Raw genomic sequence first — 115,343 nt, 5'->3', positions numbered from 1 at the left:
AAGTACCGGCTGGACTTCACCGCCTATTTCTTCTCGTTCCCGGGAGCTTTTTGGGGAATCGGGTACCGGGACGCCACCTATAATCAGGCCGAGTCGTACAAGCGGCTTCAGAACCAGATAAAGGTCGATTTCATGTTCCGCGTGTCGAAGAATTTCTATCTCGGGGTCAGTCCGAGCTTCAACTACATCGAGGGAAGAGATTTTTCCAACATAGACTATCTGCGGGGACAAAAGACGCGCTATATCAATACCGGGCTGGCTGCTTTTTTGCTGTACGACTCGCGCGATTTCATTCCTAACGCGTGGCGCGGCATATACGTCAAGCTCGAGCAGCGGATATTCCCGGGTTTCTTCGGCAACGACGGAGCTTTCTCGCGGACCGAGTTTCAGGGCAACGCATACCACCGGGTATGGAAGGGCGGCGTGCTGGCATACGATCTGCACGCGATGTTCAATTACGGTAACACGCCCTGGACCATGCTCTCGCTGCTCGGAGGCTCGTACCGGATGCGGGGATATTACGAGGGACGCTACCGCGACAAGAAGATGATCGAGGCGCAGGTGGAACTGCGGCAAAAGGTGTACGGACGCAGCGGTATCGCCGTCTGGATCGGAGCGGGCAATGTCTTCCCATCCATTCAGCGGTTCAACTGGAAGCATACGCTGCCGAACTACGGTATCGGCTACCGCTGGGAGTTCAAGAAGCGGATGAACGTCCGATTGGACTACGGGTTCGGCAAGAAGGACCAGAACGGATTTTTGTTCAGTATCAACGAGGCGTTCTGAGGCGGTCTGCTGCCTTCGGGCAGCAGGTTGCCGGATGCCTCGACTCAAAACGGAATTGAACCATGTCATTCGATAAATTGCACAAATGGTGGAACAGGCAGAGCGCGATCGTCGTCGTGTATGTCGTCGTGATGCTGCTGCCCAACGTGCTGCTCGCTATTACGGAGCCTTATTCGTTCACGACCGTGACCGCCTCGCTACTGATGCCGGGAGCTGTCTATCTGCTGCTCGCCGTGGCGCTGAAGCGGCCCGGGCTGCTGATGCTCTGTTCGTTTCCGCTGATGGTTCTCGGCGCGTTCCAGATCGTGCTGCTGTATCTGTTCGGCGGGTCGATCATCGCGGTGGACATGTTCACGAATCTCTTTACGACGAACGCCTCCGAGGCCGGCGAGCTGCTGGGCAACATCTGGCCCTCGATCGTATTCGTCATCGTTCTCTACGTCCCGCTGATCGTGCTGGCTGTCCGCTCGCTGCTGCTTAGAGACCGGCTTTCGGTCCCGTTCCGCCGTCGGGCGGCGCTCGGAGCTCTTGCCGCATTGATTCTCGGCGGGGGAATGGCCGGCGTCTCGTATGCCCGCCATCCGGGGTTCGGCATCCGCTATCATATTTTTCCCGTCAACGTGATCTATAATATCCGTCTTTCGCTCGACCGTTGGGCGCAAAGCAACGCATATCCCGAGACTTCCCGCGATTTTCGTTTCGGCGTGACGCGCGACAGCGTGCCGGACGGCCGCGAAATCTACGTGATGGTGGTCGGCGAGGCTTCTCGGGCTCCGTCGTGGAGCCTGCTCGGCTACCCGAGACAGACTACGCCCATGCTCGAGCGCCGCGACGGGGTCGTCCCGTTCGGCGATATGCTGACCCAGTGCAACGCGACGCATAAGAGCGTGCCCGTGATTCTTTCGTCCGTTTCGGCTGAAAATTACAACGACATATTCGAACAAAAGAGCATCATCACCGCGTTCAAGGAGGCGGGATTCGCTACGCTGTATATTTCGAATCAGGTTCCGAACCGCTCGCTGATCGACTATTTCTCCGCCGAGGCCGACCGGCGGGTGGACATATCTCCGCGCGAAGGACAGCTCTATACCGACAACCGGCCCGATGGCGACATGCTGCCGATTCTGCGGCAGGCCGTCGCTTCGACCGACAGCAGTCTGTTCGTCGTGCTGCACATGTACGGCTCGCATATGGATTACACCAAGCGCTATCCGAAGGATTTCGCCTTCTTCACGCCCGACGATGCGTCGGCCGTCAACCGCGAGACCAAGGACAAGGTGCGCAACGCTTATGACAACAGCATCCGCTATACCGACTATGTGCTCGATCAGGTCATTTCCGTACTCGACAGCACGGATGCCGTTACGGCCCTTTTCTTCTGCTCCGATCATGGCGAGGACCTGATGGACGACGACCGGAACCGCTTTTTGCACGCCTCTCCCACACCGACTTACTATCAGCTTCATGTGGCCAGCTTCGCATGGTTTTCCGACCGTTACCGCGAGCTGTTCCCCGAAAAGTACCGGGCTGCGCGGGAGAACTGCGGCAAGCCTGCCACGTCGGCCTCCGTGTTCCATAATCTGGCCGACATCGCTTCCTTGCGGAGCCCCTATGTCGATTCGACGCAGGCGTTTACGAGCGCGGGCTTCGTCCCCGTGCTGCGACGGATGTATTTGAACGATTACAACGAGGCGGTCGAGTTTTACAACTCGGGGCTCGAGCCGGAAGATTTCGAAATGCTCGACAAACATCGTATCGAGTATGACCGGAATCATGTCCGGACTATTCGGTACTGATAGGAAACTATTTTCCGGCGGAGATGCGGAGTCCGTTTGCACGTCGCGCAGGAGCTCTTGCCGGGAAGCCCGTTAGGAGTTGAACAATAGCGGAGAGGATGTCCGGCCGGACATCCTCTCCGCTATTGTTTTTTCGGAAACGTTTCCCGCGGTCTGGTTCTCGGATTGCGGTCAGAAAGACCCGACGGACGGGTTTTCGGACGTGGCTTTGCGAGGCGAGGGGCGGAAATCCTCGTTCCGTTTTGTCCGCGAATCGTCGTTTATCTTTTTTCGCGTACACCTTTCCGTTGGTCATGCCGTCTATTTTTCGTATCTTGTAACGGATTTCGCACTTCCTTTTTCGGCTTTGGGTCGGGATGGTCGTGTCGGGGCGCGGTCGTATCCGATATTCGGGGGGCGATTGTTGTCTGCCGGCGAGTATGTCTGCCGCGGAAATGCGTTTGTACAAGGATACGGGAATGGTTGCAGCTATATGGCTGGTAGCCGGTCTTTTGGCCGGTTCGGGACTTATCGTCGGGAGAAACCCGCGCATGTCTTCGTGCTGCGTTTCGTCGTCGGATGCCGGGCGTGCGGGGCGGAAAGCGCGACGGGTCGTGTTGCGGACTTTTCTGGGCGCCGCCTTCGTGACGGCTGCCGGGGGAACGTTGACGCTTGCGCAGGGATGGCGCGAGGCATCGTGGCTGTTTCTGATCGCTCCCGCCCTGGTCGCTCTGATCGCGGCGGTAAGAATTTCGGCCGGCGAATCGCAGCGGAGTTCCGCCACGGCGGTCGTGCCGGTTCTTTGGGCTTTGCTGTTCGGCCTGCCGGTTCTCGTGGCAGGGTATGCCGTTTTTTCCCTGCGGGACCCTTCGCTGAGTCTGTCGTCGGACCGGTTGCGGATCGGCGGGGCCTATGGGGAACGGATTCCGTGGAACGAACTTTTTTCCGTCCGTCTGGCCGACACGCTGCCTTTCGTCGAGGAACGGACGGACGGGCTCGGTACGGGAACGATCCGCAAGGGCTATTTCCGGCTGAGAGGTATCGGTACGGCGAAGCTGATGCTGACCTCGGGCAAGGGCCCGTACGTTTATATGCGAAAACGATCGGGACAGTATGTCGTTTTGAATTTCGGCGAGGCGGAACGAACGGTCCGCTCGTACGAACGGATAAGCGAGATGCTCGATAAGACAACTTCAAACGATTCGGTCTGCTTATGCGAATGATGAAACCATGGTGGCTGGCGTCCGCGCTTCTGCTCGCGAACGTCTCGGCCGCGCAGGGCCCGAAAGCCTTGCGCGAGGAGTTCCGGAACCCTTCCTTGCGTTACCGGATGAATGTGAACCGGCACAGCATGCCGCGCGAGGAGCGCGCGCAGGATTCGATGATCCGATGGATTCTGGATAACGGCTATCGGGGCATGGCCACGAATGTCAATCCGGACGATTATCTGCGCAGCGACGACGAACTGGCCGTTTTCAACCGCTTCGTGCATGCCGCCAAGAAGCAAGGGCTCGATCTGTGGCTCTACGACGAGCGTTCCTATCCGTCGGGTATGGCCCATACCTATGTGCTCGAAGGACATCCCGAGTGGGAAGCCGAGGGCCTGCTGTTCCGCGATACGACCGTTCGGGGCGGAACGACGCTCGACCTCGCGGCCTTGCCGGGCGAGAGAGTGCTCGTACGGGCGTTGCCTGTGACCGAGTGCGGTCTCGACTACGACCGCTCGCTCGATCTGTCTGCTTTTGTCCGCGACGGCCGCCTGCGCTGGCTTGCGCCCGAGGGCCGCTGGACGGTGGCCGAGATCAACCGCTCGGCGCTGTACGAGGGCTATCAGGCCGGGACCGACCGGGGCGGAGGATACGCCCCGCGCTATCCGAGTCTGCTGCTCGAGGACGTGACGCGGCGTTTTATCGAGACGACGCACCGCCGCTATGCCTCCGCGTTCGACGAGCCTTTGGGCGAACTGTTCACCTCGACCTTCACCGACGAGCCGTCGCTGATGGCTCAGCCGTATCAGAATCCCGGCTATGGCGTCTATCCTTGGAAGGAGAATGTCTCGGCGGAGTTCCACAGCCGGTACGGCCTCTCGCTGGAGGACGGACTGCTGAGGCTGATGCTGGACGAGGGACCGGAAGGGCAGAAGCTCCGCTATCGCTATTTCCGGGTCGTTACCGATCTGCTGACCCGCAACTATTTCGGACAGATACGCGACTATTGCCATACGCAGAAGCTTCTCTCGGGCGGACATCTGCTGCTCGAGGAGTGTATGATGGCCCACGTGCCGCTTTACGGCGACATCATGGCGTGCTACCGGGCTATGGATATTCCGGGAATCGACAACCTGACCGGAATTCCCGCCTTTACGCGCCGTTACCTGTACTCGTCGCGGCTGGCTTCGTCGGCTGCCGAGCTGGAGGGCCGCTCGCGCATGATGGTCGAGTCGTGTCCGATCTCCGACTATCCTTTCCACGGCGGCAAGGAGGCTCCCACGCAGCAGGTCAAGGGTACGCTGAATCGGATGATTCTCGGCGGCGCGACCGATTTCAACAACTATCTGCAGCTTCAGCACGAGGATGCCGCCGGGCGCACGGCTGTCAACGAGTATGTGGCCCGGGTCGTCGGGATGCTGTCGGGCGGCGTTCGCGCATCGCGCATCGCGGTGTATTATCCGATCGAGACGCTGTGGACGAAATTCCGCCCGCTCCCGTCCGGATTGCTGAGCTGGGACGATATTGCCGGAGGCGCGCCCGAGGCGCAGCAGCTGTCGCGGCTGTTCGACCGCGTGAGCGACTGTCTGATGGACAACGGCTGGGAATTTTCCTATCTCGATTCCCGGGGAGTCGAGGAGTCCGAGGTCGAAGGCGGCTGGCTCGTACACGGCGATCTGCGCTGGGACGTGCTGATTCTGCCCGGGGTCGAAACGCTGTCGCAGCAGGCTATGGACCGGATCGCCGAATTCGTCCTCGACGGCGGACGCCTCGTCGTACTGAACGCCCTGCCCAAGAATTCGCCGGACGAATTTCCGTCCGCAGGGATCGTTCGTCGCTTCAACGAGCTCGCCGGCGGCGCGGGACCTGTTCGCCCGGCCGTCTATTACGAACCGCAGTTCGAGCCCGGACGGCTGAATACGCTGCTCGAAGGCATTCTTACGCGCGACATCGTCTTTGCGCCTCACAGGGATATTCTTTATGCTCATAAGCGGATCGGGGGCCGCGATGTCTATTTCGTCACGAACGACACGGACCGGGCCCAAAGCGTGAAGCTGAGTTTTCCCGGGGCGCGGAAACTCGAGTTGTGGAACCCTCAGAACGGTGAGGTCGGGCCTCTCGCGGCTTCCTCGGAGCTCACGCTGGGGCCCTACGAAGGTATGATCGTCCGCCGGATAAAATAAGTGCAATTCTAACCTAAACCGATAAATGCTATGAAAATCAACCGTATTGCGAGCGGCCTGCTGCTTACGGTCGCTCTTGCCGCCGCTTCTTGCGGCACGGAGCGGTCCGACGGCGGTAAGCTCGCGAAAGAGACCGAGGCGGTCGGCTTGCGTTGCCGCAACCTGATCGATCCCGAGGGAGTGGATAAGGCGTCGCTCAGCTGGCGTATCGCCTCCGATGCGCGGAATGTCGTGCAGACGGCTTGGCAAGTCGAGATCGCGTCGAGCAAAAAGTCGCTCGAAAAAGGCCGAGCCGACGTATGGAATTCCGAGAAACAGTTGTCCGATCGTCAGCTGAACATCGTGCCCGAAGGGGTCGTTTTCGAGCCGGGCAAGCTCTACTGGTGGCGCGTCCGTGTTTGGAACGCGGCCGACGAGGTGACTCCGTGGAGCGAGCCGGCCCGTTTTTCGGTCGGTCCCGATACGGCCTACCGCTGGCAGGCCGAGTGGATCACCTCCGAGTGGGGCGAAAATTCCCCCATGCCGTATCTGCGCAAGGAGTTCGATGCGTCGAATTCCGGGACCAAGCCCGAGCGGGCCGTTGTCTATATGTCGGGACTCGGGTGCGGCGATCTCTATCTGAACGGTCGGCTCGTCGACGAGACCCGCGTGTTGGACCCTGCTCAGACCAATTACGAGCAGTACGCGTTTTACAGCACGTTCGATGTGACGGATCTGCTCGAAAAAGGGGATAACTGCATCGGCGTGATGCTCGGCGACGGCTGGTACAATCAGGACAAAGTGTGGAGCGCAGGCATGAGTTACGGCAAGCCGATGCTGCTGTTGCAGATGGAGATTACCTACAAGGACGGCTCGAAGCGGATCGTGGCGACCGACAGTACGTGGACGTGGGCTCCGGGACCGGTGCTGAGCGCGAACCTCTACGCCGGCGAGTCTTACGATGCGAACCGCGAGATCGCCGGCTGGGCTTCGCCGGGAACGCCTTCCGGAGATTGGAAGAGCGTTCGTCCGGCCGAGGGCGTGATTCCCGCGCGCTTGGTTCCGCAGGTCATGGAGCCGATCCGGCTCAAGCAGGAAATCGCTCCGGTAGCCATGTGGCAGGATTCCGCCGGCAACTGGATTTTCGATTTCGGCGTCAACGTGGCCGCCGTACCCCGGCTGACCGTCGAGCAGCCGCAGGGCACCCGCCTTCGGATGCGCATGGGCGAGCGGCTCGACGACAACCGCCGCGCGATCGACTATCGGACGACCGGCGTCGGTGCTACCGGTGTGGTACAGACCGACGAATACGTTTGCAAGGGGACCGGGCGCGAGACATGGACTCCGCGTTTCACGTATCACGGCTTCCGCTACTTGGAGCTTTCCGGCGCGGCGACGCAGCCGGATACCTCGTGGCTCAGGGCGGTCGTCGTGCATACCGACGTGTCCCGGCGCGGCAGCTTCGAGTGTTCCGATCAGCAGATCAACCGTCTGCACGAGATGGCCGTGCGCACGATGCTGAGCAATACGCACGGTTTGCCGACCGACTGTCCCCACCGCGAGCGTTGCGGCTGGCTCGGCGACGCGCATGCCGTGTTCCCGTTCGAGAGCTTCAATTACGACATGGGTAATTTCTGGGCCAAGTACATGGCCGACATCAGCTCGACGTCCTCCGTCTTTTTGGAGAATACGCTGCATCAGAAACTCTACAACACGCAGTTCTATTTTGCCGATAAGCAGCCCGGCATTCCGTTCATGATCTCGCCGGGCCGCCGCCTGTGCGGCGTTGCGTCGCCCGACTGGGGCACGGCCGTCGTGCAGCTTCCGTGGTATATGTACCTCTATTACGATGACGAGGATGCGCTTCGGAAATATTACGGCGAGATGAAGCAATGGGTCGATCATGTCGAGGCTCTGACCGAGAACCATATCGTGCCTTACGGCCTGGGCGACTGGTGTCCGCCGGGTAAGATCGATTGTCCGATCCCGCTCAGCTCGACGGCTTTCCACTACCTCGACGCCTCGATCGTGGCCAAGGCTGCCGCGGTGCTCGGAAACACCGAGGATTCGGCCCGTTACGCCGATTTGCGGGATCGGATCGGCCGCGCTTTCGTTGCGGAATTCTATGACGGGAAGAACAAGACATTCGGCAGCCAGACGGCCGATGCGATGGCGCTCGATCTGGGACTTGTGCCTGCCGGCGACGAGCATGCCGTGTCCGATGCGATCGTGCGCAATATCGACGAAAAGTACGACGGATTCATCCATACGGGTATTTTCGGTCTCGGGCGGATCGGACAGGCTCTGTCGCGATACGGCAATCCGGAGGCGGCCTGGCGCGTATTCACGAAAAAGGGCGAGAACAGCTTCGAGTGGATGTGGATCGCTGGCGACGCTACGACGCTGTGGGAAGTTCTTCCCATTGACAGCGCACATTCCGACATGGTTTACGGTTCGTTGAGTCATCCGATGCAGGGCGGATACGACGCTTGGTTCTACGAGGACATCGCCGGCATCCGTCCCGACGCTTCGGGACCCGGATTCAAGGTGATTCGCTTCGAGCCGACGATGACCGGCCAGCTTCGCTGGGCCGAGGCTACGCTCGATACGCCCTACGGCCTCGTCGAAAGCGGCTGGCGCAACGAAGACGGCTTGCTGCGGTGGAAAATCGTTATTCCTGCCAATGCTTCCGGCCTCGTGGCGCTTCCCGAGGGCAAGAACATCACGGTCGACGGCCGCGCTTTCGATCCGACGGACTATCCGGTTGCCAGACAAGGACTCGGTTCGCCGCTGTACCGCTTCCCGTCCGGCAGCTATACGTTCGAGATCCGGTAGTCGTTCGGGCATGAACGGCGAGGAAGACTCGCGGAACCGGGAAGGTTCCGCGAGCTTCTTTTTCATGGATTGCGGTCTGTCCTGCCGGGGCCCGGTGCGGGTTTCGGACGGTACGGGCTTCGGGCCGACCGCTTTGTCGTCCGATGCCGTCCGCGCGTGTCCGGGCTACAGGAAGGCCGGACATGTTCCGGATAGTGAGTACCGTGTTTGCGTCTTGTCCGTTTCCGGTTTCGCTTCCCGGACCGGGAGGGGAGAAACGGGACCGATTCGCTCTCGGGCTTGTTTCGCCGACGGTTTTGCTCCGTTCGGCCGGGGCAGGGAGCGGCGGGGCTCCGACGGAAGTTCCCGGAGCGTTCGCGGGATGGATCGGGTCACGGTATCCAGCCTTTTCGGATCGGACAGGGCTCCGGCAGGTCCGGTTGCGGCCTTGCGGTCGCTCCGGCAGCACCGAAATTCGCTTTCGGGTCGAAAGACTTGAAAAAAATCTTCCGATTGGCGAATATATGTGTTATTTTTGTGCGCGGAAAAATATCTAAAACATCAACTAAACATAATCGTTATGGCTTACAGAATGATTCTCAACGAGACCTCCTATTTCGGAGCCGGCTCGAGAAAGGTAATCGCGGAAGAGGTTGCCAAGCGCGGTTACAAGAAGGCGCTGATCGTGACCGACAAGGATCTGATCAAGTTCGGCGTAGCCGATCAGGTGATTGCCGTGCTGAAGGATGCGAACATTCCTTACGAGATTTTCGACGAAGTGAAGCCGAACCCTACCGTGAAGAACGTGAAGGCCGGCATCGCCGCGTTCCAGGCGGCCGGAGCCGATTTCATGATCGCGATCGGCGGCGGCTCGTCGATGGATACCTCGAAGGCGATCGGGATCATCATCAACAACCCCGAGTTCTCCGACGTGGTGTCGCTCGAGGGCGTAGCCAATACGAAGAAAAAGTCGGTTCCCGTCATCGCGCTGCCGACGACGGCCGGCACGGCTGCCGAGGTGACGATCAACTACGTGATTACGGACGAGGAGAACGTCAAAAAAATGGTATGCGTCGATCCGAACGACATCCCGACGCTCGCGATCATCGACCCCGAGCTGATGCTTTCGATGCCGCGCGGTCTGACCGCATCGACCGGCATGGATGCGCTGACGCACGCGATCGAGGGCCTGATTACGCTGGGCGCATGGGAAATGAGCGATATGTTCGAGACCAAAGCCATCGAGATGATTGCCAAGTGGCTGCCCAAGGCCGTCGAGAATCCCTCCGATATCGAGGCCCGCGACGGCATGGCGACGGCTCAGTACATCGCCGGCATGGCATTCTCGAACGTCGGGCTGGGACTGGTGCACGGCATGGCTCACCCGCTGGGCGCCTACTACGACATTCCGCACGGCGTGGCCAACGCGCTGCTGTTGCCGTTCGTGATGGAGTATAACAAGGAGGCCGCCAAGGCCAAGTACCGCACGATCGCCGAAGCGATGGGCGTCGATACGTCGTCCATGAGTGACGACGAGGCTGCCGATGCCGCAGTCAAGGCCGTGAAGGATTTGGCTATCCGTGTTCGCATTCCGCAGCACCTGAGCGAGATCGGCGTTCCCGAAAGCGGTCTGCCGACGCTGGCGCAGGCGGCTTTCAACGATGTCTGCACGCCGGGCAATCCCCGTCAGACGAACGTAGAGGAGATTCTCGCCATTTATAAGAAAGCGTTCTAAGGACGAGGCGGAAGTCTTCAGTCAGATGATAGCGGCCGGCCGGTTCTTTGAACCGGCCGGCTTCGTTTTCCTGCATGGACGCTTGTTCCGGCAGAAGGGGAATGGCCTCGTGCGGGTCCGGTGTGGCGGACGGGAGGTTCGTCGTTTCGTGTCGGGGACGGGGAAGCCGGCGGATGAAGTTACGATAAGTTTACTTCGGGAAGCGTGGCGATTATTCCGAAATTCTTACCTTTGTGTAAGGTTATCGGAGAATTTTTCCCGATCGCTACGCTCCTTTCGCGTAACGCTTCGCGACGATGCCGTGCCCGGCGGATTGCCGGTCCGGATCGTTTTTGTCGAGGGAATACCGCTTGTCTGACGCGAGGAGGAAGAAATATGTCCCGAAATTTAACGCATTGTTGATTATGAAAAATCTATGGTTGATTCTGGCGGTCGGATTCGCGGCCTTTTCTTGTTCCGGCGCTCCTCAGGCGCAGGAGCCGACACGGGTCGACAGCATTCTGCGGAAACTGTACGATCCGAATACCTCCTCGGTCGTGGTGGTCGCTCATAGGGGAGACTGGAAGCATAGCGTCGAGAACTCACTGCCCGCCATGCGGCATGCGATCGAGATGGGGGTCGATGTCGTCGAGATCGACATTCGTCGGACCGCCGACGGACGTCTGGTGCTGATGCACGACGCGACGATCGACCGGACGACGAACGGTCGGGGCGAGGTGGCCTCGCTGACGTTCGACTCGATCCGCCGATGCCGGCTGAAAGCTCCCGACGGTACGCTGACCGACTTGCTCGTGCCGACGCTGGACGAAGTGTTCGAGCTCGGACGCGACCGGATCCTGTTCAATATCGACAAGGGCTTCGATATTTTCGACGATGTGTTTTTTCTGGCCGATTCGCTGGGAGTCGCCCGCCAGGTGCTGATGAAGGGAACGCAGCCGGCCGACCGCGTGCAGGAAGCGCTCGGGAAGTACCTCGACCGGATCGTCTACATGCCGATCGTCCATCTCGACAAGGAGGGGGCGTTGGAGGCGATTGCCGATTTTCAGGAAAAGATACGTCCGGCGGCTTACGAGCTGCTTTATGGAAACGATACGACGCGTGTGCCGCTCGAAGCCGAGAAGATGCTCGCCGGTCGGGCGCTGATCTGGTACAACACGATGTGGAAGGGCATGGCCGGCAGCCGCTACGACGACCGGGCCGAGACGGAACCCGACAGCGTATACGGGGTGCTGATCGACTCGCTGGGCGCACGGATTATCCAGACCGACCGGCCCGGGCCTCTGATTCGCTACCTCGAAGCGCGCGGACAACATTGACGGGTAGCCGATTCGGACGAGCGTTCCGCGGAGAGATGCCGGGCAGGCTTTGCGTCGGCCGGCGGCTTTGTGAATCGGAGCGGTAGTTGCTTTGGTTTTCGGCTTGTGCCGTGGTATTTCTTCGTAGGAATATAAGCCGTTTCCATGAATCCGTTGCCGGCTTCCGCTCGGAGCCGGTTCCGGAACGGAAAGACTGTACGGTGCCGAAAGACGCGCGGAGTTCGGCCGGGCGTGAACGGGCTTTCCGTGCGGGTATCTTCCGCGATAGGGAGATGCGACAGGCGCGCGAAAATTGCTATATTTGCGTGAGAAATATTTCCGTACAGGCTTATGACACGACGACCGTCCGATCCTTCCGTCCGATCCGTGCAGGAAGACGATATGCCCGTGCGTCCGCCGAGACGGGTCGGCCGCCGGGTCGCTAAGATTTCATTGGTCGCTTTGGCTTCGCTGATCCTTTTGACCGGGCTGGTTCTGGGCGGCGTGGCTCTGGTGCTTACCCCCGCCCGTCTGACACCGCTCGTCAACGAGTATGCCAGCCGGGTGCTGAATGCTCGGATCGGGTTCGATACCGTATCGCTTTCGCTGGTACGGCATTTCCCTAACGTGGGCGTTCGTCTCAAAGGAGGCCAGATCGTTTCCCGGGCCTTCGAGGGCCTGCCCGATTCGTTGCGCGCGGAAATACCCGCCGCAGCCGATACGCTGTTGCGTTTCGACGAGTTTACGCTGGCGCTCGATCTGCCCCAGCTGCTCGCTTCGCGCTTGGTCGTCCGCCGGATCGATCTGCGCCGTCCCCGCGTTTATGCCTATGTGGCCCCATCGGGGCGGGCGAACTGGGAAATCTATGCGGCCGATACGGTTTCCTCCGAAAACGATACGGTTTCCGCTTCCGACTTTTATCTGCACGTCGCCCGCCTGACGGTGCGCGACACGGCTCATATCGTCTACGACAGCCGTCCCGACCGCACGAAAGCCGAGCTCGATCTGAACATGCTGAGCTTGAAAGGGACTTCCGGCCAGACCTACCGGATCGACTGGGAGAGCCGGAGCAGCGTCCGGGTCGATACGCTCGACTTTTGTCGAGATTTGCCCGTCTCGTTGCACGGGGGATTCGCGTTCGATACCCGCCGGCGCGGAGGAATCCTGTTCGATGGGCTGACGCTCGAAGCGGGCGGCATTCCGGTGCGTCTCGACGGACGGGTCGACCTGTCTGCCGACAGTATCGATTCGCGTCTGAACTGTCGTATCCGGCCGCTTTCTGTCGCCCGGCTGATCGGTTTGGTACCCGAAGGTCTTTCCCCTTCTCTGAAAGGAATCGAAACGGATATCGCCCTCGATATGAATGTGAATGTCAGGGGCAGCTACCGTATGTCCGACGGCCGTTTGCCCGATTTCTCGGTCGAGTTGAAGACCGACGGGGGCTATCTCGGGTATAGGAATGCCAAGACCCGTCTCGACCGTCTGGCTCTCGACGCCTCGCTGTTCTACCGTTCGGCCCGGCCCGATTCGATAGGGTTCGTACTGAGACGTCTGTTCATGCAGGGAGCCGGCATGACGCTGGATGCCGATGCGACGGTCTGGAATGCGTTGGGCGATCCGTCCGTAGCGGCGAGGGTGGCCGGGGCGGTCGATCTCGACACGTTGTCCGTCTTGTTCCCGTCGCAGCGAGGAATCGGGGTTCGGGGCCGTCTGGGTATCGATGCCGGCGCCCGTTTCCGGCTCAGTCAGCTGAATATGACTCATATCGGTCAGGTCCGTTTGGGCGGTCGGGTGACCCTGGACGACATCGGGATCGATATGCCGGAGGATACCGTTTCTCTGATGGTCCGCGGAGGCGTGCTGACTTTCGGTTCGGAAGAAGGAAGGAACGATTCTACGAGCTTCGACGGCTTGCAGACGCTCCGCATGGTCGTAACGGCCGATACGATGCATGTCGATTGGAAGAACCAGCTGCGGCTGATCGCTTCGAAAGTCGGCGCCGGGGTCCGAAGCGACGCGGCATCGCTCGGAGGAGACACGACGGTCGTCCACCCGCTGGCCGGAGGGGTAGGGGCGCGTTATTTCGAAGTTTCCTTGTCCGACTCTTCCTCGCTGAGGCTGCATTCGGTCCAAAGCACTTTCCGCATCGAACCTTCTGCCGGGAATGCCGCCGTACCTTTGCTCGGTCTTTCTTACGATGCCCGGATGATGAATGTACGAAACGGAGTGGAGCGTTACGATCTGTTCGGCAGCCATGTCGATATGAGCGCTACGCTGGCGGCCCGTCGGTTCGATTCGGCGCGCCGTCGTCTGCTGCTCGATTCGTTGCAGGGGGTCTATCCCGCCGTTGCGCGGGATTCCTTGTTCGCTCACTGGAGAGCGCAGAGACGTCGCGGTACGATGGCCCGTCAGGACGATTTCGCCGGGTCGGATATCGATATGCGGATCGACCGGTCGCTCGGCGAGATGTTGCGCCGTTGGGATGCGAACGGTTCGGTGAAGGCTGCGGGCGGGCGCGTCGTTACGCCCTATTTCCCGCTTCCGAACCGGTTGCGTCGGGTGGATATGCGCTTTACGACGAATGAGATCGAACTGAAAAATACCCAGATACGTTCCGGAGTCTCGTCGCTTGAGCTGACCGGGCGCATCGGGAATCTCAGGCGGGCGCTCTCCGGGCGCGGCGTGCTCGAGGTGGATATGGAAATCGAATCCGATACGCTGAACTTCAACGAGCTGGCTCGTGCGGCAATGGCCGGTGCGGCTTACGGCGAAAAGTCCGAACAATACTGGCAATCGCTGGCCGAGGCCGAGAGCAGCGAGCGCTTGCAGCAGCTCATCGAGGAAGGCAGCGGGATGGCTGATGCCGATTCGGCCGGTAGTCCGCTGATCGTCATCCCGTCCAATATCGATCTGCATGTCGGTCTCTGCGTTCGCTACGGCCTTTACTCTACGCTGGTGCTGCATTCGCTTTCGGGCGATCTGATCGCCCGCGACCGTTGCGTCCAGCTAAAGGATTTGCAGGCGAAAACCAATGCGGGCGATATGAGCCTGACGGCTCTTTATGCCACCCGCAGCCGCGACGACATTGTCACGGGTTTCGATCTGGAGCTCCGCCGCGTGCAGGTCGAACGGCTGATCTCCCTGATGCCTTCGGTCGATTCGCTGCTGCCGATGCTGCGTTCGTTCGAAGGTATGGTCGATTGTACGATCGCCGCGACGGCTGCGGTCGATACGATGATGAACATCGAACTGCCGACGCTCAATGCCGCCTGCAGCATCCGGGGCGAGAACCTCGTGCTGCTCGACGGCGAGACGTTTACCGAAATATCCAAGATGCTCCGGTTCAAGAACCGCAAGCGGAATCTCATTGACCGCATATCGGTCGATCTGCTCGTGCACGACAACCGGATCGAGCTATTCCCGTTCATCGTCGAGATGGATCGTTACAAGGCGGCTGTCAGCGGAGTCCAACGGCTCGACATGAGTTTCGACTATCATATTTCCGTTCTGAAGTCTCCTATTCCGTTCCGTCTGGGCGTCAATATTTTCGGTACGCTCGACAAGTTCAAGTTCCGGATAGGGCGCGCGCGCTACAAGAGCGAGAATCTCCCGTCGTTCGTCGGTCTGATCGATACTACCCGCGTGAACTTGCGTCGTACGATTACCGATATTTTCCGCCGGGGCGTCGATGCCGCTTCGCTCGGAGAGATGCGGATCGCTCCGACCGTCGATTCTTCGGCCTATCTGTCTCCCGACGAGCGACTCTCCCGTGCCGACAGCCTGATGTTGCAGCAGGAAGGAATTTTGCCCGATTCGGTCGTGATCGACTCTTCGGCGAGAGTGCCTGCCTCGGAGCCCGATTCGCTTGCCGGACGGTCCCGGGAGCCCGCCGACGAGACGATGTCGCGGGCGGAGCGCCGCAGGGAGCGCAAGGCGTTGAAACGGGAACGGAGAACCGGACAGAAGACGCTTCCTTCGATAACCGGATAGATTCGCCATGCGTTTACCGATGAAAAGAGTGCTTGCCGTTTTATTGCTTCTCGGCCTGACCGCTTGCCGCGAGACGTCCCGCAAGGCCGAAACCGTCGCAAGGCCTGGCTCCGAACCCAAGATGTTCCGAACGGTCGACGTGCCTATGCTGCTCGATACGCCCGAGCAGCGTGCCGAGTACGTGGCGAAGAATTACTGGAATCATTTCGACTTCTCCGACACCTCCTACGTCGATTTGCCCGAGGTGACCGAGCAGGCGTTCGCCGACTACGTCAATCTGCTCGGGCAGATGCACGGCGAACTCGCTTCGCAGTCCGTCCGGATCACTTTGTCGAAAGCCGAGGCCGATTCGGCGATGTACGGCTATTTTGTCGGGCTGTTCGAGAAATACCTGTACGATCCCAATTCGCCGATGCGTAACGAGGAGCTCTATATTCCCGCGCTCGAGGCGATGATCGCTTCCGAGAGGCTCGGCGAGGCGGACAAGGTCCGGGCCCGTTACCGACTGGAGCTGGCCCGGCGCAATCGTCCCGGGACGCCGGCAACCGATTTCCGCTACCGGCTCGCCTCGGGAGCGTGGGGTACGCTGTACGGCGTGAAAGCCGACTATACGATTCTTTTCCTGAACAATCCGGGCTGTACCGCTTGTAAGGAGACGATCGGGCAGATCGTTGCGTCCGAGCCCGTCGGCAGGATGATTGCCCGAGGAAAGGTCAAGGTGCTGGCCGTTTATCCCGACGAGGATATGAAGGCGTGGCGCGACTATTTGCCGCATTTTCCCTCGGCGTGGATCAATGCCTACGATGCCGACCTGAAAATAAAGAGCGCCGAGCTGTACGATCTGAAAGCCATTCCGACGCTCTATCTGCTGGACGGGCGCAAGACGGTTCTGCTTCGGGACGCCCCGTTTCCTCGTATCGAACGCTATCTGATCGATGCCGAGGCCGGCGGATCGTGAGGGATCCGGCGGGCTCCGTTCTCACGATCTGTTGGCCGCGTCGTCCGTAGCGGCAGTCCGGCTTTCCCCTGCGGGACAATACATGAAAGAGCGGGGCAGCCCGCCGGCTGTCCCGCTCTTCATCGCGAAGCGCTTCTCTGCGCTTTCTTGCTTATTTGATAGCGATCTCCTTCATCTTCTTTTCCTCGGGCTCGACGACCTTCTTGGGAATGTCGATCGTCAGCACGCCGTTCTCGACTTTCGCGTCGATCTTGTCTTTTTCGACGTTTTCCGGCAGCACCATGATCTGCTGGAAGCGGCTGTACGAGAACTCGCGGCGCAGATATTTGCCTTTCTTGTCTTTCTCGTCGTTCTCCGTTTTCTTTTCCATCGACACGATCAACTGGTTCTCCGGATCGATCTTGATCGAAAAGTCGTCCTTGGTCATTCCCGGGGCGGCCACTTCGACTTTGTAGTCGTTGTCCGACTCGATGATATTGATCGCCGGCGAGGCGGTGTTGGTTTTCTCTACCCATTCGTTGCCGAAGAAATCGTTGAAGATTCCCGGCAGCCAGTTCTGTGATCTTCTTGCAGGCATCATAGTTTTGTCCTCCTTATTTGTTTTAGTTCGATTTGCTTTTTCGTCCCGGGCCCCTTTCGGTTTTCCGGGTTCGATATGAGGAAGATCAAAATGTATGCCAGCGGGATCGGGAGGACGGATTTCCGGCTTTGCGGTCCCGTTCCGGGGCGAAATATCGCCGTGATGGCCGCCTTGGCGATCCGGTCGCGCCATTCTGTCCTGACAAACCGGCGGATCGATGACAAAATATCACTGACAACCGTCTGGTTGTCAGTGATATGTATCTTCGAAGCGAATGAATCAGATACCGGCTATTTTCTTGATTTCGCTCAGCTTGTTCAGTGCTTCGAGCGGCGTAAGCGAGTTGATGTCGAGTCCCTTGATCTCGTCGCGGATCTGCTTGAGGACCGGGTCGTCGAGCTGGAACATGCTGAGCTGGATGCCGCTGCCGCCGTATTGGGCGACCGTCGGGGCCTTCTTGCGGCTGTCCTTCAGCTTTCCCCGGTGTGCCGATTCCATATCCCGGAGAATCTGTCCGGCCCGGTCGGTGATTGCGGCCGGCATGCCGGCCATTTTAGCCACATGGATACCGAACGAGTGTTCCGTTCCTCCGCGCACGAGCTTGCGCAGGAAGATCACCTGCCGGTCGACCTCCTTGACCGCCACGTTGTAGTTCTTGACCCGCTCGTAGAGCTCCTCCATTTCGTTCAGTTCGTGATAGTGCGTGGCGAACAGCGTCTTGGCCTTGGCCGTCGGATGCTGGTGGATGTACTCGACCATCGCCCATGCGATCGATATGCCGTCGTAGGTGCTCGTGCCGCGTCCGATCTCGTCCAAGAGCACCAGGCTCCGCTGCGAGATATTATTCAGAATGCTGGCCGATTCGAGCATTTCGACCATGAAGGTCGACTCGCCTTGCGAAATGTTGTCCGAGGCCCCGACGCGCGTGAATATCTTGTCGACGATGCCGATGTGCGCCTCGGTCGCAGGAACGTAGCTGCCGATCTGGGCCATCAGCACGATCAGCGCCGTCTGTCGCAGCAGGGCCGATTTACCCGACATGTTCGGTCCGGTGATGACGATCACTTGCTGCGACGAGTCGTCGAGGCGGATGTCGTTGGGCACGTACTGCTCGCCGACTTTCATCAGCGTCTCGATCACCGGATGCCTTCCCTCGCGGATGTCGATCGTCTGCGAGTCGTTCACATCGGGCCGGCAGTAGTTCCTTTCGACGGCCTGCGTGGCGAACGAGAGCAGGCAGTCGAGCCGGGCGACGACCGAAGCGTCGGCTTGTATCGGTGCGGCGTAGCGGGCCAGCTCGGCGAGCAGCGCCGCGAAGAGTTCCTGTTCCAGCACGAGCATCCGGCTCTCGGCGCCGAGTATCTTTTCCTCGTATTCCTTCAACTCGGCGGTGATATACCGCTCGGCTCCGGTCAGCGTCTGCTTGCGGATCCAGTCGGAGGGGACCTTGTCCTTGTGCGTGTTGCGTACCTCGATATAGTAACCGAACACGTTGTTGAAGCTGATCTTGAGCGACGGGATGCCTGTGGCCTCGCTTTCGCGTTGCTGGATGCTCGCGAGGATTTCCTTGCCGTGCGAGGCGATGTTCCGCAGGTCGTCCAGTTCGATGCTCACTCCCTGCGCGATCACTCCGCCTTTCTGAATCTGGTTCGACGGGTCGGGATAGATTTCCTTGTCTATGCGGTCCCTTACTTTCAGGCAGAGGTCGAGCTTCGCGGCCATTTCCCTCAGGGGCTCCTGCCCGGACTGCTCCATGGCGGTCTTGATCTTTTCGACGGCGTACAGCGCGTTTTTCAGTTGTACGACTTCCCTCGGGGTTACCCGTCCGACCGCAACGCGCGAGATGATCCGTTCTAGATCGCCCGTCGAGGCGACCGCCTCGGCGAGCATCTCGCGCAACGAGGCGTCGTCGCGGAGCAGCGATACGACGTCGAGCCGGCGATTGATCTGTCCGGGGTCTTTCAGCGGGAGCGAGATCCAGCGCCGGAGCATCCGCGCGCCCATCGGCGATCCGGTCCGGTCCAGCACGTCGAACAGCGAGCAGCCTTCCTGCCCGCCGTTGGCCGTGAAAAGCTCCAGGTTGCGGATCGAGAACTTGTCGATCCACACGTACCGGTCTTCGTCGATGCGCGAGATGGACGAGATATGGCCCGTCTGACGATGCTCGGTGAACTCGAGGTAATAGAGGATCGCTCCGGCCGCCGTGATCGCCGCCGGCATCTGCTCGATGCCGAATCCTTTGAGCGACGTAGTGCCGAACTGGGCGAGCAGCTTGTCGCGGGCCGAATTCTCGGCGAACATCCACGGGTCGAGCCGATAGGTATAGTGCTTCGTTCCGAAAGCCTCGGAAAACTCGCTCTCGTATCCTTTCTGATAGATCACTTCCTTAGGGGACAGGTTGGCCAGCAGCTTGTCGACGTAGGGGCTGTCGCCCTCGGCCGCGAAAAACTCGCCGGTCGACAGGTCGAGGAATGCGACGCCGGTGCGCTTGCCCGCGAAGTGCACGGCGGCGAGGAAAGTGTTTTCCTTGCACGACAGGATGTTGTCGCTCAGCGAAATGCCCGGCGTGACGAGTTCGATGACGCCCCGCTTGACGATTTTCTTCGTCGTTTTGGGGTCCTCGAGCTGTTCGCAGATTGCCACGCGCTCCCCGGCGCGGACCAGTTTCGGAAGATAGGTGTCGACGGCATGGTACGGGAAGCCGGCCAGTTCGACGTACGAGGCCGCGCCGTTGGCCCGGCGCGTCAGCGTGATGCCGAGTATCTTGCTGGCCTTGATCGCGTCCTCGCCGAACGTCTCGTAGAAGTCGCCCACGCGGAACAGCAGGATCGCGTCGCCGTGCACCGCCTTGATGCCGTAGTATTGCTTCATCAGCGGCGTCTCGACGTATTTGGTTTCTTTTGCCAAGTTTTTAAAATAATCGGTTCAGAGCGTAAAAATAGTCATTTATCTTCGAAAAAGCGTTCGTCGAAGTTGATAAAATACAACTTTTCGGTCGCCCGGGTGAGAGCCGTATAGAGCCATCGCAGCAGGTCGCGGCTGATCGTCTCCTCGCCGAAAAGCATCCGGTCGACGAACACGCAGCGCCATTGTCCGCCTTGCGCCTTGTGGCAGGTGACGGCATAGGCGAACTTGACCTGCATCGCGTTGAAGTAGGGATTTTCGCGCACCTCTTTATAGCGTTTCGCCTTGGAGGGAATGTCGGCGTAGTCCTCCGCGACGGCGAAGAACAGCCGGCTGCTCTGCTCGCGTGTCAGTGCGGGCGACTCGCTCGAGAGCGTGTCGAGGAGCACTTGGCATTCGAGCTCCATGTCGTCGTAGTCGGGAAATACGAGGCTCGCCTGCGCGAAGCGGAATCCGTAGAAATCCTCGAACCGGCGTATGCGGCGCAGGCGGGCCGTGTCGCCGTTGGCGATGAAGTCCGTGCCGCCGGGCTGCTGCTCCGGATTTTCCTGTCGGTCTTGCTGTTGCTGCTTGCCCGTGTAATGGTAGTTGTTCTTGACGATCATCAGCAGGTCGCCCGAGCCGATCTCCTCCTCGGCGAACAGCACGTGGCGCCGTACGGCCTCGTTGAAGCGGTTGGCCCGCTTGTTCGAGCGCGTGATGATGATCGTCTCGTCCATGCCGTACCGGTCGTAGGCGCTTTGGATCGCTTCGAGTATCTCGCCTCCTTCGAGCGCTTCCACGTCGTCGAACGAGGTGTCGAACATCGGAATGTCGATGATGTCGGCCTCCAGCATGCAGCGCACGAGCGTCGCGTTGAACAGTATGCCCGACTGGCTGTCCTGCCGTACCACGTCGTCGAGCAGCACGGCCTCGGCTTCGCCGTACCCCTGCATATGCTGCACGTCGAGCGCCGGGCTGTGCTCCAGCCCCACGGGCGGAAGTTGGGCCGTATCGCCGACCAGAATCAGTCGGCAGCCCGCGCCCCGGCGGACATAGGTGACCAGATCGTCGAGCAGCTGTCCCGACCCGAACAGCGATCCGTCGGGGGAGTAGTTCGACAGCATCGATGCCTCGTCCACGATGAACACGGCGTTTTTCTGCTTGTTATAGTCGAGCGAAAAGTGCGACTCGGCCGAGGCCAGCGTCTTCTGCCGGTAGATCTTTTTATGGATAGTATAGGCTTTGCGGCCGGCGTAGCGGCTCATTACTTTGGCGGCCCGTCCGGTCGGTGCCAGCAGCACGGCCGGCACGCCCATCTCTTCGAGCGTCCGTACCAGAGCGGCGACAAGCGTCGTTTTGCCCGTTCCGGCATAGCCGTTCAGGATGAAAGTGCGGTCCGTCGGCGCTTCGGCGATGAACCGCGACAGCCGCTCGACGACCGTTTTTTGTCCCGGAGTTGGGTCGAATCCGAAATTCTTGTAAATTTGGGAGGCGATATGCGACGATAGCATGGTCGGAAAATGTTCGGTGTTGTCGGTGAGGGACGGATGTCCGCCCGAGGCAAAATTAGTTCAAAAACGGGGGATCGGAAAGGCCGTGGCCGGAAAAGACGCTCGTTTTTCACCGAGCGCGCGCATCGCCCGAAACGAGAAACGATGACTGATAGCAAACCGAAATATCGAGCGGGCCGGCTGCTCGCGCTGCAACTCTCCCGCCGGGGAATGACCGGTTGCCTGCTATGCGACGGAGCGGTCGAGCGATTGCTTTCCGTCCGGTTCGCTGCCGGAAAGGGTCTTGCGGAGGCCCTGAGGGAAGTCTCCGACATGGGCCGGCTACCCGAGCCCGTGGGCGACCGGACGGAAATATCGCTCGATACCGACCGGGTCTGTCTGGTTCCCGCCGAGCTTTTCGATCCGAGCGATGCCGGAAGCTATCTGGACGTTCACGGCGTGTCGCTCGACGATGCGGATGAGGTCCTGGTTTCGTCGGAAGTCGCCGGCGCGATCGCTCTGATGGCCTGCGAGGGCGAAGTATGCGCCTTTTTGCGCCGGCGCTACGGCGAGGTGGGGTTCACGCATCCGCTGCTCGACGTGCTTCGCGTCGGGCCCGGCGACGAGGTGATCGAGGCCGTCCTTTCGCGCGATACGGTTCATTTGGCGGCCTATGCGTCGGGATTGCTCTATGCCGCGACGCTGCCGTGCCGGACCGAAGCCGATCTGCTTTATCTGCTGGAGAGCGTCCGACGCATGTTTCCCGACCGGATGTTCCGCGTCGCGCTGTCGGGCGAGCTGCCCGACGGGCTGGTCCGCTCCCTCGGGCGGCGTTTCCGCCGCGTCGGGGCCGTCAGGCCCGCGCTTCCCGGCTCGGTCGGACATAAGGAAGATTCGTACCGGTATGCGTCCGTAATCCGAATGTGTTATGAGAATCGTTAGCGGCATCCTTCGCGGCCGGATCATACAGCCGCCGAAAAATTTGCGGGCCCGTCCTACGACCGACTTCGCCAAGGAAAATCTGTTCAATGTGATCGAGAGCCATCGCGACGTCGAGGGTGCCGACGTGCTCGACCTGTTTGCCGGGACCGGCTCGATCAGCTACGAGTTTGCCTCGCGGGGGGCCGCTTCGGTCGTTTCGGTCGAAATCAACGCGGTGCATTACGACTTCATCCGGCGAACTGCCCGGAATTTCGGTCTCGACCGGATTCATCCCGTCAAGGCCAATGCCTTTCTCTATCTGAAAAGCTGTCCCAAGCAGTTCGACCTGATATTTGCCGACCCGCCCTACGACATCGTCGGTAGCGACACGATTCCCGAGACCGTTTTCGGCCGCCGGCTTCTGAAGCCCGGTGGATGGCTGATTCTGGAGCATCCGAAGAGCCTCGACGTGAGTGGGTTCGAGCATTTCGTCGAGCGGCGGAGCTACGGCAGCGTCCAGTTCTCGATATTCGTACAACCGTAGAAAGCGGGAAATTTTTTCAACGAAACGCTCCGAAATTTTGGAGATTCGAAAAATAGCCTTATCTTTGCACTGCAATTGAGAAAACGCAGTTGCGGTGTACTTTAAACGGTGTGGTAGTTCAGCTGGTTAGAATGCCTGCCTGTCACGCAGGAGGTCGCGAGTTCGAGTCTCGTCCATACCGCCAAAGTCATCCGGAGGAAGCCTTTCAGGCTTCCTCTTTTTTTATTTCCGATACGTGTTTCGCTTGTCCGTGCAGGTTTTCTGTTCGTGCGGGAACTGTCCGTTTTCGCCGCAGTTGCCTGTGTCCGGCTTCATTTGCTGCCGCATGAGACTTTACTCTGATGCTACATATGTCGATCCTACGATGCAGGACGGCATTCCGCTTCCCCGGCGGTACGGGGCCATTGCTGCCATTGCGCTGGGCGTATCGTTGTCGGTGCTGGACGGAACGATCGCCAATGTCGCGTTGCCTACGATCGCGGGCGACTTGCGGATTTCACCGGCTTCTTCGATTTGGGTCGTCAATGCCTACCAGCTGGCGATCGTCGTCTCTTTGCTGGCGCTTTCGTCTTTGGGCGATTTGATCGGTTATCGGAAGATTTATCTCGGCGGCCTGATCGTTTTCACGCTTGCCTCGCTGGGATGCGTGCTGTCGCGGTCGCTCGCGGAGCTTACGGTGGCGCGCACGGTGCAGGGATTCGGCGCTGCGGCCGTGTCGAGCGTCAATACGGCGCTGATCCGGGTCATTTATCCCCGTCGTTACCTCGGCCGGGGCATGGGTATCAACGCGCTGGTCGTCGCCGTTTCGGCGGCTGCCGGGCCCACCGTGGCCGCCGGCGTGCTGTCGGTCGCTCCGTGGCCATGGCTTTTCGCCGTCAATCTGCCGCTCGGCCTGCTGGCCATCTTGCTGGGCCGGCGCTTTCTTCCGCGCAATCCGGTAGAGGCGCGCGGACGTAAGTTCGACTGGACGAGCGCCGTGATGAACGCATGGACGTTCGGATTGCTGATCGCCTCGATCGAAGGATATGCGCACGGGCTGGATGCGAGGCATATCGTGCCCGGAGCCGTTGCGGCGCTCGTTCTCGGATACTTTTTCGTTCGTCGCCAACTGCATCGGCCCTATCCGCTTCTTCCGGTCGATTTGTTTCGGATTCCCATATTCTCCATGTCGATCGCCACGTCGGTCTGCTCGTTCACCGCACAGATGCTGGCTATGGTGTCTTTGCCTTTTTTCCTGCAGTCGGTTTGCGGGCGCAGCGAGGTCGATACCGGTTTGCTGCTCACGGCATGGCCGGTGGCGATCATCTTCGTCGCTCCGCTGGCCGGTCTGCTGGTTGAGCGCGTGCATGCCGGCGTGCTGGGCGGCATCGGCCTGTTCGTCTTTTCGGTCGGGTTGTTTTCGCTCGCTTTTTTGCCGGAAGAGATTTCCGACGGAGGCATCTTGTGGAGAATGGCCCTGTGCGGCGCCGGATTCGGCCTGTTTCAGTCGCCCAATAACAGCCTGATCATTTCGTCGGCCCCGCCGGGCCGGAGCGGCGGGGCGAGCGGAATGCTGGCTACGGCCAGACTGGTCGGCCAGACGACCGGGGCGGCACTCGTCGCGCTGTTGTTTCATCTGTTCGCCGATAACGGGGCTACCGTCTGCCTGACGATCGCCGGATCGGTAGCCGCTGCGGGAGCCGTCGTCAGCAGCATCCGCATTTCTCAGCCGCTGCCCGAGGCGCTCTCGCGCAAAGGAAGCGGCGCATAGACCTCGTGTATGCCGGTCCGCATGCTGATCCTTGTTTCCGAACGCCCGCTCTCGGGCGTGTGTGGAGCAAAACTCTCTTTCCGTTTCACATTTCCGATCCGGTTGTTGCGGGGCGGGCAAGGTTCGCTGCGCCGGCACGGCGGGATATGCCGTGCGGACGGTCGAGGCGAATCGACTGTCTTGAGGATAAAAAATATCCCGGTCTTCGCAGGCCGGGATATTTTATTGAAAAGGTTCTTGCGCCTATTCCGAGATAACCTCTACGTCGTCTATCGTCAGCACGCTGCCGGGGGCGCCTTGATACAGGGCGCCGTACTTGCTCGATGAGAAAATCACGGCGAACTTGTACATGGCCTCCGGATTATAGGTTTTTACATATTTGAGCTTCAGCTCGAACGGCGTGAATTCGGCCACGTCCTCCCCGCTCGACAGCATGGCGCTGGCAACGACCTTATCCGACGTGTAGATATTGTCTCCGTAAAGCGTTTCGGTCTCGCTCTCCACTTCGTAGAGAACGGCCGAAATCGCCATCGAATCCTTGCCGTCGGGCATCGGTTCCTTGTTGTCATAATATTCCGGCCCGGCCTTGTACTTGTAGTATCCGGTCACGCTCAGCGGTTTCTGATCGTACAGTATTCCGAATTCAGTCGTCTCCATCGGCGCGCTCATTCCCTTGCCGGCATTGAATTTGCCGAGAAATACGGTGCCCGAGGTCACTTTCGGGATCATGCTGCCTTGACCTTTCGTGTCGAGCGTCGTGATTTGAGCGGCGTATTCGCCCGAATGGCCGGCAACCGGCACGACGGGGAAGTCGCCCGAGTAGAGAGTCGGGAATAGCTGTCGGATCAGTGCGACGGCCGCGTTGCACGAAGCCCATCCATCCGGGTCCAGACGCTGGGCATTGCCCGCTCCGGTTTCAGTCCACTGCTCGAAATCGTACTTGCCCTTGCGCTGCCAGCCGACCGTATAAATGGTATAATGGATGCCGTCTTCGGCCGTTACCGTGAACCGCACCGAGCCGTTGGAGAAGTCCACTTCCGTGCCCGACGCGGGCGAAACGGTCGCACCCGCGGAGATGCCGATCGTCGGGACCAGCGCGGCCAGATGCTCGGCTTTCGCCGTGTCGGCCACATGGAACAGAACGTTCGTACCGTCGATTACCGGCTGGCCGACTACGATCTCGTCATCGAAGGTCATGGTCGTCATCAGGGCCTCGGTGCTCTCGTTGTCCGAGGCCATCTTGTCGCCGCTGAAAGTGACGTTCACCCGGTCTACGGCCAGCGCCTCGGATACGTTGATCGTCAGCGACAGCTTCCCTGCGACGACCGTTCCGTTGATAGCCACCTGGGCGCTCCCGATTTCGGGACTCAGCGTGACGGTTACGGTTTTGGGCTCGAGCGTGATCGTCGCGTTCTCGGCGTCGCCCGTCGTTTTCAGGTCGATATCCTCGACCACGATATCGCCGACCGGAATCTCCTCGCCCGGCAGTCCGAACGAAAAATCGCGGAGTTCCAGCTTGGCCAGATTCTCACCGGAGCTGGTCAGGTAGATTTTCTGAAGCGAAGTCCGGTCGTAGCTCAGCAACGGAACTTCGACGCGCATGTCGCCTTTGTACACCCCGACGATCTGCTGGCTCAGGTCGGTCGGGCCGCCGCCGTTCCCGCCTTCGTCCTTGCAGGACGAGAACATGCCCAGCGAGGCGACGCTTAACAGTAAACAAAGAATCTTTCTGCTCATACAATACGTTTTAATAAATAATTTCGATGATTTCGGGTCGTTTCCCTCGATCGCTTAAAGGAAGACTGCCCAGGATGCCAAGATAAAGAAAAAAGTTAGGATACGAAAATTTCGGGCATTCGAAGCGCGTAACTCGTCCGTTTTCAACCAAATATTCGGATATGATGACGACTCGACTCCGGAACCGACCGTGCTTTTCAGGCGGGAATTCTTGTCTTCAGCGGTTGTCCGGACTCGGTTCCGAATATCCTTGCATCAATGGTGCGGAGAATGGGCGCAAAAAATATTCCGTCGTTCGTCGACTGACTGTCAGCAGACAACGGAGAGCTTAGTCCCGGTAAGGCTTACGGACTATTGCGCGGGCCGTCGGAATGCGCTACTTTTACGCCGAATTACTAATACCGAACTATCGAATGAAGGCATTTTTATCGTATGTCCTGCTCGCGGCGGCCGTTTTGTCCGTAGGCAGCTGCGGGCGCGATTCGTCGAAGCGGAGCGCCGGGGCAGGGGAACCGGATACCGTGGCCTCCTACTGGACCGACTCGACGGCGCGCAAGGGACTCTACGTGTCGTCCGACAGCACGCAGACCGCGTCGATCTATCTGAACGGAGCGAAATATTATGCGACCGGTACGAACTGTTATGAACTGTTGCTTGTCTCGCTGCATAAAAAGAGGGATGCTCAGGGCCGGATCGATTTGAGCGATTCGTTCGCCGCGCTGGACGTCCTTCGCCGGAACGGGGTGGGTATCGTGCGTTTCAATTGCGGCGTATATTTCGCATCCGAGCTGACGGCGTATACGCAGAACCGGGAGGAGTATCTCTTGGCTCTCGCCCGGTTGGCGGCCTATGCCGAGAAGTTGGAGATCGGCTTGATTCCGAGCTTTTTCTGGATTTATACGACCGTTCCGGATTACGTGAGGGAACCTTATCGCAGCTGGGGAATCGAGGGAAGCCGGACGACCGAGTTCCTGAAGGCGTACACGACCGATGTCGTCGAGGCCCTCAAGCCATACAAGAGCATTTTCGCATGGGAGTTCGGCAACGAGTTCAATTTGCAGGCCGACCTGCCCAACTGGCAGAAGGAGTTCGGGAAAACCGACGCCCGTTATTGGATTCAGGGCCGCGACGTGCGCTACGCCATCCGTTTGTTCGCCGAGACGGTCCGGTCGCTCGATCCCGACGGGCGGATGATCGTGTCGGGCCATTCGGCCATGCGACCCTCGCAGTATCATCTGAATACCGAGTACACGTTCTCCGTGGACGATACGCAGCAGTATCGCGCCGCTACGGAACTGTTCACTCCCGATCCTGCGGAGGGTATGAGCGAGCATGTCTACGAGGCCGGGCGCGAGTTCGCCGACCGGGGCAAGGTGACGTTGTCCGAGCAGATTGCCGTGGCTATGGGCACGGCCCGCTCGCTGAACAAAGTGTACATCGTCGGCGAATTCGGCGGGCTTCTTCCGCTCAAGCAGGCCTATCGGACCTATTACGACGCTTTTCTCGACGGCGGCGTCCAGTTGTCGCTGATATGGAACTTCTCGCCCGGCCGCAGGACCGAGTACAGTTTCTCGGCCGATGACGAGACGGGCGAGTACGTTTTCTATCTGATCCGGGAATACAACGCCATGCTGAAGGAAAGGTACGGCAGCCGGTAGCGTTTCCTGCCGGTATGAGGGTCCGATGCAACGAGGCTGTTGCCCTGGTAGCGGGAAATTCGTGCGCCGTTACGACGCCCGCACGGAACGCGTTTTTCGTTGCGTCGGGCTGCCGGTCCTTTTCGGCCGGTAGCATGCCGTCCGCCGGAGGTCTCCAGTCGCTCATCCATCCGCGAAAACGCTCGAACGACTCGTGCTGCGATTCGTCGGGAATCAATTGGCCTCTATGACTGATGACGGAAGATGACCTACGGTTCCGTTTGCAGATCGGCCTGTTCGTATACGCTAATACATGCTTCTTCTTTCTGTTTTTCCGCTTGGCCGAGCAGTTTGTCCACGTCCGTTTTCATATAGCGTAAGAAGGTATTGTAATTAATTCCGAATCTCGGAAAGACGTATTTCTTCCATACTTGTTTGAAGCATTTGTCGTGTCTTCCCTTTTCGTAATAGCGCAAGGCGAATTGCTGTACTTCGCGGATTCTGATTAGATAGCTTCTTCTGATAGCCATGATGCCCTTTATTCTTGTTGCATTGATTTGGTGGGTGAACGAATGGATTCTAAAGTTCACGATGAATCCGCTTTTTAGAAAACGAAATCTTGATAAACGTGAATATTTTTGCACATTTCGTTCATATTCGTATATTAAACGGTCCGTTTCGGCGTCGGAAAAGTTGCACGGGCGGCCTGTGGCACATAAAGGAGGAGCTGCGGCGGAGAGGCCCGGTCCGCTTGTTTCGTTCGCTGGAAAGCCGTACTTTTACTCACCTTTATAATTCGTTTCTATGGATTCCGTTTTCAGGGATATTCGTCGTAAGGACCGTGTGCTGTCCTGCGATGCGGCGTGGAAATTGCTGGAGAGGGGCGAGTACGGCTTTCTGGCGATGCAGGGCATGAACGGTTACGGCTACGGCATCCCGCTCAGCTACGCGATGCGCGACCGTAGCCTCTATTTCCATTGCGCTCCGTCGGGTTTCAAACTCGACAGCCTCGATGTCTGCGACCGGGTCTCTTTCTGCGTCGTTGGCCGGACCGAAGTGATGCCGGCTCGGTTCACCACCGCTTATGAGAGCGCGTTGGCTTTCGGAAGAATTCGTCGCTCGCTGCCCGAGGCCGAGCGGCTTGAGGCGCTCCGGCTGCTGGCGGCCAAGTACAGTCCCGACTACCGGGAGACGGCCGAGAAGTACATAGCGGGCTCGTTCGGCAGGACCGAGGTCTTGCGGCTGGACATAGAGCATGTGACGGGCAAGGGCAAGCGAATTGAAACCAAATAAGCTGAAGCATATGGAAAGGATCGATCCGGCCCGTCTGGCCGAGAATTTCATCGAGCTGATCGGAAGGGAGTGGATGCTCGTGACGGCGGGCAGCCCGGAAAAGTTCAATACGATGACCGCGTCGTGGGGCGGAGCCGGCTTTTTGTGGAACAGGCCCGTCGCGTTCGTTTTCGTGCGCCCCGAGCGTTATACCTACGAGTTTATGGAGCGGGAAACGTGCTTTACGCTCTCCTTTTTGGGACATGGCGACAGGGAGGCCTATCGTATCTGCGGCTCGAAATCGGGTCGTCGGATCGATAAGGCAGCCGAGGCGGGGCTGACTCCCCGCCCGACGGAACTGGGCAACGTGGCTTTCGAGCAGTCGCGGCTGACGCTGGAGTGCCGCAAGCTGTACGCCTCCATGATCAACGAGGGCCTGTTCGTCGATGAAAGCATATATCCGCAATGGTACGGGGAAACGCACGGCGGCGACCATAAAATGTATATCGCCGAGATACTGAATTGCTGGGTGCGCTGACCGTCCCGAGAAACACGCGGAAAGCCGTTTCCTTTTCATGAACGAGTGTATGGCAATTCACGAAGTGGGAACCGCGTCTTGGGTTATCCGAATCGTTTCCGGTATTTGGACGGCGACATGCCCAAGGCGTTCGTGAACACCCGTATGAAATGGGGCAGGTCGTTGAACCCGACCATATAGCATATTTCCGATACCTGTTTCTGCGAGTGTTTCAGCAGTTCGCAAGCGGTGTTCAAGCGGTATTGCGTGACGAACTGCGAGAAGGTCATCCCCTTGCATCGCTTGAAATAAGTGCAGAACGCCGAGCGGCTCATGCCCGCTTCCGCAGCGATGTCGTTCAGCGAGATAGTATGGACGTAGTGCGCCATGACGTATGCCGAGATTTGCTGTATCCGCCTCACATCCCGCTCGATGCGCATCGGGTGGCCGGCGAGCGTATGATCCGACGACGTAAAAACGATAGGCAACAGGCGGAGCATTTCGCATAGGCGGCCCAATTCGTCCATGCCGTTCATTCCGGCTAATATCTTGCGAAGGACGCGGGAGCTTTCCGGCCCGAACTTCAGCGCGTCGGTCGGGAAGACGATGTTTGTCAGCCGATTCCGCAATTCGGGAAACGCTTCCATGCATCGCTCCACCAACAAGTGGCTGAAAGCCACCATCAGATAGCGGACGCACCCGTCGCTGTCCGCCGAGTCCGGTGCGTACTCCCAGCGGTGAAGCATGGACGGTGGGATCAGCGCTACGTCACCTGCCGCAAAGGGCTGAAGCGTGTCGCCCGCCGTTCGGTTTCCTTGTCCGTGAACCACGTAATACAGTTCCCACGCGTCGTGCCGGTGCAGCTTCGCCTCGATTCCTGTTTCGATCCGTTGGTCTATGAAGAAGAACGAGTGATTTTCCGCTTCGGGCAATTCGTAAGGGACGGCGGTGTCTTCCATACATATAGAGATTTGGATTCGCTCGAATGCGAATATACGACAAATCTATGAAACGATATCGCAAATATGTGACAATAAGCGGGGCTAATTTTGCGATCGGGAACAAAAAGCATAACTTAAAAACATAACGTTATGGATTTCTACGAAGTATTGGAGAAACGCCGTACATGCCGCGATTTCTCCGATCGCGAAGTAAGCGACGAAATTCTTAAAAAAGTGATCGATGCGGCGTTCAAGGCCCCGACCAACGACCATCTGCGCCAGTTGGAGTTCATCGTGGTGCGTGGCCGTGAAAGCATTACGAAAGTGATCGCTCCGCTCGCCAAGAACATGGCGGCATTCAGAAAGCTTGTATTCGAGGTGGACGAATCCGACGACAAGGACAAGATGGCGATGTTTGCCGATGCGCTGCCCAAACAGCAAAAAATGCTGATGGAGAGCGGACTGCTGATTATTCCGTTTTTCCGTCAGAAAACACACCCCTTGCTCAGGCCGGCAGAGCAAAGCTCGCTCAACTACTTCGCTTCGGCTTGGTGTGCGCTGGAGAACATGCTGCTCGCCGCCGCCAACGAAGGTCTGGGAGCGGCGTTTCATATCCCCGTAAGCGACGAGGCGGGCAAGATAAAGGAAATCGTGAATGCTCCCGAGGGGTATGAATTCATTTGCCTGCTCACGATAGGCTATCCTGCTGAGAACGCCCATATCTGCAAGCAGAAAGAAATTCGGACAGAGGATCGAATTCATAAGAATGTTTGGTAGCGGCTGCTGCGTATTCTCGGCAGGATGCGCAGAGGAGCCGGTCCGCACATGTCGTGCCGTTTGACGAAGGCATAGCAGGTTCCGGCTTGGCGGTCCGGTCGCCGAGTCCTTTCCTGCGCGCCCTTTCTGTCGGCGCTGTCGTTCGGACAAGTGCGGAAAAGTATCTTATCCTATTCAAAGATTCTCCGTAATTTTTTTGTTTTCGGGAAAATCGCTATCTTTGCAAGCCCGTTGAAGCGGGCATGGATCACATAAACAAACAAGTATTAATATCTTAAACCTTAAAAAAGTGGAGTCACTGAGCTACAAGACGATCTCCGCCAACGCCGCCAACGTCGACAAGCAATGGGTGCTGATCGACGCGACGGACGCGGTACTGGGCCGTCTCGCATCGCAGGTCGCGAAGATTCTGCGCGGCAAGAACAAGCCGAGTTTCACTCCTCACGTCGATTGTGGCGACAACGTCGTCATTATCAACGCCGAGAAGGTGAAGCTGACCGGCAACAAGCTTTCGGACAAGCAGTATGTCCGCCATTCGGGCTATCCCGGGGGCGTGCGGGTAACCACTCCTGCGGAGTACCTCAAGAAAAAGCCCGAATTCATCATCGAAAAAGCTGTCAAGGGCATGCTTCCCCGCACGCGTCTGGGCGCCGCTCAGCTGCGTAACCTGAAGGTGTATGCCGGGGCGGAGCATCCCCATGCCGCACAGGCCCCTAAGACCGTCAAATTAAACGAGATCAAGTAATGAGTATGGAAGTTGTAAATACCGTAGGACGCAGGAAAGCCGCCGTGGCTCGCGTTTACGTGAAACCCGGCAAGGGGAACATTACGATCAACCGGAGGCCTTTGGCCGCTTATTTTCCGTTGGAGATTTTCCAGTACGTCGTAAAGCAGCCGCTGCTGGTTACGAACACCGCTGAGAATTTCGACATCACCATCAATCTCGATGGCGGCGGAATCAAAGGTCAGGCCGAGGCTGCCCGTCTCGGGATCGCGCGCGCGCTGTGCGAAATCGACGCCGAAATGCGTCCGGTTCTGAAGAAGAGCGGCTTCATGACGCGCGACCCGCGCGAGGTGGAGCGTAAGAAACCCGGTCAGCCCGGCGCACGTCGCAAGTTCCAGTTCAGCAAGCGTTAGTTTCCCGTCTTGCGTTCGCGGAAAGCACAGCAAGGGATCAAATGGCGGAGACTGCGCCCGAGGCGTGCTACTCCGGTGTTGCCCTGCTGCGGAAAATCGCGGGGATTGTCCCGTACACTACCGCCGCGATTGATGTAAAGAGAATTTTAATCAGAAGATTTAACGATCAGAAAAAATGTCAAGAACTGATTTTAATCAATTACTGGAGGCCGGCGCCCATTTCGGTCACCTGAAAAGAAAGTGGAATCCCAAGATGGCTCCCTATATCTTCATGGAGAAGAACGGGATCCACATCATCGATCTGCACAAGACCGTCGCCAAAATCGACGAGGCTGCCGCAGCCCTCAAGCAGATCGCCAAGAGCGGCCGTCGCGTACTCTTCGTAGCGACGAAGAAGCAGGCCAAGGACGTCGTGGCGGAGACGGTTGCCGCCGTGAATATGCCTTATGTGACCGAACGCTGGCCGGGCGGTATGCTTACGAACTTCCCTACCATACGCAAAGCCGTCAAGAAAATGGCTACCATCGACAAATATACGGCCGACGGTACCTACGATAACTTTTCCAAGAGAGAAAAACTCCAGATCGCCCGTCAGCGCGCCAAGCTGGAGAAGAACCTCGGATCGATCGCCGATCTGACCCGTCTTCCCGCCGCCTTGTTCGTCGTCGACGTGCAGAAGGAAGCCAATGCGGTGAAAGAGGCCAAGCGCCTGAACATCCCTGTGTTTGCCATGGTTGATACTTGTTGTGATCCGACGGATATCGATTATGTGATTCCGGCAAACGACGATGCCGCCAAGTCCATCGCAGTGGTTCTCGAAGCCGTAACGGCCGCTATCGGCGAAGGTCTGGCCGAGCGCAAGCTGGAGAAAGAGAAAGAGGCTGCCGAGGCTCCCAAGAAGGAGGAGAAGGAGGCCAAGCCCCGCATCCGCAAGGCCGTCAAGGCCGAGTCCGCCAAGGCGGAGGCCCCTGCCGGGGAAGCCAAGGCGGAAGCTCCCGCCTCGGAGGCCAAGGCCGAGCCCGAAACCGCTGAAGCGCCTGCAGTCGAAGCCGCTGCCGAGTAATTGTTGATTGTCGATTAAAAATTCGAAGACCTATGGAAATAAAAGCTGCTGATGTGGCCAAGCTCCGCAAGATGACCGGAGCGGGCATGATGGACTGCAAGAAAGCGCTGATCGAGGCCGAGGGCGACTATGCCAAGGCTCAGGATATCATCCGCGAGAAGGGCAAGCTGGTCGCTGCCAAGCGCGCCGACCGTTCGGCTACCGAAGGGGTCGTCGTGTCGAAGATCGTCGGCGGGAAGGGTTATATGCTTTGCCTCGCCTGCGAGACCGACTTCGTCGCGAAGAACTCGGAGTTCTCGGTTACGGCTGACGAGATTCTCGAAATCGCCGTCAAGGCCGATGCCGCCGATCTCGAAGCGCTGAAAGCCGTGAGTGTGGAGGCGGGCCGGACCGTGGCCGACAAGGTGACCGAGAAGTCGGGACAGACCGGCGAGAAGGTCGAACTGGTATACTATGCCAAGATCGAGGCGCCGATGTGCGTGACCTACATTCATACGAACCATAAGCTGGGCGTGCTAGTCGGCTTCAACAAGGAGATCGCCATGGAAACGGCCAAGGATGTGGCCATGCAGGCTGCCGCTATGGCTCCCATTGCGATCGACCGGGGCGACTGCGATCCGGCTGTCGTCGAAAAGGAGCGCGAAATCGGCCGCGAGCAAGCCCGTTTGGACGGTAAGCCCGAGGCCATGCTCGATAAGATTGCCGAGGGCAAGGTGAACAAGTTCCTGACCGAGAATACGCTGCTCAACCAGCCTCTCGTGAAGAACAACAAGATTTCGGTCGGCGCCTACATCAAGCAGGCCGACGCCGAAGCCACCGTGGTCGCCTACAAGCGTTTCTCGCTGAACGATTAAGGCTTGTAGCGGAAGACCGCTTCGGAACGTAAAGGAGGACGGGACATACGCATGTCCCGTCCTCCTTCGCTTTTCGCCTGTTTTCGTCGGAAACGCACCGTCGAATCGCCATGTCGTTGGGAGCGCGCGGGACTTCGATGGCGTACGTTCGCGGCGGATATCCTTGGGTTGAAACCGTGCAGAAATAAAAAACGCGGCTGACACATGGCTCAATCGCCGCAAAAGCGATTAGCTACATCCCGGTCCGAGCGCGGAGCCTCGGTATTCTCGTTTTTTTTTCGCCGGCCCGAGGTGGAACCGTCTGCCGGAATTCCAGTCGGCGGGAAAACCGGTCGAGTTTCCGGAGAAGACTAAGAAACGGGCTTCTTATTTGATTCCGCAGAGTCCGATATGTCCGGAAAAAATTTTAATTTTGAACCGAGTTCCGTGCGTCCGGTGGTTTCCGGCAAGGAACGTTGAACGAGATGAAAATGACGCTGAAACGCGCGAATTGGGCATGTTTGCTGGCATTCGTCCTGATATTCGCCGCCTGTAAGAAGGAAAAGGAGGAGGAGGTCGTACCCGAGCCGATCGTCGGCGTGACGGTCGAAAACGGCGATGCGGACGTGACGATCGACCAGCAGGAGAAAAGGATCGATGTGACGTTCTATGCCTACTGCGATCTGAGCGAGGTGCTGGTGTCTTTCGACCTGATCGAGGGAGCGCAGATGTTCATCCCTTATCTGAAAGATACCGTCTACATGGACCTGTCGAAGGAGAAGGGGGCTACCGTAGCGGCCCGTGTTGACGGGCAAACGGTCGTGTATACGATGTTCGCGACGATAGAATACGCTCTCGCGGGAGTTCAGGTCAAGGCGGAGGATGTCGACGGAGAGGTCACGCTCTATCGGGAGGATCGGGTGGTCCGCGTCGTTTTTGACCGGCCCGTCGATCTGAGCCGTGTCGACGTGACTTTCCTGCTCGGTGCATCCGGCACGTTGGTCGATCCGCAGTCCAATCCGGTCACGATGGACCTGACTGAGCCGGCGCGGTTCACGGTCGCTTCCGAGCGTGCCGGGGAGACCGTCTATACGATCGAGGCCGAAATCGATATGGGGTTCGTCGTTCCCGACGGGTGGACGGAGGTCAAGGATTACGAATTGCCGTATTACATGCGTCTTTATCGTGCCGACGATCTGTCGGGGGCCGAGGTTTATGCTCTGGTGGCCGATACGAATGCCGTGTTTACGGTGACCGGAGGAGGCGTCATGCAGCAGGCTACGATGCCCGAGTATTACGAGCGGAACTCTTCCTCCGTCGCTTTGATCAACGGCGGTACGGGGGACGACCTGCTGGTTGTCGACGGAATGCTCGTTCAGGGAAAAACCGACACGACGTATGCCGCGGCGGGAGCGGCGGCCGGAGATACCTGTCTGATCGGCGATGCGGAGGTTCGGGACGGGAAAGCATATATCGGCGGAAGCGAGGCTCGCTACGCCATGGCGGCCCGAGGCGTTCTGATCCGTGACGGCATAAAGGTTTCTGCCGAGACGGAGGAGGAACTGGCGGCCCGTTCGGCGATGGGTGTGACGTCCCGGGGCGATATCGTGCTGATGATATGTTCCGCATCCGCTCTTCAGGGCGGAGTGGGAGTGGAGACCGTTCGCGACGCGATGGCCGGTTTCGGCTGTGCCGAGGCCGTCGAGCTGGAGGGCGGAGCCGCTGCCTGCCTTTTCTTAGACGGAGAGCGGTTGCTTCCCTCGGTCGGAGAGTATGTGCCGCTCAGTTGCGTCGGCCTGATGAGATAGCTTGCCGTCGGGGACGGGGCGGGCCCGAGTCCTTGGCATACATGCTCGGAAACCGGGCGTAGACATCGATAAGTTGCTTATTTCGCAGCCCGATAACGGGCGAGCAGGCGCTCGAGATCGCCGACCAGCTGATCCCATCGGGCGCGATCGATATCGTCGTGATCGACTTCGTGGTTATGCTGACGCCCAAGGCCGAGACGGACGAATCGAAAACGGGGCCTTCAGACCCGGCAAATGTCTTAAGCGCTGCGCAAACTGACTGCCGGTATCGGTAAAACCCGCACGATCCGCATTTTCATCGACTGACTGCCGTTAGGCCGAATATCGAGGGCGTTGCGATGGCTCGGCGGCTCGTCTTGCCGTTCGATGACCGGCAGACGTTTTACCGTGCCGGCTGAGGGCGGTACGCTGTTTCCTGCGGTCCGGCAGGCTGGGAATATCCGTTTCCGGCAGTCCGGAACATGCTATCGTCCCGAAATATTTTCAGAAAAGCGGAATGCTTCGGACGCTTTGCGTCCGGTTGGGCATTTCCGTTCGCGTTCCGGGTTGCGATCGGGTGAAACGGGGAGCCATGCCGGCCTGCGCGGGCGTTATTCTTATCCGACGTTTTCCACTTGTTTCAGTTCGACATACCACAGATAGCCTCTGACCGTCCGGTAGCCCATTCGCCCGAGCAGTCGCATGTACTCCTCGACCTGACGGGTATGCCGGTTGTGTTTTTTGAGACCGAACTTGTAGTCGATGACAACGGCTTCCGCTCCTTTGGTCAGCACGCGGTCGGGCCGGCGGGTCGATCGCTCGCCCGGGACGACGATGTCGTGTTCGTTGCGCACGATGCTCCAGTTGCCGTCGAACCACGATGCGACGATCGGATCGGAAAAGGCCTCGGACAGCAGTTCCCGGATTTTTCCCGCTTCGTTTCGCGATACGGCTCCTTCGGCCAGCATGGCTTCGAGCTGCCGGTCGATCTGCGGCTTGTCGGCCGCGTTTTCGAGCAGTTTGTGCATCAGAATGCCGTAGTTGCGCGGAGAGAGTGGCGCGGGAGAGTCTCCGTCCTCGAAATAGCGTTGCGAGTCGAGCCGGAATCTCAGCCGCGCACCGATTCGCCGGGTAGGATAGGAGGCGACGGGTTCCGGCTCCCGATGCTCCGCGTGTAGCGGCCGTTCCGGGGTTCCGAAGCGAAAAAAGCGTCCCGCATCGTCTTGGACGACGCTTCCCCTCGTTTCGCCGATTGCGGCGCTTCCGTCGTCCGCGCATTGGATCGCGCTCATGACCAGGCTGCCGATCCGCTGCGTCTCTTTGCCGCCTCGGGGAATCTGGATGTGCAGTTCCTGCTCGGCCCTCGTCGCGGCCACGTAGAATAGGTTGATGTTGTCGATGTGCGAGAAGACCGTTTCGGTATAGAATTCCTCGGCGAAGGCGGACTCTCCGATCAGTTTGCTCCAGCCCAGCGGCATGTGTTTCAGCGAGTCGAACGGCTTTTCGTCGGTCCTGCCCCAGATCAGGCTGCCGGTTTTGGGTTGCAGGCTCCAGTCGCAGTCGGGGAGGACGACCGCTTTGTACTGCAATCCCTTGGCCTTGTGGATCGTGATGACCGTAATGGCGTTGCGGTTGCGGGGAAGGCTGATCGACTGGGCGGCTCCCGTCTCGTCCCACCATTTGAGGAACAGCGGCAAGTCGGCGATTCTCGACGTGCTGAAGGCGTGTACCTGCTCTTGCATGGCCTGAATGTAGGCGATGTCCCGGACTTTCTCGTTCAGACGGTAGTGCAGGACCGTTTCTTCGAATGCCTCCTCGATCGACATCAGGCCGAGCGATTCGATGAATGCCTGCTCGCTTTCGGTCAGCGGCTGCTCGACCGGATTTTCCAGGTAGAGATTGTATACGGCGCGCTTGACCGGCTCGTCGCTGCCTGCGGCGAGCCGGAATACGGAGGCGATGAATCCGGCCGTGTCGCTGTGGCCGATCTGAAGCGCTTCCTGCGTTACGACGTCATAGCAGTAGGGAGATTCCGGATGAGTCGATTTGTAGTCGAGCAGCTGTTGCGCTACGGCCGCGCCCTGCGGATTGGTCCGCACGAGTACGGCGATGTCTCCGGCTGCGAAGCCCCGGCTTTGCAAATCTTCGACCGTGCGGATCAACAGCGGCGGATCCGGCTGCTCGCCCTTCTCGTATTCTCGTACGGTCACGTATCCCGCTTCGCGCGTTTTGCTGCACCGTTGCCTTTGGTCTCGGTATGCTTCCGAGAGCATGTCGCTCAGCTCGTCGCGCCGCCCGGGCGAAAGACGGCCGTTTTCGGCCGCTTCTTGTATCATCCGGTTCAGGCGGTCGTTGTCGAGCTGCACGCATGCTTCGATCAGGCTGTTGTTGAACTCGACGACCGTCTTTTCGCTTCGGTAGTTCGTGTCGAGCGACGCGGTCCGCGTGTCTTTGAACCGCGAGGCGACCTGACGGCCCAGAATCCGCCAGTCTCCGCCCCGCCAGCGGTAGATCGACTGCTTGACGTCGCCCACCAGCAGCACCGGTTCGTCCTCGGATTGCGCGACCGCGTTTTCGAGCAGCGGGACGAAATTGCTCCACTGACCCTGCGAAGTGTCCTGAAACTCGTCGATCATGAAACGGGAGAACGTATTGCCGACCTTCTCGTAGATAAACGGCGCGTCGTTGTCTCCCATCAGCTTGCCGAGGATCGCGTTGGTTTCCGAAATCGGTACCAGGTTCTGCTCCGTGCAGATTTCGGCTACTTTCTCCGACAGGTCGTCGAGCAGCGCGAAGCTGCGGTAGTTGGCCGAGAGCAGCCGGGCCGTATTCAGGAAGCGGATGTTGTCGTCGTAGATCGAGCAGAGCTTGGCCAGCAGTCGTCTGAGGGTCGGCACGACGCTCCGTGCCGCTTCTTTCCGGGAGCTTCGGGCCGTAACCCATTTCTCCTCCGATTCGAGGGCGTCGAGCACTCGCTTGCCGTAGGGGGCGATCGTTCCGTCGGCCGTCTTGACGAAATAGCCGACGCATCCGCCTCGGCCATAGGCGAAGTCTTCGGCGGCCAGTCCGGCCGAATCGATGACGGCCAGAGCCTCGGCCGCCGTTTTTTTCATTTCGTTTTCGATCCGGCGGCTCCGGGCGACTGCCGCCGAAACGATGCGCGACAACTCTTCGCGCGATGCCTTGTCGCCGGATACCGCGCGGTATCGTTCTCCGAACAGCTCGCGGCCCAGTTGCGAAATTTCGCCGCGGATGTCCCAGCGGCCGTCCGTGTCGATCTTTTCCTCCACGAAGTGCAACACCCAGTCGCGCAGCGCGCGGTCGACGGCGATGCGGTCGATCAGCCGGTCCGTCGCGCTGTCGAGGATCGAATCCGTCTGGAGCTCCAGATTGAAGTTCAGATCGATCCCGAGTTCCTTGATGAACGAGCGGATGATCCGCTGGAAAAACTTGTCGATCGTCAGGACCGTAAAACGGCTGTAGTCGTGCAGGATCTTCGTGCGCGCGTCCACCGCGCGCCGGCGGATCGTCTGTCCATCGAGCCCCAGATCGCGTTCCAGATCGCCCATGTAGCCGCTCGGGCTGCCGTTGGCCAGCGCGTTGAGTTCTCCGACGATACGCTGCTTCATTTCTTCGGTGGCCTTGTTCGTAAACGTGACGGCCAAAATGTGGCGGTACAGCTGCGGCGAATCGATCACGCTGCGTATGTATTCGTAAGCCAGCCGGTAGGTTTTTCCCGATCCGGCCGAGGCTTTCAGTATTTTCACTTTTCCCATGTAACAAAAGGAAACTAATCGACGTTAAAGATAAAGAAAAGATTGCCAAGCCCGCATAAAATAGTATATTTGTCATCAGGAATGCGGCCGGTTATCCGGGCCCGTTTCCGGCCGGGGGCGGCGCGGAGCGGGCATAAACGGTTGACATGCCGCTTTTCGCTCAAAACGGAAAAATCGACAGCCATGAAAAAGATGTTCGTAACGGTCGCCTGCGCCTTGCTGTCGCTCGCGGCTTTCGCTCAGCAAAGCGTCAAAAGCGACGAGGGCAAGCCTCTGGTATTCAGCAAGGCCGAGTTTGTCGGCAATCTGACCGTGCGGATGATTCGTTCCGATACGGCGCGGATCGAGATCAAGCAGAGCCAGTCCGAGAGCAACCGGCTGGACTGGGGGGTCAAGGACGGTAATCTGTTCGTCAAACTGAAGCCCGGCATGAACGGTAAGGCCAGCAGTGCCGAGGTCGTGCTTTATTACGACAGCCTGCAGGCGTTGAAAGCGTCCGCCGCGAACGTGGCCGTCGAAGGTACGGTCTGCGGCGAGGTGCTGAGCGTCGATCTGGCGGCAGGCGCTACGCTCGGCATGGACGTGGCTACGACCGACCTGTACATGAAGGTGGCCGGAAATTCGGCCGCCGACATAACCGGCACGACGAAGTACTATACGCTTTTCGCGACGAGTAAGGCCAAGGTCGACAGCCGGACGCTCGAGGCGATGGATGTCCGCGTCGAGGCGGCTTCGGGGGCCGAAGCTTACGTCTGCGCGACCGAGCGCCTGCAAATGACCAGCGACACGGGAGCCGCGATTTTCTACCGGGGGGAGCCTTCGATCGTCCGTTCCTCCGCGAAAATGATGGGCACGATCAACAGCATCGGCCAATAGGCTTTCTGCGCTTGACTTGTTTCACCGTACCCGCGTGTGCCGTTTCCTGAACCGGAACGGCACATTCGGTTTATGCGACCGCATTCGATGAAAGGCTTTATATCCGAATTGGCCGAAAGGCTGTACGACCGTTACGGCGACGAGGTTTCGTCGCTGCGCATGGTGTTTCCGAGCCGCCGGGCACGGCTCTTTTTCAGCGATGCGCTCGCCTCGGTGGCTCGGCGTCCGTTGTGGCAGCCCCGTTTCGAGAGTTTGGGGGAAATCATGGAGCGGGTGGCCGGGATGCGCTTGAGCGATGAGATCAAGCTCGTTACCGAGCTTTACAAAGTCTACTCCCGCTATCACGACGAAAGTTTCGACGCGTTTTATTTCTGGGGCGGCATGCTGCTGGCCGATTTCGATCAGATCGACAAGTACCTGATCGATGCCGACATGCTTTTCTCCAATATGGGCGACCTGAAAGCGCTCGAGAGCGACCGCTCCTATCTGACTGCCGAGCAGATCGAGGTGATCGCCCGTTTCTGGCGAAGCTTCGGGCTCGAAAGCGAGTTTTCCGAGGAAAAAGAGCGTTTTATGACGATTTGGAGAAGCATGGCCGACGTCTATCACGGTTTCCGCAATCGTCTGCGCGAGCAGGGGCTCGCTTACGAGGGCATGATTCACCGCGAGGCCGCCGAGCGCCTTTCGGGAGAGGAGACCGTCGAATGGTCCGACGATCCGCAGGCGCGCTATGTCGTGGCGGGATTCAACGCGCTGTCGGAGTGCGAGAAACGGCTTTTCCGCCGGATGTACGGCAGCGGCAGGGTCGAGTTCTACTGGGACTACGACGATTATTACGTCGGTAATCCCGATTACGAGGCGGGCCTGTTTCTGCGCGAGAATATCCGGAATTTCCCTTCTCCTTCCGGCGAGCGTCTCTCCTGCGACCGCTTCCGCCGGCCGAAGCGGATCGAAATCGTGTCGGCCCCGTCCGACAGCATGCAGTGCAAGTACGTGCACGAATTTCTGAGCGGACTGATCGAGCGCGGCATACGGCCCGGCAAGCAGACCGCCATTGTGCTGACCGACGAGTCGCTGTTGCTGCCCGTACTCTATTCGATTCCCGAGCAGATCGAGCAGGTCAATGTGACGATGGGCTATCCGTTGCGCCAGACGATGGCCTATTCGTTCGTCGAGCGACTCGTCGAGCTTCAGAGTCGCAGAAAGCCGGGCCGCGACGGCGAGCCGATGTACTATCACAGCGATGTGACCGGATTGCTTCTGCACCCCTATGTCCGGGCCTGCGACCCGGCGGCGGCCGGGCTTGCGGCCGAGATACTGCGCCGGCAGTCGATCTACGTGCGCCGGAGCATGCTCGCTCCGGGCTCGGTGATCGATCCGCTGTTCGCGCCGGCAGGCTCATGGCAGGAGCTTTCCGCATATATCCGCGACTCGCTGTCGCTGGTGATCCTGCATGCCGCGTCGGCAGACGATGTCCGGCAGCGGAGGGAGTTTTTTTCGGTGATCGTCGACCGGATCTGCCGGCTCGAGAACTCGCTCGCCGGGAGCGGTTTGGAGGTCACGACGCCTGTCTTCGCCTCGCTGCTGCGCAAAATGCTGCAAGATGTGCGCATTCCGTACGAAGGCGAGCCGCTTTCCGGCGTGCAGATCATGGGGATACTCGAGACGCGCAACCTCGATTTCGAGCATGTGCTCGTGCTGTCGGTCAACGACGATACCTTTCCCGGCAACCGGGCGGTTTCGTCTTCGTTCATTCCCTACAATCTGCGGTATGCCTACGGCCTGCCGACTCCGCAACACCACGAGGGCGTCTATGCCTACTATTTCTACCGGTTGCTACAACGGGCGGAGACCGTCCACCTGGCCTACTGCTCGCGCAGCGACGACAAGCGTACGGGCGAGCCCAGCCGCTATGTCTATCAGTTGGAGTACGAATCGCCGCACCGGCCGCTGAGGCGCGCGATCCGGCTCGGCGTGAATTTGACGAAGACGGAACCCGTCTCGGCCTCGAAAACCGGACGTACCGCGCGTATTCTGGAGGAGTATCTCGACGGGGGAGGGCGCTCCCTGTCGCCGACGGCCTTTTATCAGTATGTCGAATGTCCTTTGAGATTCTATTTCCGTCATGTGGCGGGATTGAAGCCGGTCGAGGAGATCGCCGAGGAGATCGACCTGCCGATGTTCGGCACGATACTGCATCGGGCCATGGAGTTGCTTTACATGCCGTTGCTCGGCGATCCGAACCCGCAGCGGACCATCGCTTCCCTGCCGGGTACGCCGGCCGTAAAGGAGGCGGTCGTGCGGGCCGTGAACGAAGAGTATTTGCAGGATCCGAAAGCTACCGAGGAGGAGTACGGCGGGAGCGTTCTGTTGGTGCGCGACGTCGTCCGCAAGTATGTCGATTCCTGCATATTGCCTTACGACGCTTCGCAACGGGGGTATGCCGTCGAGCGTCTCGAGGCGACGGTCGAGTATCGCGTCCCGCTCGAGCGGAACGGCCGCGTCCGGTCGGTGGGTTTCGCCGGCAAGGCCGACCGGATCGACCGGCTTTCGGACGGAGCGCTGCGCGTGGTGGACTACAAGACGGGCAAGCCTCACAACCGTTTCCGCGACGTTGCCGCGCTGTTTTCTTCTGTTGCCGCCGAGCGGAGCCCGGCCGTTTTGCAGACTTTGCTCTATGCGATGATGCTGTCGCAGTCCGAAAACTGCGACGTGCAGCCGGCGCTTTATTACGTCCGCTCGATGCAGGACGAGCGCTTTTCGCCTCTGCTCGTCGAGGGCGACCGTCCGGTACTTCGTTTCTCGGACTATCGTGAGTCGTTGAACGGGCATCTGCAGAAAACGCTCTCGGAACTGTTCGACTTTTCCAAGCCGTTCGAGCAGTGCGAGGACCGTTCGGTATGCGCCTACTGCGATTTCCGCGAGATATGCCGCAGATGAGTAAAAGAGATTATGATGGAAAATATCGTTTTCAAACCGAAAAAGCCCTGTACAAAAACTATCGTAACGGCGGTGATCGCGTTGCCGGCTTTCGTCGCGGCGATTTGGATCGCGACGCGTTGAACGGAAGGCGGTAGAGGTTTTACCCGTTGGTACGGAAATCCGAGTGATCGCATAACAAGCACCCGGACCCTCTGAGGCCCGGGCGCTTCCTAATTATTTACGCAGCGCAGGTATCGGCCCGGCTTCGTCCAACGGGCGGATATCTGGCCGTGCGGACCGAATTGTCCGTCAGGAAATCGACCGCCGGTTCGGATTCCGTACGTTGAGCATGGCCGCTGCCGCGTTGACGGCCTGTCATTTCGGACAGGTTGCGATCCCCGTTCCCGTCGATCGCCCGCTCGGTCTTCTCGCTATCCGATCGTGCGTAGCCAAACGAAATTCGTCACGCGCTGAAAGAGCCGGAAAGCCGACGTGGACCTCTCAAATGACCGTTTCATTAGCGGAAGCATTCCGGTGCAAGCGCCGACTCGTATCGATCGGCGTCGGGCACGGCGTGCCCGAGTCACGACCTCGGGCCACAGCACTCCCTCCGATCGTGTCGGCAGCCGGTTCGGGAACGAAACCGGCTGCCGTCTGCTGCATAGCGTTTTCCCGTTCTTGTCCGGATTCCGGATTCCTGATTCAGTTGATGCTCATCATCTCCCGGTACTTGGGCAGAGGCCACAGCTCGTCGTCGACGATCAGTTCCAACTTGTCGATATCGTGGCGTATCTTGTCCAGATAGGGCTGCACCTCTTCGGAGTAACCGGTGGCCCGGGCGACGATGTCGTCCATGGCATTGTACTTCTTGCGGGCATCGACCATATGGTAGGTGTTCTCGCGGATCGCCTTGACGTACCGGGCGATTTTGCGGATCGTCCGGATTTCCTCGGCGGCCATGTCGGCATACTCGTCGGGAAGAATGTCCTTAAGTCCCTTGACGTTCTGGATCAATATGTTTTGGTAGCGGATCGCCGTCGGAACGATATGGTTCGCCGCCAGGTCGGCCAGTACGCGCGATTCGATCTGGATTTTCTTGACCAGATTCTCCATGTTGATCTCGTAACGGGCGTGCAGTTCGGCCTCGTTGAAGATACCGTGCTTCTCGAACAGCGCGATCGCATCCTTGCGGACCGAGACCTTGAACGCGTCGGGCACGCTGCCGATGCTCTCGATCCCGCGCTCGGCCGCCTCGCGCAGCCATTCGGCGCTGTATCCGTTTCCCTCGAAACGGATGTTTTTCGATTCGATGATGTATTTGCGGATGATTTGCAGAATGGCCTCGTCCTTTTTGATACCCTTGGCGATCAGCTTGTCGACCTCTTCCTTGAATTGCGTCAGCTGCTCGGCGATCGCGGTGTTGATGACGATCAGCGGGGCGGCGCAGTTGTTCGACGAGCCTGTCGCGCGGAACTCGAACCGGTTACCCGTGAACGCGAAAGGCGAGGTGCGGTTGCGGTCCGTGTTATCGAGCAGGATATTGGGTATCTTGCCGATGTCGAGTTTGATCTCGGTTTTTTCGTCGGGCGTCATCTTCTTCTCGCTTACGCGCTGTTCGAGCGAGTCGAGCACGGCCGACAGCGTCGAGCCCGTGAAAACCGACATCACGGCCGGAGGGGCCTCGTGGGCTCCCAGCCGGTGCGAATTCGACTGCGTGGCGATCGAGGCCATGAACAGGACGCCGAACTTGTGCGCGGCCATGATCGTATTGACGAAGAAGGCCAGAAACTGAATGTTATTCTTCGGAGTCTTGCCCGGGGCCAGCAGATTGACGCCCGTATTCGTGCACAGCGACCAGTTGCAGTGCTTGCCCGATCCGTTGACGCCCAGAAACGGCTTTTCGTGGAACAGCACTCTCAGTTTGTGCCTGAGTGCGACGCGTCGCATGATGGTCATCAGCAGCGTGTTGTGATCGACGGCGATGTTCGCTTCCTCGAACATCGGAGCGCACTCGAACTGATTGGGCGCCACTTCGTTGTGCCGGGTCTTGAGCGGAATGCCGAGCCGGTAGGCTTGCTGCTCGAAGTCCTTCATGAATTCGAGTACCCGGTCGGGGATCGCTCCGAAGTAGTGGTCGTCGAGCTGCTGGTCCTTGGCCGCGATATGGCCCATCAGCGTCCGTCCGGTCTGCATCAGGTCGGGACGGGCCAGAAACAGCGCCTCGTCCACCAGAAAATACTCCTGTTCCCAGCCCAGCGTCACGTTCACCTTGTCGACGTCCTTGTCGAAATACTGGCATACCTCGACGGCAGCCTTGTCGACCGCCGTCAGCGATTTCAGCAGCGGGGTTTTGAAGTCGAGCGCTTCGCCCGTATAGGCGATGAATATGCTGGGAATACAGAGCGTCTTGTCGAGTATGAATGCCGGCGAGGAGGGGTCCCATGCCGAGTAGCCCCGGGCCTCGAACGTATTGCGCAGCCCTCCGTTCGGGAAGCTCGATGCGTCGGGCTCCTGCTGTACGAGCAGCTCGCCCTTGAACGTTTCGAACGAGCCTCCGCCCCACATGGGCTCGAAAAAGGCGTCGTGCTTTTCGGCCGTCGAGTCGTTCAGCGGCTGGAACCAGTGCGAGTAGTGGGTCGCGCCTTTCTCCATGGCCCACGTCTTCATGCCTTGCGCGACTTGGTTGGCGATCTTGCGGTCGATCCGGCGTCCTTCGTCGATCGCGTCGCATAGGCTTTCGTAAGCCTCCTTGGAAATATACTGCCGCATTTTCTCGCGGTCGAAGACGTCGGCTCCGAAATAGTCGGAGATTTTCTTGTCCGAAAGCTCGGGCTCGATCGGTTCCCTGCGCGATATTTCGCCGAGGGCTTTGAAACGTAGTGTGGCCATGTGAGTCGTTTGGTTAGAAAATGAACTACTGACGGCAAAATTAGTAAATATTTCGATTGTGCCCTACGGAAATACGGGGCGTGAGAGAAAAGTTCCTGTTTTTTGTGCGAAGACCCCCTGTCAATCGAATGACTGCATGCCCGTTTGGGCTATTTTGACGATTTTCTGATACTCCTCGTAGTCGAGCTCCATGAAGAAATAGTGGATCGGGTCGACTCGCATGCCGTTGTGCCGGATTTCATAGTGCAGGTGCGGAGCGAGCGACAGGCCCGTGTTGCCCGACTGGGCGATGATGTCGCCCCGACGGACGCGGTCGCCCCGGCGCGCGTAGATTTTGCCTAAGTGGCTGTATACGGTTTCGTATCCGTTGCCGTGGTCTATGACCACCGTGTTGCCCGAAGAGGTGCGCTTGGTGATAATCTCCTTGATGCGTCCGTCGGCGGTGGCGAATACGCGCGAACCTTCGCTGACCGTGTAGTCGACTCCCTGATGGGCCGCGAGACTTTTGTAAAACGGGTGGATGCGCATGCCGTAGGAGGCGGTGAGCAGCGTGAGCTCCTTGTTGATGACGGGCTGTATGGCCGGGATGTTGTCGAACCGGTCCTTGAGCGAGTCGGCGGCCTGTTCGAGCGTTGCGAGGGTGAAAAGCTGCTCGCTGCCGCGTTTCTCGAACGAGCGGAGTTTTTCGAGGAAAAGCTTGCCGAGTTCCTTGTTCGACTTGGTCAGCAGCTTTTCCTGAGCCTCCCACTTCTTTTTCTCGAAATCGGTATCGAAATTATAGGGGTCCGACTCGAACAGGGTTCGGAACACGCTTCGGTCCCGGTCGATGACGTTCATCAGCACCTTCTCTATCGTGTCGTAGCGTCGGCTGAGCGAGTCGTACTGTTGCCTGAGCATTCGGGTCGAATGCTTCATTTCGTATTCCAGCGGCGTGTCGAAAAAGATCGAGAACGCAAAGTAGTAGAGTACGGCCATTCCGGTCCACGCGAACGCATGAACCACCCCGCGCAGGAATTTCTTCTTGAAATTCTCGCTCTGCTCCTGCCAGCGAGGCACGAGGTCCTTGAAGCGGGTCGGTCGGCTGTTCTCGCTCATGGTCTTATTCCGTTTCATAGGTGGTCGCCCGCGCCGACTCGATGATCTTTTCGAATTCGGCCTCGGTCATGTCGCGACTGAAGTAGTTGATCGGATCGACGTGCTGGCCCCGGTAGATTACCTCGTAGTGCAGGTGCGGCCCGGTCGAGCGTCCGGTGCTGCCGACCTCTCCGATCAGCTCGCCACGCTTGACTTTCTGTCCCGGGGAGACGAGTATCTTGCTCAGATGCGCATAACGGGTCTTATAACCGAAACCGTGGTCGATCAGCACTTGCAACCCGTATCCGCGCACGCCCTCGTTGTTGAACGCGACCGTGCCGTCTCCGGTCGCATAGACCGGATTGCCTGTCCGTCCGCCCAGATCGATACCCTGATGCCCCGAGATTCGTCCCGATATCGGATGCACGCGCGAGCCGAACGCGCCGATGTGTCCGCGCAGGTTCCGTCGGTCGATCGGCCAGATCGCGGGGATCGCGTCGGCCATCAGCTCCTTGCTTTTGGCCATGACCTCGAGCTGGTCGAGCGATTTCGACTCCTGATACAGCAGCCTCGTCATCCGGTCCAGCTCGAGCCACGTACCGATCATCTGCGGGGCGTACGGATCGTCCTTCATGCTGCCGTATTTCGCGGCGGGGTAGGGCGTGTAGACGCCGTGCACGCTCAGCGAGTCGACGCCGAACAGCGAGCGGTAGACCCTGTTGTCCCGGTGGCGCAGCTCGTCGAGTTTGGCGGTCGCCGCTCGGATTTTGTCGCCGAGCATTTCGTACTGGAGCATCAGTTCGTTGTTTCGCTCGCTGATACGATACATTTTCGGAGTATAGAAAAAGAACGAGAACAGCAGGTTGGCGATCGAGGCCAGAATGAATCCGACCAGTATTTTCCTCAGGATGCGGTAGAACCGGATGCGCAACGGGATGGCGATCACCTCGTAGGTCAGCGTCTGCGGATTGAATTTGTATCGTTTTTTCGCCATTTCGTTAATTCTGCCCCCGAAAGTACGCAAAATTAGACCAAATTGCTTAATTTTGCAACCTCTATGGATTAACGAACAAGGGTATTCAGTTAGTATAACTCGATTATGGATTCCAATCAGATTCGGGAGACGTTTCTCGATTTTTTCCGCAGCAAGGGCCATCGGATCGTTCCCTCGGCACCGATGGTCGTCAAGAACGACCCTACGCTGATGTTCACCAATGCCGGCATGAACCAGTTCAAGGATCTGTTTCTGGGCAACAGCCCGATCCGGGACCGCCGGGTGGCCGATTCTCAGAAATGCCTGCGCGTTTCGGGCAAGCATAACGATTTGGAGGAGGTCGGCCTCGACACCTATCACCATACGATGTTCGAGATGCTCGGCAACTGGTCGTTCGGCGACTATTTCAAAAAGGAAGCGATCTCTTGGGCATGGGAACTGCTCGTTGACGTGTACGGACTGCCCAAGGAGCGGCTGTACGCGACGATTTTCGAAGGCAGTCCCGAGGAGGGTATCGAGCGGGACGACGAGGCTTACGGATATTGGAAACGGTTCTTGCCCGAAGATCACATCATTCTGGGCAATAAGCACGACAATTTCTGGGAGATGGGCGATACCGGTCCCTGCGGCCCTTGCAGCGAGATACACTACGACCTGCGGAGCGACGAGGAGCGTCGCGGGCTGGACGGGCGCGAGCTGGTCAATAAGGGACACCATCTGGTTATCGAGATATGGAATCTGGTGTTCATGCAGTTCAACCGCAAGGCCGACGGACGGCTCGAACCGCTGCCGGCCCGCCATGTCGATACGGGCATGGGCTTCGAGCGGCTGTGCATGGTATTGCAAGGCAAGCAGAGCAACTACGACACGGATGTCTTCCAGCCGACGATCTGCCGGCTGGGCGAGATGTGCGGCCGTCGCTACGGCGACGATCCGAAGACCGATGTCGCCATGCGGGTGGTCGCCGACCATCTGCGCGCGATCGCGTTCTCGATTGCCGACGGTCAGCTTCCGTCGAATGTCAAGGCCGGGTACGTGATCCGTCGCATCTTGCGTCGCGCCGTCCGGTACGGTTATACCTACCTCGGTTTCGACGAGCCGTTTATCTGCCGGCTGGTCGACGGGCTGGTCGCTCAGATGGGCGGGCAGTTCCCCGAACTGGTCGCCCAGCGGGAACTGATCGTAAAAGTGATCGAGGAGGAGGAAAACGCGTTCCTGAGGACGCTTTCGACGGGCATCAGCCTGCTCGAGGGCGTCATGAGCAAGGCTCGCTCGGCCGGCAGCGACACGATCGGCGGCAGCGATGCGTTTCTGCTGTACGATACCTACGGTTTCCCGATCGATCTGACCGAACTGATCGCCTCGGAAGGCGGCATGAAGGTCGATACGGACGCTTTCGCCGTCGAACTGCAACGCCAGAAAGAACGCTCGCGCAATGCGGCGGCCGTCGATACGGACGATTGGGTCGAACTGCTGCCGATCGTCGAGAGCCGGTTCGTCGGCTACGATACGCTCGAAAGCGACGTGCGCATTTCGCGCTATCGCCGCGTGAAAGCCAAAAACAAGACTTATTTCCAGCTCGTTTTCGATCATACGCCTTTCTACGGCAATTCGGGAGGGCAGACCGGCGACAAGGGATATATCGAGGCCGGAGGCGAGCGTATCACCGTGACCGATACGCTTAAGGAGAACAATCTGACGATCCATCTGGTCGACCGTCTGCCGGCGGATCTGGCCGCCGATTTCCATGCCGTCGTCGATGCCGGAGCCAGAGCGGCGACGGCCGCCAACCATACGGCCACTCACCTGTTGCACAAAGCGCTGCGCCGGGTGCTCGGCACGCATGTCGAGCAGAAAGGCTCGCTCGTGTGTCCCGATTATCTGCGTTTCGATTTCTCGCATTTCCAAAAGGTGACCGACGAGCAGATCCGGGAGGTCGAGCGGCTCGTCAATGCCGACATCCGGAGCGACTACGCGCTGGAGGAGCGGCGGGATTGTCCGATCGACGAGGCCCGCTCGATGGGGGCGATGATGCTTTTCGGCGAGAAGTACGGCGAGCGGGTGCGCGTGATTCGGTACGGCGAATCGGTCGAGTTGTGCGGCGGAACGCATGTTGCCCGGACGGGGAACATAGGCTTCTTCAAGATTCTCTCCGAGAGCGCGACCTCGGCCGGCGTGCGCCGTATCGAGGCCGTGACGGCGCAGCGGGCGGCGGAGTTCGTCTACGGTCTGGAGGACACGCTGAGAGGCATTCAGCAATACGTGAACAATCCTTCCGTCACGCAGGCCATCAAGAAGCTCGTTGAGGAAAATGCGGAGCTGAACAAGCAGATCGAGGAGGGAAAGCGCGAGCGCATCCGTTCGATCGTCGAGTCGATCGAGCCGACTCTGACCGAAGAAGACGGCATCGTGCTGATTGCCCGACAGGCCGATTTCCTGCCCGATATCGTCAAGGGGATCGCGTTCGGACTGAAGCCGAAGTTTCCGAACCTGGTATTCGTGATCGGGTCGGCTGTCGGAGGCAAGCCCGCGTTGACGGTCATGCTCGGCGACGAGATCGTCTCCCGGGGCGTCGATGCTTCGAAAGTGGTGCGCGAGGCGGCCAAGGAGATAAGCGGCGGCGGCGGCGGACAGCCTTTCTATGCGACGGCCGGAGGCAAGGATGTCGCCGGAATCGAGAAAGCGATCTTCCGGGCGGTCGAATTGATAAAGACTCAATTGAAACGATAAAAACAACTCGAGGGGCGTGCGTTGGGCGCGTCCCGAAATTAAAACGGCAAAGGCTATGGCAAACAAAGTGTTACTGATGATTCTGGACGGCTGGGGCAAAGGCGATCACGGTCACGACGATGTCGTGTTCTCGGCTCATCCCGAGTATATCGACTCGCTGGAAGCGACGTATCCTTCCGCACAGCTGCGCACCGACGGCGAAAATGTCGGCTTGCCCGAGGGACAGATGGGCAATTCCGAAGTGGGTCACCTCAATATCGGTGCCGGGCGCGTCGTCTATCAGGACCTCGTGAAAATCAACCGCGCCTGCCGCGACGACTCGATTCTGAAGAATCCCGAAATCGTCAAGGCATTTTCTTATGCGAAAGAGAACGGCAAGCAGGTGCATTTCATGGGCCTCGTCTCGGACGGCGGGGTTCACAGTTCGCTGGACCATCTCTTTAAGCTTTGCGACATATCGAAGCATTACGGCGTGGATAAGACTTTCGTGCATTGCTTCATGGACGGACGCGATACCGATCCGCGCAGCGGCAAGGGTTTTATCGAAGCGTTGCAGAGTCATCTGAAAGGGTCGGCCGGCCGGATCGCGTCGATCGTCGGCCGCTACTATGCGATGGACCGCGACAAGCGTTGGGAGCGCGTCAAGCTGGCATACGACCTGCTCGTAAAGGGCGAGGGCGAGAAGGCGTCCGATCCGGTCGCCGCCGTGCAGAAGTCTTACGACGAGGGCGTGACCGACGAGTTCATCAAGCCGATCGTCTGCGTCGACGGCGAGGACCGTCCGCTCGGCACGATCCGCGAAGGCGACGTCGTGATCTTCTTCAATTTCCGCAACGACCGTGCGAAGGAACTGACGATCGCACTGACGCAGCAGGATATGCCCGAGTTCGGCATGAAGCGGCTGCCGCTCTATTATTGCTGCATGACGCCTTACGATGCGAAGTTCGAGGGATTGCACATCCTGTTCGACAAGGAGAACGTCGTCAATACGATCGGCGAGTATGTGTCGAAGCAGGGACTCAGGCAGTTGCGTATCGCCGAGACGGAAAAATACGCCCATGTGACGTTCTTTCTCAATGGCGGTCGCGAGGAGACTTTCGAAGGAGAGGAGCGGATTCTGGTTCCGTCTCCCAAAGTGGCCACTTACGACCTGCAGCCCGAAATGAGCGCTTACGAGGTGAAGGACAAACTGGTGGCCGAACTGAACAAGAAGAAGTTCGATTTCATCTGCCTGAACTTCGCCAACGGCGACATGGTGGGGCACACGGGAGTTTACGATGCGATTTTCAAGGCGGTTAAGGCCGTCGACGCTTGCGTGCACGACGTGGTCGAGACCGCCAAGGTCAACGGGTACGAGGTCGTGCTGATTGCCGATCACGGCAATGCCGACCATGCCGAGAACGCGGACGGAACGCCCAATACGGCCCATTCGTTGAATCCGGTTCCTGTTATCGTCGTTTCGGACCGGGTCAAGAGCGTGCGTAACGGGGTACTGGCCGACGTGGCTCCGACCGTGCTGAAGCTGATGGGGCTGCCTCAGCCTGAGGAAATGACCGGAAAAGCGCTGATCGAAATGTAGACTGTTGTTTTGGAAGCCCGAAAATGTTTACGCGGGAGGCGGGAATGCCTCCCGTTTTTTTGTCGTTGCGGATTGGTCGTTTCCGGTCGCGGAATCGGTATGCGGCGCGGTTCGGCGGGTTCTGAAACATGGTTGCATATGGCCGGTCGGAAAGCAGGTCGGTCATACTTTGCATCGGCATTGTGCCTGCCGGCGTTTCTGCCGGTTCCGGTGCGGGCGGTCTGTTAGATGACGCTGGACCCGATCCGGCGGGACTTGTCGGCTATCCGTGCCGCACGTTGTCCCGAGTTTCCGCAGCGAATGCGGCCGGCGGCATTTCTCCGATCAGCCCGCGAATCACGACCGAGGCGCAGTGGCAGCCGAAGACGGCCGGCATGTAGGAGATCGTGCCGACGTTCGACTTCTTGTTCGTCTCCTCGCACAGCATCATCGAGCCTTCGCGCACGGGCTCGTCCGAGAATACGACGTAGAATCCCGTCCGGATACCCATCTTGTGCAGGCGCTTGCGTAGCATGTGCGCGAGCGGACAGTGATGCGACCGGGCGATGTCCTCGATCCGTACCCGCGTCGGGTCGGTTTTCGCTCCGGCCCCCATCGAGCTGACGACCGGAATGTCCCGCTCGAGACAAGACCGGATCAGGCCCGCCTTGGGCGAGAGGGTGTCGATCGCGTCGACGACGTAGTCGAACCCTTCGTCGAGCAGCGTCTCGGTCTCCTCGTCGCGGATGTATCTTCGTACGACCGTCAGTCGCAATCCCGGGTTGATGTCCAGCAGCCGTCGGGCCATGACCTCGGCTTTCGGCTCGCCGACCGTGCTGTGCAAGGCCGGCAGCTGGCGGTTGATGTTCGATTCGGACACCGCATCGGCATCCGCTATCGTCATGGTTCCGACGCCGGCCCGCGCGATCGCTTCGGCCGCATAGGCCCCGACGCCGCCGAGTCCGACGACCAGTACGCGGGCGTTTCGCAATCGTTCGATGCGGTCGCTTCCCAGCAACAGTTCCGTGCGTTGCATCCATTCTTTCATAGGCCGAACAGGTTCAGGTAGTTCGTATGAACGGCGTCGCGGAGCGATTCGGCCGGTTCGTTCCGGATGTCGGCGGCCCGGCGGTAGACCGACTCGATCTCCTCCCCGGACATATCGGTTTCCAGAAACAGCCTGTCGGAAGGTATGCTTCGCAGCGTCCGGCGGGTTTTGGGCGACCGTTCGACCGTTTTGCCGAACGACAGATACCAGCCTCTGTCGAGCAGTTGCGACGCGAGCTGTTCGGAGCCGGTAAAGCCGTGTACGATGACCGGCAGCGGGAACCCGCTCAGCATGGCCTTCAGATCGTCGTAAGCCCTCACGCAATGTACGATCAGCGGCAGGCCGAGCTCGGCGGCCAGATCCCTCTGGCGGGCGAGCCATGTCCGTTGCGCTTCCCTGTCGATGTCCGTCGCATAGTCCAGCCCGACTTCGCCGACGGCTGCCGGTTGCAGCTCCCTGATTCCGTCGAGCCATTCGCGTTGCGCACGCTCCGCATCCCAAGGGTGGATTCCGGCCGAAATTTTGCCGTCGGTGCTGTCGGGAAAGTCGATCCCGATACGCAGGCTGCGGATGCCAGGTCGGCCATCGAGCGGCCGATGCGTGTGAATATCTACCCAATAGGAGTTCACGTACGTAAAAATGATTAGTTTTGCGAATACAAAGATAGCAAACGCTGTACAATGGGCAATCGATCGTTTCTCGCGGCATGGAGCGCTTTCGCGCTCGTTTTCTTCGGCTGTTCTTCCTGCGGGGAGAAGCGAATGCCGGCCTCGCGGACGGAAGCGTTTGCGGAAAACGGTCGGCGAAGCCTGACGCTGATCTTTACGGGCGACCTGATGCAGCACATGCCTCAGGTGTTCGCCGCCCGGCAGCGGGACGGTTCGTTCGACTATACCTCCTGTTTTTCCCGGCTGAACAACTATTTTTCGAGCGCCGATTTCGTCATTGCCAATTTGGAGACGACGCTCGGAGAGGAGCCTTATTCCGGTTATCCCCGTTTCCGATCGCCCGAGGCGCTGGCCGGCGCGATGCGCCGTGCCGGGGTAGATGTCGCCGTGCTGGCCAACAATCACATTTGCGATCGGGGAGCGGAGGGAATACGCTCGACGCTGGCTGCACTCGACGAGGCCGGGTTACTCCATACGGGCGCCTTCGCCGACAGCGTTCCGCCGCGCGAGAGGCATCCTCTGATGCTCGAAAAGGGAGCGTTCCGGGTCGCGCTGCTCAATTATACCTACGGAACGAACGGCTTGCCCGTTCCGTCCGGGTGTCGCGTGAACGGCATCGACACGGTGGCTATTCGCCGCGAGATCGCCTTGGCCCGGCAGGACGGAGCCACTCATGTCGCGCTGTTCGTTCATTGGGGAAACGAGTACGAGCGACTGCCCGGCCCCCGTCAGCGCGAGCTGGCGGCGGCTTTCCACCGCTGGGGCGCCGATCTGGTGATCGGATCGCATCCGCATGTCGTGCAGCCGGCGGAAACGATCGAGGATTCGGCAGGAAACGTACGCGGGGCGACGGTCTACTCGATGGGCAATTTCGTGTCGAACCAGCGTTTCCCGGATACGGACGGCGGCCTGTCGGTCCGCGTGACGCTGACGCTCGACGAACAGGGCCGGACATCCTGCCGCCCAGAGTACTTGATCGTTTGGACTTGCATTTCGCGCGACCCGAACAGCGCCTCCGGCCGTCGCTACGATATCGTGCCGAGCTACTCGCGCGAAACGGTCGCGCCCGAGCATCGCGACGCTTTCGACCGGTTCGTCGAGCGTACGCGCCGGCACATGGAGCGTCACGGCCGCGGCTTTACGGAGATACGATGCGACTACTGATGCGCCGTTTTTTGCGAATCGGCGGCCATGGAATGCGGGCTGCCGTTTCCGTTTCGGGGGGGGGTAGAGCAGGGCGGAGCGGTTCCGCTTTGGAGGAACCCGCTGATGACCGAATGTTGATAATTCGTGCCTTTTGTCGAGCAATAAGCCTCCGGGCAAACGCTGAAAAAAGAAATTTTAGTGTTATATTTGTAACGGTAAATTAAAACCTAATCTTATATTGATGAAATTGTACCTGTTGTGGGCGGCGGTTTTCGTGGCGACGGCAGCCGTGGCGAAGGGACCGGCAAAGGAAAAGGAGAAAAAAGACAAGAAAGCGGAGACCTATGTGTTCCAAGACGTGAAGACCGTTCCGGTCACATCGGTCAAGGATCAGTCTCGCTCGGGCACATGCTGGAGCTTCTCGGGTATGGGCGAGGTCGAGAGTGACCTGCTCGTCCGGGGTAAGGGAGAGCACGATCTGGCGGAGATGTGGATCGTCCGCAACGCATATTTCGAAAAAGCCGTACGCTATGTCCGCATGCACGGCAGCGCCAATCTGGGCGGCGGAGGCACGTTGAACGACGTGGTGTATATCATCGACCGTTACGGCATCGTGCCCGAGGAGGTTTATCCCGGCCTGCGTTACGGAACCGACCGGCATGTGCACGGCGAGTTGGATGCGGTCATCAAGGCGTATGTCGACGCCGTGGTGGAAAATCCGAACAAGTCGCTCTCGACCGCTTGGCAGGACGGGCTGAACGGCATTTTGGACGCCTATCTGGGGCCTCGTCCCGAGAAGTTCGCCTACAGGGGCAAGGAGTATACGCCGAAGAGTTTCGCCGAGGAGCTGGGCATTCGTTCCGACGACTACGTGCTGCTGACCTCGTTCACGCATCATCCCTTTTACGAGCCGTTCGCGCTCGAAATTCCCGATAACTGGAATGCCGCGCTGTCCTATAACGTAACGATCGACGACTTGCGCCGGATCGTCGACGCGTCGCTCGAGAAAGGCTATGCGGTCAACTGGGCGTCGGACGTCAGCGAGAAAGGGTTTGCCTATAACAAGGGTTTCGCCATCGTGCCGGTGGCGAAAGTCGAGGAGATGAGCGATTCGGAGAAAGGGAAGTGGACGAAGCTGACCGAGGAGGAGCTCCGCAAGATGACGCTCGATCTGAGCGGCATGCTGCCCGAGAAGACGATCACGCAGCAGATGCGCCAGCAGGCGTTCGACAATTACGAGACGACCGACGATCACGGCATGCTGATCATGGGCGTGGCGGAGGACCAGAACGGCAATCAGTACTATAAGGTGAAAAACTCTTGGGGCGATACGGGAGCCTACCACGGCTATCTGTATGCGTCCGTGCCGTTCGTGCTCTATAAGTCGACGGGCATCATGGTGCGTAAGGACGTGTTGCCCGAGGACCTCAAAGCCAAGCTCGGTATTCGCTGAGCCTGGAGGCCGGAACGGTTTTCCGTGCCGGCTTTTTCATGTCGGCGAAGGCCGTCCGAACAGGGATACACCACCATGTTTACTAACTAAAACTCATATCTATACAGTATGTCGCAAGTCATCAAATTGAAAAAGGGTCTCGACATAAGGCTCGAGGGCGAGCCGCGCAGGGAGCTGAAGCGTCTGCCCTTGGTGCATGCCTATGCCGTGCGGCCGGACGACTTTCTCGGCATTACGCCGAAACTGCTCGTGCGAGTGGATGACACGGTGAAGGCCGGGACTCCGCTGTTTTTCGACAAGTATCGTCCGCAAGTGCTGTTCACCTCTCCGGTCAGCGGCCGCGTGACGGCCGTCAACCGAGGAGAGAAGCGGCGGATACTCGACATCGTGATCGCTCCCGAGGCGGAGCAGTCTTACGAGGCGTTCGATGTGCCGTCGGTCGAGGCGGCCACGAGGGAGAACGTTACCTCGGCGCTGCTTTCTTCGGGCCTTTGGCCGATGATCGTTCAGCGTCCCTACGGAATCATAGCCGATCCGCAAAGTACGCCCAAGTCCGTATTCGTATCGGGTTTCGACAGCGCTCCGCTGGCGCCCGACATGAATTTCGCGCTCGAGCAGCAGTTGGACGATCTGAACCTCGGCTTTGCCATGCTTTCGAAACTGACGGCCGGTCCCGTGCATTTGGGACTCGACGCCGACGCGCCGAAAGGGGTATTGGAGCAGGTAAAGGGGGTTGAGAAGCACTATTTCAGCGGGCCTCATCCGGCAGGCAATGTCGGCGTGCAGATACACCATGTGGATCCCATCAGCAAGGGCGAGATCGTGTGGACCGTCGATATTCAGAATGTCGCGCTGATCGGCCGCTTCTTCCGCACGGGCCGGGTCGATCTGCGTAAGATCGTCGCGCTGACCGGGTCCGAGATACTCGAGCCCCGCTACTACGAGGTGATCTCGGGCGCGCCCGTTTCGAGCATCGTACGCAAGGCCGATGTGCGCAACGCGTCCGACGGGCACGGTTACCGGATCATCAGCGGCAACGTGCTGACGGGCCGTCGGGTCGAGCCGGACGGCTATCTGGGGTTCTACGGCAATCAGGTGACGGTGATTCCCGAGGGCGATCATTTCGAGTTTCTGGGCTGGGGCATGCCCCGGCTCGATAAGTTCTCCGTCTCGCGCAGCTATTTTTCGTGGCTTACGCCTCGCAAGCGGTACGTGCTCGACACGAATATGAACGGAGGCGTCAGGGCCTATGTCGTGACGGGGCTCTACGACAAATATCTTCCGATGGACATTTATCCGCTCTATCTGCTCAAGGCCATACTGGCCGGCGACATCGACAAGATGGAGAATCTGGGTATTTACGAAGTGATCGAGGAGGACTTCGCGCTGTGCGAGTTCGTCGATCCGTCGAAAACCGCCATGCAGCAGATTATCCGTCAGGGTATCGACCTGATGATCAAGGAGCTTAACTAACCCGCACCGAAAATGAAAGGAATAAGAAAACTGATGGATAGAATCAAGCCGAGCTTCGAGAAGGGGGGCCGGTTTGAAAAATTGCACTCGACGTTCGATGCGTTCGAGACATTTCTGTTCGTGCCCGATCATGTGACGCGCAACGGCAGCCATATCCGCGACAGCATCGATCTGAAGCGGGTGATGATCGTCGTCGTCATGGCGCTGATGCCGGCCTTGCTTTTCGGCATGTACAACACGGGCCTGCAGCATTTCCGCGCGACGGGCGTTGCGGACGCCTCGCTGTGGACCTGTTTCGGCTTCGGTTTCTGGAAGGTGTTGCCCATTATCGTCGTATCGTACGTCGTGGGCCTCGGCATCGAGTTCGTTTCGGCCCAGATCCGCGGTCACGAGGTCAACGAGGGCTTTCTGGTCAGCGGCCTGCTGATTCCGCTGGTGATGCCGGTCGACGTGCCGCTGTGGATGGTGGCCGTCGCGACCGCTTTCGCCGTCATCATCGGCAAGGAGGTGTTCGGGGGAACGGGCATGAATGTCTTCAATCCCGCCCTGCTGGCGCGGGCGTTCATCTTCTTCGCCTATACGCCCTACATTTCCGGCGAGAAAATCTGGATTGCCGGCCTGACCAAGGGCGAGGGGATCGTCGACGGCTTTTCGGGGGCCACGCCGCTGACAGACGCCGCTTCGGCCGTACTGACCGGCTCGTCGCAGATACAATGGACGCAAGGCGGCCCGTGGGACTGGTTCTTGGGAACGATTCCGGGATGCATAGGCGAGACCTCGACGCTCGCGATCCTGATCGGAGCCGTCATCCTGCTTTGGACCGGCGTGGCCAGCTGGCGGATCATGCTGAGCGTGTTCGCCGGCGGATACCTGACCGGCCTGCTGTTCAATCTGATCGGCCTGAATGCGTACATGAATATTCCGGCCTACTATCACCTGATTTTGGGCGGCTTCGCTTTCGGAGCCGTGTTCATGGCGACCGATCCGGTGACCGGGAGCCAGACCAACACCGGCAAATGGATTTACGGATTTCTGATCGGCGCATTGGCCGTGCTGATCCGCGTCGTCAATCCGGGCTATCCGGAGGGTATGATGCTTTCGATCCTGTTCATGAACGCCGTCGCTCCGCTGATCGACTACTATGTCGTACAGGCCAATGTCCGTCGCCGGAACCGTCGTTTGAAACCCGCTAAATAACGTGCAACGCTATGAATAAGAACAGCAATACCTATATAATCGCCTACGCGGCGGTCATGGTCGTGATCGTCGCGGCGGTGCTCTCGTTCGCGGCTTTGTCGCTCAAGGGCGTACAGGCCGAGAACGCGAGGGTCGAGAAAATGGGGGATATTCTCCGCTCGATCGGCGAGGGCGGCGACGCCGATCTGGTAAAAGACAAGGCGGCCTACATCAACGAGCAGTATAAGAAATACATCGTCGACAGCTATGCCGTCAATGTCGAGGGCGATCGGGTCGATGGAGCGAACGCGTTCGCCTTGCTGACGAACCTGAAGGCCGAATACGACAAGCCTGCCGCCGAGCGCAGCCTGCCCGTTTTCGTCAGCCGGAACGACGAAGGCGTCACGAGCTACGTGATTCCCGTTTGGGGAGCCGGTCTGTGGGGGCCTGTCTGGGGCTATGTCGCGCTGGCCGACAACTGGGATACCGTCAACGGAGTCGTCTTCGATCATAAGAGCGAGACTCCGGGGCTGGGCGCCGAGATTTCGACGGCCGCCTTTCAGGCTCAGTTCAAGGGCAAGCATATTCTCGAGAACGGCCGGGTCGTGGCCATACGGCTCGTTAAGGGCGGAGCGCCCGACGACGATCCGTATGCGGTCGATGCCGTCTCGGGCGGTACGCTGACGAGCGTAGGCGTGGAAAAAATGCTGAAAAATTGCTTGAGCGATTATGATGCTTATATCGAAAAGCAGCTCGGCGAGACGGCCGGGAACGAAGTGTCAACCAAAAATTCGGAAAGCCATGAGTAACCAAGAACGCGAGCCGCTTTTTTCGGCCAAAAACCTGAAGCTGCTGACCTCGCCTTTCGGACAGAATAATCCTATTACGGTACAGATATTGGGCATTTGCTCGGCGCTCGCCGTGACGGCCAAGCTGAAGCCTGCTTTCGTCATGGCTTTGTCGGTGACGGTCGTAACCGCTTTTTCGAACCTGATCATATCGTTGATCCGCAAGGGTATTCCGTCGCGGATCCGCATCATCGTCCAGCTGGTCGTCGTCGCCTCGCTGGTAATTCTCGTAGACCAGGTGCTCAAGGCTTACGTCTACGACGTGAGCAAGCAGCTTTCGGTCTTCGTCGGGCTGATTATCACCAATTGCATCATCATGGGGCGTATCGAAGCGTTCGCGCTGGGTAACAAGCCGTGGCCTTCGTTTTTGGACGGTCTCGGGAACGGTATGGGATACGGACTGATTCTGATCATTCTCGGATTCGTCCGAGAGTTGCTCGGCTCGGGTACGCTGTGGGGCTATCCTGTGTTCGAGAAGATCGGGCTGTATCAGACCGGGTACGTCAACAACGGCCTGATGATCCTGCCGCCGATGGCGCTGATTTGCGTCGGACTGATCATCTGGGTGCAGCGTAGCCGCAACCGTAATCTGATTGAGAAATAGTAAATCCGGCAGAACATGGAAAACATTATCAGCATATTCGTTCGGTCTATCTTCATAGACAACATGGTCTTCGCGTTCTTCTTCGGTATGTGTTCCTACATCGCCGTCAGCAAGAGCGTCAAGACGGCTATGGGACTCGGCATCGCCGTGACTTTCGTCATGGTGATGACCGTTCCGATCAACTATCTGCTCAACGAATACGTCCTTTCTCCGGGCGCGCTCGGCTGGATCGATCCGGCATACGGGCCGGGGGGCGCCAGCGAGATCGACCTGAGCTTTCTAAGCTTTATCATATTCATCGCCGTGATCGCCTCGTTCGTGCAGCTCGTCGAGATGGTCGTCGAGAAATTCGCTCCGGCGCTGTATAACCAGCTGGGTATCTTCCTGCCGCTGATCGCCGTGAACTGCGCGATTTTAGGCGGCTCGCTGTTCATGCAGGAGCGCGATTATGCTTCGATGGGAGAGGTTGTCTCTTTCGCGGCAGGATCGGGCATCGGCTGGTGGCTCGCTATCGTGCTGATCGCCGCCATTCGGGAGAAGATCGCCTACTCGAACGTACCGGCTCCGCTTCGCGGCGCGGGTATCACCTTCATTCTGACCGGTCTGATGGGGATTGCGTTCATGACGTTCATGGGGATTCAGTTGTAACTTAAAATCACAAGGTAGAGATGGGATTATCAATCATCATAGCAATCGCGGCATTTCTCGTAGTAACGCTCCTGCTGGTCGTTCTGCTGCTCTATGCCAAAGCGAAACTGACTCCTTCCGGAGAGGTCCGTATCGACATCAACGACGGAGAAAAACAACTGACCGTCGAGCCCGGCAGCACGTTGCTTACGACGCTCGGCAACAACGGGATTTTCCTCCCGTCGGCCTGCGGCGGCGGCGGTTCGTGCGGCATGTGCCGCTGTCAGGTGCTTGAGGGCGGCGGCGACATTCTGCCCACCGAGGTCAACTTCTTCACGCGTCGGCAGCAGGCCGAGAAATGGCGTTTGGGCTGTCAGGTCAAGGTAAAGGAGGATATGAAGATCAAGGTTCCCGAAGCCGTCCTCGGCGTCAGGAAATGGGAGTGCGAGGTGGTTTCTAACCGCAATGTGGCGACCTTTATCAAGGAATTCGTCGTCAAGCTGCCCGAAGGCGAGCATCTGAAGTTCCGCTCGGGAGGCTACATTCAGATCGACATCCCGAAATACGACGAGATCCGCTTCCGCGACTTCGACGTCGAACAGGAATACCGCGAGGACTGGGACCATATGAAAATGTGGGATCTGGTTACGAAGAATCCCGAGCCGACGTTCCGGGCCTACTCGATGGCCAATCATCCGGCCGAAGGCAACATCATCATGCTCAACATCCGTATAGCCACGCCGCCTTGGGACCGTACGGCAGGAGCTTTCATGAAAGTCAATCCGGGCATCTGCTCGTCCTATATCTTCTCGCGCAAGCCGGGCGACAAGGTGACTATCTCGGGTCCTTACGGCGAATTTTTCGTTAAGGATACTCCGAACGAAAAGATGTTCGTCGGCGGCGGTGCCGGCATGGCTCCGATGCGCTCGCATATCTTCCATTTGTTCAAAACCGAGAAAATTCGGACTCCGGTAACGTTCTGGTACGGGGCTCGCTCGAAGCGCGAGATTTTCTACGAGGAACAGTTCGAGGAGATCGAGAAGGAATTTCCGAACTTCAAGTTCCATATCGCGCTATCGGAACCCAAGGAGGAAGACAACTGGAAGGGTTACGTCGGTTTCATCCATCAGGTGATTTTCGACAACTACCTGAAGAATCACGAAGCGCCCGAGGATATCGAATACTATCTCTGCGGTCCGCCGATGATGACCGCCGCGATGACCAAGATGCTCGACAGTCTGGGCGTCCCGGAAGAGAACATCATGTACGACAATTTCGGTGCATAAGGGCCGATTCGTATCGTATTTGCAGAAAAGCCGGACGGCGGGGCAGGGTACGGCTCCGCCGTCCGGCTCTTCGGGATATTTTAAGGGGAAGGAACGGCCGGCCGGTGTTCTCTGCTTTTTCCCGTATCGGTCGTATGGGCGGATTACGGCGGTTCCGCTGCGGTTTTGCTCGGGCACGACGGAAAGGAGGCCGGTTTGCCTGCCGGTTATTTTGAGTGCGCTTATGAAAAAGATAGTCTTATTGTTTTGCTTGTCTGTCGCTTGCTGTTCGTGGAGCCTTTCGGGGGCTCGCCCGCCGTTGATCGGCGTGTCGGAGTCTTGCGACGAAGGCCGGGTTCGCGTTACGAGGACTTACGTCGATGCCGTGCAGGCGGCCGGAGGAATCCCCGTCGTCATTCCGCTGATGAGGGATACGGCCTGCCTGAGCCGTTTGTTTGAACGGCTCGACGGTTTGGTGCTGATCGGAGGAGGCGACGTCGATCCGGCCCGTTTCGATGCGGAGCCCTCCGCTGCGCTGGGGCATGTCGACACGGTTCGCGACGCATACGATTTCGCGTTGCTTGACCTTGCTCTGCGTCGGGATATTCCCGTGCTGGGCATTTGCCGCGGCGAGCAGCTGATCAATGTGGCTTTCGGCGGAACGCTGTACCAGGACCTGCCCAGCGAGTATGCCGACCGTTCGGTCAGCCACAGCCAGTCCCTGCCCTCGAGCAAGGCGACGCATGCGGTAGCCGTAGCCGAAGAGTCGCTCGTGCGACGGATTACCGGGTCGGATACGTTGTGGACGAACTCTTTCCATCATCAGGCCGTGCGCGATGTGGCGCCCGGATTCCGTGCGACGGCCTGCACGCGCGACGGAGTCGTCGAGGCGATCGAGCCGCTCGATCCGCGGATTCGCGTGCTCGGCGTACAGTTTCATCCCGAGGCTCATACTGCGGCGGGCGATACGACGATGCGGAAATTTTTCGTCCACTTGGTCCGGGAAGCCGCGCGCGAGATGTCCGGTTCCCCGGCCGGACGAAAGCGTTGAGGTGGCGGTACGTCGGGGTGAAGGTTTGTCCTGCGGGTGCGGACCGGAGCGGCTCGGTGGGGAGGTTTTGCGGGGGCATATCGGAGTCCCTGTTGCGTAAGGGCGGACATCGGACGGAAAATTTGTTCAGATATACTGTCGGTTATGAAGATTTTAACGGGTAGTCGGATTCGTGAGGCCGATCGCTATACGATCGCCCGCGAGCCGATCGACAGCATCGCTCTGATGGAGCGTGCTTCGGAGAGTATCGCGCAGTGGGTGGCCGGGCATGTCCGGCCGGAGTGCCCGCTGGCTTTTTTCGTAGGCAAGGGCAATAACGGAGGGGACGGACTGGCCGTAGCCCGGATGCTGCACCGGGCAGGCTTTTCCTGCGCGGTATATCTCGCGTTCGGCCGGGATGAACTCTCCGAGGAGTGCCGATTCAATCTGGAGCGTCTTCCTCGCGGTCTGTCCGTGCGTCCGATGGCCGAGGCGTCGCTGCCGGAGGGTACGGTGATCGTCGATGCGCTGCTCGGGACGGGCGTGCGGGGCGAGTTGACCGAGCCCCTGCTCGGGGCGGTCCGACGGATCAATTCGAGCGGCTGCCGGGTCGTGTCGATCGATTTGCCGTCGGGAATGTTCTCCGAGTTCGGAAACGCCGGGCGTACGACGGTCCGGGCGACGACGACGCTGACGCTGGAGTTTCCGAAACTGGCCTTGCTGCTTCCGGAGGGGGGCGAGGCGGCCGGCGAGGTCGTCGTGTTGCCGATCGGCCTGAGCGAGGAGTATATGGATCGGGCCGAGTCTCTCTATTTCTATACCGACGCGGCGGCTGCGGCCCGCTTGCCTTTGTCCCGTCCGAAATTCGCCCATAAGGGGAACTGCGGACATGCGCTGCTCGTTTGCGGCTCGGAAGATATGGCCGGAGCCGCCGTTCTGGCGACGGGGGCCGCCCTGCGCTCGGGATGCGGGCTGGTGACCGTTCATCTGCCTCGGTCCGAAAGGGTGTCGGTCCATGCTAACTCGCCTTCGGCCATTGTCAGCGGCGATCCGGAACCCGTGTTTTCTCGGCTGCCGAGGGATATGGGGCGCTACGATGCGGTGGGAGTCGGTCCCGGAGTAGGGCAGGACCCCCGCTCTTTCGAGGCTCTGGAGGCTCTTTTGAGGGCCGGGCTGCCGGCCGTGATCGATGCCGATGCGCTGAATATGCTGTCAGCCCGTACCGAGCTTCAGCGGCTCGTCGCTCGCGGATCGATTCTGACGCCTCATTTGGGCGAGTTGCGCCGGTTGGCGGGGGATTGGGCCTCGGAAGACGAAAAGATCGAAAAAACGCGCGATTTGGCCTCCCGTCTCGGCTGTTGCGTGGTCGTGAAGGGCGCGCATACGATGGTCTGTTCTTCGGACGGTCGCTGCTTCTTCAATTCGTCCGGCAACCCGGGCATGGCCAAAGGCGGCAGCGGAGACGTGCTGACCGGTTTTCTGGCCGGTCTGCTCGCTCGCGGGTACGAGCCGCTGGCGGCTGCGATTCTGGGCGTTTACCTGCACGGCCGGGCCGGTGACAGGGCAGCCGATTATTACGGGCAGGAGGCGATGAATGCGGGCGATCTGATCGACTTCCTTTCGGAGGCGCAGCAGGAAATCTTCGGGCGGGACGACGGATAGGGCGGGGTATTTCTGATGCGCTCATGCCGTGCGCCGTTTAGATGCCGTACTGACGGGAGTATCGTGTCGAGAAAGCCGGGAGGCGGCCGTTTGAAAAGTCCGAGATAGCGGTCCGTTTCTTGAAGACATGCGCGAATATGCCTTGAGCGGGCGGCGAATAGTAAAGAGGGCGATTGCGGTGCGCGAGCGCGCCTTGCGTCGTCTTCCTCCGCATAAAATTTCCCGAATCCGCTTTTTTTATCTATCTTTGCTTCATTCAAATACTAAAAAATAGGTTATGGCAAGTATCAGGAGAATCAAGAGAGATATAGACTTTCTGGCCAACGAGGTGATTTCGGACTGCTATATGGCCCTCTACTTCAACGACGACGCCAAGCGCGAGCAAATCGTGGCCGTGATCGAGGAGGCGGTCGAGTTCCGCAATGAGCTGTTCGTGCGTGCGAATCACCCGGCGGACAAAAAGAACAGAAGCCTCGTGCGGAAGCATTACGCTCAGATGCGCCGCGAGATGATGTCCCGCGTGGATGCGATGTTCGAGAAGCTCAGCGGCATTTGCAAATAGCCTGAAAGTGCTCCGCACGTCTGTGCGGGAAGAATAGAAAAAAGTGCGGAGAAGCTCCCGGAGCTTCTCCGCGTGTTTTACGAGTGCTTTTCGAGCACCGTATGCGGCACGTCGCCGTGAAAGACGACCTGTATCGGGCAGTCGTAGTTGTGCAACTGCTCCGCCGTGATGCGGTTGGAGTCGTGTCGATGCACATGGCGGTTGACGCAGACGATTTGCTTGACATGGGAGGAAATCGTTCCCAGATCGTGCGATACCATGACGATGGCCATTTTGTCGTTGAATTGTTTGAGCAGCGCGTAAAGCTCCTTCTCGAACCGGTTGTCGACGAAATTGGTCGGTTCGTCCAGAATCAGCAGTTTCGGATCGGAAATCAGAGCCCGCCCGAGCAGGGCCCGTTGCAGTTGTCCGCCCGACAGGGCGCCGATCGGCCGTCGGGCGACCGATTCGATTCCGCAGATACGAAGCAGATTTTCGGCTTTTTCCCTGTCGGCGGAAGTGTACCGGCCGAACAGTTTCTTGCGTGCCTGAAGGCCCGAAAGAACGACCTCGCGCACCGAAATGGGGAACGTCTTATCCAGATCCGAAATCTGAGGCATATATCCGATACGGCGGTATCCGCCGCTCTCGATCTCTTTCGAGTAGGAGACTTTCCCCGTGTACGGAACCGCCTTGAGAATCGCCTTGACCAGCGTGGTCTTACCGCCGCCGTTCGGTCCGATGATCCCGAGAAAGTCTTGCTGATGAATATCCAGATAGACGTGGCTCAGCGCCTCGCACGCCCCGTATCGTACCGATACGTCATTGAGTTCGATCAGTTTGGTCATGGGCTATCGAATGGGCTATGAAAAGCAGGTTGGACGGAATGTCGTATCCCAGCGGGTCGATGGCTACCGTTTCGGCTTCCAGTTCGGACGCCAGCGCTTCGACCGTCGAGCGGCTGAACTGCCGTTGATAGAGAATCCGGGAAATTCGGGCGTTTCGGGCTTCGTCTACGAGCGTCCTGACATGGTTTCCGGAGGGCTCCTTGCCTTCGTCCTCGATGGCCAACTGAGTCAGACCGTAATCGCGGGCCATGTAGGAAAGGGCCGGATGGTAAATGACGAAGGTGCGGGGACCGTCGGCGAATATCGCTTGCAGTGCGTGGTCGAGCGAATCCATGCGGTTCGCGAAACGTTCGTAGTTCTCTCGGTAGCGGGTCGAGTCGGGGTACATGCTTTCGAGTTGGCTCAGGAGGGTCGCTGCCATGACGCGCAGATTGCGGGGCGAGGTCCAGATATGCGGATCGGTTCCGTGCCCGTCGTGTCCGTGCCCATGTCCGCCGGTCAGGACGGGCACGCTGTCTGCCGTGCGGACGATCCGTACGCCGGACATGTTTTCACGGATCGACCGCTCCAGATTATGCTCGAAGTCGAGCAGTCCGATCTCGACGTATGCCGCCGAGTTGGCCACTCGCTTCATCTGAGCCGGCGTAGGCTCGTAGGTTTCCGGACTGGCGGCCGGAGGGACCAGTACGTTGATCTCGAAATCGTCGCCTGCAATCTGGCGGGTCAGGAAATTCAGCGGCTCGATGCTGACCGACAACTGTTCGCGCGGCGGTTCGGCGACGGAGCAGGCGGCCAGCAGCATGCCTGACAGAATGGCCGGCAGGCATCTCTTCATAGCGTTTGACTTCAGAATATGCATTATCATTTTTCGCACTCCGGATATTTTCCCCAAAAGTACGCAAACTTTCGAGGATCGGGCGCTCCCGGTCCCGTTTTCGTGCGCGCTTCGCTCTATTTGAAATTTCTCGGACTGATTCCGAAGTGTTTTTTGAAGCAGGTCGAGAAATGGGAGTGCGTTCCGAACCCTGTCATCTCGGCGATTTCGTTCAGCGGAAACTGTCCTTCGCGGATCAGCTCGGCCGAGCGGTTCAGTCGGTATATGCGCAGGAAATCGTTCGGGGTCTGTCCCGTCAGTTGCTTGATCTTCCGATAGAAGCTGGTGCGGCTGAAACCGAGGTTTTTTCCTAAGGTGTTAACGCTCAGATCCTGATCGGAAAGATTCTCCTCGATGAACTTGTACAGTTTTTCCATGAATTTCTGATCCAGCGGGTGCAGATCGTTTCGATCCGGCGATTCCGGTTTCTCTTCCGCTACGGTCTGCGATATTTTTTCTTTTTGCGGCTCTTTTTCCAGTCTGTTCTCGACGATGCTTGCCAGTAGCTCGGCCTTGAAAGGCTTCGGCAGGCAGATATCCGCTCCGCTGTCATAGCCCGCGATCTGACCATCCGTTTCGGTCTGAGATAGCAGCAGAATGACGGGGATGCGGGCCGTATGGTCGTTGCCTTTCATCTTTCTGCACAAGTCGAACATCCTCGAAGCCGGACTCAGGTCGCATACGATCAGATTCGGGCGGATCTCTTCGGTCTTTTCGTATGCCTGTTGGCCGTCGGTCGCCGTAACGATCCGGCAACTCTGCATCAGGATCGTTCGGAGGAACAGACCGAGCTCCGGATCGTCGACGGCGACCAGAATCGTTCGATCCGGGGTCTTCCCCTCTCTGTCGTCCTCGGCCGGCGGTTGCGGAGGATTCAATGCGGGCAGGGACGAATCCGGAGCCGAATTCGGGTGTGAAGACTTGTCGTATCGGTCTGCCGGGAGAATGACGCTGTATACCGTGCCTTCCGTCTGGCGCCGTCGCGCGATGACTCTGCCGCCGTGCAGCTCGGTCAATTTTTTAACATAATGTAAGTCGATTCCGAACTCGTTTTGTATCTCCTCTTTGCCGGCCCGGCGATAACGCTCGAACAAATGGCTCAAATTTTCTTCGGACAACAGGCTTCCGTTGTCTATTATATTGATTTGAAGGTATTTGTCGTGGATTCCTTTGAGCCCGAAAATAGAGTCGGGTTCGACGGTTACCCGGAGTTCGATCCAGACCGTTGCGTTGGGGCGGATGTTTTTCAGCGTATGTCCGATCAGGTTGGCTGCTATCTTCTCCAGTTTGTCGGAATCGACCGGCAGGACCAGCGAGTCGTACGGGCAGTCCAAATGTATATCGATGTTTTTCTCTCCCGATATACGATTGAACCCGTTTATCACGTTCCGGATACGCGGTATGATGTCGGACGGACCGATCTGAAGTGTCAGTTGTCCCTGGTCCAGTTTCTCATAGTCGAGCTGCTGCTCGATCAATCGGATGAGGCGGAGGCTGTTGCGCTCGATTTCGGAGAGGCAGTAGGCATCGTGAGTCGGGACGGGATCCCTGCTGTCTCTGGTCCGTCGCAGCAGTTCGTTGACGGGGGCGTATATGAGCGTCAGCGGAGTGAACAGTTGCTGAGACACGTTGGTCAGGAATCGGATTTTGTTTTGGGCCGTTTTCAGTTCCTGTTCCTGCTGCGATCGGATCATGGCCTCCCTTTCTTTCGCCAGTTTTTTATCTATATGGGCCTTGACGACGAAATAAGCGGCCGTGATGATAAGTAAGACGGCAACCGCGATTGCTATCGGGTTGATCCATGGCAGGTCGGCGTCCGCTAAGGAAGAAGAGGTGGCCAGTATCCACATGTCGGTTTCCATGAAGAGGTTCTTTTGGTTCTGATGACGCTTGCCGGCGTGTAGCGCTTATTTTGCCGGGATAGGATATCAATTTACTCCAATCGTTCGTTTATATTGAACATTCTTGCTATTTTTGAGATGGCGAATGCGGCGGAACGGATGCTTGTTTTTTGAATTCGTGCCGGATAAGAGCGGGGCAATGCTGTTTGTCGGATGTTTTGTTGTGTTTTAACATGTTGATTTTTATTGTTTTATGTTGTTTTGATTCAAACGACTTCTTTGTTGACCGTGTATTCTTCACTCCGTTCTCGACGTGGGCGGCACCTTTTTCTTAAAAAGTCCGTTTGCGGGTCGGAAAAGAGACAAAGGGAATACTTTTGAAACAAATGTAATAATTATTGGCGAATATTGAACGTTTGCGATATATTTTGGTATGGATTGACAAGAACGATTATTAGCTATTATGTAATATTGTATAAGCAAAAATGCGGGATGAAAATGTCCGTATGACCTACTGTTTCAAACATTATTAACTTAAACTTCAAAATAGAGTGTATGACAAAATGCAGATGAGAATGAGAGATCGGATTTTAAACTTGAAAACTACCATTTTAATGAACTAACTTATGATGAAAAAATTACTAATCTTGTGTTTATTTTGCTTTTGCACCCTTTACGGTATGGGGCAAAATATGGTATCGGGAACGGTGGTCGATGAATCCGGGAATGGGGTTATCGGCGCGACCGTTCTCCTGAAAGGCACAACGAAGGGTGTTATGACGGGCCCGGGGGGACTTTTCTCGATTGACGTCGATAAGTTTCCGGCCGAGCTGGCGATCAGTTTTCTCGGTTATGTTCCTCAAAACCAAACTGTCAAAGGTCCTGTCAAGGATCTGAGGATTGAGCTGGAGACCGAACAGCAGGCGCTCGACGAGACGGTCGTGATCGCTTACGGTACGCAGAAAAAGGCGTCCGTGGTCGCTTCTCTTTCTTCGGCGACGGCCAAGGACATCATGAAGGCGCCCGTCGGCAACGTCGGATCGGCTCTGACCGGACGTTTGACCGGTCTGACCACGATGCAGAACTCGGGTCAGCCGGGTGCGGAGGCTCCGACGATCCGAATCCGAGGAAAGGCTACGCTGAACAATGCGGACCCGTTGGTTATCGTCGACGGTGTCGAACGTTCGTCGGGCGGACGTATTCAGGAAAGCGCGAATGCCGACCTGATGAAAGGATATATGTCGGGCTGGGAAACGATCAACCCGAACGATATCGAGTCCGTGACGATTCTGAAGGACGCTTCCGCGACCGCCGTGTACGGTGTGAAGGGCGCCAACGGCGTACTGATCATCACGACGAAGAAAGGTTTGAGCGGCAAGGCGACCGTTACCTATTCGGGTAGCTTCGGTCTGTCGGTGCCGACTCGTCTGCGTCACAATATCGGCTCTTATGCATATCTCTATTATCAGAACGAAATGGGTTATAACGACGGTACGGGCGCTACGACCAGTTTCGAGGACCTGATGAAATACCGCTACCATTTCAACGACTACCTCTATCCGAGCATGGACTATGCGGACTATGTACTGAAGAAGTATTCGCCCAAGACCGAGCACAACGTGAGCGTCCGGGGCGGTAACGACTTCGTTAAGTATTACGCTTCGGTAGGTTATTACAGCGAGGACGGTCTGGTGAAGAAAAAAGCGGGTTATGGTTTCAACCCGAATAACGAATACCGCCGTTTGTCTCTGAGAACCAACCTCGACTTCCAGTTCACCAAGAGGCTGTCCGCCAGCATCAATATCGACGGACGTTTCGAGCGCCGTCAGGGTAACAACTCGCCGGGCGACAACCAGTTCTTCTGGAAGCTCTATCAGGCCAAGCCTTGGTCGACGGCCGGTTTCGACGCGGACAACCGTTACATCGTTACCGGAACGGACCCCAATCCGACGATCATCACGATGCTGTTCGCCGGAGGTAACTACACCCGCAATCAGGTGACCGCCAATACGGTCTTCTCGCTGAAGTACGACCTCGATTTCATTACCAAGGGACTTCCCGCTCAGGGTAAGTATTCGTTCGACAGTTTCAGCGATGCAGGTTATAACCGCCAGCGTCAGTATGCCACCTATCGTCCGATCGAGCTGGAGGACGGAACGATCTATATGCAGAAGAGCGGCAACGACGGTCCGCTGACTTCGAGTGCTGTTGGTTCCCAGAAGCGCCGCAAGGAGTACGCCGAGGTATCGTTGAATTACGCTCGCTCGTTCGGCGATCATAGCGTAACCGCTTTGGCGATGTACAACATGGAGAAAAGCCGCTACTACGAGTCTTCTTTCGCCGATGTCCCGCATGCCTATCTGGGCTTCGTAGGACGTGCTACCTATAATTATAAGAGCCGCTACTTCCTCGACTTCAGCATCGGTATCAACGGTTCCGAGAACTTCCCGAAAGGGCAGCGCTTCGGTACGTTCCCCGCAGTGGCTGTGGGCTGGGCTATTTCGGAAGAGCCTTTCATGGAAAGCATCCGCAAGACGGTCAGCTTCCTGAAGATCCGCGGTTCCTACGGTGAGGTAGGTAACGACCGGACGAACTCGCGCTTCCTCTATCTGCCTACGACGTTCGGCGGTCTTCCCGGAGGTACCGTGTACTATGTCGGAGACCAGAGTAACCCGCAGCACACTACGCTGAGACCTATTCAGGAGGGTAAGGCTCCGAACTACAATGTGACGTGGGAAACGGCTAAGAAGTACAATCTCGGTATCGACGCCAAGTTCTTCGACGACCGTCTCAGCTTCGTGTTCGATATTTACAAGGAGATGCGTTCGGACATTCTGACCGATATGGTGACCTATCCGTCTTTCGTATTCCCCGATTTCCAGACGAATGCTCAGGCCAACGGCTACCATACTCTTTATCTGACGAACAAGGAAAACTACGCTAAGGTACGGAACCAGGGATTCGAGGTCGAACTCGGATGGGACGGTACGATCGGCAAGAATTTCTCCTATTTCGTAAAGGGGTCCTATGCTTACACGATCAATAAGACTTTGCAACTTTCCGAAAGCTCGAAGGATTATCCCTATCAGTATGCGACGGGCCATATGCTGGATGAAATATCCGGTCTGATCTGCGAGGGTATTTTCGACAGCTACGAAGAGATCAACGATCCGAACAATCCGTACAACACCTATAATCTATAATCCGAATCCCGTGCCGGGCGACCTGAAGTTCAAGGACGTGAACGGCGACATGAAGATCGACGACAAGGACGGCGTTTATTTCGGTAACTCGAATATGCCCCGTTCGACGTTTACGGCTTCGCTGGGATTCAACTACAAGGGTTTGGACTTTTCGATGCTGTTTCAGGGAGGCGCCGGCTTCTACTATATGCCTCAGCAGGAGAACCGGGTACACTTCTTCGAGGGCGGTGCCGCTTTCGGCGGTGTGGAAGAGCGCTGGACTCCGACGGGACGCAGCAAGTGGTATCCGATCCTGCACACGACGAACAACCAGCAGAGCGGTAACTTCGTGAACTCGAGCTTCTGGGCTTACGACGCGACTTACCTCCGGTTGAAGAATGTCGAGCTGGGCTATAACCTGCCTCAGAAGTGGATGAAGTCGATCGGCATCGACAACCTTCGGGTGTTCCTGACGGCTCAGAACGTATGGACATGGACTCCTACCCACCAGATGAAGAACTTCGATCCTGAAAGTATTCAGCACCGTACTTTGTTCTATCCGCTTATGCAGATCTATAACGTAGGTGTTTCCATTACCTTTTAATTAAAAAGATAATACAACGATGAAAACAAAAATAGCATTATTATTATTGTCGGCATCTTCGTTGATGTGGTCTTGTCAGGACTTCTTGGAGGAACCGAGCGACGTGTCCGGACAGACGGAAGCGGTGGTGTTCTCTACCATCGAGAATGCCGAAAAAGTGCTGGCCGCGCCTTACTCGTCGCTTCCGTGGGGCTGGCCCTGCTTGAACGGTAACGGTCCTTGGAGTCAGGGTATCCTGATCTACTTCGCTCCGATTTCGTGCGCTTCCGACGAGGCCGATACGGCTTTGGAGGGCGGTTATAACTTCGTACATCCTCAGTACCACGAAGGTCTGCTGACTGCCGGTACGATCAATCCCTATCGTGAAGACAAATGGGATTACGACTGGTTTGCCATTCGTAACGCATGGTACTTCTACGACAAGGTGGATATGGTGAACGACGGTACGCCTCAGAGTTATATCAATCAGCGTAAGGCCGAGGCTTTGGGGCTGGTCGCTCAGCGCTATTACGAAATGTTCAAGCGCTACGGCGGTCTGCCTTGGATCGACCATTACGTTACGATGGGCGAATCGGTCGATATGTCCCGTATGTCGATTTCGCGGACGGTCGATTCGATATGCAGCCTGCTCGACCGGGCGATCGCTATGCCCGAGCTCCCCGAGCGTAACGCAGTGAATGAGTTCGGCCGTGTGAACAAGGTGGCTCTGCGTATGCTGAAGGCCCGCGTCCTGCTGTGGTCGGCCAGCCCGCTGTTCAATCCCGAGAACAACCAGTCGTACTATCCGAGCTTTAGCAAGCAGGAGCTGATCAAGCACGAGACCTACGACAAGAATCGTTGGCAGGAAGCGGCTGATGCTTGCCTCGAGGCGATCAATGCGGCTCACGGAGCCGGATATGCGCTCTATACTAAATATGGCGATCCGGTGAAAGACTACAAGGCTGCCGTGACCGAATTCCCCGACATCGACGCCAGCGGAAAGGCGAAAGGCAATCCCGAAATCATCTGGGGTACCCGCCCGGCCGACTCTTACGCCAGCGAGGCTTACCAGTCCGGATCGCGCGTGACCATCTGGTCTACGCTTAAGAAGTTGAGAGGAACGGTCGGCACCTATCTGATTCCGTTGCAGAATATGGTCGACAAATACGAGCTGCGCGACGGTAGCGACCAGCCTTCCGACTATTGGCAGAATGTCAGCGATCCTTACAATAACCTGGACCGCCGGTTCAACGCGACTATCTATCATCATGGCTACAGTTTGGGCAAGAACATAGGTCCTTTCATCCTCGACATGAGAATGGAGCCTGCCGGAGACCAGTATCCTGAAGGTAAGCAGGCTTTCACCGGCTACTATCTCGCCAAGTTCTTCGATGACGATTACATCGCAGGTTTGGGCAACTATCCGCAGGCTTTCTGGCCTTACATGCGTTTGTCCGATCTTTACCTGATGTACGCCGAGGCGCTCAACGAGGTGGATTATGCCAGCAACTCGACGGAAATTCTTCGGTACGTGAACATGGTCCGCGAGCGTGCCGGCCAGCCCAAGCTGGAGAATAAGCCCGGCTTCCAAGCCAATCAGGCTTACGTTCGCGAATGCATCCGCAAAGAGCGTATCGTCGAGCTTTGCTATGAGGATCAGATTTATTTTGACTACAAGCGCTGGAAAGTGGGCGACAAGTACATCGGAGGCAATATGTACGGTATGAAGATTACCGGCGACATGGAAAATCCGACTTTCTCGAAATTCCTTTACGAGACGCGCGTATGGTCGTCGAAGTGGTATCTGTTCCCGCTCTATCAGACGGACGTTCTGACAACGAACGGTGTATTGGCACAGAACCCGGGATGGTAGTAATTAATTTCTAAATCGAGACTACGATATGAAAAAACATATAAATGACAAGGTGAAAAGTTGCTTTGCATCGTTCCTGATCTTGTTTGTGTCCGCGACGACCGTCAAGGCCGAAGGACCTAAAACGGGAGCTTTCGCAGAGATTCCGACTTTGGGAGACACGCTTCGCGCATCCGAAAGGATGGTGGACGTGGCTTACGGCAAGCAAAAATACGACGCAGTGACTTCGTCGATGAGCACGGTCCATGCCGACGAGCTGAGAAAGTCGACGGCTACGTCGATAGGCGAGGCCCTGATCGGCCGTCTGCCCGGTCTGATCGTTAAAAAAGGCTCGTACGAGCCGGGAGGAGACGAACCGAGCATCTACATCCGGGGACTCAATACCTACGGTGGCGCGAATACGCCGCTGGTGATCGTCGATGGTTTCAGGACGGAGTACAACCAGCTTTCCCTGTATGAGATCGAAAGCATCTCGGTTCTGAAGGACGCGGCTGCGGTCGCTCTGTACGGACAGCAGGCTGCCAACGGAGTCCTGTTGGTAACGACCAAGCGCGGTTTTGTCGGAAAGACGACGATCGACGTGAACGTCAACGTCGGGTGGCAGGAATTCGCCAACAAGCCCGATATGCTGAATGCGTACGAGTACGCCGTGCTGCACAATCAGGCGCGTACCAACGACGGTCTGCCTGTCTTGTACGACCCGATCACCGACCTCCCGAACTACGGCAAGGGCGGAGTGTACCAGTACACGCATCCCGACAACAACTACTTCGACGAGATATTCAAGAAGTCGACTCTGATCTCGAACGTCGGCATCAATATCGGCGGCGGTACGAAAGCCGTGCGGTACATGGTGACGGCCGGCTACATGCACAACGGCGGTATGTTCAATCATACCGACCTGAACGACTATACCACTCAGGTGCGGATGAACCGTTTCAATCTGCGGAGTAACTTGGACGTCAACATCACCAAGAACCTCTCTGCGCAGATCGATATGGGAGGCCGTGTCGACAGCCGTCGTTTCCCCGGTAGCACCACCGCGAGCATTCTCGACGCTACCATGCGTACTCCGCCTCAAGAGTATCCGTTGGTGAACCCGGACGGCTCGCTGGGCGGCACGTCCCGCTATACGAACAACCCGCTGGGTCTGGTCGCGCACAAGGGTTACCAAACCAGGCTCTACCGCAACTTGGATATGACGCTGAAACTGAAGTACGATTTCGGCGAAACGGTCAAGGGACTTTCGGTCGGCATCGGCGGTTCGGCGATGAATGCGATGCTTGTGGCCGACGACAAGTTGCGCAACTTTGCGGTATTCGATATTACGGGGGCTCCGGATCCCGTGACCGGCGCGGGCGAGTATGCGTACCGCCAGTACAACGACGATACGGACCTCTCTTGGCAGAGCTCCGTGAACTACCAGTATCAGCGTCTCAACTTCGAGGCTTTCGCTGCGTACAACCGGACTTTCGGCGACCACTCGGTCGACGCCATGCTGATGTATCACATGGACCGTTATCAGCAGAGCGGAAGCTACTATAAGTTCAATACGGCCGGTTTCGGATTCCGTGCGCACTACGGATTCAAGGATCGTTACTTCGCCGAGTTCGCAGCCAGCTACTATGGCGAGGAACAGTATATGCCGGGGCGCCGTTTCGGCTTCTTCCCCGCCGGAGCGTTGGCTTGGGTGATTTCCAAGGAGAACTTCCTGAAGGACAGTAAGGTGGTCAACTACCTGAAACTGCGCGCTTCGTACGGCAAGGTGGGCGGTTCGGCTTTCACCGGAGGTTCTGCCACCGATCGTATCTTCTATCAGCAGTTCTATTACAATTCGGGCACTTACACTTTCGGTGTGCCGGGCACGACGACCTCAATCGGAGGTACGTTCGAGGATATGCTGGCTAACCCTTTCATTACTTGGGACAAGTCGTATAAGACCGATATCTCGATCGAAGGTACTTTCTTCAACCACGTCAACCTGATGTTCGATTATTTCCACGATGTGCGTAAGGATATCCTTACCCGGAACACGGGCTCGCAGCCTCTCACGATGGGTATAGAGCGAGCCAGCTGGGGTAACGGCGGCGAAGTGACCAATCGCGGTTACGAGGCTACGCTCGAGGTGTTCGGCCATGCCGGCGATTTCGAGTACTCGGTTCAGGGCGGCATCTGGTACAATCACAACATCATCAACAAGCGGCCGGATGCGAATCTTTACGACCTCAATACGCAGAAGTATCTCTCTTGGATCGGCAAGGCCGTAGGACAGAAGTGGGGCCTTTTGTGCGACGGCTTCTATACGGCCGAGGATCTCGACAACATGACGGCCATTCCTTCCTACGGTTCCGTACAGGAAGGCGATGCGCGCTATGTCGATGTGAATAATGACGGTATGATCGACAGTTTCGATGTCGTTCCTATGGGGTATCAGGACCTTCCCCAGTATACCTATACTTTCAGCCTGAACCTGAAGTATAAGAACGTCTATCTGTACGCTATGGGACAAGGAACGATCAACAGCTCGATCATGCTGACCAATGCTGCCGATACTTTCTTGCCGTTCTGGAACAATAACAATGCGTTCCAGTATGCCAAGCAAAGCTGGACGCCCGAGACGGCCGCTACGGCCGTACTGCCGCGGTTGTCTACGCTGAATAACCCGAACAACTCGCAGGCCAGCACGGTATGGCTGCGGTCGAACGACTATTTCAAGCTTCGCAACCTGGAGATCGGTTACGAATTCCCGCAGAAATGGATGAAGGAGATCGGTTTCCGTGGAGCCAAGGTGTATTTCAGGGGACAGAATCTGTTTACGATCAGTCGCGAGATGGATTTCATCGATCCGGAAACCTTCACTGGTTATCCTGCCACTCGTTCGTACAGTATTGGACTCAGTCTGACATTCTAACCAATTGAAAACAGGATATTATGAAAATCAAGATATCAAAAATTCTGCTCGTCCTCTCCGTTTGCGGACTGCTTTATTCCTGCGACAAGTTTTTCGAGGTCGACCTGAAGGGGCAGATGGACGAAGAGAAGGTAGTCAATAACGAAGATTACTTGGCGAAGTTGTGGGCCGGCCTGTACTGGGCGATGGAGAACGGCTTCACGGCAGTCGGCAACGGCGGCTATGCCAGTGCGTGCGACGAGGCCGACAACAATCAGCAGAGTTCCAGCGTTCAGAAGTTCAATACGGGTAGCTGGAATGCGCAGAGTAATCCGGATGACCTTTATGCCCGGTTCTATCAGGCGATCCGTTCTGCTAACGACTTCCTGCGTCTTTCCGATACGGTGAACAACCCGCAGTACACTTTCCGTGAGTACGAGAAAGGCGAGCCCGAGAAGTATGCTACCAAAGTGTTCAACTGGCATGCATATCGTTTGGATGCCAGCTTTCTGAAGGCTTACTATCATTTCGAACTCTGGAAGCGCTACGGCGATATCGCCATTGCCGACAAGCTGCTGACCGAAAGCGAAGCTCTTGCGCTGGAGCGCACTCCGGGACAGGAAGTGGTCGAGTATATCGTTCGCACTTTGGACAGTCTGGCTCCGATGTACGACGCTTTGGAGACGATGAAGAATACGCAGTACACGAACGGCAAGTGGATCGACAACCAGTACGGCCGCATAACCAAGGGCGCCGTGCTGGCTCTCAAGGCCCGCGTGCTGCTGTATGCCGCCAGCCCGCTGAACTCGCCTTCGGGACAGTACGATGTCGAGTTGTGCGATCGCGCTGCGCGTGCCGCTGCCGATGTGATCAATCTGGGGCTTTATTCGACGAATATCTCTTATCGCAATATGCAGTTCGACCGTTCGAGCAGCAATCCCGAGAATATTCTGGACAATCGTCCCAATTTCGGCAACTTCAATCACATGGAGTCGTGGAATTATCCCAAAGGCGGTTCCGACCAGTACGTGACGACTTCGGTCGGCGGTAATGCCACCTGCCCGTCGCAGAATCTGGTTGACGCTTACGAGACGGTAGACGGTTCGGCTGTGGACCCGGACGATCCTTATGCGAACCGCGACCCCCGTTTCTATGAGACGATTCTCTGCAACGGCGATACGTTCAACGATGCTACCGTCGAATCGTTCGTGGGCGGCCTTGCCGGCATCAACAATACGAACTGTACGACGACGGGTTACTACCTGAAGAAGTTCGTTCAGGACAAGGTGCAGTTGCCGCAGGGTGTGTCCGTGCCGCACGTATGGTACCTGTTCCGTTACGGCGAAATCCTGCTCAACTATGCCGAGGCCATGTTCTACGCTCACGGCGCTAACGCCAAGATGGGATATGTGACCAACGGCGGCGACCTGTCGGCTTTGGAGGCGGTCAATCAGGTCCGTGCGCGCGCCGGAGTCGATATGCCTCCTTTGGCCTCGCTGAACGAAACCAAGCTGCGTAACGAGCGTCGGATCGAGCTGGCCTTCGAGGGGCATCGATTCTGGGATGTCCGTCGCTGGAAAATCGCTGAAACGACCGAGAATCAGCCGCTGATGGGTATGCGGATCATCAAGATCGGAGAGCGTTTCGACTACAATGTCGTCAAGGTCGAGGATCGTACGTTCAGACCGGCGATGTATCGTTACCCGATTCCGTTTGCCGAGAAGATGCGTTATCCGTCATGGGAACAAAATGAAGGTTGGTAGAATTTCGTCTTATATTAAATGTAAATACATGGTATTATGGAAAAATTGAAATTGTTCATGATAATGCTGGTGCTCGGAGGGCTCGGACTGGTCGGATGCGATGACAACGATCCGGAAGGACCCGAGATTTCCGCGACGACTTTCGTCGCCGGTTCCGAACCGGGTACGGCAGAGCTGAGAGTTCCCGACGGAACCGAGGTGGTTTACCGCTTCGACATCAAGTCGGCCGCGCCGATTGCCAAGATCGAAGTATGGTACCGGTCCGGTTTGGGGGCGAATATGGATGCCCCGATGGAGGAGAAAACGATCGACCTGAGCGCAGAGTTGAACGTGTACAACGAGTACGTCGTTTCCGATACGCTGATCTTGAGCGAGGATTGCTCGTACTCGGTTTATGTCGAGGACGTCAATCGGAATTTCTCGTCGGCCCGGGTGAATCTCTTTATGGACGTAACCAAGTACAATGTCGAACTGACGGACGGAATGCCTGCGGCTACGTCGAAGACGTTCCTGTGCCTTGAGACGGGACGTACTTTCTTCGTTGCCAATATCGCCAACGATCCCAAGGGAATCGACCTCGGATTTACCTATTACGAGGGCAATGACAACAAGGCCTGTCTGGTTTCTCTCGACGAGTATTACAAGACCGGTAATTACGCGATGGTGGTCAACGATCTGAATCCGGAGGTGATCTTCAAGGATGCGACGGATTTGGTGACCACGGAGAGCGTGTTCGACCAGGTCAACAAGGCTTCCGAGCTGAAGGATATCTTCGATCGGGCGAAAGATTATCCTACGGTTCTCGACTATACCGCGGGCAAGATCGCTCCGGCTTTGGAAGAGGAGGATATGATCGCTTTCCGGACCGAAGACGGCCGCTACGGCCTGATGAAGGTGAAAGAGATCGACCGTAAGAACGAAGACGTCTCGAACAACCAGACGATCAGTCTCGATGTGGTCGTTGAGAAAAACTAACTTATTAATGCAGATACTGTTATGATACGAATAATGAATGTCAAATTCAATGGTTTGCAAAAGGTGATGAGTCGGTTGGCGCTGCTGTTGATTGCCGTGGTCATGTTCGGCTGCAAGGACGATTTGGCCGATCCGCCCGTGATCAAGGTGTATGTGAACGGGGCCGAGTACGACGCTTCGTCGACCGAACGGTTCACTGTGGCTACCGGAGAGAGGATCAGCTATAGTTTCGAGGTCTTCGCCCATACGGGAATCGCTACCGTAAAGGAGATTCGCTATCAGGTTCTCAGCGATGAGGTCAAGGTGCCTACCGAAAGGCTGGTTGCCGGTCTTCCCGACGATCTGAACGTAACGGTTTCCGGTACGATCGATGCGAAGGATGATACCGAGATTCGGCTGGTGGTGGAGGATTGGGACCACAACGAGGTTTCGAACGGCTTTACCTTTTATGTGCAGTAATCGAGTTTGAAATGGAATTCGGATGTCCGGAGGCTCCCTCCGAGGGAAGTCTCCGGACGGCCGAATGCATGAAAAGTTGAAAATATGAAAAAGATTGGATTGATATTTTTTCTTTTTGCGGCCGGTGTAGGCTTTTCCTCCTGCAGCGACGACGATCCTACGCAGCTTTCTTTCGAGGATGTGTACGGTCGCCCAGGATGGGATACCGGTGTCAATGCGAATTATTTCACGTTCGATGAAACGAAGCAGAACAACGTCGAACTAACGGATCTCACGGAGGAAGAGAGCGACGACGTCGTTTTCGAAGTCAAGACGACAGGGGCGGATGCCTACTTCTTTACGAACAAGGCTTTGGCTGCGACGAAGGGACAGGTGCTGACGTTCGAGTACAAGGTTTCGGAAACGATTACCCCGAGCGTTCAGTTGGATCAGAGCAACAGCGATTCCTACACGGTTTTGCCCGATCTGGTTGCTTCTGACGACTGGCAGACCTATTCTTTCGACATGGGTCTGTTGTCCAGCACGTGGGGGAGTATCGGCTCTTCCATGAAGATCGGTTTGGGAGACAAGGCCGGCGTGACGCTGACGATTCGCAATCTGGCTGGTCGCGGGCGTACTTCCGAGGAAGCGAATTTAGCAGATATGCTTTATTTCAATTTCACTGCAAGTATGCCTGCCAATCAGATGGAATTTGAGTCACAGAATGATGGTGCGGTTAAAGGATATGGAATCTATCCGATTTACGAATTCCAGAATGAGGCGAATTCCGGTGATGCATGGCTTCAGTTTCTTTGTAGCAAGCAAATTACTGCGGATTACAATAAGTTGACTTTTGAATACAAGGCGACATCTGCTTTTCAGTTGCAGATTTTCTTCGTGGTAATCGGTGATGATACGATTACTACTCCTACCTGCGATCCTTCCGATGAATGGAAGAGAGTGACATTTGATTTTTCAGCAAGCGTTCCAGGTATTTTTGACAAATATCAAAATGGGGCTCCTACTGGCCCCGGCGCTGGCAAGGAAGGTCAGGTTATGCGTCTTGATATTGATGGGCATGGTGACGGATCTCCAATCTATCTCCGCGGATTCGGTCTTTCCAGATAAGCCTTACGGCTTTCTTTAGCAAAAAACGTCACGTTCCGTTTCGGACCGTGACGTTTTTTGCAATGACCGGACGAGGAGGTCCGGTCGGAGTAGGGGAGCTTTCCGATTGTTCGATCGAGGGGAACGCTCTTGCCGGGACCGTTTCGGTTCGGAACATCGGCGTCGGAGGTTTACGATTCTTTCCTTTGTTCCGGGCAGACGACGGAAACCGGCTGCCATATGCTGACACTAACCTTGATATCGCCGGTACTATCACCGACCTTTTGACACTAACCTTTAACACGAACCTGTTATGAAAAGAAACCTGTTGGTAATTTGCGCGTCGACCGCTCTTTTGACGGCGGGGCTGACGTCATGTTCCGATTCTGCCGGCCGGGAGCCCGATGCGGCTCTGTGGCAGGAAGATTTCCGTTATCAGCCTGTTGCGGCGAGGCCTCAGCTCGAAGTGGCCTATACCGATTCCTCGCGCACGGCTTTTGAAATACTTGCCGAAGAGTATCATCTGATAGGACAGTTGCGCGCGCCTCATTTGCTGCAGAACAAGGCCGACGGAACTCCTTGGCTTTGGTTCGAGATGGAGGACGCGTCCGGCACTCGATATTCGACGCGGAACTATCGAGGTGAGACGCGCATCAATCTCTATCGCCGGGGACCGTACTATTGCGAGATACACTGGTTCGACGTGCATTTGGCTACGGATAAGAAGGATACGGCTGCGCTGCGCGGCGACCTGACGCTGTATTGCTATCCCGAGAAGATACTGGCTGACATTACCTGGCACGGATCGGGTCGCTTCGTTCCCGCCTCGATGGAGGTCAAAGGTCTCGTCGAGCAGAAATACGACGGCTTCAAACCTTTTGCTAAAGGTACGATCCAGAGCTACTCGTTCCCGATATTCGGAGAGTCGGAACCGTTGCCGGCCGATGCTTTCCGCCTGTTGGCGGGACGTAATCCGGTGCGGTATGACCGCAAGCGCGGCTGCTATATTCTGGGCAGTCACACGGACGGCGGCTTCCAAAAGAAACTTTACGACGAGCCGAATTTTTACGAGACGGTTACTTTCCGTGTGAACAACGACAGCGTGAAGCGTAAAATCTATGTCTGCCACGAGTCGTCCGACGGAGGAGAAATCACCGAGGGAGGTATGCTGCTCGATCGCGAAGGGCATCCGATGCCGATCGTCGTGCAGGTTTCAAAGAACTTTGCCGGCGAGAAAGAGGAGGCTTTCTATAATCCGACCGACCAGCCGTTCAGCGAAACGATTTTTCCGCTTTATCTCGAGCCGGGCGAGAGCCATACGCTGACGAGCCTGCACCTGTTCCAGAACTGGGGACGGCACATGACCAAGCATTGGTCGTCGCTCGGAGCATGGATGGACTATTTTCACAGCTCGACCGGCGTGACCGAGACGACCTGTTACGTGCCGTTCAAGTTTGCCGGATTAGGAGGTGTGACGATCGCCGATTTCCGCGCCATGAGTCAGGAATGCTTTTGGGTAGACCAGCCTCAGCACGACAATCTGGCCGGACACAGCTTCCTGTCCTATTACGACGGCAAGGACTGGATTCATCCGGTCTATACGGGAACCGTTTATCGCAGTACGGGGCCCAACTGGTACGATATAGGTCTGCGCTATCTGACTTCCGACGGCAAGATCAAAGTGACGGCCGACATTTTCGAGACGCCTCAGAACGACGAGCTCCGCAGTTATTTCAAGGTTCGCTACGAGGTGCTCCAGCCGCTGGAAATCGCCGATGCTCGCGCGAATTGCCGCTTCTTGACTATCGCGTCGATTATTCAGGGGCTGCGTTTCGACCGCTTTGCGGCGACCGGTGTCGACGAGATCAGGCTCGATCCGAGCAAAAAGCCTTTCCCCGTGAAAGGAGTCGCATTGCCCGAGGAAAATTTCTTTATCGCGGAGTACGGCGATTCGCTGAACAAAAGAGGATCGAATGCGATTATCGTAAAGAGATTCAGCGCAGGGGGACTCAAGCCGGCCGCTACGGTTCAGTTGGGTGGTTATAAGAATGTCTTCGAGCAGGATGCTGCGAAAGACACGCGCATGTGTCTGGTGCCCGATACGGACGACCTGAAGCTGAAAGCGGGCGACGTTATCGAGATCGAGGGCTATTGGTTGCCCTATGGAGCTACGTTCGACACGAAGAGCCCCGAAATGGTCGTGCGTTACGATGCAGAGGGAGCTATGCACGTGGTGTCGGTCGAGCAGGGCGAGAAGGTGAGCGATCTGCCGATTGTGGTCAGGGCCGAGAACAACGGAGCGTTGTTCACCGTGGCCGGTGGCAAGAACCTGATTCCCGTCGTGGTCAAAGGGTTGACCCAATGGCGCATGCCTCGCATATTCGTTCGTGAGGGAGACGCGTGGAGACCTCTCTATCATTCGCGCAACAACGCTCTGGATGGCTATCAGGTATTCTGCGACGAGGACGGAACGTTCGGAGCCGTTTTCCTCGTTTCGGCCTCTGAGGAGCCGCAACAGTTGAAAGTGACGGTAGGGGAGAGCCTCCGTATGCCGGGTAAGATCGAGTTGAGCCAGATCGAGTATGAGGGTGCTCCCGTCGGAAGCGCCGTGCAGATCGCGACGTCCGCAGGAGATGTCGTACTGACGATCCCGCAACCTACGATGTATGCTGTCGGAGACGAGCGTTTCACGCCGAAATGGAGCCTCAGCGAAGGCAACTCGCTGTGGTTCAAGCAGCAATTTGCAGAGTGGGAGAGAGGCGGCCGCCTAAGCCCCAACGAAGACGACATCGATCTGGAATATTGGTGGCAGAACTACGAGCCGGATTACAGCCATTCTTCGCCGGAGTATACGATCGACTTGAGCGGAACGGCGTTCGAAGGTGCTCGTCCGGAGGCTTTGGTCGACGGAGAATGGGCCGAAGTGGAGGATAGCTTGGCCGGTTCCGTAAGGGCTGTGGCGGTCCGTTCGTCCGACGGAAAGCATGCTTTGGCCTTGGTTTTCCTCAATGCCGAAGGAGCTTTCCATAGGGGAGAGAGCATGGGACTGATTTTGAAGCCTGTCGATGCTCCTACGAAAAAGCGTTACCATGTCCGGGGCAAAGTGTATGTGACCGATGCGGATATGAATACCTTGAAAAAGCGGATTCTTTCCGAATTGTAGATCGAGGGTAACCGGTTATTCTCGATATGAAAGTTATGTTATCAGCGCTTCAGCTTGACATAAGCGAGGCGTTTCGATAGTCCGGGATCGGGTAACGGTCTCGCGAGAGTAAGTAAGAAGGACGTCCGTCGGGCGTCCTTCTTGTTTGCCGGGTGCTCGCCGGAAACCGCACGATACAGGCGACATATGTTTGTTTTGGGCTGTCGTCCGATAAAAAATGGGATAGGATAAATCGGCTTTCGGGGACTCCCGTATCTCCCCCGTGCATGGTATGATGACCGGTAAATGCAGCCAATAATGCTCCTAAGGCTCGCTTGTCTGGTCGGGCCCTCACTGAATCGAGGGACTGTTCGTGCTGCGAAATCGGGTCGTGTCGGTTTTCGGGTTCGAGAACTGCGGCGGCACATGGGGGCTGTCGGGTGCGGCGGAAAATGGGAGCCGGGAGAACGGGCCGAATATTCGTGGTGTTCGTCCTGTTCGGCGGATGAGATCGTGCTCGGCGACAACGATCGGCATTTCGAATAGGGTAAATAGGGTAAATAGGGTTTCGCTGCTCGTAGGACGAGCTACGTGCTTTTATTGGAAATTCGTCCGGCGTTTCTTCGACAGGGCAAGCTATCGGCTCCGTCGTAAATCCCTGTAACGACCGTTTGCAGCGCAGCGTATGAGGCGATTCGTTATACCCGTTTGTGTCGGCCTTGTCCATTCTTGCCCGCGAATCGAACGGGAAACGATTTGTCAGCTCGCTCAATGCCGTAAGCCGAACGCATCGATGTTTGTGTCGGCCTTGTCCATTCTTGCCCGCGAATCGAACGGGAAACGATTTGTCAGCTCGCTCAATGCCGTAAGCCGAACGCATCGATGTTTGTGTCGGCCTTGTCCATTCTTGCCCGCGAATCGAACGGGAAACGATTTGTCAGCTCGCTCAATGCCGTAAGCCGAACGCATCGATGTTTGTGTCGGCCTTGTCCATTCTTGCCCGCGAATCGAACGGGAAACGATTTGTCAGCTCGCTCAATGCCGTAAGCCGAACGCATCGATGTTTGTGTCGGCCTTGTCCATTCTTGCCCGCGAATCGAACGGGAAACGATTTGTCAGCTCGCTCAATGCCGTAAGCCGAACGCATCGATGTTTGTGTCGGCCTTGTCCATTCTTGCCCGCGAATCGAACGGGAAACGATTTGTCAGCTCGCTCAATGCCGTAAGCCGAACGCATCGATGTTTGTGTCGGCCTTGTCCATTCTTGCCCGCGAATCGAACGGGAAACGATTTGTCAGCTCGCTCAATGCCGTAAGCCGAACGCATCGATGTTTGTGTCGGCCTTGTCCATTCTTGCCCGCGAATCGAACGGGAAATGATCTGTCAGCTCGCTCAATGCCGCAAGCCGAACGCATCGATGTCGGGTATGAGCTGCGTCTCCTCGGAGCAGTCTGAATTGAAATATCGTTCGATTCAAGGTTTCTATTGTTGCAGTGCGTCGGAGTGCGAGCATTATTATCATGATTTGAGATAGTAGTGTAGACCTCGTCGATCTGAAATTCTGTTTTGGTTGAGAATGTTTGCAGGCAATTGCTTGTTATAGGAGAAGCGAAAAGCACTATTATTTAACATAATGCTAATTATAATTCATATGTAAACTTGCAGGATTCAAATTATAATACGCTGTAAATAGGACTATTGTATGAATCTTAGTTTGCCTGTTTCTGTGATTTCTTTTAGTCTTGAAGCTTTCTTAATGAAAGCACTGAACGACGGTCGTAGAGAAAAGGTATTTTCTTTACGGAGATATGACTTTTAGCAATTTTGTTCTTGGATTCCTTCCGTAAAATCGACAACGCCTCTTGCTATTATGTTAAATTCATACGAATCATTTCGGACGATAGCATATGCAGCTTTTATCCTTCATGAGAAGGATGATTCGATCTATTTCCGATTCCGGGACTTCATCGATATCCGCATGAACGGATGGTTCCGAGGCCGTGTAATTTTCCTTTGCCGGATCTTGGACATCAGAGGCCGGGAGGAATTTTTCGGGAGCGTCATGTTGTTGCGAACGGATCGCGGTCGTAGTATCCGAGAAAAGATTCAGATCGGTTTCCGGTTCAGGAATTTCTGTCGGCCGAACGACAGAAGGTATCTCGGGACGATAAACCGGTCCTTTGCCGAGAATAATCCAATCCGGGTTGAGTTTCGGAAAACGCAGCAATAACTTTTCGATGAATTCGAAACTGGGTTTGTTTCTGCCTCCGAGAATATGGGAAATATTCGACGGCTGAACACCCAGAATTTCCGCCAGTCTGGAAGAAGTCAGCCTTTCCATTTCGATGAATTTCGACAGCCTTTCGCGCATTTTTCGGTTTTTTACAAAGTTAAATAAATTTGCTCGAATTCCCCGCATGCGGATTACAAAAATACACGACGAAAATCAAAAATAGCTTTTTACAATTGTAATAAGTCAATGAAATATTGATACAGATCGATAATCAAAAAAGGGAAACACATGTTTCAATACTTTAGATTACGTATATTATATGTCTGATTATCAATGTTAAATATTGTAAACCGAAGTCGTTTTGGTATGAATTTTTGGCCTTATCCGATAATCCCGATATTTCAATATGTGTTTAACTTTAATTAATACGATATATATATCTTATTTATAGTATTTTGTATTTAAATGTCAAATCGTTTATCACTCGTTGTACAGCGGTATTTTCTTTTCTTGAAAGCGGATAGTACAAATGTAAATAGACATAAGCAAATACAATAACCACATTTTTTTTAATAGTTTTGTAATCATAAAAACAGAGTTACATGTGTAATGTATACAAATGTAATATATGAGATTGGGTAAATCGTTCGGATGTAATTATTTTGCGTTATCTCCTACCCTCCTTCGCTTGAGCGATTCGGCGGTTTTTCCGCGCGCATCAATTATGTTAAATAAAAAAAGGCGCCCAAAGCGCCTTTTTTATGTATTATAGTTATTTGATTATAAGCTGATTGTATCGGCTATCGCTCGAAATTCGTCGGGGGATAGTTTGAGCTTTTCTTTGCGGAAATCCACGTCTTTTTCGTCTTGAATCGGGATTAGGTGGATGTGGGCATGCGGAACTTCGAGTCCGAGTACGACGACCGCCACCCTTTTGCATTCTATTTTCTCTTTCAGTTTTCGCGCAATTCGCTTGGCAAAGACGATCATATCGGCCAGCGTGCGGTCGTCCAGATCGAACAGGTAGTCCGTCTCTTGCTTGGGAACGACCAGCGTGTGCCCCTTGGTTAGCGGATTGATGTCCAGAAAGGCGAAGAACCTTTCATCCTCGGCTACCTTGTAGCTCGGGATTTCTCCTCGGACGATTCGGGTAAAGATGGTTGCCATGGTTTCGTAGCGGTAGTTTTATATTCTTCGAGGGATCAAACCAATCCCATTTCCTTTTTGATCGATTCGATCTTGCCGTCGAGTTCGGCCTGTACTTCGTTGAATCGGGCCGTATCGTTCAATTCGGCACGCACGCCGAAATAGAACTTTATTTTCGGTTCCGTACCCGATGGCCGGATCGATACGACCGTCGAATCGGCCGTCGTGAATTGGAGTACGTTCGACCGTTCCATGTCGATCGGTGTTTTGCTGCCGTTGGTGAGATCGAGCGCCTCGCCGTTCAGATAGTCTTTGATGACGACTATCGGAGAGCCTCCGAGGCTCCGAGGAGGATCCGACCGGTAGTCGCTCATCATTTTAGCGATTTCCTCCTGTCCTTCCTTTCCCTTGCGGACTACCGAGACCAAAGCCTCGCGGAAAAAGCCGTAGCGCACATACATCTCTTTGAGCAGTTCGTACAGCGTCATGTCCTGCGACTTAGCCCATGCGGCGGCTTCGGCGGCCAGTGAGCAGGCGCTGACCGCGTCCTTGTCTCGTACGAAATCCTCGGCCAGAAAGCCGAAGCTCTCCTCTCCTCCGCAGATGTATTGCATCGTCTGCTCGTGGTTGCGCATGACGGTAGCGATGTATTTGAAGCCCGTGAGGCAATCGAAGTGCCTTACTCCGAACGATTCGGCGATGCGGGCGACCAGCTCGGTGGTTACGATCGTTTTGACGATGTATTCTTTGCCTCGGAGCCGTCCCAGCTCGCTCCAGCGCTTGACGATGTAATAGACCAGCAGCGAACAGGTCTGGTTGCCGTTCAGCAACACGTACTGACCGTTCTCGTCCCGGAGCGCCATGCCGATGCGGTCGGCATCGGGGTCGGTCGCCAGCACGACTTCGGCCTTTTCGCTCTCGGCCAGCTCGATCGCCATTTTCATGGCCGAGCGTTCCTCCGGATTCGGGGACTCGACTGTCGGGAAATTGCCGTCCGGGATATTCTGTTCCTTGACGGTCAGGATATTCGTAAAACCGTATTTCCGTAGCGACTCGGGGACAAGAATCACTCCGGTTCCGTGCAGCGGCGTATAGACGATCTTCATGTCGTGGTAGCGTTCGACGGCATCGGGCGACAGCGACAGTCCGTGAACGGCTTCCAGATAAATTTGGTCGAACGTCTCGTCCAGAATTTCGATGTTTTCGCTTCGGTCGCCTTTCCATATCATGACTTGGTCGGGCGACGTGATTTTCTGCACTTCGGCGATGATGTTGCGGTCGTGCGGCGCAACGACCTGAGCGCCGTCCGACCAGTAGGCCTTGTATCCGTTGTACTCTTTCGGATTGTGCGAAGCGGTGACCACTACGCCGCTGTGGCAATGGAGATGACGTATCGCGAAGCTCAGCTCCGGGGTCGGCCTCAGCGAGTCGAACAGGTAAACCTTGAAGCCGTTGGCCGCGAAAATGTCCGCCACCCGTTCGGCGAAAAGGCGGCTGTTGTTGCGGCTGTCATGGCCGACGGCCACGCGGATCGGTTCGTCGGGGAAAGCCTTTTTCAAGTAGTTCGACAATCCCTGAGTGGCCATGCCGACCGTGTAGACGTTCATCCGGTTCGTGCCGACTCCCATGATTCCCCGCAGGCCGCCCGTGCCGAACTCCAGATCTTTATAAAAACTTTCGGTAAGCTCTTTAGGGTCGTTGTCTATCAGTTGTTTAACTTTTTTTCTTGTTTCTTCGTCATAACTGTCGGACAGCCATTTTTCGGCTCTTTCTTTGACAATTAAATCCAGATTCTCGCTCATGATTTCATTTGTTTTATTTATACCGAACTTCCGCTTGGTTGAAAAAAACTATAAACAAAGATAATGCTAATTTTTTGAATACTCTATATCAAAAGGTTAAAATCGGACCTATTCGGAACCCTTATTCTTCTATATAAATATTTGCCAAACAAACAACCTCGGGGCGATGTTTTTTTTGTAATTTTATTTACAATTTTGTCTTGCGAAACAGTAAGAAATTCATGATAATCAATAACCAAACATATGGAGATGTGTGGCAAAGCTGTCTGAGCCGCATTCGCGAGCATACCTCGGACGAGGAGTTCGCCAAGTGGTTCAAGCCGATCGTTCCGCTCGATTTCGACGGAGTGACGCTGAAGCTCAAAGTGCCCAACGAGAGTTACGTATATCATATCGAAAAGCACTTCATCCCGCTGCTCAAACCCATTATTCATCAGCTTTTCGGGCTCAAGACCAAGTTGCGATACGCCGTGCCCAAGACGGAGCCGGCCGCCGTCACGGTCGTGGGCGATGCCGATATGACGGCGATCAACAAGTTCGTCGCGCAGTCCGATACGACGAATATAAAGAATCCGTTTGTCATTCCGGGCATACGGCGTTTGGTGATCGATCCTCAGCTCAATCCCAATTATACGTTCGATACCTTTGTCGAAGGCGCGTGCAACCGTCTTTGCCGTTCGGCCGGGCTGGCCGTGGCCGTCGATCCGGGGCGGACGCCTTTCAATCCCTTATATATATACGGCGATTCGGGCCTCGGGAAAACGCATATCGCGCAGGCTATCGGCATGGAGGTCAAGCAGCGTAAGCCGCAGCTGCAGGTGCTGTACGTGTCGATGAACAAGTTTCAGGCGCAGTTTCAGAATGCGGCGATCAAGGGCGAGCTGAACGATTTCATCCATTTCTATCAGATGCTCGACGTGCTGATTATCGACGATATACAGGAGTTGGCCGGTAAGGACAAGACGCAAAACGCCTTTTTTAACATATTCAATCATCTGCACCTGTCGAACAAGCAGCTCGTAATGACCTCCGACAAGCCGCCCGTCGAACTGAAAGACATCGAGCAGCGGCTGATCACTCGCTTCAAGTGGGGGCTTTCGACGCAGTTGCTGTTGCCGGATTTCGAGACGAAGGTCAAGATCGTACAGGGCAAGGCCCGGAAGCTGGGGGCCGAGGTGCCTCAGGAGGTAATCGAGTTCTTGGCGGAGAATATCAATGCCAATGTGCGGGAAATCGAAGGCGCGCTGTCGTCGCTGGTGGCGAACGCCTCGTTTCTCGGCAAGAAGATTACGATCACGTTGGCCAAGGAGATTCTGAAGGTGTATGTGCAGTTCAACCGGCGCGAGATTACGATCGATCATATTAAGAAGGTGGTCTGCGAGCATATGGGACTCGATGCGGAGACGTTCAACTCGCCGAAGCGGACGCGCGAAATCGCGCAGGCGCGCCAGATCGCGATGTATCTGAGCAAGCAACACACCAAGGCTCCTCTGACGGCGATCGGAGCGGCGATCGGAGGCAAGAATCACGCGACGGTGCTTCATGCCTGCAAGGCCATTTCCAATCTGATGGAGACCGACAAGCTTTTCCGCTATCAGGTCGAGGAGATCGAGAAGAAAGTGCTCGCTCGGTAGCGCGGTATGCGTGCATGTTCTTTCCTGCGGGGAGGCGGTGGAATTTCACGAAAACGGAAAAGTTTTTCTGGCGTTATATTTGACCGGGAAAACTTTTTAAGTTTTGGTAAAAAGCGTATATTTACCTCTTGTCCGCCGGAATCCTTTTTCCGGCGGCAACCATGTAACCAAGCGACGATTTATGGAAAAGCTCAAAGCGGGGAGTCCGGCGCCTGCGTTCGAGGCGACGGATCAGGACGGAAACAAAAGGACGCTGGCCGATTACGCCGGCCGTAAGCTGATTCTTTATTTTTATCCGAAAGACAATACGCCGGGCTGTACGGCCGAGGCATGCAGTCTGCGCGACGGCCGCGACGAGTTGCGCGAGATGGGCTTCGAAGTCGTGGGCGTAAGTCCCGACAGCGAGAAATCGCATCGGGGATTTATCGAAAAGCAGGGGCTGAACTTCACGCTGCTTTCCGATCCCGACAAGGTCGTTGCGAAAGCCTACGGCGTTTGGGGCGAAAAGAAGTTCATGGGGCGTACGTTCATGGGTATTTTGCGCACGACGTTCGTCATCGACGAGAAGGGCATGATCGAGAGGGTGCTCGATAAGGTTCGGACCAAGGACCATTTCGAGCAGATCGTCGAGGCTTATAAATGAGAATGTTCGGGACCGGCGCGCTTGTCCCGAACCCGAAAAAGGCGCTTGCCGGCTACGTTCGGCTGAAAACGGGCAGGAGGAGCGGAGGAAGGCGTTTGCGGAAGCGGGAGGACGCTCCTTCGATCGGAATACTGACACATAACTGAATAAATAAAGAACGCTATAGCTATGACAGAAAAAGCACAGATTAATCCGGAGAAGCTCAAAGTGCTGAGCGCCGTAATGGACAAGATCGAAAAGGACTTCGGCAAGGGTGCGATCATGAAGATGAGCAGCAAGAAGGTCGACGAGGTCCCGGTTATTCCGTCGGGATCGATTACGATCGATCAGGCGCTCGGCATCGGAGGCTACCCCAAGGGCCGGGTGATCGAGATATTCGGTCCCGAGTCTTCGGGCAAGACGACGCTCGCGATTCATGCGATCGCCGAGGCGCAGAAAGCGGGCGGCATCGCTGCCTTCATCGATGCCGAGCATGCGTTCGACAGCGCGTATGCCCGGAAACTGGGCGTAGACATCGATGAGTTGCTTATTTCGCAGCCCGATAACGGCGAGCAGGCGCTCGAGATCGCCGACCATTTGATCCGTTCGAGCGCGATCGATATCGTCGTGATCGACTCCGTAGCCGCGCTGACGCCCAAGGCCGAGATCGAGGGCGAGATGGGCGAGTCGAAAATGGGGCTTCAGGCCCGGCTGATGTCTCAGGCGCTGCGCAAGCTGACCGCCAGTATCAGCAAGACCCGCACGGTCTGCATCTTTATCAATCAGCTGCGCGACAAGATCGGAGTCGTGTACGGCAATCCCGAGACGACGACGGGCGGAAACGCGCTGAAGTTCTATGCCAGCGTCCGGATCGATATCCGCAAGGCGTCGGTCATCAAGGACGGCGAGGAGCAGCTCGGAGCCCGCGCGAAGGTCAAGATCGTCAAGAACAAGCTCGCGCCTCCGTTCCGCCGGGCCGAGTTCGACATCATGTACGGAGAAGGCATTTCCAAGATCGGCGAGATCATCGATCTGGGCGTCGATCTGGGTATTCTCAAGAAAAGCGGCTCGTGGTTTTCCTACGGCGAGCGCAAGATCGGTCAGGGGCGTGATTCGGTGAAGGAACTGCTCAAGAGCGACGAGGCGCTTCGGGACGAAATCGAAGCCAAGGTACGCGCGGGGCTCGCGGCTGCCGACTGATCGGCCGGGCGAGGTCCGGAACGGGCGATTGTTGATATAAAAGGGCGTGAATGGGATATTCTGACGAAGACGAGCGTATCATAGGCGAGCAGTTCGACAAGCTGATGTCTTCCTGCTCGAAGATATGCAAGAACGACTACGACACGGATTTGATCAAGCGGGCTTTTTTTCTGGCGAAGGAAGCCCACGAGGGCGTGCGCCGTCGCTCGGGGGAGCCCTATATCCTGCATCCGCTGGCCGTCGCTCGGATCGTCGTGGACGAGATCGGGCTCGGAGTCAAGTCGGTCGTCGCCGCGCTGCTGCACGACGTAGTCGAGGATACCGACTATACGGTAGAGGATATCGAGAGCCGTTTCGGCCCGAAGATCGCGTTGATGGTCGACGGACTGACCAAGATGTCGGGGGTTTTCAAGACCAGCGCGTCGGAACAGGCCGAGAATTTCCGCAAGGTGCTGCTTACGCTCTCCGACGACGTACGCGTGATTCTGATCAAGATCGCCGACCGGCTGCACAACATGCGAACGCTCGGCTCGATGCCGCCTCACAAACAGATGAAGATCACCAGCGAGACGATCTATCTGTTCGCACCCCTGGCCTATCGTCTCGGTCTGTTCGCGATCAAGAGCGAGTTGGAGGATCTGACGCTGAAGTACCGCTTTCCGGAAGATTACCGTCAGATCGAGAACAAGATACGGGAAACGGAAGCCAAGCGGTCGCGTTTCATCGAGAAGTTCAACGCCCCGATCATCGAGAAGCTTCGGGCGAACGACATCGATTTCGAGATATCGGGCCGCGTCAAGTCGATCTACTCGATCTGGTCGAAGATGCAGCGCAAGCACATTCCGTTCGAGGAGATCTACGATATATTCGCGATCCGTATCGTGTTCAAGCCCTCTCCGCTGATTCCCGAGAAATCGCAGTGCTGGCACATCTATTCGCTCGTGACGGACATCTACAAGCCGAAGCCCGACCGTATCCGCGACTGGGTCAACATTCCGAAGGCGAACGGGTACGAGGCGCTCCACTCGACGGTCATGGGGCCCGACGGTATTTGGGCCGAGGTGCAGATCCGCTCGCAGCGCATGGAGGAGATCGCCGAGCGGGGATTCGCCGCGCACTGGAAGTACAAGTCCGACACGCTGTCGAAGGAGGAAGGAGAGTTCGACCGCTGGATGAAGCAGGTCCGCGAGGCGCTGAACAGTCCGACGGAGGATGCCGTCGAGTTTTTGGACAATTTCAAGCTTAGTCTCTACACGTCCGAGATCGTCGTGTTCACGCCCAAGGGCGACTCGCGCACGTTGCCTCAGGGGGCTACGGCGCTCGATTTCGCCTACGACATTCACTCGAAGATCGGTCACAGCGCCATGGGGGCCAAGATCAACCATAAGATCGAGTCCATTTTCGCGCCGATCAGCAGCGGCGACCAGATCGAGATCATCACTTCGAAAAACGTTTCGCCCAAGCCCGAGTGGCTCGAGCACGTCATTACGACGAAGGCCAAGCAGGCGATCATGAACCGCCTGAAGAAAGACAAGCTGAACAACATCGCCAACGGAATCGTGCTGTTCGAGGCGCGCCTGAAGGATTTCGGGGTGACGCCGAGCGCCCGCGTGTTCCGCAAGGTGCTGCCGGCCTACGAATGCGCGAACAAGGACGAGTTTTACAGCAAGCTCGGTGCGGGAATCGTCCGCTTGGACAATCTGGGCAAGGTGCTCCGCGAAAATTCGGCCAGCAAAATACTGAAATTCTGGTCGTTGCAGATACCCAATCCCTTCAAGTTTCTGGGCGGGGACGACAAGAAAAAGAATCGGAAAGCGACCGCTTTGCCCGATGGGGACGACCCCGAGGCCCCGCAGTTCGTAATCGCTCCGTGCTGCAATCCGATACCGGGCGACGAGGTAGTCGGCTACGACAATCCGGATACGCACAAGATCGACGTTCATAAGAAGAGCTGCAACGAACTGATCAAGCTGGCGGCGCAGCACGGCAACAACCTGACTCCGGTCAAATGGTCGAGTCACAAGGCGATGTCGTACCTGTCGGTGCTGGAGTTGCGCGGCATCGACCGGATCGGTATCCTGATGGAGCTTTCGCAGGTCGTGGCCGGCGAACTGAACACCAATATCCGCGAGTTGCATATTCAGAGCCATGACGGGATTTTCGAGGGTCGTGTCAGTTTGTATGTCAAGAACATTCAGGACCTGAAAGTCATCATGGAAAAAGTGGGCAAGATCCGCGGGATCGAAAAAGTCAACCGTGTGGAGAACAATCAAGAATAGCGCGCTATGGAAACTCTGATCACACTGATAATCGTCGTTGTCGCGGCCCTTCTCTCAAAGAAAAAGAAAGACCGGGGGGCGGCTTTGCCCGAGGAGAAGACTACCCTGCCCTCCTCGCCTTGGGACGATCTGATCCGGGAGATACAATCGGGCCGGAGCGACGCTTCCCCGAAGGGAGGCGAAGCTGCGTCCGGCGGCGATCGCGGAGAATATGCCGCCGAGGTTCCGGCGGAGCCGGCGACCGAAGCGGCGGCTCCCGCCTATTATTCTTACGACGAACAGGCGATCGACGAGCTGGACGGAAATCGCACGGACGTTCCTTTTTCCTATGACGAGCAGTCGCTTGCCGACCGGACGGCCGCTCCCGTGGCCGCTCCGGTTCTTTCCGGTGCGGGCGGTTCCGAGGAGTCGGAAAAGCCGGCGCCGGCGCGCGGAATTTTCGCGGACGGATTCGATCCGAAGATGGCCGTGCTGTACGCCGAAGTGATGCGTCCCAAGTTTCAGGAGTATTGAGGGTATCTTCGCTGCTGAGAAAATCGGCGTCCGAGACGATGTTTTTCTTTGAATGTAGCGGCCGTTGTCTTGTTCTCGTCGTGCGCCACGGTTTTTTGCGGTTCTCGGGCCAAGGTCACGTTCGATACGAACGTTCCCGTTGAATCGGCGACATTGACTATCGACGGCAAAAAACACCAAGTGAACGCTTTCCCCTATGAAACGAGAGTAAAGCGGGGATTTACGGATACGGAAGTCAAAGTCGAATCGGAGGGATACGATCCTGTGCGCTTTACGATCTTCAAAACGTTCAACGCCGTTTCCGTCATCAATCTGTTCGATTTGCTCGGATGGGGAATCGATGCCGCTACGGGAGCTATGAAGAAACCCGATCAAAGAGCGTATGAGATCATGTTCGCGAAACCGAAAGCAAATGCGACCGAATAGAACGGAGCCCGATTTCGGATCGGACGGTCGTCTCCCCGGCTCTTCCCCCCGATTGTCTGAGAAGCGCGACGATCGATTCGGAGCGATACGAGGCCGGAAAGCGGTTTTCTCTGCATGGACGGGTTCCCTTTTTAACGCTTTGTTCTTGGATTCCGCAAATGAGCTCGTTCGAGGGCGCGTCGTCGTGGCTGGCGTCCCGATAAACCGGAGCGAACCGGGGATCAAGGACATGCGGTAAGGCAATGCCCGTCTTTTTACTTAACCCGGATCAGGTTCAGCCCGTCGCGGATCGGCAGGATGACGTTTTCGACCCGGTCGTCCGCCGCAACCAGGTCGTTGAATTCCTGAATCGCTTTCGTGTGGCGGTCGTTGTGCGCGGCGGGTTCCGTTACCTTGCCGTACCACAGGATGTTGTCGGCCAGCAGATAGCTTCCGCTGCGGACGAGCGTCCGCATGGCCATCCGGTAGTAGTCCGGATATTCGCGCTTGTCTCCGTCGATAAAGATCAGGTCGAATAGGCCGAGCGCCGGAGCCAGATCGAGCGCCGAGCCGATATGTGCGAAAATCCGGTCGCCGAGGCCGCTGCGGGCGAAATACCGCGCGGCGATCGCTTCCAGCTCGTCGTCCACTTCGATCGTATGCAGCTCGCCGCCGACAGGCAGGCCCCGGGCCATGCAAATGGCCGAGTAGCCGGTGAACGTGCCGATTTCGAGTATGCGTTTGGGCGCGAGCATCCGCACGAGCATTTCGAGCAGCCGGCCCTGCATGTGTCCCGAGAGCATGCGCGGCTGTACGACGCTCAGGTGCGTCTCGCGGTCGAGTTCCCTCAGAAGCTCGTCCTCGGGCGTGATGTGCGCCTCGATATATCGTTCCAGATCGTTCATCGTCATTTGTACAGCAGCATCGACAGATTCCGCTCGGAGAATATCTCCTCGGCTACCTCGGCGATCTGCGCGGCGGTGATCGAGCGGATTTTGGCATGCAGCTCGTCCAGACCGTCCACGCTGTCGTAGATCAGGCAGCTGCGGGCCGCACTGAGCATGTAGCTCTCGTTGCTTTCCATGGCCAGGGTGATCTGACCGATGTATTGCTTTTTCGCTATACCGAGCTGCCGCTCCTTCAGTTCGCCCCGGCATATGCGCTCCAGTTCGTGCCGAACGATCGAGAGACATTCGTCCGTCCGATCCTTGTCCGTGCCGAAATAGATCGTCGCTATGCCGGTGTCGCTCAGCGGCGTGAAGCTTGATTCGATGCTGTACGACAGTCCGTTGCGCTCGCGGACGGCCAGGTTCAGTAACGAATTGGCCGACGGCCCTCCGAGCAGATTGCTCAACAGAGACAGCGCGACGCGCCGGTCGTCCCGGAGGCTGTAGGCCCGGCCGCCGAGCAGGCAGTGGGCTTGGTGACAGTTGCGGTGCAGCGTTTTCGAGAAAGGTTCGTACGGGGCGGTCCGTTCGCGCGAGAACGTTCGCGCCGAAGCCGTTTGCGAGGCGAAATATCGGTCGCATATTTCGCGGAAGCGCTTGGGCGATACGTTTCCGATCACCGAGAAGACCATCTGGTCCGTGTTGTATGTTCTCGCCACGAAGCGCTTCAAGTCGTCGCGCGTGTATTTCATCAGCGAGGCTTTGCTGCCCAGTATGTTGTGTCCCAAGGACGAGCCCTTGAACACGAGGTCCTCGAAATCGTCGAAAATGCGTTCCGAGGGCGAGTCCTTGTAGGAGTTGATCTCGTCGACGATGATGTCCTTCTCCTTTTCCAGCTCCTTGGCCGGGAATGTGGAGTGGAAGACGATGTCCGCGATCAGCTCGGCCGCTTTGGACAGGTCGGCCCGCAGCGTCGTCGTATGGATCACGGTTTCCTCCTTGGTCGTGTAGGCGTTCAGCTCGCCTCCGAGGTTTTCGAGGCGGCAGTTGATATGATACGCGCGCCGTCGCTCGGTCCCCTTGAAGAAAGCGTGTTCGAGCAAATGAGCCATGCCGTGTTCGGCAGGCTGTTCGTCGCGGCTTCCGGTGCCGACCGTCAGCGCGCAATGGACTGCCGCCGAGCGGACCTGCTTGTGAATGCAGCGAATGCCGTTGCGGAGCGTATATCGGGTAAATTCCATCGGAACGGGTTTGAGCGGAGGCCGTTACCGGCCGGTTTTGCGGGTCAAAGATAGGTATTTTCCCGTATAACTCTGCGGGCAGCGGGCCAGTTCGTCGGGCGTTCCCTCGAAAACGAGCCGCCCTCCCCTTTCGCCCGCTTCCGGGCCGAGGTCGATCACCCAGTCGGCGCATTTGATGACGTCCATGTTGTGCTCGACGATCACGACGGTATGCCCCTTGGCAAGCAGCGCGTCGAACGAATCGAGCAGCTTGCGGATGTCGTGGAAGTGGAGTCCGGTCGTCGGCTCGTCGAACAGGAACAGAATCGGGTCCGGCGCGTTTTCCTTCGTCAGGAACGATGCGAGCTTGACCCGCTGGCTTTCGCCTCCCGACAGCGTGGACGACGACTGCCCGAGCTTGATGTAGCCCAGTCCCACGTCCTGCAGCGTTCTGAGCTTCTCGATGATCCGGCGGTTGACCGGATCTTCGTTCTGATGCGCGGCGAACAGCTCGATCGCCGCGTCGACGGTCAGCTCCAGTATGTCGTAGATCGAGTAGCCGTGGTAGCGCACTTCCAGAATTTCGTCCTTGAAGCGTTTGCCTCCGCAGCTCTCGCACGTGAGTTCGACGTCGGCCATGAACTGCATGCCGACCTTGATGACTCCTTCGCCCTGACACTCTTCGCAGCGGCCGCCGGCTATGTTGAACGAGAAATGCGATGCGGTCAGGTTGTTGTGACGGGCGTACGGCTGGTCGGCAAACAGCTTGCGGATATCGTCGTATGCCTTGATGTAGGTGACCGGATTCGAGCGAGACGACTTGCCGATCGGGTTCTGGTCGACGATCTCGATCGACTTGATCTGGTTCAGATCGCCGCCGAGCCGCTCGAAGCTGCCGGGCTTGCTTCCCGTATCGTACAGGACACGGCGGACGGCCGGGTAGAGGATGTCGCGTACGAGCGACGACTTGCCGCTGCCGCTGACTCCCGTTACGCAGGTCATCACGCCGAGCGGAAATTTGACGTCGATTCCCTTCAGGTTGTTCTCTCTGGCGCCGACGACTTCGATGTATCGGTTCCACGGCCGGACGCGCCGGGGCGGGTCGATCCGCTCGCGGCCGGTCAGGTAGCGGGCAGTCAGGCTGCGTTCGCTTTTCAGCAACTCGTCGATGCCGCCGCAGAACATCACCTCGCCGCCCTGATAGCCGGCCAGCGGCCCGATGTCGACGATCGTGTCGGCTGCCCGGATGATCTCCTCTTCATGCTCGACGACGATCACCGTGTTGCCCAGATCGCGCAGCTTTTTCAGCACGCCGATCAGCCGTGCCGTGTCCCTCGGATGCAGTCCGATGCTCGGCTCGTCGAGAATGTAGAGCGATCCGACCAGGCTGCTGCCCAGCGACGTGGCCAGATTGATCCGCTGGCTCTCGCCTCCGGACAGCGTCGAGGAGAGCCGGTCGAGCGTCAGGTAACCGAGACCCACCTCGTTGAGGTACTGCAGCCGGTTGCGGATTTCGGTCAGCACGCGCCGGGCCGTCTCGCCGTCCCGTTCGTCGAGCTGCAATCCGTCGAAAAAGGATGCGAGCTCTTCGACCGGCATGGTAACCAGTTCGGCGATGTTCTTGCCCCCTACCCGCACGTACAGCGCTTCCTTGCGGAGCCGCGTTCCCTCGCAGTCGGGGCAGACGGTTTTTCCGGTGTAGCGCGACAGCATGACGCGGTACTGTATCTTGTAGCGTTCGCTTTCGAGGTATTTGAAGAACTCGTCCAGTCCGTGAAAATGCTCGTTCCCTTTCCACAGCAGATGCCGCTGCTGGCGCGTGAGCTCGTAGAACGGCCGGTGGACGGGGAAGTCGAATTTCGGGGCGTTCAGAATCAGCTGCTCCTTCCACCATTTCATCGTTTCGCCCCGCCAGCAGGCGATAGCGTCCTGATAGATGCTTTTGGTCTTGTCGGGCACGACCAGGTCCTCGTCGATGCCGATCACTTTGCCGTAACCTTCGCACCGGGGGCAGGCTCCCACCGGATTGTTGAAACTGAACATATGCTCGGTCGGCTGCTCGAACGCGATGCCGTCCAGCTCGAAACGCGACGAGAAACGCTCGACGCGATCTGCCCCCTCTTGCAGGACGACGATCTCGCAGATGCCGTCTCCGTGCCGAAACGCGTTCTCGACCGAGTCTCCCAACCGGCTCAGCGTTTCCTCGTCGGACGTAGCCCGGGCCCGGTCGACGACGATGGCCAGATCGTCTCGTCCGGCGTAGTCGTCCGCGCGGGGGATCATCTCCTCGATGAAAAGCGTTTCGCCTCGGGTATAGATACGCTGCATTCCCTCGCCGACGAGCAGCGTCAGCTTCTCGATCAGCCCCTGCCCTTCGGCCAGCTTCAGCGGAGCCGTTACCAGTATGCGTGTCCGTTCGGGCAGCGAGGCGATCCGGTTCACGACGTCGGCCACCGTGTAGCGGCGGACCTCCCGGCCCGATACGGGCGAATAGGTGCGTCCGATGCGCGCGAAGAGCAGTTTCAGGTAGTCGTAGATTTCGGTCGACGTGCCGACGGTCGAGCGCGGATTCCGCGTGTTGACCTTCTGCTCGATCGCGATGGCCGGAGCGATTCCGGTAATCAGGTCGACGTCGGGCTTGTTGATCTTGCCCAGAAACTGGCGGGCGTAGGCCGACAGGCTTTCGACGTAGCGTCGCTGGCCCTCGGCGAAGATGGTGTCGAACGCGAGCGTCGACTTGCCCGAGCCCGACAGTCCGGTTACGACGACCAGTTGGTTATGGGGTATCTTGACCTCTATGTTCTTGAGATTATGTACCCGGGCGCCTTTGACGTGGATGTATTTCCGTTCTTTCGAGTCGTTCATGCCTCAATTCCAAATAGACCGCTAAAGATAACGAATTTCTCTCAAAACTATTATCCGCGCACGGAGCGTTTCGACAAACGACCGGTCCGTTTACGGACGCCTCCGTAGTCGGCGCGGCCGGACCGGTCGTCGCTTCCTTGGCCGAACTTCCGGTTCCGGACATGAAACCGTTCCGGCGTCCGGCTGCTCGCCCCGCCTGTCCGGAGTGCAAAAAGACGGGAATATGGATGGCCTGTCAATCGGCGTAGGCTGTTCGGATTCGTGTTCGTGCTGTTCGGGCACGGGTTGGCCGCATGTATTCGGGCCGTTTTCATTTTTGAAAGAGTCCGGTGCGTCGGTTCCGAGGGCTTGACTATAACCGGAGTGCTTATTCCGGCTCCGATTCGTTCCGGACGGCATGCGGATTTCGGACTGTTTTTCCGGTTCGAAGGCAGCAGGCTGTTTCTCATTCCGTTAGCGTTGCGTTTCTGTACGGCTCTATTCGGTCATGCGATTTATCGGTTTGGCAGACGATTTGCGATTTGCGGAGTATCGGGAAATTCCGATCGATGCATTGTCCGGCCGTTGAAAGCAGAATCGAAACGTTGATTATGCGGGAGATAGGCGTCTGTATGCCGGATACGTATCGGGTGGTGCCGGTCGGGCGAAGCAGGATTTTTTATACGGTTTGTTCAGGTTGATAATCAATATAATAAAAACCTTTAAAAGTACAGCTTATGTTTCATCATGTCAAAGAACTTCAGTTCAATGCGCGCGTTTCGAAGCCCGATCCGCGCTTTGCCCGCCTGCTGCTCGAGCAGTTCGGCGGAGGTAACGGAGAGTTGAAAGCCTCCATGCAATATTTCGTTCAGGCTTTCGCGTGCCGGAATCCCTATCCCGACAAGTACGATATGCTGATGGATATCGCGACCGAGGAACTGGGACATCTGGAGATCGTCGGGGCTACGATTCAGATGCTGTTGTCGGGAATCAACGGCGAGTTGAAGGACGCGGCCGACAGGGCCGATTTTGCCCGGATGTTCGGCAGCAAGGGCAATCGGGAGGAATTTATCCATGAGGCGACGCTGAATCCGCAGTTCGGCGTGCTGACCGGAGGCGGTCCGCGCCTCACCGACAGCAACGGCGTACCCTGGCAGGGCTCGTACGTCAATGCGAACGGCGATCTGACGGTCGATCTGCGTTCGGACATCGCTGCCGAGTCGCGCGCCAAGATCGTTTACGAATACCTGATGCAGTTTACCGAGGATCCGTATGTGCTCGAGACGCTGAACTTTCTGATGACCCGCGAGGTAGCCCATTTCCAGCAGTTCGAGGCGGCGCTCGACACGATCCGGCCGAATTTTCCTCCCGGCGTGCTTCAGAGCGATCCGCGTTACAGCAACCTCTATTACAATATGTCCGAGGGCGAGGATAGCCGCGGGCCGTGGAACGAGGGCAAGAGCGTCGGCTTCAATGAGACATGGCAGTATGTCGATGACCCGAAGCGGCAGGTCGACCGGACGAACGGGCTGCTCGATACGGAGCCGACCGGAACCGATCGCACGCTGGCGTCTGTCGAGAAGGCCGACAAGCAACTCGGCAAGAAACGTAGCGCAGAGATCGATTCGGCGACGCCCCTCGAGGATATTCAGTGGAGCCGCTATGCCGAAATGGCCGAAGAGATCGGCTGACGGCATGGAATCGATTGTCTCTGACGGTTTCGGGACCGTGAAAAGGAGATCGGTTAAAACGAAATGATAATCGTCTAGCCCGAATTCCGATCGGCGACACAGTAACCGTCCCGCACATTAATGTGCGGGACGGTTTTTTCGGGGATCGTCCCGGAGAAGCCGGCGCTCGAAATTTTCGGTCGGAGAACGTTCGTTCCCTCCTACGAAAATGCGGTTTCTTTAATGCGGCTTCTTTCTTGTTCCGTCCGTTCTTCCGATATTGCACTGCCGGCAGGCTGGTGGCAGCGCATCGCTTCGGCTGGTATCGCCGGACCGGATAACGGAAAACCGGCAAAGGAACGTTAGCTCGGAATTTCCTGCGGGCGGTATTTTCCGGAGAAACGGCCGGGCGGCTTATTTCAGAATCTCGATCTGCTGCCGGTGCGTGATCTTTTCGCAATATTTGCAGCGAAGGGCGATCTGCTCTCCTTCCCGGATCACGGTGAACGAGGTCTCGACCGGCTCGTTGTTCGTGATGCATTTCGGATTGACGCAGCGCACGAAACCCCGGACCGTCTCGGGTATCGTCACGTTGCGCTTTTCGGTGACCCTGAAATTCTCGATGATGTTGACCTTGGCCATAGGTGCGACGATCGCGATGCGGTTCAGCTCATCCTGCTTGCAGAAGCGGTCGTTGATCTTGATGATCGCTTTCGAGCCCATCCGCTTGCTCTCGAGGTTCGTTCCGAACGTGATCCGGTGCGTATCGTGCTCCAGATCGAGAATCTTGATGATTTTGAACAGGCAGTCGGACGGGATATGGTCGATGACCGTGCCGTTCTCGATGGCCCTGACTTCCAGTTTTCCTTCCGTGTGATCGGTCATGGTATGGCGTGTGTTGTGCGGTTTGTTCCGTTTATTCGGCGACGCCCAGCAGGTAGCTGATGATGGCCATGCGGGTGTATACGCCGTTTTCGGTCTGTTGGAAATAGTAGGCTTTGGGGTTGCGGTCGACGTCCGGGTCGATCTCTCCCACCCTCGGCAACGGATGCAGGATGCGCATATTGGGCTTGGTGCGTTCGAGCATGCTGTTCCTCAGAACGTAGACGTTCTTGACCCGCTCGTATTCCATCGGGTCGGAGAACCGCTCGCGCTGAACCCGCGTCATGTAGACGATGTCGGCCGAGTCGATCGCTTCTTCCATGTTGCGCGTTTCGGTGTACGGAATGCCTTTTTCGTCGAGAAACAGCTTGTACTCGTCCGGCATCTTCAGTTCGTCGGGTGCGACGAACGTGAACGTCGGGTTGAAAAACGACATCGCCTGCAGCAGCGAGTGAACGGTCCGGCCGTATTTCAGGTCTCCGACCATGGCGATATGGAGGCCGTCGAGCGTGCCCTGCGTCTTCTGGATCGAATAGAGGTCGAGCAACGTTTGGCTCGGGTGCTGGTTGGCCCCGTCGCCGGCGTTGACTACCGGAACCTTCGATATCTCGCTCGCGTAGCGGGCCGCTCCCTCGATCGAGTGGCGCATGACGATCAGGTCGCAATAGTTCGATATGACCATGATCGTGTCATGGAAGGTCTCGCCTTTCGATACGCTCGTGTTGGCGGTCTCGGAGAATCCGATGACCCGTCCCCCGAGGTGATTGATCGCGCTCTCGAAGCTGAGGCGCGTGCGGGTCGAAGGCTCGAAGAAAAGCGAGGCGATTACTTTTCCGGCGAGCACCTGGCGGTGAGGATCGGCCTCGAACCGCGCGGCCAGCTCCATGATCTTCAGAATCTCCTCTTGCGAGAAATCGGTGATCGAGATCAGATTTTTCTTTCCCATATGCAGGTCTTTATAGTAGTCTTTTGTCGAAAGAATCCCCTCTCCCCTGAGGCTGCGCTCCCGTCCGTAAGCGGATATTTCCCTGCCGGGAGCGTATCGGCAATTCCGCTCGTGCGTTTCCGACGCGTCGGTTCCCGTTACACATAGCCTTTCGGATCGATCCGCAAGCCTTCCACGCCCGCGAGCCTTTCTCGGAGCGGTTCCTCGGCGGAGCTCCGGATTGCCAGCGTCATCGTGCAGGCGTTGTCGAACCGCTGCGCAAGCACTTGCGGCTGCATTTCCTTGACGATCCGCATCACGTCGTTCAGCACCAGATAGCCGAAGCCTATTTCCAGCACTGCATCGACCGTCCGCTCGACGACCGATGAGGCGTCCAGCGCGGCGGCGGCCGATTCCCGATAGGCGGCGATCAGGCCCGGTACGCCCAGCTTCGTTCCGCCGAAGTATCGGACGACGACGATCAGCGCGTTGGTCACGTTGCGCGAAAGCATCTGCCCGAGGATCGGCCGGCCGGCCGTCGAGGAGGGCTCGCCGTCGTCCACGGCCCGGAAACTGTCGCCCGAAGGACCGAGGCGCCACGCGTAGCAATGGTGCGTAGCGTCGAAGTATTTCTTTCGCAGCGCGTCCACCCGCTCGCGTATCTGCTCCTCGTTCGCTACCGGATAGGCGAAAGCGAGGAACCGGCTGCCTTTGTCCTTATACAGCGCTTCGGCCGGAGCCTCGATCGTCAGGTAGCTGTCGGACGGAGTTTCCATGGACTTTATTTTACGCCCCGGAAAATCCGGTTCCACCGGATGTTCGCGGGGAAGCTCTTTTCCTTGTCCAGCGACAGCCATACGAACGACGGCTTGCCGACGATATGGTCCTCGGGCACGAATCCCCAGTAGCGCGAGTCGAGCGAGTTATGCCGGTTGTCGCCCATCATGAAATAGTAGTCCATGGCGAACGTATAGCTGTCGGCAGGCTCTCCGTTGATCCGTATCTGCCCGTCGGATACTTCCAGCCGGTTGCCCTCGTACGTCTCGATGATGCGGCGGTACAGGGGCAGGTTCGCTTCGGTCAGCGCGACGGTCGCTCCCTTTCGGGGAACCCACAGCGGGCCGAAATTATCGACGTTCCACGGGTACGACTCGCTGTTCGGGAAGATATCGGGATCGGCTCCGGTCGCCTCGTAGCGGACGATTTCCCGCACGTTGCGCAGGCTCCGCAGGCGCTCGACGTTCTCGTCGGTCAGCGGCAGAAAGTAAGTTCCCGCGTCGTACAGTATGTCGCTCTGCGCAATTCCCATTTGGCCGAACAGTTCCGGATTGATCGTCGTGCCGTCGGTCCGCACGTAATAGTTGTACTGCCTGCCGGGTATCTCGCGCTGCGGCTCGCCGTTGACCCATACTTCCGAGTGCTCGATCCGGATCGTGTCGCCGGGCAGAGCGATGCAGCGCTTCACGTAGTTGTCGCGCTTGTCGACCGGACGGTACACGACCTCGGTCCGCTGCAACAGCATGTCGCGTCCGGCTTTCTCGCCGTAGGCCTGCTGAAACTGCCGCAGCAGGTCGTAGTAGCTGGCCGAGGGCTCCATCAGCGCCACCGTGTCGCCGGCCGGAAAATTGAACACGACCGGATCGTTGCGCTTGACGCGCCCCCACCCCGATAGCCGGTGGTAGGGCCACTTGATCCATTCGACGAACGACTTTTTCGTTTGCGACAGAGGCAGCGTGTTGTGTACGAGCGGGAACGACAGCGGCGTATTGGGCATCACCGGACCGTATGCCAGTTTGCTCACGAGCAGATAGTCGCCCACGAGCAGGCTTTTTTCCATCGACGGAGTCGGAATGACGAACATAGCGAACACATAGATGCGGATCAGCGTCGCCACGACCGTAGCGAACACGATCGCCTCGACCCATTCCGATACTTTGCGGTAGGTTCTGTTGGTTTGCTTGCGCTCCTTGTGTTTGCGCCAGAACAGGCGATACATGTATTTCGATATGTAGATGTCGTAGATGACGGCTATGCCCGGCAGCAGCCACGGGTTGCCGGTCCATACGACGAACCACAGCGTGTAAAGGAGCGAAACGACGCCGAACTTGACCCAGCGGTTGCTCCATATTTTCTTCAGTTTGCTCACTTCTATTCTTGTGTGTTTTTATTGGCCCTGCGGCCGTTCGGACGACAAACGGCGTTTCGGTCGGTTTTCGTATCGTTTTTATGGGCTCGGCCGGCTCTTATTCCAGTCCCAGCAGGTCCTTCATCGAGAATATTCCCTTTTTGCCGGCGACGAACTCGGCTGCCATCACTGCGCCCGTAGCGAACCCGCACCGATTTTTCGCGCAGTGCGTGATCGACAGCACGTCCGCTTCCGACTCGTAGGTAACCGTGTGGATGCCCGGCACGACGCTGCGGCGTACGGAAGCGATTTCCAGCGCGTCGGGCTCGGTCGTCGTGCCGCTCGTCCAGCGCGTCTTGCGGTCTATTCGGTCGAGAATATCTCCGGCCAGCGTAATGGCCGTGCCGCTGGGAGCGTCCTTTTTCTGCGTATGGTGCGTTTCTTCGACCGTTACGTCGTAGGCTCCGAAACGATTCATCAGTTCGGCCAGCTTGCGGTTCACCTCGAAGAAGACGTTGACCCCGATGCTGTAGTTCGATGCGTAGAAAAAGGCTCCGCCGTGCTGACGGCACAAGGCTTCCGCCTCGTGGAGCCGCTCGGTCCAGCCCGTCGTGCCGCATACGACCGGTACGCCCGCCTCGAAGCAGATACGCAGGTTGTCGAACGCCGTCGAGGGAGTCGTGAACTCGATCGCCGCGTCGACTCCGTGCAGGTTCTCGGGCGTCAGATCGTCCGTATTGTCCCGGTCGACGATCAGGGCTATGCTGTGGCCGCGCTCGACGAGAATCCGCTCGATCTCGCGTCCCATTTTGCCGTATCCTATCAGTGCAATTTTCATAATCGGCGGTTTTGTCCCTGCAAATTTACACTAATTTTTAAAAGATTCGCTCCGTGCCGGTCGGATAACATGCCGCCTGTGCGGGAAAATCGTCTGACGGCTTCGTTTCGCGATGGAACCTTATGTCGGGTGGAGCGGATGGCCGGTTTGCCATTGCGCGGATCATAGCGGCCCTCAGCGTACTCCGGAACCGGAGCTTTTTCCTCTGTTCGTTTCCGGGCCGATGCCTCGCGGCGATCGGCACGGAAGCGCAAGAACAGGTTTGGACATGGGGCGATTAGGCTACATATGCCGTTACGGGTTCTATGTACGGTTCCGGTCATTCAGAATGCCGTCTTTGTTCGCCAGCGCCCATTCGACCAGTCCCTCAATGTGCGGCATCAGGCTGCGGCCGCGTTCGGTCAGGCGGTATTCTACCTTGGGAGGTACCTGAGCATAAACCTTTCGCTCGAGCATGCCGTCCGTTTCCAGAGAGCGGAGGGTGACCGTCAGCATGCGCTGCGAGATATCGCCGATCGTCCGCTGGATGTCGCTGAAGCGCATGATACCGTTCGCATGCAGGGTGACCAGCACGAGCGTCGTCCATTTGTCGCCCAGTCTGCACAGCACGTCTCTGACCGGACAGACTCCGTCGCGGTGAAAATTTTGCATTTTTTTCGATCTCCGAATGATTTGACAACCAGTAATCGTTACAGCCGTGTAATCGGCTTATTCCGAGGTGCGTTCTTGTATTTGTACCGGAGGAAGCCTACATTTGCCATATACAAATATAACAGACTTACTAATAAGAACTATCGTTTCATTTAAAAAATTATGGTTATGGCGAAGAAAGTAGCTGTCTTGGCCGTCGATCCGGTGAACGGAATGGGCCTTTTCCAGTATTTGGAAGCGTTTTACGAGAACGGAATCCCGTATCGGGTATATGCCGTGGCGGACCGTCGGGAGATCGGAACCAACTCCGGCATACGGCTCACGGCAGACGATACGGTGGCAGCTCTGAAGGGACATGCGGACGATTACGATGCGCTCGTGTTCAGCTGCGGCGATGCCGTGCCCGTGTTCGCCCGGCATGCCGGCGAGCCGTACAATCTCGATCTGATGGAAGTGATCAGGGAGTTCGCCGGTCGGGATAAGATCGTGATCGGCCATTGCGCTGCCGGTATGATGTTCGAGAAGGCGGGCGTAGCGTCGGGCCGTAAGCTTTCCGTGCATCCGCTGGCCAAAGCCGCGATCGTTCAGGGCCAGGCCGTCGACGAGCCTTTCGCCGTCGATGGGAATTTCTGGACGGCTCGTGACGAGGGCACGATCTGGACGATGATGCCCCGGCTGCTCGAAGAATTGAAAAAGTAGCCTTTGCGTATTCGGGGACGAGTCGGATCCCGTCGCTGCGATTTTCGGCAGCGGCGGGATTCGCCGTTTTGGGCGGCAGGGTTTCATTCTCTCGGCGAAAATGCTATCTTTGTTCTCAAACCGATAATAAGGTGCGTTATTTTCTGGAACTTTCCTATTCGGGCAAAGCCTATTGCGGGTGGCAGGTGCAGCCCGGCGATCCGTCCGTGCAGCAGGCCGTGCAGCAGGCGCTCTCCACATTGCTCCGGCACGAGACTCCCGTCGTCGGGGCCGGCCGGACCGATACGGGCGTGCATGCCTCGTTCTATGTGGCCCATTTCGACGCGGAGCGGGCGGTGGACGATCCGGCCCGGTTCTGCTACCATTTGAATGCCGTGCTGCCCGACGACATTGCCGTGAGCGCTCTGAGAAGGGTCCGCGACGACGCGCATGCCCGTTTCGACGCCGTACAGCGCGAGTATAAGTATTACGTCGCGCTGCGCAAAGACCCGTTCCGGCGCGATACGGCCTTCCGCTACGCTTTGCCGCTCGATGCGGAGCGAATGAACGAGGCGGCTGCGTTGCTGATAGGCTGCGGCGACTTTACGAGCTTCGCCAAGCTGCATTCCAACAACAAGACGAACGTGTGCCGCGTCGATCGGGCCCGGTGGGACCGAGAGGACGATCTGCTCGTGTTCACGATTGCTGCCGACCGTTTTCTGCGCAATATGGTGCGGGCCATCGTGGGAACCCTGCTCGACGTCGGGCGCGGCAAGATGAGTCCGGAGGACATGCGGGCCGTAATCGACGGACGGAGCCGTTCCCTGTCCGGATGCTCGGCGCCGGCTCACGGGCTGTTTCTGACGGATGTGAAGTATCCGGACGGGATCTATGTCGACACTACGAACTAAATCATACGACCTATGAAAACCAAGATTCAGGAGAAATTCAAAGCGATGTTCGGCGACGGAGCCTCGCTGTTCGCCTCGCCCGGTCGGGTCAACCTGATCGGCGAGCATACCGATTACAATCTCGGCTTCGTGCTGCCCGGGGCGATCGACAAGGCGATCTACGTGGCCTTGAAACCCAATGACGGTACGGTCTGTCGGGTGCACTCGCTCGATTACGACGAGACGGTCGAACTGGACCTGCACGGCGAAAAACCTTTGCAGCAGTGGGCTTGTTACGTGTACGGCGTGTGCCAGGAGATGGAGAAGCGCGGGGCGCTGATTCTGCCGTTCGACATGGCGTTCGGCGGCGACGTGCCTCTCGGCGCCGGCCTCTCGTCCTCGGCCGCGCTCGAGAGCGCCGTCGGATTCGCGCTCAACGAGACATACGGTCTCGGGTTCGACCGGGAACAACTGGCCAAGATCGGACAGATGACCGAGCATAACTACGTCGGCGTCCGCTGCGGTATCATGGACCAGTTCGCGTCGCTGTTCGGCGAGGCGGGCCATGTGATTCGCCTCGACTGCCGGTCGCTCGAGTACAAGCTCGAACCGTTCGATCCGCAGGGCTGCCGCGTCGTGCTGTTCGACACCCAAGTCAAGCATACGCTCGCCTCGTCGGAGTACAATGTCCGCCGCGCTCAGTGCGAGGCCGGTGTGGCCGTCGTGCTCCGGCATGTGGGAGGCGTCGAATCGCTGCGCGACGTGACGGCCGACATGCTCGATACCTATAAAGGCGAAATGGACGAGGTCGTCTACCGCCGCTGCCGCTATGTCGTCGACGAGAACCAGCGTTTGCTTGATGCCTGCGCGGCGCTCGAGAAAGGCGACTACGTCACGTTCGGACAGAAAATGAACGGATCGCACGAGGGGCTGAGCAGGCAGTACGAGGTGAGCTGCGACGAGCTCGATTTCTTGGCCGATATCGGTCATCGGACCGACGGCGTGCTGGGCGCGCGGATGATGGGCGGCGGTTTCGGCGGCTGCACGATCAATCTGGTTCGCGCCGAGGCTTACGACGGCTATCTGGCCGAGGCTACGGACCGGTTCGCGCATCGTTTCGGGCATGCTCCGCGCGTGATCGAGGTCAACATTTCTCAAGGGGCCCGACGCATCGGGTAGCCTCCGGCGCAAACCGTATCTCAATGGGCCGCCGCCTCGTGAAGGGGCGGCGGTTTGTGTCCGTATGTATCCCAGTGCGCCGACCTTTCCGACCGCGAGTTTCCCGGGAGAAGGACGGACTGTCCGCTTTCGATTGTCGGTTCAGTCGTCCGGTTTTATGGCATTTTTGCCGATCCGAATGAATAATTTCTCGCCTCGCTTTTCCCCGGCGGCATGATAGGACCTCGTATCCTCGGATTTCGTCGTTCGGGCCCGGCTGTCGTTCCGAAAACCGTAGCAAGTCCGCTCCGGGATATGTCTGTCCGTTAACGGTGGGCTTGCGGGACGGGGCTTTCTACCGGCAAGCGCTCGCCTTTCCGGTGCGATATAATACGAATCTTCGGGAATCGGGACGAGCGGAGCGACGGAATCGGCTCCGAGTGAATTTCGCCCCTTTGCCGTATCGGCTTTCGAGTTCCCGATATTTCCGGTTTCGTCGTATGAAATCCTTTCCGGATCCGTCCGTCGCTCGCTACCGCTTTTTGTTGAACAGGGGGAGAATCCGTTCGACGGGCAAGGCTTCGACGGTGATTCCGGAGCCGGTCATCGTTTCGGCGGCGAACAGCGAGTTCCACAGCGCTTCGGCCGTCGCCTCGATGGCCGCCTCGAATAGCGGAGATACCGCTTCGTTATGCAGAAGCTTGGGGGTGTAGTACGCGTTCCGATCGTCGATCAGGTTTTCCGAAGCGGTCGATACGGCGATCACGTAGTCGCCGCTGCCGTTACTGGCTATCCCCCCGGTTCGAGACAGTCCCATCATGCCCCGTTTGGCCAGCCGTTCGAGATTTCGGGCATCCAGCGGCGCGTCCGTGACGATCACGATTATGCACGATCCGTCCGTATCCTGCAGCACGGCATCGCGGTACGGATAGTTCTCCAGATATCGCCCGACAGGTATTCCCGCGATCTCGAGCACGCCGCCGTAGTTGGTCTGCGTCAGTACGCCTACCGTGTAGCCTCCGTACCGTGCGGGCAGCACCCGGGACGAAGTGCCGATACCGCCCTTGAAGCCGAAGCAGATCGTTCCGGTGCCGGCTCCCACGTTGCCTTCCGCTACGGGGCCTTCCTTGGCGTTGCGCAGGGCCGCGAGCACATGTTCTTTGGTGACGTGCCGTCCGCGAATGTCGTTCAGCGTTCCGTCGTTGGTCTCTCCCACCACCCCGTTGACCGACTTGACGTCGCCGTTCTCGGGATTCGAGAGCGTGTAGTCGATCAGCGCGTCCAGACCGGCCGCCACGCCGAGCGTGTTGGTCAGCACGATCGGGGTTTCGATGTTTCCCAATTCCCTGATCTGCGTGTAACCGGCCATTTTGCCGTAACCGTTGCCGATGCAGACGGCTGCCGGCAGCTTGTGCCGGAAAATATTGCCGGGATGGGGAATGACGGCCGTGACGCCCGTGCGTACCGAGTCGCCTTCGATCAGCGTGGTGTGGCCGACCCGGACGCCCTTCACGTCCGTGATCGCGTTGAGCGGTCCGGTTCTGAAAATACCGTACTCGATTCCGTAGTCGCGCATCCGGCTTTGGCCGGCAAGCGTGCCCGCCGCCATGAGAAGGCCGAGCGACAGAAGAAATGCTTTCATGCGTTGTTGGTCTGGTTTTTTCGTAAAAGTACGGAAGCCGGACGGGAAAAACAACATCCGGACCCCGTTTCACGGGCCCGGATGCATGCTTGCGCGTCAGCGCGGCCCGCCTACATCGTGAAGCGTACTCCGAAATGGAACGTGCGAGGGAAAGCCGGGCCGTATATGTAGCCGGCATCCTTGGTCTTGCCCCGGTCGATGTCTTTCTGGAAGCTGTCGAGCACGTTCTTGACCCCTCCGCTGACCTGCATCGTGACGCGGCGCGTCAGCGCGATGTCGTACGACAGCTTGATTCCGAGATCGAAGAAGCACGGCGTTTCCTTGAGTCGGTCGTCGTCCGGGTTCTCGAAATAGTGCGGTACGAGCATGCTGCCGCTGAAGGTTCCGTAGACCGATGCGCTCAGGCTTTTCGCCGGCGATCCGTTCAGCGAAACGTATCCGTAATGGTCGGGCGAGCGGAGCATCCGCTTCTCCTTGGCTTGCGACGCGCCGGTACTCCAGCTCATCGCCTCCTTGTATGTGCTTCGCTGATAGGTATATCCTGCCTGGATATAATTGTCGGGATCGAGCGCCGCTTTCGCCTCGAAGTTGATGCCCCGCACCGTCGCTCCTCGGGCGTTCGTCCGCAT

At 57.5% G+C, this 115,343-nt stretch carries 85 protein-coding genes, 1 tRNA gene and 1 pseudogene (2 of these 87 running past the window's edge); 58 read left to right on the top strand and 29 right to left on the bottom strand.

The window, feature by feature from the left end; genetic code table 11:
• The 9 genes from NQ491_RS02800 to NQ491_RS02760 all read left to right on the top strand — a co-directional run.
• Positions 1 to 786 carry the 3' portion of a BamA/TamA family outer membrane protein gene (locus tag NQ491_RS02800; RefSeq protein WP_026089490.1) on the top strand. The gene continues 483 nt to the left of window position 1, outside the view, so 786 of the gene's 1,269 nt are visible here — the last part of the coding sequence; its start codon lies beyond the left edge, outside the window; its stop codon occupies positions 784 to 786.
• 62 nt (positions 787 to 848) lie between these two features.
• On the top strand, positions 849 to 2,582 hold the full coding sequence (locus NQ491_RS02795) for a phosphoethanolamine transferase (protein WP_259800682.1): 1,734 nt from the start codon (positions 849 to 851) through the stop codon (positions 2,580 to 2,582).
• Between the two features lie 458 nt (positions 2,583 to 3,040).
• Complete coding sequence (locus tag NQ491_RS02790; RefSeq protein ID WP_147524885.1) at positions 3,041 to 3,784, top strand: hypothetical protein; 744 nt, start codon at positions 3,041 to 3,043, stop codon at positions 3,782 to 3,784.
• Positions 3,775 to 5,952 (top strand): glycosyl hydrolase, encoded by a 2,178-nt coding sequence (locus tag NQ491_RS02785; RefSeq protein ID WP_081587379.1) that lies wholly within the window; start codon positions 3,775 to 3,777, stop codon positions 5,950 to 5,952. Before NQ491_RS02790 ends, NQ491_RS02785 begins: the two co-directional genes overlap by 10 nt.
• Before the next feature lie 30 nt (positions 5,953 to 5,982).
• The gene (locus NQ491_RS02780; RefSeq protein WP_019244855.1) at positions 5,983 to 8,766 is read left to right on the top strand and encodes an alpha-L-rhamnosidase; all 2,784 of its coding nucleotides are present in this window, start codon (positions 5,983 to 5,985) and stop codon (positions 8,764 to 8,766) included.
• A 559-nt stretch (positions 8,767 to 9,325) separates the two neighbouring features.
• Positions 9,326 to 10,480 (top strand): lactaldehyde reductase, encoded by a 1,155-nt coding sequence (gene fucO, locus NQ491_RS02775; RefSeq protein ID WP_019244857.1) that lies wholly within the window; start codon positions 9,326 to 9,328, stop codon positions 10,478 to 10,480.
• A 404-nt stretch (positions 10,481 to 10,884) separates the two neighbouring features.
• Positions 10,885 to 11,796: a glycerophosphodiester phosphodiesterase family protein gene (locus NQ491_RS02770; RefSeq protein WP_019244858.1), complete on the top strand. Its 912-nt coding sequence runs from the start codon at positions 10,885 to 10,887 to the stop codon at positions 11,794 to 11,796.
• Between the two features lie 330 nt (positions 11,797 to 12,126).
• Positions 12,127 to 15,765 (top strand): AsmA family protein, encoded by a 3,639-nt coding sequence (locus NQ491_RS02765; protein ID WP_081587380.1) that lies wholly within the window; start codon positions 12,127 to 12,129, stop codon positions 15,763 to 15,765.
• A gap of 19 nt (positions 15,766 to 15,784) precedes the next feature.
• Entirely contained in the window at positions 15,785 to 16,723 is a 939-nt protein-coding gene (locus tag NQ491_RS02760; protein WP_019244860.1) for a DUF5106 domain-containing protein, read from the top strand.
• 151 nt (positions 16,724 to 16,874) lie between these two features.
• Here NQ491_RS02760 and NQ491_RS02755 read toward each other — a convergent pair whose 3' ends face one another.
• The 3 genes from NQ491_RS02755 to NQ491_RS02745 form a co-directional block, all read right to left on the bottom strand.
• Positions 16,875 to 17,303 (bottom strand): Hsp20/alpha crystallin family protein, encoded by a 429-nt coding sequence (locus NQ491_RS02755; RefSeq protein WP_019244861.1) that lies wholly within the window; start codon positions 17,301 to 17,303, stop codon positions 16,875 to 16,877.
• Between the two features lie 279 nt (positions 17,304 to 17,582).
• Positions 17,583 to 20,174, bottom strand: coding sequence for a DNA mismatch repair protein MutS (gene mutS, locus NQ491_RS02750; RefSeq protein WP_051012966.1), 2,592 nt, complete (start codon positions 20,172 to 20,174; stop codon positions 17,583 to 17,585).
• Positions 20,175 to 20,245: 71 nt separating this feature from the next.
• Positions 20,246 to 21,700: an ATP-dependent DNA helicase gene (locus NQ491_RS02745; protein WP_019244863.1), complete on the bottom strand. Its 1,455-nt coding sequence runs from the start codon at positions 21,698 to 21,700 to the stop codon at positions 20,246 to 20,248.
• Positions 21,701 to 21,844: 144 nt separating this feature from the next.
• On the opposite strand from NQ491_RS02745, the gene NQ491_RS02740 reads away from it, so the two are divergent.
• The 4 genes from NQ491_RS02740 to NQ491_RS02725 all read left to right on the top strand — a co-directional run bounded on the left by NQ491_RS02740 (position 21,845) and on the right by NQ491_RS02725 (position 24,894).
• Positions 21,845 to 22,621: a DUF3822 family protein gene (locus NQ491_RS02740; RefSeq protein ID WP_019244864.1), complete on the top strand. Its 777-nt coding sequence runs from the start codon at positions 21,845 to 21,847 to the stop codon at positions 22,619 to 22,621.
• The gene (locus NQ491_RS02735; protein ID WP_019244865.1) at positions 22,608 to 23,144 is read left to right on the top strand and encodes an RsmD family RNA methyltransferase; all 537 of its coding nucleotides are present in this window, start codon (positions 22,608 to 22,610) and stop codon (positions 23,142 to 23,144) included. The genes NQ491_RS02740 and NQ491_RS02735 overlap by 14 nt, the downstream gene beginning before the upstream one ends.
• Positions 23,145 to 23,251: 107 nt before the next feature.
• Positions 23,252 to 23,328 (top strand) — tRNA-Asp (locus NQ491_RS02730).
• 141 nt (positions 23,329 to 23,469) lie between these two features.
• Positions 23,470 to 24,894: an MFS transporter gene (locus NQ491_RS02725; protein ID WP_147524889.1), complete on the top strand. Its 1,425-nt coding sequence runs from the start codon at positions 23,470 to 23,472 to the stop codon at positions 24,892 to 24,894.
• Positions 24,895 to 25,137: 243 nt separating this feature from the next.
• On the opposite strand, the gene NQ491_RS02720 is transcribed toward NQ491_RS02725, so the two are convergent.
• The gene (locus tag NQ491_RS02720) at positions 25,138 to 26,631 is read right to left on the bottom strand and encodes a PCMD domain-containing protein (protein WP_019244868.1); all 1,494 of its coding nucleotides are present in this window, start codon (positions 26,629 to 26,631) and stop codon (positions 25,138 to 25,140) included.
• A gap of 413 nt (positions 26,632 to 27,044) precedes the next feature.
• Between NQ491_RS02720 and NQ491_RS02715 the strand changes: the two genes are divergently transcribed.
• Positions 27,045 to 28,289 carry a cellulase family glycosylhydrolase gene (locus tag NQ491_RS02715; protein ID WP_019244869.1) on the top strand — a complete coding sequence of 415 codons (1,245 nt, stop codon included), beginning with the start codon at positions 27,045 to 27,047 and terminating at the stop codon, positions 28,287 to 28,289.
• A 248-nt stretch (positions 28,290 to 28,537) separates the two neighbouring features.
• Here NQ491_RS02715 and NQ491_RS02710 read toward each other — a convergent pair whose 3' ends face one another.
• On the bottom strand, positions 28,538 to 28,798 hold the full coding sequence (locus tag NQ491_RS02710) for a hypothetical protein (RefSeq protein ID WP_019244870.1): 261 nt from the start codon (positions 28,796 to 28,798) through the stop codon (positions 28,538 to 28,540).
• A 274-nt stretch (positions 28,799 to 29,072) separates the two neighbouring features.
• On the opposite strand from NQ491_RS02710, the gene NQ491_RS02705 reads away from it, so the two are divergent.
• Together NQ491_RS02705 and NQ491_RS02700 are read left to right on the top strand one after the other, a co-directional pair.
• Positions 29,073 to 29,561: a pyridoxamine 5'-phosphate oxidase family protein gene (locus tag NQ491_RS02705; RefSeq protein WP_019244871.1), complete on the top strand. Its 489-nt coding sequence runs from the start codon at positions 29,073 to 29,075 to the stop codon at positions 29,559 to 29,561.
• Between the two features lie 10 nt (positions 29,562 to 29,571).
• The gene (locus NQ491_RS02700) at positions 29,572 to 30,078 is read left to right on the top strand and encodes a flavin reductase family protein (RefSeq protein ID WP_019244872.1); all 507 of its coding nucleotides are present in this window, start codon (positions 29,572 to 29,574) and stop codon (positions 30,076 to 30,078) included.
• Positions 30,079 to 30,161: 83 nt separating this feature from the next.
• Here the strand turns inward: NQ491_RS02700 and NQ491_RS02695 are convergent, their stop codons facing one another.
• Positions 30,162 to 31,016 carry an AraC family transcriptional regulator gene (locus NQ491_RS02695; RefSeq protein ID WP_019244873.1) on the bottom strand — a complete coding sequence of 285 codons (855 nt, stop codon included), beginning with the start codon at positions 31,014 to 31,016 and terminating at the stop codon, positions 30,162 to 30,164.
• A 132-nt stretch (positions 31,017 to 31,148) separates the two neighbouring features.
• On the opposite strand from NQ491_RS02695, the gene NQ491_RS02690 reads away from it, so the two are divergent.
• The 7 genes and pseudogenes from NQ491_RS02690 to NQ491_RS02660 form a co-directional block, all read left to right on the top strand.
• Entirely contained in the window at positions 31,149 to 31,775 is a 627-nt protein-coding gene (locus NQ491_RS02690; protein ID WP_019244874.1) for a nitroreductase family protein, read from the top strand.
• Positions 31,776 to 32,064: 289 nt separating this feature from the next.
• Entirely contained in the window at positions 32,065 to 32,520 is a 456-nt protein-coding gene (gene rplM, locus NQ491_RS02685) for a 50S ribosomal protein L13 (RefSeq protein ID WP_019244875.1), read from the top strand.
• 5 nt (positions 32,521 to 32,525) lie between these two features.
• Entirely contained in the window at positions 32,526 to 32,912 is a 387-nt protein-coding gene (rpsI, locus tag NQ491_RS02680) for a 30S ribosomal protein S9 (RefSeq protein ID WP_019244876.1), read from the top strand.
• Positions 32,913 to 33,087: 175 nt separating this feature from the next.
• On the top strand, positions 33,088 to 33,975 hold the full coding sequence (gene rpsB / locus NQ491_RS02675; RefSeq protein WP_026089492.1) for a 30S ribosomal protein S2: 888 nt from the start codon (positions 33,088 to 33,090) through the stop codon (positions 33,973 to 33,975).
• 32 nt (positions 33,976 to 34,007) lie between these two features.
• Entirely contained in the window at positions 34,008 to 34,829 is an 822-nt protein-coding gene (gene tsf / locus NQ491_RS02670; RefSeq protein ID WP_019244879.1) for a translation elongation factor Ts, read from the top strand.
• Positions 34,830 to 35,299: 470 nt separating this feature from the next.
• The gene (locus NQ491_RS02665) at positions 35,300 to 36,616 is read left to right on the top strand and encodes a phosphodiester glycosidase family protein (RefSeq protein WP_157365649.1); all 1,317 of its coding nucleotides are present in this window, start codon (positions 35,300 to 35,302) and stop codon (positions 36,614 to 36,616) included.
• A gap of 40 nt (positions 36,617 to 36,656) precedes the next feature.
• Positions 36,657 to 36,919, top strand: a pseudogene (locus NQ491_RS02660) (recombinase RecA); the annotation flags it as partial.
• Positions 36,920 to 37,212: 293 nt separating this feature from the next.
• Here the strand turns inward: NQ491_RS02660 and NQ491_RS02655 are convergent.
• A complete protein-coding gene (locus NQ491_RS02655; protein ID WP_019244881.1) occupies positions 37,213 to 40,371 on the bottom strand; it encodes a UvrD-helicase domain-containing protein in 3,159 nt (1,052 codons plus the stop codon).
• A gap of 183 nt (positions 40,372 to 40,554) precedes the next feature.
• On the opposite strand from NQ491_RS02655, the gene NQ491_RS02650 reads away from it, so the two are divergent.
• The 3 genes from NQ491_RS02650 to NQ491_RS02640 all read left to right on the top strand — a co-directional run bounded on the left by NQ491_RS02650 (position 40,555) and on the right by NQ491_RS02640 (position 44,324).
• Complete coding sequence (locus NQ491_RS02650) at positions 40,555 to 41,247, top strand: GIN domain-containing protein (RefSeq protein ID WP_157365651.1); 693 nt, start codon at positions 40,555 to 40,557, stop codon at positions 41,245 to 41,247.
• Between the two features lie 87 nt (positions 41,248 to 41,334).
• On the top strand, positions 41,335 to 44,187 hold the full coding sequence (locus NQ491_RS02645) for a PD-(D/E)XK nuclease family protein (protein ID WP_019244883.1): 2,853 nt from the start codon (positions 41,335 to 41,337) through the stop codon (positions 44,185 to 44,187).
• Positions 44,184 to 44,324 (top strand): hypothetical protein, encoded by a 141-nt coding sequence (locus tag NQ491_RS02640; protein ID WP_157365652.1) that lies wholly within the window; start codon positions 44,184 to 44,186, stop codon positions 44,322 to 44,324. Before NQ491_RS02645 ends, NQ491_RS02640 begins: the two co-directional genes overlap by 4 nt.
• 547 nt (positions 44,325 to 44,871) lie before the next feature.
• On the opposite strand, the gene NQ491_RS02635 is transcribed toward NQ491_RS02640, so the two are convergent.
• The 3 genes from NQ491_RS02635 to NQ491_RS02625 all read right to left on the bottom strand — a co-directional run bounded on the left by NQ491_RS02635 (position 44,872) and on the right by NQ491_RS02625 (position 49,126).
• Positions 44,872 to 47,058, bottom strand: a complete 2,187-nt coding sequence (locus NQ491_RS02635; protein ID WP_019244886.1) for a glutamine synthetase III family protein — start codon at positions 47,056 to 47,058, stop codon at positions 44,872 to 44,874.
• A gap of 120 nt (positions 47,059 to 47,178) precedes the next feature.
• A complete protein-coding gene (locus tag NQ491_RS02630) occupies positions 47,179 to 48,153 on the bottom strand; it encodes a M23 family metallopeptidase (RefSeq protein ID WP_026089493.1) in 975 nt (324 codons plus the stop codon).
• Between the two features lie 4 nt (positions 48,154 to 48,157).
• Complete coding sequence (locus tag NQ491_RS02625) at positions 48,158 to 49,126, bottom strand: M23 family metallopeptidase (RefSeq protein WP_019244888.1); 969 nt, start codon at positions 49,124 to 49,126, stop codon at positions 48,158 to 48,160.
• Between the two features lie 105 nt (positions 49,127 to 49,231).
• Between NQ491_RS02625 and alaS the strand changes: the two genes are divergently transcribed.
• Both alaS and gpmI read left to right on the top strand, forming a co-directional pair.
• Positions 49,232 to 51,856, top strand: coding sequence for an alanine--tRNA ligase (gene alaS, locus NQ491_RS02620; protein ID WP_019244889.1), 2,625 nt, complete (start codon positions 49,232 to 49,234; stop codon positions 51,854 to 51,856).
• 55 nt (positions 51,857 to 51,911) lie between these two features.
• The gene (gene gpmI, locus NQ491_RS02615; RefSeq protein WP_019244890.1) at positions 51,912 to 53,435 is read left to right on the top strand and encodes a 2,3-bisphosphoglycerate-independent phosphoglycerate mutase; all 1,524 of its coding nucleotides are present in this window, start codon (positions 51,912 to 51,914) and stop codon (positions 53,433 to 53,435) included.
• A 262-nt stretch (positions 53,436 to 53,697) separates the two neighbouring features.
• On the opposite strand, the gene NQ491_RS02610 is transcribed toward gpmI, so the two are convergent.
• Together NQ491_RS02610 and NQ491_RS02605 are read right to left on the bottom strand one after the other, a co-directional pair.
• Complete coding sequence (locus NQ491_RS02610; RefSeq protein WP_019244891.1) at positions 53,698 to 54,462, bottom strand: tRNA threonylcarbamoyladenosine dehydratase; 765 nt, start codon at positions 54,460 to 54,462, stop codon at positions 53,698 to 53,700.
• A complete protein-coding gene (locus NQ491_RS02605) occupies positions 54,459 to 55,091 on the bottom strand; it encodes a TatD family hydrolase (protein WP_019244892.1) in 633 nt (210 codons plus the stop codon). Before NQ491_RS02605 ends, NQ491_RS02610 begins: the two co-directional genes overlap by 4 nt.
• A 51-nt stretch (positions 55,092 to 55,142) precedes the next feature.
• Here NQ491_RS02605 and NQ491_RS02600 point away from each other — a divergent pair, with 51 nt between their 5' ends.
• The 11 genes from NQ491_RS02600 to NQ491_RS02550 all read left to right on the top strand — a co-directional run bounded on the left by NQ491_RS02600 (position 55,143) and on the right by NQ491_RS02550 (position 66,976).
• Positions 55,143 to 56,294 carry a CapA family protein gene (locus NQ491_RS02600; RefSeq protein ID WP_019244893.1) on the top strand — a complete coding sequence of 384 codons (1,152 nt, stop codon included), beginning with the start codon at positions 55,143 to 55,145 and terminating at the stop codon, positions 56,292 to 56,294.
• Positions 56,295 to 56,517: 223 nt separating this feature from the next.
• Positions 56,518 to 57,729: a C1 family peptidase gene (locus NQ491_RS02595; protein WP_019244894.1), complete on the top strand. Its 1,212-nt coding sequence runs from the start codon at positions 56,518 to 56,520 to the stop codon at positions 57,727 to 57,729.
• Positions 57,730 to 57,837: 108 nt separating this feature from the next.
• The gene (locus NQ491_RS02590) at positions 57,838 to 59,202 is read left to right on the top strand and encodes a Na(+)-translocating NADH-quinone reductase subunit A (RefSeq protein WP_019244895.1); all 1,365 of its coding nucleotides are present in this window, start codon (positions 57,838 to 57,840) and stop codon (positions 59,200 to 59,202) included.
• A gap of 12 nt (positions 59,203 to 59,214) precedes the next feature.
• The gene (locus NQ491_RS02585) at positions 59,215 to 60,399 is read left to right on the top strand and encodes an NADH:ubiquinone reductase (Na(+)-transporting) subunit B (protein ID WP_026089495.1); all 1,185 of its coding nucleotides are present in this window, start codon (positions 59,215 to 59,217) and stop codon (positions 60,397 to 60,399) included.
• Positions 60,400 to 60,410: 11 nt separating this feature from the next.
• Complete coding sequence (nqrC, locus tag NQ491_RS02580; RefSeq protein ID WP_019244897.1) at positions 60,411 to 61,187, top strand: NADH:ubiquinone reductase (Na(+)-transporting) subunit C; 777 nt, start codon at positions 60,411 to 60,413, stop codon at positions 61,185 to 61,187.
• A complete protein-coding gene (locus tag NQ491_RS02575; RefSeq protein WP_019244898.1) occupies positions 61,180 to 61,830 on the top strand; it encodes an NADH:ubiquinone reductase (Na(+)-transporting) subunit D in 651 nt (216 codons plus the stop codon). Before nqrC ends, NQ491_RS02575 begins: the two co-directional genes overlap by 8 nt.
• A 15-nt stretch (positions 61,831 to 61,845) precedes the next feature.
• Positions 61,846 to 62,478, top strand: coding sequence for an NADH:ubiquinone reductase (Na(+)-transporting) subunit E (gene nqrE, locus NQ491_RS02570; protein ID WP_019244899.1), 633 nt, complete (start codon positions 61,846 to 61,848; stop codon positions 62,476 to 62,478).
• A 20-nt stretch (positions 62,479 to 62,498) separates the two neighbouring features.
• Positions 62,499 to 63,743, top strand: coding sequence for an NADH:ubiquinone reductase (Na(+)-transporting) subunit F (nqrF, locus tag NQ491_RS02565; RefSeq protein ID WP_019244900.1), 1,245 nt, complete (start codon positions 62,499 to 62,501; stop codon positions 63,741 to 63,743).
• Positions 63,744 to 63,966: 223 nt separating this feature from the next.
• Positions 63,967 to 64,773 carry a gamma-glutamyl-gamma-aminobutyrate hydrolase family protein gene (locus NQ491_RS02560; protein WP_147524892.1) on the top strand — a complete coding sequence of 269 codons (807 nt, stop codon included), beginning with the start codon at positions 63,967 to 63,969 and terminating at the stop codon, positions 64,771 to 64,773.
• A 144-nt stretch (positions 64,774 to 64,917) separates the two neighbouring features.
• The gene (locus tag NQ491_RS02555; protein ID WP_019244902.1) at positions 64,918 to 66,414 is read left to right on the top strand and encodes a bifunctional ADP-dependent NAD(P)H-hydrate dehydratase/NAD(P)H-hydrate epimerase; all 1,497 of its coding nucleotides are present in this window, start codon (positions 64,918 to 64,920) and stop codon (positions 66,412 to 66,414) included.
• A gap of 277 nt (positions 66,415 to 66,691) precedes the next feature.
• Positions 66,692 to 66,976, top strand: coding sequence for a hypothetical protein (locus tag NQ491_RS02550; protein WP_019244903.1), 285 nt, complete (start codon positions 66,692 to 66,694; stop codon positions 66,974 to 66,976).
• Positions 66,977 to 67,053: 77 nt separating this feature from the next.
• On the opposite strand, the gene NQ491_RS02545 is transcribed toward NQ491_RS02550, so the two are convergent.
• The 3 genes from NQ491_RS02545 to NQ491_RS02535 form a co-directional block, all read right to left on the bottom strand.
• On the bottom strand, positions 67,054 to 67,803 hold the full coding sequence (locus NQ491_RS02545) for a metal ABC transporter ATP-binding protein (protein WP_019244904.1): 750 nt from the start codon (positions 67,801 to 67,803) through the stop codon (positions 67,054 to 67,056).
• Positions 67,778 to 68,638 (bottom strand): metal ABC transporter solute-binding protein, Zn/Mn family, encoded by an 861-nt coding sequence (locus NQ491_RS02540; protein WP_019244905.1) that lies wholly within the window; start codon positions 68,636 to 68,638, stop codon positions 67,778 to 67,780. Before NQ491_RS02540 ends, NQ491_RS02545 begins: the two co-directional genes overlap by 26 nt.
• A 116-nt stretch (positions 68,639 to 68,754) precedes the next feature.
• A complete protein-coding gene (locus tag NQ491_RS02535) occupies positions 68,755 to 70,539 on the bottom strand; it encodes a hybrid sensor histidine kinase/response regulator transcription factor (protein ID WP_019244906.1) in 1,785 nt (594 codons plus the stop codon).
• A gap of 605 nt (positions 70,540 to 71,144) precedes the next feature.
• Between NQ491_RS02535 and NQ491_RS02530 the strand changes: the two genes are divergently transcribed.
• From NQ491_RS02530 to NQ491_RS02490, 9 genes are all read left to right on the top strand, one after another.
• A complete protein-coding gene (locus NQ491_RS02530; protein ID WP_326929310.1) occupies positions 71,145 to 73,721 on the top strand; it encodes a SusC/RagA family TonB-linked outer membrane protein in 2,577 nt (858 codons plus the stop codon).
• Positions 73,722 to 73,731: 10 nt separating this feature from the next.
• A complete protein-coding gene (locus tag NQ491_RS02525) occupies positions 73,732 to 74,304 on the top strand; it encodes a hypothetical protein (RefSeq protein WP_259800666.1) in 573 nt (190 codons plus the stop codon).
• A gap of 19 nt (positions 74,305 to 74,323) precedes the next feature.
• Entirely contained in the window at positions 74,324 to 76,156 is a 1,833-nt protein-coding gene (locus tag NQ491_RS02520) for a RagB/SusD family nutrient uptake outer membrane protein (RefSeq protein ID WP_081587382.1), read from the top strand.
• A gap of 28 nt (positions 76,157 to 76,184) precedes the next feature.
• The gene (locus NQ491_RS02515) at positions 76,185 to 79,067 is read left to right on the top strand and encodes a SusC/RagA family TonB-linked outer membrane protein (protein ID WP_019244909.1); all 2,883 of its coding nucleotides are present in this window, start codon (positions 76,185 to 76,187) and stop codon (positions 79,065 to 79,067) included.
• A gap of 20 nt (positions 79,068 to 79,087) precedes the next feature.
• Entirely contained in the window at positions 79,088 to 80,809 is a 1,722-nt protein-coding gene (locus tag NQ491_RS02510; protein ID WP_019244910.1) for a RagB/SusD family nutrient uptake outer membrane protein, read from the top strand.
• A 36-nt stretch (positions 80,810 to 80,845) separates the two neighbouring features.
• A complete protein-coding gene (locus tag NQ491_RS02505; protein WP_019244911.1) occupies positions 80,846 to 81,784 on the top strand; it encodes a hypothetical protein in 939 nt (312 codons plus the stop codon).
• 21 nt (positions 81,785 to 81,805) lie between these two features.
• Positions 81,806 to 82,243 (top strand): hypothetical protein, encoded by a 438-nt coding sequence (locus NQ491_RS02500; protein WP_147524893.1) that lies wholly within the window; start codon positions 81,806 to 81,808, stop codon positions 82,241 to 82,243.
• Between the two features lie 84 nt (positions 82,244 to 82,327).
• A complete protein-coding gene (locus tag NQ491_RS02495) occupies positions 82,328 to 83,350 on the top strand; it encodes a hypothetical protein (protein ID WP_019244913.1) in 1,023 nt (340 codons plus the stop codon).
• Positions 83,351 to 83,642: 292 nt separating this feature from the next.
• Positions 83,643 to 86,492 (top strand): hypothetical protein, encoded by a 2,850-nt coding sequence (locus NQ491_RS02490; protein ID WP_019244915.1) that lies wholly within the window; start codon positions 83,643 to 83,645, stop codon positions 86,490 to 86,492.
• Between the two features lie 1,866 nt (positions 86,493 to 88,358).
• On the opposite strand, the gene NQ491_RS02485 is transcribed toward NQ491_RS02490, so the two are convergent.
• From NQ491_RS02485 to NQ491_RS02475, 3 genes are all read right to left on the bottom strand, one after another.
• A complete protein-coding gene (locus NQ491_RS02485; RefSeq protein WP_157365653.1) occupies positions 88,359 to 88,811 on the bottom strand; it encodes a helix-turn-helix domain-containing protein in 453 nt (150 codons plus the stop codon).
• Between the two features lie 672 nt (positions 88,812 to 89,483).
• Positions 89,484 to 89,870, bottom strand: coding sequence for an HIT family protein (locus tag NQ491_RS02480; RefSeq protein WP_019244918.1), 387 nt, complete (start codon positions 89,868 to 89,870; stop codon positions 89,484 to 89,486).
• 35 nt (positions 89,871 to 89,905) lie between these two features.
• Positions 89,906 to 91,651 (bottom strand): phospho-sugar mutase, encoded by a 1,746-nt coding sequence (locus NQ491_RS02475; protein ID WP_019244919.1) that lies wholly within the window; start codon positions 91,649 to 91,651, stop codon positions 89,906 to 89,908.
• 221 nt (positions 91,652 to 91,872) lie between these two features.
• Between NQ491_RS02475 and dnaA the strand changes: the two genes are divergently transcribed.
• The 6 genes from dnaA to NQ491_RS02445 all read left to right on the top strand — a co-directional run bounded on the left by dnaA (position 91,873) and on the right by NQ491_RS02445 (position 98,325).
• Positions 91,873 to 93,285: a chromosomal replication initiator protein DnaA gene (gene dnaA, locus NQ491_RS02470; RefSeq protein WP_019244920.1), complete on the top strand. Its 1,413-nt coding sequence runs from the start codon at positions 91,873 to 91,875 to the stop codon at positions 93,283 to 93,285.
• A 181-nt stretch (positions 93,286 to 93,466) separates the two neighbouring features.
• Entirely contained in the window at positions 93,467 to 93,928 is a 462-nt protein-coding gene (bcp, locus tag NQ491_RS02465) for a thioredoxin-dependent thiol peroxidase (RefSeq protein ID WP_019244921.1), read from the top strand.
• A 168-nt stretch (positions 93,929 to 94,096) separates the two neighbouring features.
• Positions 94,097 to 95,107 (top strand): recombinase RecA, encoded by a 1,011-nt coding sequence (recA, locus tag NQ491_RS02460; protein ID WP_019244922.1) that lies wholly within the window; start codon positions 94,097 to 94,099, stop codon positions 95,105 to 95,107.
• 50 nt (positions 95,108 to 95,157) lie between these two features.
• Positions 95,158 to 97,386, top strand: coding sequence for a RelA/SpoT family protein (locus NQ491_RS02455; RefSeq protein WP_019244923.1), 2,229 nt, complete (start codon positions 95,158 to 95,160; stop codon positions 97,384 to 97,386).
• A 6-nt stretch (positions 97,387 to 97,392) separates the two neighbouring features.
• Positions 97,393 to 97,899 carry a hypothetical protein gene (locus NQ491_RS02450; RefSeq protein WP_019244924.1) on the top strand — a complete coding sequence of 169 codons (507 nt, stop codon included), beginning with the start codon at positions 97,393 to 97,395 and terminating at the stop codon, positions 97,897 to 97,899.
• A gap of 153 nt (positions 97,900 to 98,052) precedes the next feature.
• Entirely contained in the window at positions 98,053 to 98,325 is a 273-nt protein-coding gene (locus tag NQ491_RS02445) for a hypothetical protein (RefSeq protein ID WP_232423178.1), read from the top strand.
• Positions 98,326 to 98,579: 254 nt separating this feature from the next.
• Here NQ491_RS02445 and NQ491_RS02440 read toward each other — a convergent pair whose 3' ends face one another.
• From NQ491_RS02440 to uvrA, 3 genes are read right to left on the bottom strand one after another with little or no spacing between them, the layout of a single operon-like run.
• Positions 98,580 to 99,209, bottom strand: a complete 630-nt coding sequence (locus NQ491_RS02440) for an O-methyltransferase (RefSeq protein ID WP_026089498.1) — start codon at positions 99,207 to 99,209, stop codon at positions 98,580 to 98,582.
• A 2-nt stretch (positions 99,210 to 99,211) separates the two neighbouring features.
• Positions 99,212 to 100,432 carry a M16 family metallopeptidase gene (locus NQ491_RS02435; protein ID WP_019244928.1) on the bottom strand — a complete coding sequence of 407 codons (1,221 nt, stop codon included), beginning with the start codon at positions 100,430 to 100,432 and terminating at the stop codon, positions 99,212 to 99,214.
• Positions 100,433 to 100,456: 24 nt separating this feature from the next.
• Positions 100,457 to 103,276 carry an excinuclease ABC subunit UvrA gene (gene uvrA, locus NQ491_RS02430; RefSeq protein WP_019244929.1) on the bottom strand — a complete coding sequence of 940 codons (2,820 nt, stop codon included), beginning with the start codon at positions 103,274 to 103,276 and terminating at the stop codon, positions 100,457 to 100,459.
• Between the two features lie 716 nt (positions 103,277 to 103,992).
• Here uvrA and NQ491_RS02425 point away from each other — a divergent pair.
• Positions 103,993 to 104,946 (top strand): manganese catalase family protein, encoded by a 954-nt coding sequence (locus NQ491_RS02425; RefSeq protein WP_019244931.1) that lies wholly within the window; start codon positions 103,993 to 103,995, stop codon positions 104,944 to 104,946.
• Positions 104,947 to 105,339: 393 nt separating this feature from the next.
• Here the strand turns inward: NQ491_RS02425 and pyrI are convergent, their stop codons facing one another.
• From pyrI to NQ491_RS02395, 6 genes are all read right to left on the bottom strand, one after another.
• Entirely contained in the window at positions 105,340 to 105,810 is a 471-nt protein-coding gene (gene pyrI / locus NQ491_RS02420; protein ID WP_019244933.1) for an aspartate carbamoyltransferase regulatory subunit, read from the bottom strand.
• A 31-nt stretch (positions 105,811 to 105,841) separates the two neighbouring features.
• Entirely contained in the window at positions 105,842 to 106,753 is a 912-nt protein-coding gene (pyrB, locus tag NQ491_RS02415; protein ID WP_019244934.1) for an aspartate carbamoyltransferase, read from the bottom strand.
• A gap of 137 nt (positions 106,754 to 106,890) precedes the next feature.
• Positions 106,891 to 107,508, bottom strand: coding sequence for an IMPACT family protein (locus NQ491_RS02410; protein WP_019244935.1), 618 nt, complete (start codon positions 107,506 to 107,508; stop codon positions 106,891 to 106,893).
• Positions 107,509 to 107,513: 5 nt separating this feature from the next.
• Complete coding sequence (lepB, locus tag NQ491_RS02405) at positions 107,514 to 108,878, bottom strand: signal peptidase I (protein ID WP_019244936.1); 1,365 nt, start codon at positions 108,876 to 108,878, stop codon at positions 107,514 to 107,516.
• Positions 108,879 to 108,975: 97 nt separating this feature from the next.
• A complete protein-coding gene (gene dapB, locus NQ491_RS02400) occupies positions 108,976 to 109,695 on the bottom strand; it encodes a 4-hydroxy-tetrahydrodipicolinate reductase (protein WP_019244937.1) in 720 nt (239 codons plus the stop codon).
• 303 nt (positions 109,696 to 109,998) lie between these two features.
• A complete protein-coding gene (locus NQ491_RS02395; RefSeq protein WP_019244938.1) occupies positions 109,999 to 110,346 on the bottom strand; it encodes a winged helix-turn-helix transcriptional regulator in 348 nt (115 codons plus the stop codon).
• Positions 110,347 to 110,514: 168 nt separating this feature from the next.
• Here NQ491_RS02395 and NQ491_RS02390 point away from each other — a divergent pair, with 168 nt between their 5' ends.
• From NQ491_RS02390 to galK, 3 genes are all read left to right on the top strand, one after another.
• Entirely contained in the window at positions 110,515 to 111,045 is a 531-nt protein-coding gene (locus tag NQ491_RS02390) for a DJ-1/PfpI family protein (RefSeq protein ID WP_019244939.1), read from the top strand.
• A gap of 131 nt (positions 111,046 to 111,176) precedes the next feature.
• On the top strand, positions 111,177 to 111,935 hold the full coding sequence (truA, locus tag NQ491_RS02385; protein WP_019244940.1) for a tRNA pseudouridine(38-40) synthase TruA: 759 nt from the start codon (positions 111,177 to 111,179) through the stop codon (positions 111,933 to 111,935).
• A gap of 12 nt (positions 111,936 to 111,947) precedes the next feature.
• Positions 111,948 to 113,093 carry a galactokinase gene (gene galK, locus NQ491_RS02380; RefSeq protein WP_019244941.1) on the top strand — a complete coding sequence of 382 codons (1,146 nt, stop codon included), beginning with the start codon at positions 111,948 to 111,950 and terminating at the stop codon, positions 113,091 to 113,093.
• Between the two features lie 511 nt (positions 113,094 to 113,604).
• On the opposite strand, the gene NQ491_RS02375 is transcribed toward galK, so the two are convergent.
• Both NQ491_RS02375 and NQ491_RS02370 read right to left on the bottom strand, forming a co-directional pair.
• On the bottom strand, positions 113,605 to 114,714 hold the full coding sequence (locus tag NQ491_RS02375) for a DmpA family aminopeptidase (protein ID WP_019244942.1): 1,110 nt from the start codon (positions 114,712 to 114,714) through the stop codon (positions 113,605 to 113,607).
• A 110-nt stretch (positions 114,715 to 114,824) separates the two neighbouring features.
• Positions 114,825 to 115,343: the end of a TonB-dependent receptor gene (locus tag NQ491_RS02370; RefSeq protein ID WP_019244943.1), read on the bottom strand. 1,782 nt of this gene lie beyond the right edge of the window; 519 of the gene's 2,301 nt are visible here — the last part of the coding sequence; its start codon lies beyond the right edge, outside the window; it ends in the stop codon at positions 114,825 to 114,827.

Origin of the sequence: Alistipes ihumii AP11, assembly GCF_025144665.1 — a bacterium.
Classification (GTDB): domain Bacteria; phylum Bacteroidota; class Bacteroidia; order Bacteroidales; family Rikenellaceae; genus Alistipes_A; species Alistipes_A ihumii.
This window is presented reverse-complemented; position numbering and strand designations above follow the sequence as displayed.

What these genes read in the sequence shown, in the direction of transcription:
- NQ491_RS02795 (WP_259800682.1), top strand. Translation starts at nt 849, where the DNA reads ATGTCATTCGATAAATTGCACAAATGGTGGAACAGGCAGAGCGCGATC.
- NQ491_RS02790 (WP_147524885.1), top strand. Translation starts at nt 3,041, where the DNA reads ATGGTTGCAGCTATATGGCTGGTAGCCGGTCTTTTGGCCGGTTCGGGA.
- NQ491_RS02785 (WP_081587379.1), top strand. Translation starts at nt 3,775, where the DNA reads ATGCGAATGATGAAACCATGGTGGCTGGCGTCCGCGCTTCTGCTCGCG.
- NQ491_RS02780 (WP_019244855.1), top strand. Translation starts at nt 5,983, where the DNA reads ATGAAAATCAACCGTATTGCGAGCGGCCTGCTGCTTACGGTCGCTCTT.
- fucO (WP_019244857.1), top strand. Translation starts at nt 9,326, where the DNA reads ATGGCTTACAGAATGATTCTCAACGAGACCTCCTATTTCGGAGCCGGC.
- NQ491_RS02770 (WP_019244858.1), top strand. Translation starts at nt 10,885, where the DNA reads ATGAAAAATCTATGGTTGATTCTGGCGGTCGGATTCGCGGCCTTTTCT.
- NQ491_RS02765 (WP_081587380.1), top strand. Translation starts at nt 12,127, where the DNA reads ATGACACGACGACCGTCCGATCCTTCCGTCCGATCCGTGCAGGAAGAC.
- NQ491_RS02760 (WP_019244860.1), top strand. Translation starts at nt 15,785, where the DNA reads ATGAAAAGAGTGCTTGCCGTTTTATTGCTTCTCGGCCTGACCGCTTGC.
- NQ491_RS02755 (WP_019244861.1), bottom strand. Translation starts at nt 17,303, where the DNA reads ATGATGCCTGCAAGAAGATCACAGAACTGGCTGCCGGGAATCTTCAAC.
- mutS (WP_051012966.1), bottom strand. Translation starts at nt 20,174, where the DNA reads ATGAAGCAATACTACGGCATCAAGGCGGTGCACGGCGACGCGATCCTG.
- NQ491_RS02745 (WP_019244863.1), bottom strand. Translation starts at nt 21,700, where the DNA reads ATGCTATCGTCGCATATCGCCTCCCAAATTTACAAGAATTTCGGATTC.
- NQ491_RS02740 (WP_019244864.1), top strand. Translation starts at nt 21,845, where the DNA reads ATGACTGATAGCAAACCGAAATATCGAGCGGGCCGGCTGCTCGCGCTG.
- NQ491_RS02735 (WP_019244865.1), top strand. Translation starts at nt 22,608, where the DNA reads ATGAGAATCGTTAGCGGCATCCTTCGCGGCCGGATCATACAGCCGCCG.
- NQ491_RS02725 (WP_147524889.1), top strand. Translation starts at nt 23,470, where the DNA reads ATGAGACTTTACTCTGATGCTACATATGTCGATCCTACGATGCAGGAC.
- NQ491_RS02720 (WP_019244868.1), bottom strand. Translation starts at nt 26,631, where the DNA reads ATGAGCAGAAAGATTCTTTGTTTACTGTTAAGCGTCGCCTCGCTGGGC.
- NQ491_RS02715 (WP_019244869.1), top strand. Translation starts at nt 27,045, where the DNA reads ATGAAGGCATTTTTATCGTATGTCCTGCTCGCGGCGGCCGTTTTGTCC.
- NQ491_RS02710 (WP_019244870.1), bottom strand. Translation starts at nt 28,798, where the DNA reads ATGGCTATCAGAAGAAGCTATCTAATCAGAATCCGCGAAGTACAGCAA.
- NQ491_RS02705 (WP_019244871.1), top strand. Translation starts at nt 29,073, where the DNA reads ATGGATTCCGTTTTCAGGGATATTCGTCGTAAGGACCGTGTGCTGTCC.
- NQ491_RS02700 (WP_019244872.1), top strand. Translation starts at nt 29,572, where the DNA reads ATGGAAAGGATCGATCCGGCCCGTCTGGCCGAGAATTTCATCGAGCTG.
- NQ491_RS02695 (WP_019244873.1), bottom strand. Translation starts at nt 31,016, where the DNA reads ATGGAAGACACCGCCGTCCCTTACGAATTGCCCGAAGCGGAAAATCAC.
- NQ491_RS02690 (WP_019244874.1), top strand. Translation starts at nt 31,149, where the DNA reads ATGGATTTCTACGAAGTATTGGAGAAACGCCGTACATGCCGCGATTTC.
- rpsI (WP_019244876.1), top strand. Translation starts at nt 32,526, where the DNA reads ATGGAAGTTGTAAATACCGTAGGACGCAGGAAAGCCGCCGTGGCTCGC.
- rpsB (WP_026089492.1), top strand. Translation starts at nt 33,088, where the DNA reads ATGTCAAGAACTGATTTTAATCAATTACTGGAGGCCGGCGCCCATTTC.
- tsf (WP_019244879.1), top strand. Translation starts at nt 34,008, where the DNA reads ATGGAAATAAAAGCTGCTGATGTGGCCAAGCTCCGCAAGATGACCGGA.
- NQ491_RS02665 (WP_157365649.1), top strand. Translation starts at nt 35,300, where the DNA reads ATGACGCTGAAACGCGCGAATTGGGCATGTTTGCTGGCATTCGTCCTG.
- NQ491_RS02655 (WP_019244881.1), bottom strand. Translation starts at nt 40,371, where the DNA reads ATGGGAAAAGTGAAAATACTGAAAGCCTCGGCCGGATCGGGAAAAACC.
- NQ491_RS02650 (WP_157365651.1), top strand. Translation starts at nt 40,555, where the DNA reads ATGAAAAAGATGTTCGTAACGGTCGCCTGCGCCTTGCTGTCGCTCGCG.
- NQ491_RS02645 (WP_019244883.1), top strand. Translation starts at nt 41,335, where the DNA reads ATGAAAGGCTTTATATCCGAATTGGCCGAAAGGCTGTACGACCGTTAC.
- NQ491_RS02640 (WP_157365652.1), top strand. Translation starts at nt 44,184, where the DNA reads ATGAGTAAAAGAGATTATGATGGAAAATATCGTTTTCAAACCGAAAAA.
- NQ491_RS02635 (WP_019244886.1), bottom strand. Translation starts at nt 47,058, where the DNA reads ATGGCCACACTACGTTTCAAAGCCCTCGGCGAAATATCGCGCAGGGAA.
- NQ491_RS02630 (WP_026089493.1), bottom strand. Translation starts at nt 48,153, where the DNA reads ATGAGCGAGAACAGCCGACCGACCCGCTTCAAGGACCTCGTGCCTCGC.
- NQ491_RS02625 (WP_019244888.1), bottom strand. Translation starts at nt 49,126, where the DNA reads ATGGCGAAAAAACGATACAAATTCAATCCGCAGACGCTGACCTACGAG.
- alaS (WP_019244889.1), top strand. Translation starts at nt 49,232, where the DNA reads ATGGATTCCAATCAGATTCGGGAGACGTTTCTCGATTTTTTCCGCAGC.
- gpmI (WP_019244890.1), top strand. Translation starts at nt 51,912, where the DNA reads ATGGCAAACAAAGTGTTACTGATGATTCTGGACGGCTGGGGCAAAGGC.
- NQ491_RS02610 (WP_019244891.1), bottom strand. Translation starts at nt 54,462, where the DNA reads ATGAAAGAATGGATGCAACGCACGGAACTGTTGCTGGGAAGCGACCGC.
- NQ491_RS02600 (WP_019244893.1), top strand. Translation starts at nt 55,143, where the DNA reads ATGGGCAATCGATCGTTTCTCGCGGCATGGAGCGCTTTCGCGCTCGTT.
- NQ491_RS02595 (WP_019244894.1), top strand. Translation starts at nt 56,518, where the DNA reads ATGAAATTGTACCTGTTGTGGGCGGCGGTTTTCGTGGCGACGGCAGCC.
- NQ491_RS02590 (WP_019244895.1), top strand. Translation starts at nt 57,838, where the DNA reads ATGTCGCAAGTCATCAAATTGAAAAAGGGTCTCGACATAAGGCTCGAG.
- NQ491_RS02585 (WP_026089495.1), top strand. Translation starts at nt 59,215, where the DNA reads ATGAAAGGAATAAGAAAACTGATGGATAGAATCAAGCCGAGCTTCGAG.
- nqrC (WP_019244897.1), top strand. Translation starts at nt 60,411, where the DNA reads ATGAATAAGAACAGCAATACCTATATAATCGCCTACGCGGCGGTCATG.
- NQ491_RS02575 (WP_019244898.1), top strand. Translation starts at nt 61,180, where the DNA reads ATGAGTAACCAAGAACGCGAGCCGCTTTTTTCGGCCAAAAACCTGAAG.
- nqrE (WP_019244899.1), top strand. Translation starts at nt 61,846, where the DNA reads ATGGAAAACATTATCAGCATATTCGTTCGGTCTATCTTCATAGACAAC.
- nqrF (WP_019244900.1), top strand. Translation starts at nt 62,499, where the DNA reads ATGGGATTATCAATCATCATAGCAATCGCGGCATTTCTCGTAGTAACG.
- NQ491_RS02560 (WP_147524892.1), top strand. Translation starts at nt 63,967, where the DNA reads ATGAAAAAGATAGTCTTATTGTTTTGCTTGTCTGTCGCTTGCTGTTCG.
- NQ491_RS02555 (WP_019244902.1), top strand. Translation starts at nt 64,918, where the DNA reads ATGAAGATTTTAACGGGTAGTCGGATTCGTGAGGCCGATCGCTATACG.
- NQ491_RS02550 (WP_019244903.1), top strand. Translation starts at nt 66,692, where the DNA reads ATGGCAAGTATCAGGAGAATCAAGAGAGATATAGACTTTCTGGCCAAC.
- NQ491_RS02545 (WP_019244904.1), bottom strand. Translation starts at nt 67,803, where the DNA reads ATGACCAAACTGATCGAACTCAATGACGTATCGGTACGATACGGGGCG.
- NQ491_RS02540 (WP_019244905.1), bottom strand. Translation starts at nt 68,638, where the DNA reads ATGAAGAGATGCCTGCCGGCCATTCTGTCAGGCATGCTGCTGGCCGCC.
- NQ491_RS02535 (WP_019244906.1), bottom strand. Translation starts at nt 70,539, where the DNA reads ATGGAAACCGACATGTGGATACTGGCCACCTCTTCTTCCTTAGCGGAC.
- NQ491_RS02530 (WP_326929310.1), top strand. Translation starts at nt 71,145, where the DNA reads ATGATGAAAAAATTACTAATCTTGTGTTTATTTTGCTTTTGCACCCTT.
- NQ491_RS02520 (WP_081587382.1), top strand. Translation starts at nt 74,324, where the DNA reads ATGAAAACAAAAATAGCATTATTATTATTGTCGGCATCTTCGTTGATG.
- NQ491_RS02515 (WP_019244909.1), top strand. Translation starts at nt 76,185, where the DNA reads ATGAAAAAACATATAAATGACAAGGTGAAAAGTTGCTTTGCATCGTTC.
- NQ491_RS02510 (WP_019244910.1), top strand. Translation starts at nt 79,088, where the DNA reads ATGAAAATCAAGATATCAAAAATTCTGCTCGTCCTCTCCGTTTGCGGA.
- NQ491_RS02505 (WP_019244911.1), top strand. Translation starts at nt 80,846, where the DNA reads ATGGAAAAATTGAAATTGTTCATGATAATGCTGGTGCTCGGAGGGCTC.
- NQ491_RS02500 (WP_147524893.1), top strand. Translation starts at nt 81,806, where the DNA reads ATGATACGAATAATGAATGTCAAATTCAATGGTTTGCAAAAGGTGATG.
- NQ491_RS02495 (WP_019244913.1), top strand. Translation starts at nt 82,328, where the DNA reads ATGAAAAAGATTGGATTGATATTTTTTCTTTTTGCGGCCGGTGTAGGC.
- NQ491_RS02490 (WP_019244915.1), top strand. Translation starts at nt 83,643, where the DNA reads ATGAAAAGAAACCTGTTGGTAATTTGCGCGTCGACCGCTCTTTTGACG.
- NQ491_RS02485 (WP_157365653.1), bottom strand. Translation starts at nt 88,811, where the DNA reads ATGGAAAGGCTGACTTCTTCCAGACTGGCGGAAATTCTGGGTGTTCAG.
- NQ491_RS02480 (WP_019244918.1), bottom strand. Translation starts at nt 89,870, where the DNA reads ATGGCAACCATCTTTACCCGAATCGTCCGAGGAGAAATCCCGAGCTAC.
- NQ491_RS02475 (WP_019244919.1), bottom strand. Translation starts at nt 91,651, where the DNA reads ATGAGCGAGAATCTGGATTTAATTGTCAAAGAAAGAGCCGAAAAATGG.
- dnaA (WP_019244920.1), top strand. Translation starts at nt 91,873, where the DNA reads ATGATAATCAATAACCAAACATATGGAGATGTGTGGCAAAGCTGTCTG.
- bcp (WP_019244921.1), top strand. Translation starts at nt 93,467, where the DNA reads ATGGAAAAGCTCAAAGCGGGGAGTCCGGCGCCTGCGTTCGAGGCGACG.
- recA (WP_019244922.1), top strand. Translation starts at nt 94,097, where the DNA reads ATGACAGAAAAAGCACAGATTAATCCGGAGAAGCTCAAAGTGCTGAGC.
- NQ491_RS02455 (WP_019244923.1), top strand. Translation starts at nt 95,158, where the DNA reads ATGGGATATTCTGACGAAGACGAGCGTATCATAGGCGAGCAGTTCGAC.
- NQ491_RS02450 (WP_019244924.1), top strand. Translation starts at nt 97,393, where the DNA reads ATGGAAACTCTGATCACACTGATAATCGTCGTTGTCGCGGCCCTTCTC.
- NQ491_RS02440 (WP_026089498.1), bottom strand. Translation starts at nt 99,209, where the DNA reads ATGAACGATCTGGAACGATATATCGAGGCGCACATCACGCCCGAGGAC.
- NQ491_RS02435 (WP_019244928.1), bottom strand. Translation starts at nt 100,432, where the DNA reads ATGGAATTTACCCGATATACGCTCCGCAACGGCATTCGCTGCATTCAC.
- uvrA (WP_019244929.1), bottom strand. Translation starts at nt 103,276, where the DNA reads ATGAACGACTCGAAAGAACGGAAATACATCCACGTCAAAGGCGCCCGG.
- NQ491_RS02425 (WP_019244931.1), top strand. Translation starts at nt 103,993, where the DNA reads ATGTTTCATCATGTCAAAGAACTTCAGTTCAATGCGCGCGTTTCGAAG.
- pyrI (WP_019244933.1), bottom strand. Translation starts at nt 105,810, where the DNA reads ATGACCGATCACACGGAAGGAAAACTGGAAGTCAGGGCCATCGAGAAC.
- pyrB (WP_019244934.1), bottom strand. Translation starts at nt 106,753, where the DNA reads ATGGGAAAGAAAAATCTGATCTCGATCACCGATTTCTCGCAAGAGGAG.
- NQ491_RS02410 (WP_019244935.1), bottom strand. Translation starts at nt 107,508, where the DNA reads ATGGAAACTCCGTCCGACAGCTACCTGACGATCGAGGCTCCGGCCGAA.
- dapB (WP_019244937.1), bottom strand. Translation starts at nt 109,695, where the DNA reads ATGAAAATTGCACTGATAGGATACGGCAAAATGGGACGCGAGATCGAG.
- NQ491_RS02395 (WP_019244938.1), bottom strand. Translation starts at nt 110,346, where the DNA reads ATGCAAAATTTTCACCGCGACGGAGTCTGTCCGGTCAGAGACGTGCTG.
- NQ491_RS02390 (WP_019244939.1), top strand. Translation starts at nt 110,515, where the DNA reads ATGGCGAAGAAAGTAGCTGTCTTGGCCGTCGATCCGGTGAACGGAATG.
- galK (WP_019244941.1), top strand. Translation starts at nt 111,948, where the DNA reads ATGAAAACCAAGATTCAGGAGAAATTCAAAGCGATGTTCGGCGACGGA.
- NQ491_RS02375 (WP_019244942.1), bottom strand. Translation starts at nt 114,714, where the DNA reads ATGAAAGCATTTCTTCTGTCGCTCGGCCTTCTCATGGCGGCGGGCACG.